A 115,343-nucleotide genomic window follows, 5' to 3' on the forward strand; every position below is an offset into this window, starting at 1 on the left:
TCGAAATGGCAACCTTCTTCGTCACCGGAGCGATTGAGCGGCGCCAGCACGTTCTCACAGAATTTGGCGCCCTCCTCGAGGATCGCGCTGACCATGTCCGGGCTGGCATCGCTGGCTCCCAACTCGGCATAGCGGCCATGGAAATCGAAGACGTGATCGATCAGAAAGCGCATGTCGCGCAGCGGGGCTTTGTACTCGGGCATGGTGGTTTTCTCCGGTAGCAGATCGTTCCCAACCTACTGCCGGCCACCGAGGCTCACAATCACAGTCCAGACGCTGAATGCGCCGTCATCACTCAACCTGCGGCGGCTTCCATGCGCACGGCGCCGCGCCGGTTCTGCCCATGGGCAATCACACAGTTGCGCCCCGCCCCCTTGGCGTTATAGAGCGCCTGGTCGGCGGACTTGAGCACTTCTTCAGGCGTGCGTTGTTCAAGGCGCTCGGCCACTCCGATGCTGACGGTCACCGATACGCTGGATGCAGCAGACCCGGAGCGACGCTGGCGGCCTTGTTGATCGTCCTGGGGACGACTGTCGGGATTACGCAGCTGAATGCTGTACGTCTCGATGGACTGGCGGATGACTTCCAGATGGGGCATGCACTCATCGATGGTCTTGCCTGCGAACACCAGGGCAAATTCCTCACCGCCGTAGCGATACGCCCTACCGCCACCACCGATCTTCGACAGCTTGCTGGCCACCAGGCGCAACACTTGGTCGCCCACATCGTGGCCGTGGGTGTCGTTGAATTTCTTGAAGTGGTCCACGTCGCTCATCGCCAATACATAATTGCGCCCCAGGCGCTGCATGCGTTCATTCAGCGCCCGACGTCCCGGCAGGCCGGTGAGTTCGTCACGGAAGGCCATTTGATAGGCTTCATGGGCAACGGCCGCGGCGATCATCAGCATCACCTGGCTGCACATGATGTTCAGGGTGAACGGCAGGATGAAGGTTTTTGGCAACATCCAGAATACCCCCAGCAACCCCACCAATTGCGCCGCGTGCAATGGCCGGGGGTGACGCCAGTATTGCCAGGCCAGCAGCAGAAATGCGGCGGCGAACATCGGGTAAGACAACTGGATCAGGCTCATCCAGGCGCCGTGCAGCGCGGGCCAGCGGATTTCCGAAAGCCACAACAGCAACGCCTGAGGAAAACTTTGCTCCAGGGCCAGCGCCACGCTGCCAAAGACCAGCAACACCGCGAACCGCGCCACCATGTCCTGGAACAGATGAGTGCGCTCCTGCCACGCCGCAAACAACCCGAACAACAGCGGCAGCAACAGGCAGACGAGGTGAAACACCACCGCCGCATCCTCGCGCACCTTGCCATTATCTCGGTAGAAGTCGGTCTGGGTGTCCAGCAGGAAGTAGGCGATGTACACCGTGACCATCAGAAACAGTTCACGTTGCCGCCGGTAAACGGCGCAATACGCGCCTCCCAGCAACAACACCAGCGTAGGAAGAACGTTGAATAGCGAGGTGAAAAAGACGTTGAGATCCTTGACGTAGGCAGCCGCAAGCCCCGCCAGCAACAGAAGCAGTGACGGTAGGAAATGGCTGAAACGTACAGCGGAAGAACGCAGCAAGAGTAAAGCTCCGACCGGGCCGAGCAAAGATGGCATTGTGCCTGTAACCAGAGCAGTAAGGCACGCAAGATGTGACAGATGTCACACTGCCATCGCTGTAACGGCAGAGGGAACGGTTTTCTTAGGGTTGGGTTGGATGAATATTGTTTCAGGATCACTGTTGATCCCCTGTGGGAGCGAGCAAGCTCGCTCCCACAGGGGATCTTCTAGCGGCATGAAAAAGCCGCTGCTCCCAAGGAAGCAGCGGCTTTTTTGAAGAACCGCGTAAGGCTTAGTAGCCCAGCGCGAAGTCCTCTTCTTTCATGTCCATAAGGTTGTTGGCGCCCGACAGCATGGTTGCCACGTGGGTACGAGTACGCGGCAGGATGCGCTGGAAGTAGAAGCGCGCGGTCTGCAGCTTGGCAGTGTAGAAGGCTTCTTCGGTGGTGCCAGCGGCGAGTTTTTCCGCCGCCAGGCGCGCCATGTCGGCCCAGAAGTAAGCCAGGCAGGCGTAACCGGAGTACATCAGGTAGTCCACCGACGCCGCGCCGACCTCTTCGCGATCCTTCATGGCCGCCATACCGACCTTCATGGTCAGCTCGCCCCATTCTTTGTTCAGCGCGGCCAGAGGTTCTACGAACTCTTTGATCGCTTCATTGCCTTCGTTGCCTTGGCAGAACTTGTGGACGATCTTGGTGAAGCCCTTGAGCGCTTCGCCCTGGGTCATCAGCACTTTGCGGCCCAGCAGGTCGAGGGCCTGGATGCCGGTGGTGCCTTCGTACAGCATCGAAATACGGCTGTCGCGAACGTTCTGCTCCATGCCCCACTCGGCGATGAAGCCGTGGCCGCCATAGATCTGTACGCCGTGGTTGGCCGACTCGAAGCCGACTTCGGTCATGAACGCCTTGGCGATCGGCGTCATGAACGCCAGCAGCGCGTCGGCTTTTTTCTTCTCTTCTTCGTCCACGCCGTACTTGACGATGTCGACTTGCTTGGCAGTGAAGTAAACCATCGCCCGGTTACCTTCAGCGAAGGCCTTCATGGTCAGCAACATACGACGCACGTCAGGGTGCACGATGATCGGGTCGGCGGCCTTGTCCGGCGCTTTCGGGCCGGTCAGGGAACGCATCTGCAGGCGGTCACGGGCGTATTTCAAGCCGCCCTGGAAGCCGATCTCGGCGTGGGCCAGGCCTTGCAGCGCGGTGCCCAGGCGTGCGGTGTTCATGAAGGTGAACATGCAGTTCAGGCCTTTGTTCGCCGGGCCGATCAGATAACCGGTGGCCGCGTCGAAGTTCATCACGCAAGTGGCGTTGCCGTGGATGCCCATCTTGTGTTCCAGGGAACCGCAGCTCACCGCGTTGCGCTGACCGACAGTGCCGTCGGCGTTAGGCAGGAACTTTGGAACGATGAACAGCGAAATGCCCTTGGTGCCGGCCGGTGCGTCCGGCAGGCGTGCCAGAACGATATGGACGATGTTGTCGGCCATGTCGTGCTCGCCGGCCGAAATGAAGATCTTGGTGCCGCTGACCTTGTAGGAACCGTCGGCCTGCGGCTCGGCCTTGGTGCGCAACATGCCCAGGTCGGTGCCGCAATGCGGTTCGGTCAGGCACATGGTGCCGGTCCATTCGCCGGAAACCAGCTTGGTCAGGTAAGCCTCTTGCTGCTCAGGCGTGCCGTGTTCGGAAATGGTGTTCATCGCACCATGGGACAGGCCCGGGTACATGCCCCACGACCAGTTGGCTTCGCCGACCATTTCGCTGACCGCCAGGCCCAGGGACTCCGGCAGGCCTTGACCGCCGTGCTCTACGTCATGGGCCAGGCTTGGCCAGCCGCCTTCGACGAATTGCTTGTAGGCTTCCTTGAAACCGGTCGGGGTTTTCACGCCGGACTCGCTCCAGGTGCAGCCTTCGAGGTCGCCCACGCGGTTCAGCGGAGCCAGCACCTGCTCACAAAACTTGGCGCCTTCTTCGAGAATGGCGTCAACCATATCCGGAGTGGCGTCCTGGCAAGCCGGAAGGCTCTGATAATGCGCCTCGTAACCGAGCAGTTCGTCACGAACGAAGCGAATATCACGCAAGGGGGCCTTGTAGTCAGGCATAGCGATAAACCTCTGCTGATGTAACCGGGGATGAGCGACCGCGTGGATTTGTTGTAGCGGTCAAACAGTTGTTTGAAACATACGTTTACGCCCAAATCTTGTCAAGCGCCGATCTTTTGCCATTCGTCATCAGCTTGAGAAAATGTCGGGCACGAGAAATCCACCGCAGCGAAGGATCCGCAACGCGCGTAGGAAAAGATTAGTTGAGTAAGAAGACGTTAGAGACAAAAACGCCGCGAATAATCGCGGCGTTTTCGCAAATCTGAAAGACAGGATCAGGCAAAGGTATCGATCAAGGTACCGAGCATTTCGTCGGATGCCTTGGCAACATTCACGCCCAGTTGCACCTGGAACTTGCCTTGGGCCATCTCGACCATGTTACTGGCCACGTCCGACTGCTGGCTGCGATCAACCGAGCGCAAACGATCTGCCTGCACTTCGGACGACTGGCTGGTAACCGAACGCTCAATCGTATTGTTGGCAATTTGGCCGGCTGCCTGATCGACACGGTTCTGCCCTGTCTGAATAGTGCTCAGACCGGCATAGAACGCGGTATTTCCTGAGATTTCCATGGCAGAGCTCGTCTTCTTGAAGGGTAGACAACGGTCATTGAAACAGAAGCCTTGGGAAAAGGCCCGACAAAAACACTAATGGCATAGTGCCTGGTCATAGTGAAAACCTTAGTAGTCCAGCAAGTCCAGGTGCAGATGCTCAGCCACGACTTCAGCCGTCACGCCTTTGATTTTCGGCACCCGTCCCAAGCATGGCGCCGGCAGGCGTTCGGCCAGGGTGGCGAGGTTTTCTTCCAGGCGTGACGTCTTGGGGTCGATGATATTCGCCACCCAACCGGCCAGTTGCAGGCCATCCCGGGCAATGGCCTCGGCGGTCAGCAGCGCGTGGCTGATGCAGCCCAAGCGTACGCCCACCACCAGGATCACTGGCAAGCCCAGCGCCTTGGCCAAGTCCGAGAGATTGTCCTGATCCGCCAACGGGACACGCCAGCCGCCCGCGCCTTCTATTAGCGTGAAATCGGCCTCCAGGGCCAGCACCTCACGCATCGGGCCCAACAACGACTGGACCGTCAGCGCCACACCGGCCTCCCGGGCGGCCAGGTGGGGCGCGATGGCCGGCTCGAACGCCAGCGGATTGACCTGTGCATACTCAAGCGGCACCGAGCATTCGGCCAGCAGCGCCAGGGCATCGGCATTGCGCAGCCCTTTAGGCGTTACCTCACACCCGGAGGCCACGGGCTTGCCCGCGGCGGTGCTCAGGCCAGCCTGTCGTGCGGCGTGCAACAGCCCCGCCGCGACGGTGGTCTTGCCCACGTCGGTGTCAGTGCCGGCAATGAAATAGGCCTGGCTCATAGCGGTTTCTCCAAAATGGCGTAGACCACCTGATAGGTCGCGGGCAGCCCCTGGGCCTGTCGAAACCGTTCGTAGGCTTCAACCAACGCCTGGATCCTCGCCCTGCCCGTCAACCCACCGGGCCGGCCTGGATTCAGATTGTGGGCGCCCAAGGCTTTCAGTTCGTGGGTCAGACTGCGCACATCAGGGTAATGCAACACATGGGGACGGTTTTCAAGCCTGACGACGTTCAGCCCGCTGGCCGCGCACAACTGTTGATACGTCTCGAATGCGCGGAAACGGTTGACGTGCACCAAGCCATCCACCTGACGCCAACTGTCGCGCAATTCGTACAAAGTGCCCACGCAAAGGCTGGTAAAGGCAAACACCCCACCCGGCTTCAATACACGCTGAGCCTCGTTTAACACCGCGGCAAAATCCCCACACCACTGCACCGCCAGGCTGGAGAACAGCAGGTTGCAGCTCGACGCCTGCAAAGGCAGTCGCTCCGCGTCACCGGCGACAAAATGCGCAGCGCCGCCCTGAGGACGCGCATGGTTGAGCATGCCCTCGGCTATATCCAGCGCCAGACCGTTCGCCTCGCCGAAGCGCGCGCCCAAGGCCCGAGTGAAGTAACCGGTGCCGCAGCCCAGGTCCATCCAGCGTTGCGGTGTGTTGGAAGCCGGCAACCGCTCAAGTAACTGCTGGCCCACGTCGCGCTGCAGCTCAGCGACGCTGTCATAACTGGTCGCCGCCCGGGAAAACGAGGCGGCTACCTGGCGCTTGTCGGGCAAGGCACCGGGCAATGGGGGAAGAGACAAATCAGTCATCACCGGACTCATGCAAAAAAACCTGGATCGCCCCCGCCACACCGTGGGGGTCTTCCAGAAGGAATCCGTGGCCGGCCTGTTCGATCAGACCGATTTCGACATCCGGCAGCAATACCAGCAACTCACCCGCCGCCTCAGCCGGCACCAAGGCATCGAGCCCGGCAAACAGGTGCAGTTGCGGGCCACGAAAACGCTGCAATGCCTGACGGGTGTCCAGTTGCGCCAGCAGTTCGAGCCCAGCCATCAAGACCTCGGGCGAAGTGCTCGGCGCACCGGCCAGCAGCAACCGCGACAACCCACGCGGATCACTGCAGCCCTGGGCGCACAGCAAACTGAAACGCTTGAGGGTTTGGCGTGGATCAGCCGCGCACCCGGCGAGAAAGCCATCGAAGGTTTCGCCAGCCATTGCGCTCGGCCATTGCTCATGGGCGACGAACGAAACATTGCTCGCCAGGGTCAGCAAGCCACAGCAGCGCTCGCCCCGACGCGCCGCCAACTCCGAAGCCAGCATGCCGCCCAGGGACCAGCCGCCCAACCAGGCGTCCTGGGGCACGCAGGCGTCCAGCTCTTCGAGCCATTCATCGGGGTCACTTGATGTCAGTGCCGGCAACGGCTCGATTTCCACTCGCAAATGCTCATCAAGGCCTTGCAGCGCCGCCGCCAGCGGTTCCAGCGGTGAAACGCCCAAGCCCCAACCGGGCAGCAGTATCAGTCGATCACGCATGGCTTGGCTCCGGTCCCAGTTGGGCAAAACACTCGGCCAGTGCATTCAGCAATAGTTGCACCTGGGCTTCGCTGTGGGCGGCGGTCAGGGTCACACGCAGACGAGCGCTGCCGGCCGGCACGGTGGGCGGGCGAATCGCGGTGACCATCAACCCTCGTTCACGCAGCATTTGCGACAAGCGCATCGCCCGTCCCGCATCGCCGATCAGGATCGGCTGGATCGGCGTAAAACTGTCCATCAGTTGCAGGCCAATCTGCTCGGCGCCGTGGCGGAACTGGCGGATCAGCACTTGCAAATGCTCGCGCCGCCAGTGCTCGCTGCGCAGCAACTCAAGACTCTTGAGGGTGGCGCAGGCCAGGGCTGGCGGTTGGCTAGTGGTGTAGATGTAGGGGCGAGCGAACTGGATCAGGCTCTCGATCAGTTCTTCACTGCCGGCCACAAAAGCCCCGGCGGTACCAAAGGCCTTGCCCAAAGTGCCCACCAGCACCGGCACGTCATCCAGGCTCAGGCCAAAATGCTCGACGATACCGCCGCCATTGGCACCCAACGGACCGAAGCCGTGGGCATCGTCGACCATCAACCAAGCCCCCTTGGCCTTGGCTTCACGGGCCAGGGCCGGCAGGTCAGCGATGTCGCCATCCATGCTGAAGACGCCATCGGTGACCACCAGGGTATTGCCCATGGCTTTTTCCAGGCGGTTGGCCAGGCTCTGGGCATCATTGTGCAGGTAACGGTTGAAACGCGCGCCAGACAGCAGCCCGGCATCGAGCAGCGAGGCATGATTGAGCCGGTCTTCCAGCACCGTATCGCCCTGCCCCACCAGCGCGGTGACGGCGCCAAGGTTGGCCATGTAGCCAGTGGTGAACAGCAGCGCCCGCGGGCGGCCGGTCAAGTCGGCCAAGGCTTCTTCCAGGGCGTGATGTGGACCGCTGTGGCCGATCACCAAATGGGAAGCACCGCCACCAACGCCCCATCGCGCCGCGCCAGCGCGCCAGGCTTCGATCACTTGCGGATGATTGGCCAGGCCCAGGTAATCGTTGTTGCAGAACGCCAGCAACGGCTGGCCGTCCACCACCACTTCCGGGCCCTGCGGGCTTTCGAGCAGCGGGCGCTGGCGATAGAGGTTTTCGGCACGACGGGCAGCCAGGCGTGCGGCGAGATCGAAGGGCATGCAGACCTCAGGGTGGACGCTATTTAAGGGGCTGAAGTAAATCCCCTGTGGGAGCGGGCTTGCTCGCGAAGACGGTGTGTCTGACAGCCTTACTTTGCCTGACACACTGCCTTCGCGAGCAAGCCCGCTCCCACATTTGGTTTCGGGTTAACTCAGAGGGCGGCGTTGTAGAACTGCTCGCTGCTCTTCTGCTCCACCAACGCCTGTTCAATCGCCGCCTGGTGCACTTCATCGGCATGCTCCTCACGGGCTTCGGGCTGGATGCCCAGGCGTGCAAACAGCTGCATATCCTTGTCGGCCTGCGGATTGGCGGTGGTCAGCAGTTTGTCACCGTAGAAAATCGAGTTCGCACCGGCGAAAAATGCCAGGGCCTGCATCTGCTCGTTCATCGCTTCACGGCCGGCGGACAGGCGCACGTGGGACTTGGGCATCAGGATCCGCGCCACAGCGAGCATGCGGATGAAATCGAACGGGTCGACGTCTTCGGCATTCTCCAGCGGCGTGCCAGCGACTTTCACCAGCATGTTGATCGGCACCGACTCCGGATGCTCCGGCAGGTTCGCCAGTTGGATCAGCAGATTGGCGCGGTCGTCCAGGGATTCGCCCATGCCCAGGATACCGCCGGAGCAGATTTTCATCCCCGAATCACGCACGTAGGCCAAGGTTTGCAAACGTTCGCTGTAGGTACGGGTGGTGATGATGCTGCCGTAGAACTCCGGCGAGGTGTCGAGGTTGTGGTTGTAGTAGTCCAGGCCAGCCTGGGCCAAGGCCGCAGTCTGTTCCTGGTCGAGGCGCCCCAGGGTCATGCAGGTTTCCAGGCCCATGGCCTTCACGCCCTTGACCATCTCCAGCACGTACGGCATGTCCTTGGCCGACGGGTGCTTCCACGCCGCGCCCATGCAGAAACGGGTTGAACCGATGGCCTTGGCACGTGCGGCCTCCTCGAGGACCTTCTGCACTTCCAGCAACTTTTCTTTTTCCAGCCCGGTGTTGTAGTGGCCGGACTGCGGACAATATTTGCAATCTTCCGGGCACGCGCCGGTCTTGATCGACAGCAGCGTGGAAACCTGGACGCGATTGGCGTCGAAGTGCGCGCGGTGCACGGTCTGCGCCTGGAACAACAGGTCATTGAATGGCTGAACGAAGAGTGCTTTGACTTCGGCCAAAGACCAGTCATGACGCAGGTTGGCAGTGGTGCTGGCGCTCATGGGCATTTCCTTGATTATGCTTGGCTGGCGCCCGGGACATGGAATACCCACAGGCGCGACACGGATGTTCGGCATATTTAAGGAAGAGCCATGCGCTGTCAACCACAATACGATGGACCGGTTTACATCTGGTTAAAAAACAAACAATTCTGTCTGCTGTGTGGCGAAACCACCGATACACAGCAGCCTATTTGTACACCGTGCGAAAGCGAACTGCCCTGGCTCGGCGATCAATGCAGCGTCTGCGCCCTGCCGCTGCCCATGGCCGGGCTGTGTTGTGGACAATGCGCCACGCGGCCGCCGGCCTTCGAACGGGTCCTGGCGCCTTGGGCCTACGACTTTCCGGTGGACACGCTGATCACCCGTTTCAAGCATCAGGCGAAATGGCCTCTTGGCCGGTTGATGGGTGAGCTGTTGGCGCAGTCGCTGCAACATCATTTCGATGAAGGACTGGAGCGACCCGATGCGCTGGTACCCGTGCCACTGGCGGCACGGCGCTTGCGCCAGCGCGGCTTCAATCAAGCGACGCTGCTCGCCCGCTGGCTCAGCAAACCGTTGGCGATCCCCTGCGAAGAAAACCTGCTGCGGCGCACACAGGACACTCCCGCCCAACAGGCACTCGATGCCAAGGCCCGGCGTCGGAACCTGCGCCAGGCCTTTGCCGTGACGCCCGAGGCTCTATTGCACAACCGTCACCTGGCACTGGTGGACGACGTGCTTACCACTGGCGCCACCGCCCAGGCGCTGGCCCGCCTGCTGCTCGATGCCGGCGCCGCACGTGTCGATGTGTATTGCCTGGCGCGCACGCCGAAACCCGCTGAGCTGGCTTGACGCGCGGCGCCCGAGGCGCCAACGTCCGTCCATCAACCTTTGCACGCAGTTTCCGTCATGTCATTGCCTACGCTTCTGACCCAACACATCGTTAGGCGCCCACAACGCATCGCGCTGCTGCAGCACATCGCCGAACAAGGCTCGATCACCCGTGCCGCCAAAAGCGCTGGCCTGAGCTACAAGGCGGCCTGGGATGCCATCGACGAGTTGAACAACCTCGCCGACCAGCCGTTGGTGGAACGCAGCGTCGGCGGCAAGGGCGGTGGCGGCGCCAAGCTGTCAGAGGAGGGGCAACGCGTGCTGCGTCTGTATCAGCGCTTGCAAGCGTTGCAGGCGCAGTTACTGGAAGCCAGCGAGGACGCCGGGGATCTGGGCCTGCTCAGTCGCCTGATGCTGCGCACCAGCGCCCGCAATCAACTGCATGGCAAAGTCCTGGGGATCGAGGCCCAGGGCCACAACGACCGGGTACGCCTGGAACTGGCCCGGGGTCTGGTCATCGAAGCGCAAATCACCCATGACAGCACGCTACGCCTGGAGCTGGCGATCGGCACCGAAGTGGTGGCCCTGATCAAGGCCGGCTGGTTGGAGTTGCACCCGGTCGATTCAGCGGAGCAATCGGGAATCAACACGTTGCGCGGCGTGATCGAGCAGGTTGCCGCCGCCGCAGACGGTCCCAGTGAAGTGCGTATCGGCCTGCCCAACGGCCAGACACTGTGCGCCCTGGCCGATCCGATCCAATTGCATGAGCGAAACCTGGCTGCCGGTTCTGCGGTGCACGTCGCGTTTTCACCGACAAATGTGCTGCTCGGCACACCGCTGTAGCCCACTGCAACAATAGTTTCATCGACCCGCTTTAAGGTGACTGCCAAAACCAGCAGGGAGCCTGATGATGAGCCTATTAGAAGAAAACCAATCCACCGACCTGGAAAAGATCGTCGGCCTGAGCCGTCGTGGCTTCATCAGTGCCGGCGCACTGTGCGGCGCAGCGATGTTTCTGGGCGGCAACCTGCTGAGCCGCAGCGTCCTGGCCGCCGCCGTAAGCGAAGGCAACAGCAGGCTGCTGGGCTTCAACAGCATCGCCGCCGCCACGACGGACACCATCACCTTGCCGCAGGGCTACAAATCCTCGGTACTGATCAGTTGGGGCCAGCCACTGCAGAAAAATGCACCGGCGTTCGACCCCAGTGGCAACGGCACCGCCCGTGCACAGGAAGTGCAGTTCGGCGACAACAACGACGGCATGAGCCTGTTCCCGTTCCCCGGCGACAACAACCGGGCGCTGATGGCGATCAACAACGAGTACACCAACTACCAATACCTGTTCCCTCACGGCGGCCAGCCACAGTCGGCCGAAGACGTGCGCAAGGCCCAGGCCAGCGAAGGCGTCTCGGTGATCGAAATCCAGCGTCGGCGCGGCCAATGGCAGTTCGTCCAGGAATCGCGCTACAACCGCAGGATCCACGGCAACACACCGATTCGCCTGCGTGGCCCAGCCGCCGGGCACGACCTGCTGAAAACCAGCGCCGACAAGAGCGGCAAGAAAGTGCTGGGTACCTTCCAGAACTGCGCCAACGGCATGACGCCTTGGGGCACTTACCTGACCTGTGAAGAGAACTTCACTGACTGCTTCGGCAGCAGCAAGTCGGACCTGCAGTTCGACGCGGCCCAGAAACGCTATGGCGCCACTGTCACCAGCAGTGAGATCAACTGGCACTTGCACGACCCGCGCTTTGACCTGGCGAAGAACCCCAACGAACTCAATCGCCACGGCTGGGTAGTGGAAATCGACCCGTTCGATCCGCAATCCACCCCGGTAAAACGCACCGCCCTGGGCCGCTTCAAACACGAAAACGCCGCCCTGGCGCAGACCAATGACGGTCGCGCCGTGGTGTACATGGGCGATGACGAGCGTGGCGAATTCATCTACAAGTTCGTCAGCCGCGAGCGCATCAATCACAAGAACGCCAAGGCCAATCGCAACCTGCTGGACCATGGCACCTTGTATGTCGCGCGCTTCGATGCCGGCGATGGCAACCCGGACCATCCCAAAGGCCAAGGCCAGTGGATCGAGCTGACCCATGGCAAGAACGGCCTCGACGCCAGCAGCGGTTTCGCCGACCAGGCCGAAGTACTCATCCATGCACGCCTGGCCGCCAGCGCCGTTGGTGCCACCCGCATGGACCGCCCTGAGTGGATCGTGGTCAGCCCGAAAGACGGCCAGGTCTATTGCACCCTGACCAACAACTCCAAGCGCGGCGATGCTGGCCTACCAGTGGACGGGCCGAACCCTCGGGCCAAGAACGTCTACGGGCAGATCCTGCGCTGGCGCACCGACCGCGACGATCACGCCGCCAAGACCTTCGCCTGGGACCTGTTCGTGGTCGCCGGCAACCCGACAGTCCATGCCGGCACGCCAAAGGGCGGTTCCTCCAACATCAATCCACAGAACATGTTCAACAGCCCCGATGGCCTGGGCTTCGACAAAGGCGGACGCCTGTGGATCCAGACCGATGGCGACTCGAGCAACGCCGGGGACTTCGCCGGCATGGGCAATAACCAGATGCTCTGCGCCGATCCCAACAGCGGTGAAATCCGCCGTTTCATGGTCGGGCCGGTGGGTTGCGAAGTGACCGGGATCAGCTTCTCGCCGGACTACAAGGCTATGTTCGTCGGGATCCAGCATCCCAGCGGCGGCTCAACCTTCCCCGAGCACTTGCCCAACGGTAAGCCGCGGTCGTCGGTGATGGTGATTACCCGCGAGGATGGCGGGGTCATCGGCGCCTGACACTTTGTGGCGAGGAGGCTTGCTCCCGCTGGGTTGCGCAACGACCCCATTTTTTGTGGGCGCTGCGCCCCCAAGCGGGAGCAAGCTCCCTCGCCACGAAGAGCAATTCAAGTCTCACCGATTAATCCCGACTGCTTTGCGCTACCATGCTGGGCCGGACGCGGCAGCCCTGCCGCTGCGCAGGAGTCAGCATGTCCCATCCGTTTGAAACCCTCACGCCCGACCTGGTGCTCGATGCCGTTGAAAGCATCGGCTTCCTCAGCGACGCCCGCGTGCTGGCTCTCAACAGCTACGAGAACCGCGTCTACCAAGTCGGTATCGAAGATGCCGAACCGCTGATCGCGAAGTTCTATCGCCCCCAGCGCTGGACCAACGAAGCGATTCTGGAAGAGCACAGCTTTACCTTCGAACTGGCCGAATACGAGGTGCCGGTGGTGGCGCCGCTGATCCACAACGGTGCCAGCCTGCACGAACACGCCGGGTTTCGTTTCACCCTGTTTCCCCGTCGCGGCGGCCGTGCACCGGAGCCGGGCAACCTCGATCAGCTCTATCGCCTGGGACAATTGCTCGGGCGCCTGCACGCGGTCGGCGCGACCCGCCCGTTCGAGCATCGTGAAGCCTTGGGCGTGAAGAACTTCGGCCACGACTCGCTGGTTACCGTACTGGAAAGCGGTTTCGTGCCCCGCAGCCTGCTGCCGGCCTACGAGTCGGTCGCCAGGGACCTGCTCAAACGCGTCGAAGAGGTCTACGCCGCCACGCCCCACAAGAACATCCGCATGCACGGCGATTGCCACCCCGGCAACATGATGTGCCGCGACGAGGTGTTCCACATCGTCGACCTGGACGACTGCCGCATGGGGCCGGCGGTGCAGGACCTGTGGATGATGCTCGCCGGCGATCGCCAGGAATGCCTGGGACAGTTATCGGAACTGATGGACGGCTACCGTGAGTTCCACGACTTCGACCCTCGGGAACTGGCGTTGATCGAACCGCTGCGAGCCCTGCGCCTGATGCACTACAGCGCCTGGCTGGCGCGACGCTGGGACGACCCGGCCTTCCCGCGCAGCTTCCCGTGGTTCGGCAGCGAACGTTATTGGGGCGACCAGGTATTGGCGCTGCGCGAGCAATTGGCGGCGCTCAATGAAGAGCCGTTGAAGTTGTTCTGATGTACCGCAGAATCATCCTGTGGGAGCGGGCTTGCTCACGAAAGCGCTGGGTCAGGCAAAATTGTGCTGTCAGACACGCCGCCTTCGCGGGCAAGCCCGCTCCCACGGGGATCTGCGGTGATTGTGCACAATGCTCACAGCACGACCTGACAAATTTCCTTACAATCACGCTTTTGTTAGCTGCCTAAGCAAGGATTCTGCATGCAAGCCGCCAACCCGCGTCGCGGGTATATCCTGGGCCTGAGTGCCTACATCATCTGGGGTCTGTTCCCGATCTATTTCAAAGCCATCGCTAGCGTGCCGTCCGTGGAAATCATCATCCACCGGGTGCTGTGGTCGGCGCTGTTCGGCGCGGCGTTGCTGATGGTCTGGAAACACCCAGGCTGGTGGCGTGAACTGCGGGATAATCCGCGTCGCCTGGCGATCCTGGCCCTGAGCGGCACGCTGATCGCGGCCAACTGGCTGACCTACGTGTGGGCGGTGAACAACGAGCGCATGCTCGAGGCGAGCCTGGGTTATTACATCAACCCGCTGGTGAACGTATTGCTGGGCATGTTGATCCTGGGTGAACGGCTGCGACGCATGCAGTGGCTGGCAGTGGGGCTGGCGGCGGTCGGCGTAGCGCAGCAGGTCTGGCAAGTGGGCAGCCTGCCGTGGGTGTCGCTGGTGCTGGCGCTGACCTTCGGTTTTTATGGGTTGATCCGCAAACAGGCGCCCGTCAAGGCCTTGCCGGGGCTGGTGGTGGAAACCTGGATGCTGGTACCGATTGCCATTGCCTGGTTGCTGTTCAACCCGACGGCCACCAGTGCCCAACCCGCGTTTTGGACCACCTCCGAAGCCTGGTGGCTGGTGGCGGCCGGCCCCGTGACGCTGGTTCCGCTGGTGTGTTTCAACGCCGCGGCGCGGCATTTACCCTACACCACGTTGGGATTTCTCCAGTACATCGCCCCGACGCTCGTGCTGTTGCTTGCGGTGACGCTGTTCGGTGAGCATCTGTCGTCCAGCACGCTGGTGGCGTTCCTGTTTATCTGGGCCGGGCTTGCGGTGTACAGCGTCGACGCCGTGATCAGCATGCGCCGCCGCGCCTGATCAAATATTGCACAACTCTCCACAGGCCACGCCTGACGTGGCCTGCACTGATCTTTCCCAAGGTTATCCACAGCGTGATCCCCGCCGTTTGTGCACAAGCCCTTGAAAACTGATGGTTTTTTGATCATTCCCCGCCGAAGCCCGGCGGGCTTGGGCTGGCGCCGGGTCTCTACAGGTTATCCACAGGCAGGCACAACTTTTCCTTGGATAACCCGCATCACGCTTCGTCGCTGAGTTTGAGCTCCACCATCAACTCATCGGCCAAGGTTTCCAGGTGCTTTTGCAACGTGTCCAGCGACAGCGTCAAAGGCACCCCGAGGATTGCTTCGGCGTGGAACAGCAACTCGCTGCTCATCGGCGCCGGCCGCACGTGGGTCACCAGGCGCTCGACGTTTACGCCCTGCTCACTCAGCAAACGGGTGATGTCACGCACGATGCCAGGGCGATCGTTGCCCACCAGTTCCATGGCGATGGGTTTCCAGTTGCAGGATTCTTCAAGGGCGCTTTCGGCGATCAACACGCGGATACCCTGGGTCGACAGCCCCTGCAAGGCTTCGATCAGTTCTCCCTGGGACTCGGCCGGGACGCTGAGGCGCAGGATCCCGGCAAACTGCCCGGCCAGGTGCGACATGCGGCTTTCCAGCCAGTTACCGCCGTGCGCGGCGATGCAGTCGGCAATGCGCTCGACCTGCCCGGGCTGGTCCGGGGCGAAAACAGTGATGACGAGGTGGTCCATGGCGCAGCCCTCTTGTTGTGGAAGAAACAGTATAGGCAGGTGATCGCGAGCAGACTGTGGGCCTGAGGATTTATACCTCACCCCTGTGGGAGCAAAGCTTGCTCGCGATACAGGCGCCTCGGTTCCAGTGGGATCGAGTGACTTTCATCGCGAGCAAGCTTTGCTCCCACAGGATGGCAACAGATACATCGTGTACAAACATCAAGATTTATCTGGAACAATCTGTTGGTTTTTTGAGAACATCCCATGCCTCGTCGTGACTGTACTGCTTTAGTCGGTCGCAGAACGACGCAATTAGTCTAATTTTCACAAGCGCAATTGATCATGTAGTATGCCGCAGCAAGCACTACATAACGTTGGACCGATGTCTGCTTAAGGCCAGTCGCATCCCTGAAAAGCCCCGTCAGCAAGGCTAAACACCCAGCCGCCAGCGATGGCATGTACTGGTTCCGGGGTTTGTGGTTTAAATGTCCCGAGGCTTCATTGTCAAAATCGAAGAGCTGAAAAGCGAAATAGCTGAGCAGAGTGAGGCAAGCAATGACTGAACACGTTCAAGTCGGTGGCCTGCAGGTCGCCAAAGTCCTGTTCGACTTCGTGAATAACGAAGCCATTCCCGGAACCGGTCTCACCGCCGACGCGTTCTGGGCCGGTGCCGACAAGGTCATCCACGACCTGGCCCCGAAGAACAAAGCCCTACTCGCCAAACGCGACGATTTCCAGGCGCGGATTGACGCCTGGCACCAGGCTCGTGCCGGCCAGGCCCACGACGCCGTGGCTTACAAAGCCTTCCTGCAAGACATTGGATACCTGCTGCCAGAAGCGGCGGATTTCCAGGCCACGACCCAAAACGTCGATGATGAAATCGCCCGCATGGCCGGCCCGCAACTGGTGGTGCCGGTGATGAACGCGCGTTTTGCCCTCAATGCGTCGAACGCCCGCTGGGGTTCGCTATACGATGCACTGTACGGCACCGACGCCATCAGCGAAGCCGATGGCGCGGAGAAAGGCAAAGGCTACAACAAGGTGCGCGGCGACAAGGTCATCGCCTTTGCCCGCGCCTTCCTCGACGAAGCGGCACCGCTGGCGGCCGGCTCCCATGTCGATGCCACCGGTTACAAGATCGTCGACGGCAAACTGGTGATTGCCCTCAAGGGCGGCAGCAACAGCGGCCTGCGTGACGATGCCCAACTGATCGGTTTCCAGGGCGACACCTCGGCACCGACCGCCGTGCTGTTGAAGCACAACGGCCTGCACTTCGAAATCCAGATCGACGCCAGCACCCCGGTCGGCCAGACCGACGCCGCCGGCGTCAAAGACATCCTGATGGAAGCCGCGCTGACCACCATCATGGACTGTGAAGACTCGGTCGCCGCCGTCGATGCCGATGACAAAGTGGTGATCTACCGCAATTGGCTCGGCCTGATGAAAGGCGACCTGGCTGAAGACGTCGCCAAGGGCGGCCAGACGTTTACCCGCACCATGAACGCCGACCGCGTCTACACCACCGTCGACGGTTCAAGCGTGACCCTGCACGGCCGTTCGCTTTTGTTCGTGCGTAACGTCGGCCACCTGATGACCATCGACGCGATCCTGGACCAGCATGGCAACGAAGTGCCGGAAGGCATCCTCGATGGCCTGATCACCAGCCTGGCGGCGATCCACAGCCTCAACGGCAACACGTCGCGGCGCAACAGCCGCACCGGTTCGGTGTACATCGTCAAGCCGAAGATGCACGGCCCGGAAGAAGCCGCGTTCACCAACGAGCTGTTCGGTCGCGTCGAAGACGTTCTGAACCTGCCGCGCAACACCCTCAAGGTCGGGATCATGGACGAGGAGCGCCGGACCACGGTCAACCTCAAGGCCTGCATCAAGGCCGCCAGCGAGCGCGTGGTGTTCATCAACACCGGTTTCCTGGACCGCACCGGCGACGAAATCCACACCTCCATGGAAGCCGGCCCGATGGTGCGCAAGGCTGACATGAAAGCCGAGAAGTGGATTGCCGCGTACGAAAACTGGAACGTCGACATCGGCCTGAGCACCGGCCTGCAAGGTCGCGCACAGATCGGCAAGGGCATGTGGGCCATGCCGGACCTGATGGCCGCAATGCTGGAACAGAAAATCGCTCATCCAATGGCCGGTGCCAACACCGCGTGGGTACCGTCGCCGACCGCCGCTGCCCTGCATGCGCTGCATTACCACAAGGTCGACGTGTTTGCTCGTCAGGCCGAACTGGCCAAGCGGGCGCGCGCCTCGGTGGACGACATCCTGACCATCCCGTTGGCCGTCAATCCGAACTGGACACCGGAGCAGATCAAGAACGAACTGGACAACAACGCCCAGGGCATCCTTGGCTACGTGGTGCGCTGGATCGACCAGGGCGTTGGCTGTTCCAAAGTGCCGGACATCAACGACATCGGCCTGATGGAGGACCGTGCGACGCTGCGTATCTCCAGCCAGCACATCGCCAACTGGCTGCGCCACGGCATCGTCACCCAAGACCAGGTGATGCAAAGCCTCAAGCGCATGGCGCCGGTGGTGGACCGCCAGAATGCCAGCGACCCGTTGTACCGTCCGCTGGCGCCGGACTTCGACAGCAACATCGCCTTCCAGGCGGCGGTCGAGTTGGTGGTCGAAGGCACCAAGCAGCCAAACGGCTACACCGAGCCGGTGCTGCACCGTCGTCGGCGCGAGTTCAAGGCAGCCAATGGGTTGTGATTGAGCAGTAAACGCAGCACAAGAAAAAGCCCTGATCGAAAGATCAGGGCTTTTTTCATTGCAAGGGAAGGTATTGCCAAGCACTGCTTTTGTGGCAAGGAGATTTAGAGATCCATCCCCAACTCATGCTTGACCAACCCCAGCAATTTTTCCGTATCGATCGGCTTGAGCAGGAAATCCACCACGCTCAGGTGCATGGCTTCGATGGCGTCCTTCACGTCGGCGTCGCCGGACACGATGATGATCGGCAGCGCCGCCCGCTCCGACTCGCGCACCAGGCGGATCAGTTCCAGGCCATCAACGTTGCCCATGCGCAGATCGGTAATCAACAGCCCGATCGACGGCTTGGATTCCAGCATCTTGAGTGCTGTTTCGCCACTGGCGGCGGTCATGCAGTGAATGCCGTCCAGCGCCAGAATCTCCGACAGCAGCTCGCGAGCGTCCTTGTCGTCATCGACGATCAAGACTCGCTGCGGCGGCAGGTCAGGCTCCAGCATGACGGCACTCAGCGCCTCGCGCTCGGCGTCACTCAAAATATCGTGGTCGGACATGGTGCTCTCTACGTTCTTTAAATCGATCCCCTGGCACAGTGGTCAGACATCGTTCTGCGGCGCTTCAATGTGCACTTCGTCGGATTTTTTTCCAAGAATATTTAATGAAGATTTTTCCCGCGCCAAACCCAGGATTTCTCGGCAGTCGCAACGACCTAGACTTACGTCCAATGGGCACCCCGCGCTCAGGGGCCGACCATGGGGAATAGTTCCGACCACAACAATTCGAAAAAGACTGCGTAATGGTTATGAAAAAAGCGGACGCTTTCATCCAGGCAGGGAAAACCGCGGTGTTGCAAAACATCCAGGGCACGTTGCAGTTTCTCCAGCGCTTCCCCCCGTTCAACCAAATGGAAAATGCCCACCTGGCCTATCTGGTGGAGCAATGCCTGCTGCGTTTTTACGCACCTGGCGAAAGCATCATCAAGCCGGCCGACGGCCCGGTGGAACACTTTTACATCGTCAAACAGGGCCGGGTGGTGGGCGAACGTCCGCATACGGCCAAAGGCGGCACCGAGACGACTTTTGAAATCACCACCGGTGAGTGTTTCCCCCTCGCTGCGTTGCTGGGCGAGCGCGCAACCCGCACCGAGCACCTGGCCGGCGAAGACACATTCTGTCTGCAATTGAACAAACAGGCCTTCATCAAGCTGTTCGCCCTGTCGAGTCCGTTCCGCGACTTCGCCTTGCGCGGGGTCAGCAGCCTGCTCGATCAAGTTAATCAGCAGGTCCAGCAAAAGTCCGCGCAAACCCTGGGCACGCAGTACTCCCTCAATACACGGCTGGGTGAACTGGCAATGCGTCATCCGGTGAGCTGCAGCCCCGACATGCCGCTGCGCGAAGCCGTGAAGCTGATGCACGAGCAACAGGTCGGCAGCATCGTGGTGGTGAATGAGCAGAAAGCGCCGGTGGGGATTTTTACCCTGCGCGACCTGCGACACGTAGTGGCCGACGGCTCCGGGGATTTTTCCCAGCCCATCGCGGCACACATGACCCAAACCCCCTTTTACCTGTCCCCGGACCACAGCGCCTTCGATGCGGCCATCGCCATGACCGAGCGCCACATCGCCCACGTCTGCCTGGTCAAGGATCATCGTTTGTGCGGCGTGGTGTCGGAACGCGATCTGTTTTCCCTGCAGCGCGTCGACCTGGTGCATCTGGCCCGGACCATTCGCAGCGCCCAGAAGGTGGAAAACCTGGTGGCCCTGCGCGGCGAGATCGGCCAACTGGTAGAACGCATGCTGGCCCACGGCGCATCCTCGACCCAGATCACCCACATCATCACCCTGCTCAACGACCACACGGTATGCCGGGTCATCGAGCTGACCCTGGCCGACAAGGGCGATCCGGGCGTGCCATTCAGCTGGTTGTGTTTCGGCAGTGAAGGCCGCCGTGAGCAGACCCTGCACACCGACCAGGACAACGGCATTTTGTTCGAAGCACGGGACGCCGCCCATGCGGCGCAGATCCGTGGCCTTCTGCTGCCCATCGCCCAGCAGATCAACCAGAGCCTGGCCCTGTGCGGCTTCACCTTGTGCAAGGGCAACATCATGGCCGGTAACCCCGAGCTGTGCCTGTCCCGCGCCGAATGGGCCCGACGCTTTGCCGCCTTCATCCGCGAAGCGACCCCGGAAAACCTGTTGGGCTCGAGCATCTATTTCGACCTGCGGGTGGTCTGGGGCGATGAGCAGGGCTGCGAACAACTGCGCCAGCAGGTGCTCGCACAAGTGGCCGATAACCGTTTGTTCCAGCGCATGCTGGCCGAGAACGCGCTGCGCCATCGCCCGCCGGTGGGACGTTTCAGGGACTTCGTACTGAGCCGCAAAAACGGCGAAAAGGCCACCCTGGACCTTAAAGTGCAGGGCCTGACGCCCTTTGTCGACGGCGCCCGTTTACTCGCGCTGGCCAATGGCATCGAAGCCATCAATACCTTGGAGCGCTTGCGGCAACTGGTCATCAAGCAAGTGATCGAACCGCTCGACGGCGCGGCCTATGAAGAGGCCTACCACTTCATCCAGCAGACCCGCATGCAACAACATCAACTGCAAACCCGCGAGAACCTGCCCTATTCCAACCGTGTCGACCCCGACAGCCTCAATCACTTGGACCGACGCATCCTGCGCGAGTCCCTGCGCCAGGCCCAACGCCTGCAAAGCAGCCTGACGGTGAGGTATCAGCTGTGAGCCTGTTTTCCTGGCTACGTCCGGCCCAGCCGATGTTGCCCGAGGAAGTGCAGCAGCGCGTGGAAAGCTTGCTGGCGCCTTCGGCGTTGGGTGAGTGCAGCCTGCGAGAGCAGCGCTGGGTGGTGCTGGACCTGGAGACCACCGGGCTGAATCTGAATAAGGACCAGGTGCTGTCCATCGGTGCGGTGGTCATCGAAGACGGCGCTATCGATTTCAGTCAGCAGTTCGAACGTACCCTGCAATGCGACAAGCAGAAGCTCGGACCGAGCGTATTGATCCATGGCCTGGCCCCAAGCGCGATTGCCGCCGGCAGCCATCCGGCCGAGGCGTTGCTGGCGTTCATGGAGTTCGTCGGCGACAGTCCGCTGCTGGCGTTCCATGCGCCGTTCGATTCCCACATGCTCGGGCGGGCACTGAAGGATTACCTGGGTTATCGCTTGCAGCATACGTTCCTGGACGTGGCCGACCTGGCCCCCATGCTTTGCCCCCAGGCGAATATGCGCAAGGCCGGCCTGGATGAATGGATCGACTGGTTCAAGCTGCAAGTCTTCGACCGCCACAACGCCAGCGCCGACGCCCTGGCCACGGCGGAACTGGCGTTGATCCTGTTCAGCCGCGCCCACCAGCAAGAGATCCAAAGCCCGCTTGACCTGCAACAGCGGTTGGGCCAGTGGAAACGGCGGCAGCAGGCGCCTTCGCTTTAGCCTGAGGCTTACGAACACACAGGCTTTTGTGGGAGCGGGTTTGCTCGCCAAAGCGGTGGGGCAGCTTGCATTAATGTTGAATGTACAGCCGTCTTCGCGAGCAAGCCCGCTCCCACATGAAAGCAGCATTCATTCCGGTACTACACCCCACTAACACCGCCCGACCAGCGCCAATTGCTTTCCCTCCCACGCCTCTGCCACAATCGCGAACAATTCTCGTTACTTAAAACGTCGGTGATGCCCCGTGTCGTCAGTCCCTAGCCCCCACAGTGATCTGGTTGGTGCGTTATACCGTGACCATCGCGGTTGGCTATTGGCCTGGTTGCGACGCAATGTGGCCTGTGCCCAGCGGGCCGAGGACTTGAGCCAGGACACCTTCGTGCGCCTGCTGGGCCGGGAAGAGCTCAAAGCGCCCCGCGAGCCCCGGGCATTCCTGGTGGCGATCGCCAAGGGGTTGTTGTTCGATTATTTCCGGCGGGCAGCCTTGGAGCAGGCTTACCTCACCGAACTGATGCTGATCCCCGAAGCCGAACAACCCTCGGTGGAAGAACAGCAGATCATCCTCGAAGACCTCAAGCATATCGATCGCCTGCTCGGCAAACTGTCGAGCAAGGCCCGCGCGGCCTTTCTGTATAACCGCCTCGACGGCCTCGGCCACGCCGAAATCGCCCAGCGCCTGGGGGTGTCGGTGCCACGGGTACGGCAGTATCTGGCCCAAGGCATTCGGCAGTGCTACATCGCACTTTATGGTGAGCCGACATGAGTCCGGCCCATGGCAAACCCGTCTCGGCCAGCGTGCTGGACGCAGCCATTGCCTGGCAGTTGTCGCTGGACTCAGGCAGCCCACAAGAGCACGAAGCATTCGCCCGCTGGCATGCCGCGGATGAAGAACACGCCCGCGCCTGGCGGCAGCTGGGCATGCTCGACCAGCGTTTCAGTGTTGCCAGTGGGCCGGCACGAGCCGCGTTGCTGCAATCGCGGGTGAGCATTCGACGCAGGGTACGCAAGGTCGGCAGCGGCCTGGCCAGCCTTGTCGCAGTCATCGGCCTGGCGCTGTTTGCCGGGGACCGCTACCTGCCGCTCAATTACTGGCTGGCCGACCAACGCACCGCCACTGGCGAGCAACGCACCCTGCGCCTGGCCGACGGCACGCTGATCAACCTCAACACCCACAGTGCCCTGGACGTGCGTTTCGATGACAAGCAGCGGCGCATCGTTCTGCAAGAAGGCGAGATCCTGGTGGAAACCGGCCACAACGACCCGCGCCCGTTTATCGTCGAAACCCGCGAAGGCAGCATGCGCGCCCTGGGCACCCGATTCCTGGTCAAGCGCGAGGACCAGGGCACGCGCCTGAGCGTGTTGAAATCCGCCGTGGCGGCGCATCCACAAGCAACGGACAGCGAACAGATTCTGCGTGAAGGCCAGCAGGTGCTGATGCGCCGCGACGGTCTCGAACCGACAGTGGCCCTGAACCCCGGCGCCGACGCCTGGACCCGCGGCATGCTGGTGGTAGACAACGCCCGCCTCGAAGATCTGGTCCATGAATTGGGACGCTATCGTCGTGGCTACTTGGGCGTAGAGCCACAAGTGGCTGACGTGCGCATCACTGGCAGCTTTCCGTTGCATGACACCGACCTGGCCCTGGCCGCGCTGCTGCCGACCTTGCCGGTGCAGGTCGAGTATCACACGCGGTGGTGGGTGGTGGTGGGCGCGCGGACCGAACCAAAACCCTGAGAGATCTGGGCCACCTTCGCGAGCAAGCCCGCTCCCACATGGGAATGCGAACGCCTGTGGGAGCGGGCTTGCTCGCGAAGAGGCCAGCAGCCTCAGCACTCTGCCAAAATCTGAATCTAAATTATTTTCATCCAGCCCTATCACTTTTCAATTTTCATCCGGCACTCAGGCAATTGAGAAATATTTCCATTCAGGAGCCGCCGTATGTCCCGCCCGCTAGACACCCTGTTGCGCCCCAGCCTGTTGGCCATCGCCATTGCCTTTGTCACCCCGTTGCTCAGCGGCCCACTGCTGGCTGCCGAACAGGCTTCCAACGTGCGCGCCTACAATCTGCCCGCCGCACCATTGGCCAGCACCCTGAACCAGATCGCCAGCCAGGCCGGCCTCGCCCTGAGCCTGAATCCGTCCCTGGCTTCGGGCAAAACCTCGGCACCGGTCCAGGGCCAGTTCGATGCCACGGGGGCATTGCGCGAGGCCCTGCGCGGCACCGGCCTGCAACTGGAACAGAGCAGCGCCGGCACCTACAGTCTGGTGGCCGTGCCTGAGGGCGCGATGGTCCTGCCGGAAACCAGCGTGATCGGCGCCGGTTTCAGCGAAACTGCGTGGGGCCCGACCGAAGGCTATGTCGCCACCCGCACCGCCGCCGGCACCAAGACGGATACGCCGATTGTCGAACTGCCGCGCTCGGTGTCCGTGGTGACACGCCAGCAGATGGAAGATCGCTCCGTGCTCAACCTCAATGACGCCCTGCGCTACACCGCTGGCGTGCAGAGCAGCGGCTATGGCTCGGACTCGCGCAACGATTGGCTGCTGGTGCGAGGCTTCATACCGACCCAGTTCCTCGACGGCCTGCCGCTGCCCAAAGGTAACTACATCACACCGAAAATCGAGCCCTGGAACCTTGAACGCATCGCCGTGCTGCGTGGCCCGGCCTCTTCGGTCTACGGCCAGACGCCCCCTGGCGGCATGCTCGACATGGTCAGCCGTCGCCCACAAGCCGAGAGCAGCCACGAAGTCGAACTGCAGGCCGGTAGCTACGAACACAAGCAGATCAACTTCGACAGCACTGGCAAGGTCGATGACGAAGGCCAGTTCCTTTATCGACTCAGCGGCACCGTGCGCGACAGCAATTCCCAGGTCGATCACATCCCGGACAAACGCTACAACCTCGCCCCGAGCCTGACCTGGAACATCAACGACGACACCCGCCTGACCTTCCTGTCCCAGTACACCCGCGATGACACCGGCATCACTGGACAATTCCTGCCGCTGCAAGGCACCAAGCTGTCCTCACCGGCGGGCAAGATTTCCCATCACAAGAACCTGGGCGACCCGGACTGGGAATTCTACGATCGCACCTATTACGCGCTGGGCTACGCGTTTGAACATCGTCTGAGCGACACCTGGCAGTTCCGTCAGAACCTGCGTTACACCAAGAGTGATCTGGAAACCCAAGGCATCTCCGCCGGTGGGCAATTCTGGCCGGCGGGTCCTGATGAAGCCGTGAGCGCCGATGGCACGGTCAAGCGCAGTGCCAGTGTCATTGACGAAGACATCAGTCAGTTCGCCGTGGACAACAACTTCCAGGCCGACTTCCAGACTGGCGCGTTGACTCACACCCTGCTGCTGGGCCTGGACCACCAGCGCTCCAACAGCAATTCGCACTGGGATTGGGGTTCGACTGGCGTACCGACCAGCAACATCCACAACCCGATCTACGGACAGGATTTCTCCAACGTCCAGTATTTCACCATGTACGACTACAACCAGAAGACCAACCAGACCGGCCTGTACGTTCAGGACCAGATCGCCCTGGACAACTGGCGCCTGACCCTCGGCGGTCGTGAAGACTGGATTCACACCGGCACCGTGTTCCACAACCAGAACGATGCGACCAACACCCAGCGCGACAAGAAATTCAGCGCTAACGCAGCGCTGAGCTATGTCTTCGATAACGGTGTGACGCCCTACATATCCTTCGCCCAGTCGTTCCAGGCAGCGGCGGGTTCAACCGTCAACAGCACCGAAGCCTTCAAACCCACTGAAGGCGAACAATACGAAGCCGGTATCAAGTATCAGCCGCCGGGCACCAAGACCCTGCTCACTGCGGCGGTGTTCGACCTGACCCAGAAAAACAACTCCGTCACCGAAAACAGCATCACCCGCCAGGTGGGCGAGGTACAGGTACGCGGCCTGGAGCTGGAAGCCTCGGGCGATGTGACCGACAACCTGAAGCTGATCGGTTCCTACACCTACAACGACAGCGAAATCACCAAAGGCACTGCGGCTGAAAAAGGCAAGCGCATGGCCCAGGTGCCACGTAACCAGGCCACCGCCTGGGCCGATTACACCTGGCACAACGGCCCGCTCGACGGCTTTGGTATCGCCGCCGGTGTGCGATATGTCGGCGACACCTACGGCAACACCACCAACACCGATTGGGGTCATGTCGGCTCCTACACCGTGTACGACGCATCGGCCCATTACGACCTGGGTCGCCTGAACAATTCGCTCAAAGGTGTTTCGGTGGCAGTGGATGCGAAGAACATTTTCAACAAGGATTACCTGTCCACTTGCGATGGCTTTTATTGCTACTACGGCGACCAACGCAACGTCGTCGCCAGTGTGAATTACAAGTGGTAGGCGGTTAGCGTGTGGGAGCAAGGCTTGCCCGCGATGGAGGCGACTCGGTTTCTAAAGGGCCGCGTCGCCTGTTTCGCGGGCAAGCCTTGTTCCCACGGATAAATCCCTCGCCACAGGTGCCCTTTTGCATTCGGATCAATCATGAAAAGCAAAACCATCCGCCGCTGGTCCTTTGTCCACACCTGGACCAGCCTGATCTGCACAGTGTTTCTGCTGATGCTGGCGATCACCGGGCTGCCGTTGATCTTCCATCATGAAATCGAACACCTGCTCGGCGATGCTCCCGAGTTTCGGCAAATGCCGACTGACACACCGCAGTTGGACCTGCAACAACTGGTGGAAAAAGCCAAGGCCCATCGCCCGGGTGAAGTGGTCCAGTATTTTGGCTGGGACGATGACGACCCCAACGGCATCATCACCATCATGGCGCCAACACCCGGCACCGAGCCCAATTCGTCCCACACTTTCATGCTCGATGCACGCACCGGCGAGGCCCTGGCAATGCCCTCGGCCAATGGCGGTTTCATGATGGTCATGCTGCGCCTGCACGTGGACATGTTCGCCGGGCTGCCGGGCAAGCTGCTGCTGGCGTTCATGGGATTGCTGTTCGTGATTGCCATCGTGTCCGGAGTGGTTTTGTACCTGCCGTTCATGCGGCGCTTGAAGTTCGCCACGGTGCGCCAGGACAAATCCACGCGCCTGCGCTGGCTCGACCTGCACAACCTGATCGGCGTGGTCACACTGGTCTGGGCGCTGACCGTCGGCGTTACCGGCGTCATCGCCGCGTGCGCCGACCTGATCATCGCCGCCTGGCGCAACGACAGCCTCAGCGCCATGGTCGAACCCTACCGCAACGCCCCGCCGCTGACGCAACTGGCACCGGCAACCCGCTTGCTGGACATCGCCAAAGAAGCAGCGCCGGGCATGGAACCGAGCTTCATCGCCTTCCCCGGCACCCTGTTTTCCAGCGAGCACCACTACGGCGTGTTCATGAAAGGCAGTACCCACCTGACCTCGCATTTGCTGACCCCGGTACTGATCGACGCCAGTACCCTCGACGTCACCGCCGTGGCCGGACGGCCGTGGTACATGGACGTCATGAGCCTGTCGCTGCCGCTGCATTTCGGCGACTACGGTGGCCGGCCAATGCAAATCTTCTGGGCGACGTTGGACGTGCTGACCATCATCGTCCTGGGTAGCGGCGTCTACCTGTGGGTGGTGCGGCGTAAAACAGCCAAGCATGCGGCAGTCGCCGCGCAGGTGGTCTCGTGAGGCCTCGACAGTCAAGTTTCTGGAAGGTGTTTGGCATCCCCCTGATGATTGGCGTGCTTAGCGCTGCGGGGCTGTTTTCGGCGTTGCTGGGCGATGGGGCGTGGGATGCCGTGAGCTGGGTGGGGTTGGGATTGCCGACGGTGCTGGGAACCTGGGGATTGATCAAGCGCGGATGACTTCAGCCCGCTCCCACACCGGAACTCGCCAGCCGCCTTGGAACTGTCTAGGCTAAGCCTCCGCCCGTTAAATCGAGGATCCCCGCATGTCAGCCCCCAGCATGACGCTGTTCCACAACCCCGCCTCACCCTTTGTTCGCAAGGTTCTGGTCTTGCTGCACGAAACCGGTCAGCAAGACCGCGTGGCGCTACAACTCAGCCAGCTCACGCCGGTCAAACCGGATCGGGCCCTGATCGATGAAAACCCCTTGAGCAAGATCCCGGCCCTGCGCCTGGCCAACGGCAGCGTGATCCATGACAGCCGCGTCATCCTCGATTACCTCGACCACCAGCACGTCGGCAACCCGCTGATCCCTCGGGATGGCGCGGCCCGCTGGCGGCGTCTGACCCTCGCCTCCCTGGCCGATGGGATCATGGATGCGGCCGTGATGATCCGTTACGAAACCGCCCTGCGCCCGGCGGAAAAACACTGGGACGAATGGCTTGATGCACAACGGGACAAGATTCGCCGGGCCCTGGCCATGCTCGAAGCCGAGGCGATTGCCGAACTGGCCTGTCATTTCGACGTGGCGTCCATCAGCGTGGCCTGCGCCTTGGGCTACCTGGACCTGCGCCATCCCGATCTGGAATGGCGCAAGGCCAATCCGCAACTGGCGGCATGGTTTGCCGAGGTCAGTTTGCGGCCTTCGATGGTTGAGACGGTGCCCAGGGTTTAGTGCTGCGTTAGCCTTACCGGCCTCATCGCGGGCAAGCCTTACTCCCACATGGGCTCCGCTCCACCTGTGGGAGCAAGGCTTGCCCGCGATGGCGGCGCACCGGATCCAAAGGAAACAACCCGGCAATCTGCATCACCAATACCTCTCGCACTCGCTGGTCCTCACGCAACCCCAACGACCGGCTCATTTCACCTCTCCCAGATCAAAGCTCATGGCCGCGGCCGACTTTGACCCAACGCCATACCAGTCCAATTTGCGGGTCAGCACCATGAACACGCCCAACAGGCTGAACAGCAACAGCGAACCCATCAACAGCGCGTAATCCTCAGCGCTCAGCAAGCCATAGAGCAAACCGTACAACCCCGCCAACCCCACCGAGAACCCCAGGCCGTGGCTCACGCTGCGCAGCACATGGCAGACATAAAAGCCGATCAGCAACACACAAGCACTCGCCGATACCAGGTACGCCGGGGCAAAGCCGATGTGCTCCGACAGTGACAACAGCAGCAGGTAGAAGAACGCCAGCGCCACGCCCACCAAGGCGTACTGGACCGGGTGCACCGCCAGGCTCTTGAGCACTTCGAAGAGGAAGAAACCGGCGAAGGTCAACGCGACGAACAACAGCGCATATTTGATCGCCCGATCGGTCTTGAGGTACTGGTCCACCGGGTCGATGAAACTCACGCCAAAGGCACGGCTGCGGAACGCTTCACAGCCATCGCTGGGCTCGCAGGCTTGCAGTGTTTCCAAGAGGTTGGTGGAGAAGAACGAGGTCTGCCAATCGGCGTTGAAACCCTGTTCATTGATCTCACGTTTGATCGGTAAATAGTTGCCGATGAAGCTGGGGTGCGGCCAGTCAGCCGACAGGTGCACCTTGGTGGATTTACCCACTGGCAGAATCTGGAACTCGCCAGTACCTTGCAGGCGCAGGTCGAAACCGAAGGTCAGCTCCGGGCCGCCCTGGGCGGTAATCATCGGCAACGGCACATGCACCCCCTGCCCCAGCCAACCGAGCCGCGAGCCCGGCAGGAAATCGACGGTCTGCTGGTTGAGCGTCAGGGTCAGCGCATTTTCGATGCCACGGATGTCGCTGATGCCCACGCTCAGGTACGGTTCGTCGAAGCGGTAATCGGCAAAGTCCTTGGCGGCGACACCGTAGCGCTCAGGCACCTTGAAGCGGCCATCGATCCGGTTGTCGGCATGGAACAACCGCGCTTCGTAGATCCCCCGGGCACGGGTTTCGGTACGGACCTGGCCGTCGAGCTCGAACTCTTCCGGCAAAAAATACAATTCGCCCGTTCGCTCGACGGTTTCCAGGAAACGCACGCCGGTCTTCTCATTGGTGTTCCAGACCCGCACGTTCTTGCGAAACGGCACCACAATCATCGGCCCGATGAGTTGCTGGCTATGGCTGGAACTGCGGGCGATGTCCTGCAACACACCGTCGCGCAGCTCCTGGCGCTCGTCGATGAGGCCATTGATCATCAACAGCGGGATCATCAGCAAAAGAATCAGTAGGGCAATCATGCCCAGTTTTATGGCGAGGCTGCGGTTCATGTGGGGCTCTCCCTGTTCGTATGGGGGAGAGTCTGGGGTGGCTGTGTGCTGGGCTTATGGAGAGATTATGGAGATTGTGTGGAGACTGGACGGCCCCCTTCGCGAGCAAGCCCGCTCCCACAAGGACTGCACTGAACCTGTGGGAGCGGGCTTGCTCGCGAAGGCCGCGCCTCGGTTTCAGGGCAACCGCAACACTACCTCAACACCACCCTCGACATTGCCAATACTGAATGCCCCTCCATGCAGCTGCACCACTTCTTCCACAAAGTTAAGCCCCAGGCCGGTGCTCTTGCGACCGCTGTCCGGGCGTGGCAGGGAGTAGAAGCGCTCGCTCAGGCGCGGTAGGGCATAGTCGGGAATCGCTTCGGCCTGATTGAACAGGCGGATCTCGACGCAACTTCCCATGCGCTCGGCGCTGATGCGCAGCAGTCCGTTGACGGGGGTGAAGTCCAGGGCATTTTCCAGCAGATTGCCCAAGGCCTGACGCAACAGAAACGCCTCGCCCGTCAGCATCAGGTCGGCGGCGATGTGCCGCTCGATCCGCAACTGCCGACTTTCAATCCAGCCACCGCGAGCTTCCAGCAGTTCTTCCATCAACGCCGCCAACGGCACCGCAATTTTTTCCTCCAGCCCCTGGCGCTGCTCGATCTGGGCCAGGTTGAGCAACCGTTCGATCAGTTGCTGCATGCGCACGCTTTCACTGTCGATATTGCTGACGAAGCGCTGGTGCTGGGCGGCGGGCATGTCACTTTGCAGCAGCTCGGCGGCGCCGCGAATCGCCGCCAGCGGGCTCTTGAGTTCGTGGGTCAACGTATGCACGTAGCGCTCAACGTAAGCCTTGCCTTCGAGCTGGGTACGCATGTGCTCCACCGCACCCGCCAGTTGCTCGAACTCGCCGCCGCGATAATGCGGCACCTCCACCCGACGGCCCTGGCTGACCGCCTGGGCGTAGCTCGTCAGGCGCCGCAATGCCGCGCTGAGCCACCACGACAGCAAGCCGCCCAGCAGCAAGCCCAAGGCGACCAACCCGGCGCCATACGCCAGCAGACGCCGCTCCGTGCGATCGATATAAGGCTGTAGCGAGCTGTTGGGCTTGGCCACGGTGACCACACCAATGATCCGGCCGTTGTCGCGAATCGGCGCGCCGACGTGCATCACCGACGACGCCGGGTCGTCGGCAACGCTGCGGGTCGAGCGAGCGCCGTAGTGGCCGCGCAGGGTCAGGTAGACGTCGTTCCAGCGCGAATAATCCTCGCCCACCGCCACGCCACTGGAGTCGAGCACCACGATGCCCTTGGCGTCCGTGACATAAATGCGGTGGCTGACCTGGTTCTTCGGCAACCCCCAGATCGTCGCCGCCGGCTGGCGCTCGCCGTAGGCCTTGAGCAACTGCGGCCAACGATTCTGGTTGAGGGTGCCGGCCTTGAAATCGTCCCGCAGGATCTCGGCCATCAGATTGGCCGTGTCCACCAGGGTTTCTTCGGTGGACTGGCGCACGCCGGGGCGGATCTCTTCCATCACCGTGTTGAGCACGAAATAGCCGGTCAAACCGATGAACAGCACATACACCAGGAAAATCCGGATCCCCAGCGACATCAGCTGTGCCCCGGGCTGTAGCTGTAGCCCAGGCCCCGATGCGTCTGGATCGGCTCGGCCTCGGCCCGGACCAGGCGCAACTTGGCGCGCACGCTCTTGATGTGACTGTCGATGCTGCGTTCGTAGCCGGCATCACTGGCCACGCCCAAGGCGTCGAGCAGTTGTTCGCGACTGAAGACCCGTTCGGGTTGCTCCAGCAGACAATTGAGCAAGCGGAATTCGTGGCGAGTGAGGTTCAGCGGTTTGCCGCGATAGTTGATCTGCACACGGTCGGCATCGACCTGAAACAACCCCATGCCCGGCTCCACTGCTGGACGCGGCGCCACGCGCTTGAGGATCGCCCGTACCCGGGCCGCCACCTCGCGAGGACTGAAGGGTTTGACCACGTAATCGTCGGCACCGATTTCCAGGCCCACGACCCGGTCGATCTCGCCATCCCGGGCTGTAAGAAAGATGACTGGAACGTCGCTGAAACGTCTGAGATTTTTACAAGTCTCGAAACCGCTGATATCCGGCAGACCCACATCGAGGATGATCAGGTCCGCCGGGGTGTTTTTCTGGTGTTCCAGGGCTGCAACACCGAGGTTCAGCCAAGTAGTGTCGAAGCCCTCGCCCTGCAGGGCAAACACCAGTGTATCGGCGATGGCTGCTTCGTCTTCGACAATCAGAATATGAGGCATGTCTTGCGAGCCCGACAGTAAAGTTGCCGGAACGGTGCCCCAAGCCTCGGGACACGTCAATCGGCAGTCGAGTTTGTGGCTGGTACGGTGTCGCACCTAACAGTTCTGATAGTAGGCAACTGCTGAAAAACGGCTGATGCTGAAGGCCGACTTTTTGAACTGCAGATGGAGCTTAGTCGATGGCACCCTCCCATCGCGAAACCGTACTGTGCCGCTACCGCTACGATCCGCTGGATCGCGTGGTCAGTCGTACCCTATCTGCTCAGGCCGGCATTCAGTGTTTTTATTGCAAAAGCCGATTGGCTACGGAGATACAGGGCGCAGTGCAACATAGCATTTTCCAGCACGACGATCAGTTGCTGGCGCAACTTGGACGCGAGGATGTCACGGTCGGTACTTCCCTGCTGGCGACCGACCAGCAGCGTTCGGTATTGAATGTGCTTGATGCAACCGGGTCCCATCCCCCCCTCGCCTATACACCCTACGGCCATCGCCCAGCGGAAAATGGTTTGCTCGGTTTGCTTGGGTTTAATGGTGAGCCGCCCGATCCGGTGACAGGGCATTATTTATTGGGTAACGGGTATAGGGCTTTCAATCCGGTGTTGATGCGATTTAACAGTCCGGACAGTTTGAGCCCGTTTGGGAAGGGGGGAGTGAATACGTATGGCTATGGTATAGGGGACCCTATTAATCGGAGCGATCCGACAGGGCACATTCCACCCTTTCATAAAATCGCCAAAAAACCGCCTACACTCGGGGCAACTACCTCAACACTTACCGGAGCGCGGGGTGGACGAGTCACCAAGCGTATTCCAAATCCAAAGCCAGCTATAACGGGAACCCATGTAGAAATACGAGCCCTAGTGGAAATCGCAGAAGCTAATGAGAAAAAATTAGGGCGGCACGATTTCTTTACCCCTAACAAACTTCCAACCGACGACCCAATACTACTTTGGAACCTATATCAGGCCCTTAAAACAGCACAAAATTTTCAGAAACATCCAAGCATATATAAAAAGTTAACTGGCCTACGACCTGACGGCACCAAAATACTTAGCACTCTACCTTTTGACACAAGGGTCAATTTTGCGGAAAGCTTAAGTCTCACAGCAAACGTCAGAATGGTAAACAATTTCCTTCGCGAGAACGGGTTACCTCAAACAGCAAAGTCAACTCACGGAAAGGGGGTCCTCAACGCAAAAAGAGCTCGCTTTAACTATATATACAACTCTATCGGACTCGACTTAACACGCAACCTTACCGAACTCGACTTAAGGCAAAAGATCAACTAACCTCGAGCGCATTAAAACATCACAAACTTATACACAACACTACAAAAACTCCACGTTGCCCAAGCTCCGGAAAAGCACCTATCTTTTCGGAGCCTTGATCGGCATTTCTAAACCAGGCCATCAGCAGTCCGGCTTATCTGCCGTAAACCGCCGCGCCGGGTTCACCGCCGCGCCGAACTCACGCAATGCCTTGGCACCAATCAACAACGGGTAATTGAAACTGCTGCGGTCGGTCAGGTTGACCTCGACCGTGCGCCTGACGTTACCCAGGCACAACTCCAGATCGACCACCGGACGCTTGGTGGGGGCGATTTTTTCGTCGTCGTCTTCATCTTCTTCGGAACGGGTCTTGATCTTGCTGATGCGCGCGATCTTGTGCTCGTAAACCTTGTTGCTCGCATCCTTGGTCGCCAGGCGGAACCGCACCCAGTCGTCACCGTCGCGGGTGAAGGTTTCGATGTCCTTGGCCGACAGCGACGCGGTCAGGGCGCCGGTGTCCATCTTGGCCTTGAGCACCTCGCCACCGATTTCCGGCAACGCGATGTATTCGTAGCGCCCGTACAGGGTCGGCTCGGCGGCCAGCACTGGAAGGGCCACCAGGGAAAGCAGGGCGAGAAAGGATTTCATGCAAGAGGGCTTCCTGTGTGGGTGGGATTTTAGACCGTGGCCGATGGATTCGTTCGGTTGATCGCGCACCTGTGGCCTGGGATTGCTCCCTGGCCACAAAAGCGGGTCCAGCCTACCCGAACCAACGTGAAACTTTCGTCCACGCGATTTGGCCTGCCGCCCGAAGCTGCTTATCATGGCCCGCCCATCTGTTTGCAAGAGTCATGTATGCGCCGCCTGCTCACCGGCTGTTTCGTCACCCTGCTGCTGTTACTCAACACCCTGGTGCTGTTCGGCCCGCTGATGGTGTTCGCGTTGCTCAAACTGGTCCTGCCCGGACGTTTTCGCGACTACGCCTCGTGGGCGGTGATGTGGATCGCCGAGACCTGGGCCGAGATCGACAAGCTGATCTTTGCCCTGTGCATCCCCACCCGCTGGGACATTCGCGGCGGCGGTAACTTGCGGCGCGACACCTCCTACCTGGTGATCAGCAATCACCAATCCTGGGTCGACATCCCCGCCCTCGTCCAGACCCTCAACCGGCGCACGCCATTCTTCAAGTTCTTCCTCAAGAAAGAACTGGTCTGGGTGCCCTTCCTGGGACTGGCCTGGTGGGCGCTGGACTATCCGTTCATGAAGCGCTACACCAAGGCCTTCCTGGCCAAGCATCCGGAACTGGCCGGCAAGGATCTGGAAATCACCCGGCAGGCCTGCGAGCTGTTCAAGCGCCAACCGGTCACCGTGGTGAACTACCTCGAAGGCACGCGCTTCACCGCCGCCAAAAGCCAACAGCAACAGTCACCCTTCACCCACCTGCTCAAGCCCAAGGCCGGCGGCGTGGCGTTCGTGCTGGCGGCGATGGGTGAACAACTGGACGCGGTACTGGACGTGACCGTGGTCTATCCGCAAGACCGTATTCCCGGGTTCTGGGACTTGATCAGCGGCGCGGTACCCCGGGTCATCATCGACATCCAGACCCGAGAACTGGACCCAGCGCTGTGGCAGGGCGATTACGAAAATGATCCGGTGTTTCGCCAGTTTGTACAGGATTGGGTCAATCAGCTGTGGACTGAGAAGGATCGGCGTATTGCGGCTTTGCGCAGCGAGCGTGGCTGATCAGATACCTGCGCCCCAAATACCCCCCAGGCTCTGCAGCAACGAACTGCCCACACCCTGCTGGCCTAGGTACTGGAGGATTACCGGGGCAAACTGCCCGATCATGCCGCTGTCCATGCCCAGCGCACTGAAGGCAGTAGTCAGGTCGTTGGTGTCCTTGACGTTCCCCAGCAATCCGTCGAGTAACGCGTTTTTATCCGATCCGCCACCGAGTAAACCGCCCAGGCCATTGAGCCCACCGATGGCGCTGTTGCCGGCGATCTGATCGAGGCCCGGCACACTTCTACTCAACTCGGAAAACTGCGGCTCGCTGAGCCGGTTCTTTGCCAGCCCCAGCATCGCACCGGCACCGCCGATGGCCTGTTCCGGCGTGATCTTGAGTTCCGATCCCAGGGTATTGAGCAACCCGGCGGCTTTCGGCGCGGCGGCCACGGCGCCCTCTGCCTGCTCGCCTTGATTACCTTGCATCGCCGATACCACATTGGCCGCATCACTGAGGCTGAACTGCGCGAAGGCCGGGCCGGCTGCCAGCGTCAGCAGGCAGGACAGTGCAAAACTGCGTGAAACCTTCATCCGAACACCCTCTTGAACCCTGAAAAAACCGCCCATGAGGGGCGGCGCAAAATCGAGCGTTGGACTGGGGTGGACGAGGATTGTTCCACCATGCGACTGACTTCTGAATCCGATCCGTTTTCACGAAACACTGGGGGTGTTATCGCCAAGTGCGATTAAATCAAGGTCAGTTGATTCCAAATCAACATAGACAACTGTCAGCACTGACAGTAGCCCTCCCCCAGACATAGCCGCAAACATGTCGCCGATAGAAAAAATCGGGGGATAGGCAAATGCGAAACCTAATGACTGGCGGCGGCGCCGGAATACTCCTGCTGATGATCGGCCATGTCCACGCCGGTGAAATAACCTGTCCGGCCGTGACACAAATTCATCACAACACCGAATCGGTGGAAGTTCAGGATCATCGCGAGTGGCAGAGCCAGAGCCTGGTAGAAGTGGTCGACCCAGCGCGGTGGCAATTCAACGGAGCCGAGTTCGCGGTCCATGAAGCTGACGGCGACGGCCAGGCGCCGACCAGGGCGACCATTACTTGCAAGTACGGTGAGCTGAATCTCACACTGGAATATCTCCAGGTCCAAGAAACGACATCATTGCCGTGGGCGGATAATCGTTGCGAAAGCCCGGACACCCATATGTGCAGACTCATCAATGCCGACTATTTCAGCTTGAGTTTCTGACCCTGAAAAACCATGGTTTACTCGCGCCAACGCGCCTCTGTTCAAAGGCCCCTGCCCTTGGCTGATCAGGTACCGTACAGTGCGGCTACTTCCAGCAGAGCTTGCCTATGAATGTAAAGATCGGCGGAGCGACCCTCGCGGTCATCCTGACGGGCATGCTCATTGCCCTGGGCGTCAACGAATGCCAGCGCGGCCCGCTGAACCCGGAGCTTGCCGATGGTATCAGCGAGGAGCAGAAGACTTGGCTGACCATCGAGCACCGCATCAAGCGCTCCGATCCGGCGCTGACCGAGGTGAGCCGCGAGCAGCAAGCGCTGACCGTGCTTTACCGTCCAGGCGCTTGTGCGGATGACTGCGAGCCCTGGGTTGCGCACATGCTGCGCGTTGTCGGCCACGGCCTGGCAGCGCTCAATGGCGCGCCAGGGGGCAAGCAATACACGCAAGTGACGGTCAAGGCGCGACTGCTGGCCGATGATGACGTGGAACTGGTCTACGACATGCCGGGCTTCGACGCGATCAAGACGCAGCAGTATGGCTACGTCACCTTTGCCAGCATGCCCCGCAACCTGAATTTCAGCGGCGACGCCTTGGCCCAAGCGCAAGACTATTGCCAAGGCCCTAGCGCCCAGGGTTTCTACCCTGAATTCTGCGAGCGGGTCAGGACCGCAACTGCCCATCAATAACCGTGGCGATGGAAGCGGTGTTCCGGCCTGAATACTCACGACCAAAAATCCCACAACCACTTGGGAAATCACCCGGCCGTGACATGACCGCCCCTGGCAGTCATCTGAATATCACCTGCGGTCAGTTATTCCCTCTCGATATTGCCTACTGTCAACTCTGACAGTAGGCAGCCGTTCATACCGGTTTTAAGCTCTAGCGATGACAACAAGGCCACGGCGACCCACGCGCTCAGTGTCTTTATTCATTCGGGCAGGCAGGACAATAAAAATGAACGGCCGAATCAAAGGAACTGTGAAATGGTTTAACGATGTAAAGGGCTACGGCTTCATTACCTGCGGCAAAGGAGGCGAGGAGTTGTTCGTTCATTACTCGGCGATATCCGGCGAAGGTTATAAAACGTTGAAAGAAAGGCAAACCGTCTCCTTTGAAATCGAAAAGGGCGACAAAGGCATGCAGGCCACGAGAGTGACGCCGGAATAAGGCTCCTTCCATTTAGAGAACCACTTGATGTCGGCAAACCGCAAAACACCGCTCTGCCGCTATCGTTACGACCCACTGGATCGCTTGGCCGATTGCACCCCATCGGCCCAGACCCGCACTCAGCGTTTCTACCTGAAAGAACGCCTGACCAGCGAAATCCAAGGCTCGGTACAGCGATTGGTTTTCCAGCAGGGCGATCAACTCCTGGCGCAACAACAGCGCCAGGATGACGTCGTCGAAACCACCTTGCTCGCCATCGACCTGCAACACTCGGTTCTGTACGCACTCGACGCCACACGGCCTCATCCCTTCGCTTACGCCCCCTACGGACACCGCTCCCCGGAAAACGGCTTGCTCAGCCTGCTCGGCTTCAACGGCGAACGACCGGACCCGGTGACGGGGCATTATTTGTTGGGCAATGGCTATCGGGCGTTCAATCCGGTGTTGATGCGGTTCAATAGTCCGGATTCGATGAGCCCCTTTGGGAAGGGTGGGTTGAATGCTTACGCGTATGGCCAAGGCGACCCTATTAATACGAGCGATCCAACTGGACATTTCAATTTTATTACCAGCCCGCTCAAAGGAGTCTTGAATCGGGCGAAGCTTAGGACACCTAAAGAAATTGTGTATGTTCACGGAGTCAAATTGCGTATATCGCCTGGACAGGAGCTTGAGACATTTATTAGAAATCCTACGACGCCATTTTCACCATTGAAACGACCTTTGAGTCCAGAGATTATCGATTCAGGCATTCCGCAGCTCGAGCTATCACTTATCAACGACAGCAATAACCTCATTAAACAAGAGCTACAAGCAGCTCACATAATTAAGTTAAGGCCAGTCTCTCACAATAAAATTCGTAAACTCTCTAACTTTCTGGAAAACATAAAGCTTAGCCGAACTGCCCATCGCGCAAATCTGGAATATTTTAAGCGAAGGACTCAGGAACTAACACCCTCGTCTGACGACCCACCGCCCAGTTATAAAAAGACGATATTCTGGAGTTCAGGACATACGCCGGGTGAAATTCTCAGGGGGTAAAGCCGCGACATCACTTCAGCCGAGGCTAATCAAAAAACGACGCACGAAAAGCGCCATCCTTGATGAAAATAAAAAGGGCGACATCACTGTCGCCCTTCTTCCGTCCTGCTTCCAACCTTACGCCGCACTGAACAACTTATGCGGGTCAATCACAAACTTCTTCGGCACGCCCGCATCGAACTCGCCATACCCTTTCGGCGCGTCATCCAGGCTGATCACCTGCACACCGACGATTTCGGCAATGTTGATGCGGTCCCACATGATCGCCTGCATCAGTTGGCGGTTGTACTTCATCACTGGGGTCTGGCCGGTGTGGAAGCTGTGGGATTTAGCCCAGCCCAGGCCGAAGCGGATGCTCAGGCTGCCCATTTTCGCGGCGGCATCAACGGCGCCCGGGTCTTCGGTGACGTAGAGGCCGGGGATGCCGATTTTGCCGGCGACGCGGACCACGCCCATCAACGAGTTGAGCACGGTGGCCGGGGCTTCGTGTTTGACGCCGTCGTGCCCGTGACCACGGGCTTCGAAGCCCACGCAGTCGACCGCGCAATCCACTTCCGGCTCACCCAGCAGCGCAGCGATTTGCTCGTGCAGCGGGGTGTCGGTGGACAGGTCGACGATTTCGAAGCCTTGAGCCTTGGCATGGGCCAGACGAATGGAGTTGACGTCACCGATGATCACCACCGCAGCGCCCAGCAGGCGTGCGGAAGCGGCAGCCGCCAGGCCCACCGGGCCAGCGCCGGCAATGTACACGGTGCTGCCAGGGCCAACGCCGGCGGTGACGGCGCCGTGGTAGCCGGTCGGCAGGATGTCGGACAGGCAGGTCAGGTCGCGGATTTTCTCCATCGCCTTGTCGCGGTCCGGCAGCTTCAGCAGGTTGAAGTCGGCGTACGGCACCAGCACGTATTCGGCCTGGCCGCCGGTCCAGTCGCCCATGTCCACGTAACCGTAGGCACCACCGGCACGGGCCGGGTTGACGGTCAGGCAGACACCAGTGTGTTGCTCTTTGCAGGAACGGCAGCGCCCGCAAGCGACGTTGAACGGCACCGACACCAGATCACCGATTTTCAGGTTCTCGACGTCGCTGCCCTTTTCGATCACTTCACCGGTGATTTCGTGACCCAGGACCAGACCGGTCTGGGCGGTGGTACGGCCACGCACCATGTGTTGGTCGGAGCCGCAGATGTTGGTGGAGACCACGCGCAGGATGACACCGTGCTCAATCTTCCTGCCGCGCGGGTCCTGCATTTTTGGATAGTCGATTTTCTGTACTTCGACCTTGCCGTTGCCGAGATACACGACACCACGATTGCCAGACATGCTTTCACCTCGCTGTTGTTTTTATGAAACTGCGTTGCCCAGGCAGGCAGCGCGTTGATTGCTCGGGTAGTGCTTGTGTCTTGTTTCTTTGTTGTCTGTAAGGGCCTCTTCGCGAGCAAGCCCGCTCCCACATGTTTTTTGGTGCAACTGAGATCTGTATACCGGCACAAATCCTGTGGGAGCGGGCTTGCTCGCGAATGGGCTGCGAAGCGGCCCCAAAATCTAAAGAACGACAGTGCGATTGGCGTTCAAGAACACTCGTCTTTCGATGTGATACCCCACGGCCCGGGCCAGGGTCAGCCCCTCGATGTCCCGGCCCTTGGCGATCAAATCCTCGGGATAGTGGCTGTGGTCCACCACTTCCACGCCCTGGGCGATGATCGGGCCTTCGTCCAGGTCGTTGTTGATGTAGTGCGCCGTGGCACCGACCAGTTTCACGCCTTTGTTGTAGGCCTGGTGATACGGCTTGGCGCCCTTGAAGCCCGGCAGCAGCGAGTGATGGATGTTGATCGCCTTGCCGTCGAGCTTGCGACACAGTTCCGGCGACAGCACTTGCATGTAGCGGGCGAGAATCACCAGCTCGGCGCCGGTGTCTTCGATCACCTGCCACACCTGCCGCTCCTGGGAGGGTTTGTCGTTCGGGTCCAGGGGGAAATGGTAGTAGGGAATCTGGTGCCAGTCGGCCAACGGCTTGAGGTCGGGGTGGTTGGAGACCACGGCCACCACGTCCATCGACAACTGGCCGATGCGTTGGCGGTAGAGCAAATCGTTCAGGCAGTGATCGGCCTTGGAGACCATGATCACCACTTTCGGCCGGTAGTTGGGCGGCGTCAGTTCGAAGACCATGCCGAAGGCTTGCGCGCGCTCGGCCAGGCCGCTGCGAAAGCTCTGCTCGTCAAAGCCATCGGGCTGGCGAAACTCCACCCGAATGAAGAAACGCGCCGAGAGCCGGTCGTCGAAGGAATGGTGCTCGGTGACGTAGCAGCCCTGCTCGAACAGAAAGCGGGTCACCGCGTCCACCGTGCCGAGCACGCTGGGGCAGTCGGCAGTCAAGATCCATGTGTCTGGGGCGCGGCTCATTGCGGTGACTCCTGTTCGTTATGGATAAACCCTGTGGCGAGAGGATTTATCTGTGGGAGCAAAGCTTGCTCGCGATAAAAACAACGCGGTCTATCTGGAACTCAAGCGCCTGCATCGCGAGCAAGCTTTGCTCCCACAGTTCACTTCCACAAGGACTGCGATAGTCAGGCCTGCACGCTCAAGCCATACTCAGCCGCCGCATCCTGCAACCACAGCCACCAGTAATCGGAGAAGCTGCGACGGATCACCAGTTCCCAGGTGTCTTCGCCGGTGTGGCGGATGACCAGTTGCGACTTGGCGAACACCGTACCCACGGCCTTGCCCACCGGGAAGTTGCTTGGGTGTACATCGTAGCTGGTGGATTTCATCAGCACGTCGCGCACGTTCGGGCCGGACAGTTCGAGGATCTGCTGGCCGCCGCTGACGTTGACGATCTGGATATGCAGGTCACCCAGCGCTTCGCGCAGTTTTTTCTCGGCGGCGAACTCTTCGCCACTCGGCACCACCAGCAGCCACTCGTCCGGGCCGAGCCATTGCAGGCTGGTTTCACCCTTGACGATGACGGCAAGAGCGCCTGGCAGTTCCAGGCCCAGGGCCTTGTGCACACCGGCGGCGAACGCCGGGTCGTGGCCATCGCCACGAATGGTCAGGTGACCCAGGAGTTTTTTCTCGCGCACGGTCACGCCGGCGTTCTTGCGGCCCTTGCCCACCAGGCTGGCGAGGTCGGCATGGTGCAGCGACGACTCGGCCTTGGCCCCGGTGGTTGGGCGTTGTTGGTACACGTTGACTGCGGTCATATGGAGCACCTGTCTTGAATTCTGTAGTTCCGGCATTTGTGGTGACTGTTCTGCCGCCTTCGCGAGCAAGCCCGCTCCCACATTGGATTGATGCCTGGCTCAAATTCCTTTGGCGACTTCGATCCTGTGGGAGCGGGCTTGCTCGCGAATCAGGCGACGCGGTGTAACTGCCCACCCACAGGACCAAAGTCCCTTTAGATATTCTGCCGATCCCCTTTCGGATCGAAGAACACCGAAGAAACAATCTCTGCCTCGATCACGCTGCCGTCGGCCAATGGCGCGAACACTCGTTCACCCAGGCGCTTGAGGCCGCCCTTGACCACGCCCATGGCAAACGAATAGCCGAGGGAGTTGTGCGCGTAACTGGAGGTCACGTGACCCACCATGGTCATCGGGATCGCCTGCTTGGTGTTGAACACCAGTTGCGCGCCTTCCGGCAGCCAGACATTCGGGTCGATCGGCTTGAGGCCCACCAGTTGCTTACGGTCCTCGCGCACACAGTCTTCGCGATTCATGCCACGCCAGCCGATCCACGAGAACGGTTTGGTCCGGCCAACGCACCAGCCCATGTTCAGGTCGTCCGGGGTCATCGAGCCGTCGGTGTCCTGGCCGACGATGATGAAGCCCTTCTCGGCCCGCAGTACGTGCATGGTTTCGGTGCCGTACGGGGTCAGGTTGTACTTCTTGCCGGCCTCGACGATCTGCTCGAGCACGCCCATGGCGTAGTCGGCCTGCACGTTGATTTCGTACGACAGCTCACCGGTGAACGAGATCCGGAACACCCGCGCCGGCACGCCGCCGACGGAGCCTTCTTTCCAGGTCATGAACGGGAAGCCGTCCTTGTCCAGGTCGATGTCAGTGACTTCGCTCAGCAGCTTGCGGCTGTTGGGGCCCGACAGGGTCATGGTCGCCCAGTGGTCGGTCACCGAAGTGAAGTACACCTTCAGGTCCGGCCATTCGGTCTGCTGGTAGATCTCCAGCCATTGCAGCACGCGTGCCGCACCGCCGGTGGTGGTGGTCATCAGGAAGTGGTTGTCCGCCAGACACGCGGTCACACCGTCGTCGAAGACCATGCCATCTTCTTTGCACATCAGGCCATAGCGGGCCTTGCCCACGTCAAGCTTGGTCCAGGCATTGGAGTAGATGCGGTTGAGGAACTCGCGGGCATCCGGGCCCTGGATGTCGATCTTGCCCAGGGTCGAGGCGTCCAGCAGGCCGACGCTGTCGCGCACGGCTTTGCATTCGCGCTTCACGGCGGCATGCAGGTCTTCGCCGTTCTTCGGGAAATACCATGGGCGTTTCCACTGGCCGACGTCTTCGAATTCAGCACCGTTCTTCACATGCCAGGCATGCAGCGCGGTGAAGCGCACCGGCTCGAAGATGTGCCCGCAGTGCCGGCCGGCTACCGCGCCGAAAGTCACTGGTGTGTAGTTGGGGCGGAACATGGTGGTGCCCATCTGCGGGATGCTCACGTTCAGCGAGCGGGCCGCGATGGCCAGGCCGTTGACGTTGCCCAGCTTGCCCTGGTCAGTACCGAAGCCCAGTGCGGTGTAGCGCTTGACGTGTTCCACCGACTCGAAACCTTCGCGGGTGGCGAGTTCGATGGCGGCGGCCGTGACGTCGTTCTGCAGGTCGACGAATTGCTTCGGCGCCCGTGCGGTGGCTTTTTCGTGGGGTACCTGGAACAGCGCCAGGGTTGGCTCTTCGTGACGGCTCAAGGCCTTGGGCAATACACCCTCGACTGCTTTGAAGCCGGCTTCGCTGGCCGCGCCCACGCCGCCTTCAAAACCGTCAGCCAGGGTATCGCCAAGGCTGTAGACGCCATTCACGCCGCCGACACACACACGCTTCTGCGGTGCTTCGCCCGGTACGAAACCGAGGATGTCTTCGCGCCAGATCGGCTTGCCACCCAGGTGCGAAGCCAGGTGAACCACTGGGCTGTAGCCACCGGAGCTGGCCACCAGGTCGCAGTCCAACCACTCGCCGGGGCTGGTGACTTTGTGGGCGCGGACGTCGATCGCGGCAACACGTGCAGCCGTGACGCGCTTGCTACCGCGGGCCTCGATCACGGCGCTGCCGGTGAGAATGCGGATGCCCTTGGCACGCGCCTCTTCCACCAGCGCACCACGTGGGTTGCTGCGGGCATCGGCGACGGCCACCACTTGCAGACCAGCGTCGAACCAGTCCAGGGCCACGCGATAGGCGTGGTCGTTGTTGGTGCTCAGCACCAGTTTCTTGCCCGGTGCCACGCCATAGCGGCGCACGTAGGTAGAGACCGCGCCGGCCAGCATGTTGCCCGGCACGTCGTTGTTGCCGTAGACCAGCGGGCGCTCGCAGGCACCGGTCGCCAGCACCACGCGCTTGGCGCGGACGCGGTTGATGCGCTGGCGGACCTGGCCAATCGGCGCACGGTCACCGAGGTGGTCGGTGAGGCGCTCGTGAATGGTCAGGAAGTTATGGTCGTGGTAGCCGTTGACCGTGGCGCGCGGCAGCAGCACCACGTCCGGCATCGACTTGAGTTCAGCGACAACAGCGGCGACCCATTCGGTCGCTGGCTTGCCGTCCAGGCTTTCGCGGGAATCGAGCAGGCTACCGCCGAACTCTTCCTGCTCGTCGGCCAGGATCACTCGCGCACCGCTGCGGGCCGCAGCCAATGCCGCAGCCAGGCCAGCAGGGCCGGCGCCGACAATCAGCACGTCGCAGTGACGGTTCATGTAGTCGTAGGTGTCCGGATCGTTCTCGGTCGGCGAGCGACCCAGGCCGGCAGCCTTGCGGATGTATTTCTCGTAAGTCATCCAGAACGATTGCGGGTACATGAAGGTTTTGTAGTAGAAACCCGGCGGCATCAGCTTGCCGCCAACCTTGCCGAGAATCCCCATCATGTCGTTGTTCACGTTCGGCCAGCCGTTAGTGCTGGTGGCGACCAAACCTTGGTACAGCGCCTGTTGCGTGGCGCGTACGTTAGGGATCTGCGTGGCTTCGGTGGCGCCAATCTGCAGCACCGCGTTCGGCTCTTCGGCACCGGCGGCGAAAATACCGCGCGGACGGGAATACTTGAAGCTGCGGCCAATGATGTCGACGCCGTTGGCCAGCAGTGCAGCGGCCAGGGAATCGCCTTCGAAGCCTTTGTAGACCTGGCCGTTGAAGGTGAAGCTCAACACTTTGTTGCGGTCGATCCGTCCGCCGTTGGACAGGCGATTGATCTGGCTCATACCTTCTCTCCCAGAGCCTGTGCGGCCGCTTTCGGACTGTCAGCCTTGTCGGTGAATTGCGGCTTTTGGCCGATCTTGTAGGTTTCCAGGATCTCGTAGGTCACGGTGTCGCGGGTCGCGTTGAAGTACTGGCGGCAACCGGCAGCGTGGATCCACAGCTCGTGGTGCAGGCCGCGAGGGTTATCGCGGAAGAACATGTAGTCACCCCACTGCTCGTCGGTGCAGGCATTCGGGTCCAGCGGACGCGGGATGTGCGCCTGGCCGGATGCATGGAATTCCTCTTCGGAGCGCAGTTCGCCGCAGTGAGGACAGAAGATGTGCAACATAGGGATTTCTCCTGTTAGTGGGCGACGGCAGCAGCGCCGTGTTCGTCGATCAGTGCACCGTTGTGGAAACGGTCGATGGAAAACGGCGCGGCCAGTGGGTGCATTTCACCCTTGGCCAGGCTTGCAGCGAATACGTTGCCCGAGCCCGGGGTGGCCTTGAAGCCGCCGGTGCCCCAACCGCAGTTGAAGAACATGTTCGGCACCGGGGTCTTGGAGATGATCGGGCAGGCGTCCGGCGTGGTGTCGACGATGCCGCCCCACTGGCGGTTCATGCGCACCCGCGAGAGTACCGGGAACATCTCGACGATGGCCTGGATGGTGTGTTCGATCACCGGGTACGAGCCGCGCTGGCCGTAGCCGTTGTAGCCGTCGATACCGGCACCGATCACCAGGTCGCCCTTGTCGGACTGGCTGATGTAGCCGTGCACGGCGTTGGACATGATCACGCTGTCGATAATTGGCTTGATCGGCTCCGACACCAGTGCTTGCAGCGGGTGGGATTCGATCGGCAGGCGGAAGCCCGCGAGCTTGGCCATGTGCCCGGAGTTACCGGCAGTCACCACGCCGACGCGCTTGGCGCCGATGAAGCCTTTGTTGGTTTCCACACCGATGCACACACCGTTTTCCTTGCGGAAACCGATCACTTCGGTCTGTTGGATCAGGTCCACGCCCAACGCGTCCGCCGCCCGGGCAAAGCCCCAGGCCACGGCATCGTGACGAGCCACGCCGCCGCGACGCTGGACAGTGGCGCCCATCACCGGGTAGCGGGTGTTTTTCGAGCAATCCAGGTACGGGATCTCGTCGGCCACTTGCTTGGCGGTGAGCAGTTCGCCGTCCACGCCGTTGAGGCGGTTGGCACTGACCCGGCGCTCGGAATCACGGATGTCCTGCAGGGTGTGGCACAGGTTGTAGACGCCACGCTGGGAGAACATCACGTTGTAGTTCAGGTCCTGGGACAGGCCTTCCCAGAGTTTCATCGCGTGCTCATACAGGTGGGCCGATTCGTCCCACAGGTAGTTGGAGCGCACGATGGTGGTGTTGCGCGCGGTGTTACCGCCGCCCAACCAGCCTTTCTCGACCACGGCGACATTGGTGATGCCGTGCTCTTTAGCCAAGTAGTAGGCGGTCGCCAGACCATGCCCGCCGCCGCCGACAATGACCACGTCGTAGACTTTTTTCGGGGTCGGCGTGCGCCACATCCGCTGCCAGTTTTCGTGATGGCTGAGAGAGTGTTTGAAGAGGCCGAAGCCCGAATAGCGTTGCATAGTCATTACTCCAAAACCGACTCAGCGATAAACCGGGAAGTCCGCGCACAGGGCCGCCACTTGCTGGGCGACATTGGCCTCGACATCGGCATCGCCGAGGTTGTCGAGGATGTCGCAGATCCAGCCGGCCAGCGTGACGCACTGGGTAACCTTGAAGCCGCGAGTGGTTACCGCCGGGGTGCCGATGCGCAGGCCCGAGGTCACGAACGGCGACTGCGGGTCGTTCGGCACGGCGTTCTTGTTGACGGTGATGTGGGCGCGGCCCAGGGCAGCATCGGCGTCCTTGCCGGTCAGGCCCTGACGGATCAGGCTGACCAGGAACAGGTGGTTATCGGTGCCGCCGGACACTACATCGTAGCCGCGCTTGATGAACACGCCAGCCATGGCCTGGGCGTTATCGATCACTTGCTGCTGATAAGCCTTGAAACCAGGCTCCGCCGCTTCCTTGAAGCACACCGCCTTGCCGGCGATCACATGCATCAGCGGACCGCCCTGGGCGCCAGGGAATACAGCGGCGTTGAGTTTTTTCTCGATCTCTTCGTTGGCCTTGGCCAGGATCAGGCCGCCACGTGGACCGCGCAGGGTCTTGTGGGTGGTGGTGGTGACCACGTCGGCGTACGGCAGTGGGTTCGGGTACAGACCGGCAGCGACCAGGCCAGCCACGTGGGCCATGTCGACGAACAGCAGCGCACCAACTTTGTCGGCGATCTGACGGAAGCGTGGGAAATCGAGGGTCTTGGAATAGGCAGAGAAGCCGGCCACGATCATTTTCGGCTTGTGCTCCACCGCCAGGCGCTCGACTTCGTCGTAGTCGATCAGGCCGGTGGTGGTGTCGATGCCGTATTGCACCGCGTTGTAGAGCTTGCCCGAGGACGACACCTTGGCGCCGTGGGTCAAGTGACCGCCGTGGGCCAGGCTCATGCCCAGGATGGTGTCGCCGGCCTGCAGCAAAGCCAGGTACACGGCGCTGTTGGCCGAAGACCCGGAGTGCGGCTGGACGTTGGCGTAATCGGCACCGAACAGTTGCTTGGCGCGTTCGATGGCCAGGGCCTCGACTTTGTCGACGTGCTCGCAGCCACCGTAGTAGCGCTTGCCTGGATAGCCTTCGGCGTACTTGTTGGTCAGGCCGCTGCCCTGGGCCTGCATCACGCGCTTGCTGGTGTAGTTCTCTGACGCGATCAGCTCGATGTGATCTTCCTGGCGTTGCTCTTCGGCGTTCATCGCCGCCAGCAGTGCATCGTCGTAACCCTGGATCTGGTCTTGCTTGCTGAACATCGCGTCTCTCCCAGCGGCGGCGGTGCGCCTTTCGTCTCGGTGAGGCACTGACCACCGTTCGGTCGTGCCCTTTGGATGCGATGGTATGGCTGGCGCAGGCAGGTCAAATGCCTATGGACGCCACGCAAAGGTGCGTTTACGACATGTGCTCAAAGAGTCGGGGAGCAAGGCCTGTGGGATAGCCCTGCGGGAGCAAAGCTTGCTCGCGATCCAGGCACCTCGGTTCATGGGAGAGCGCGTCGCCTTCATCGCGGGCAAGCCTTGCTCCCACAGGGCTATGCGGCGATTTGGCGAACCGCGAGCAAGATCAGAAAGTGCGCGGGATACAGCGCATACGCCCAACGCCGCATCGCAGGTGGATGAATGCGACCCGCCTGGCGCAAAAGCACCAGCCCAAGCCATGGCGCAAACAGACACGCCAGTAAGCCGCCGATCGCCACCGTATCCCCCAGCCACGCCGCGCCATACAGCACCCGCCATTGATTGGCCGCCAGGCACACCACCCCCGGTAACAATGCGAAATACCAGGGCCGGCGAAACACCAGCAGCATCGCCAACGGCAGCAGCACACCAAAGAAACCGAACATCAGCCGCGACGAAAACAGCGCCGCCAGCAGCAACGCCCCCACCGCCAGGCACCGCGCCTCCAATGTCGGCGTCTGCCAACTGCGCGCCACCAGCAACCCCAGGGCCAGGGTCGGCAACACATTCAAAGTGGCGGGCTCGGGGAAGAAGAATCGGTAGGGAATTTCGCTCACGGCGCTGAACAACAGCAACCAGCCCAAGTAACGCCACGAGCTCGCGCTGGCCCCGGTGCGCGCCAGGTTCGCCGCCATCGCCAGGCAGAACCAGGGGAACGCCAGGCGCCCCGGTACGTACAACCAGTCGACGGAGAAACCGACATATCGCAGATGATCGAGCACCATCGCCAGCAATGCCGACCATTTGAGCAAGTCCAAGGCCCCATCGCGCCGACTCATGTGTACAGCGACCTGATGACTTTATGATTTTCTGACAGAAACATCCGGTGTGTTCCCCCGCTAATCTTGGGTAAAGTGCGCACCAACATCGACCACGGCGATGCGCCCCCCAAGCGCGCCGAACCATGATCGACCACGGCGATGAGCACCCAAGCGCGCCGAACCATGATCGACCACGGCGCTGTGGACCCAAACACGCCGAAACCAGGGAACTCCCCATCCGGGAATTCCGCCAGGGATCTTTACCCAGGACTCTCTACCTCAGGAGCAAGGCCATGACCGACAAGAGTCAACAGTTTGCCAGCGACAACTATTCCGGCATTTGCCCCGAAGCCTGGGCGGCCATGGAAGAAGCCAACCAGGGCCACCAGCGCGCCTACGGCGATGATGAGTGGACCCACCGCGCGGCGGATGATTTCCGGGCCTTGTTCGAAACCGACTGCGAAGTGTTCTTTGCCTTCAACGGCACGGCGGCCAACTCCCTGGCGCTGTCCTCGCTGTGCCAGAGTTACCACAGCGTGATCTGTTCGGAAACCGCCCACGTCGAAACCGACGAATGCGGCGCGCCGGAGTTCTTCTCCAACGGCTCCAAGCTGCTGCTGGCACGCACTGAAAACGGCAAGCTGACCCCCGAGGCGATCCGCGAGATCGCCCTCAAGCGCCAAGACATCCATTACCCCAAGCCACGGGTCGTGACCCTGACCCAGGCGACGGAAGTCGGCAGTGTCTACACCCCGGATGAAATCCGCGCCATCAGCGTCACCTGCAAGGAACTGGGGCTGAACCTGCACATGGACGGCGCGCGGTTCTCCAACGCCTGCGCCTTCCTCGGCTGCTCACCGGCGGACCTGACCTGGAAGGTCGGTGTGGACGTGTTGTGCTTCGGCGGTACGAAAAACGGCATGGCGGTGGGTGAGGCGATCCTGTTCTTCAATCACGACCTGGCCGTGGACTTCGACTACCGCTGCAAGCAGGCCGGACAACTGGCGTCGAAAATGCGCTTCCTCTCCGCCCCCTGGGTCGGCCTGTTGCAAAACGACGCCTGGCTCAAGCACGCCCGCCACGCCAACCACTGTGCCCAATTGCTGACGCACCTGGTGAGCGACATTCCCGGCGTGGAGCTGATGTTCCCGGTCCAGGCCAACGGCGTGTTCCTGCAACTCTCGGAACCGGCCATCGCCGCCCTCACCGCGCGGGGCTGGCGTTTCTACACCTTCATCGGCAAGGGCGGCGCGCGGTTCATGTGTTCGTGGGATACGGAAGAGGCGCGGGTAAGGGAATTGGCGGCGGATATTCGGGAAGTGATGGCGGGCTAGGAGGACAGACTCAAAGCCTGTCCAGCCCATCTGTGGCGAGGGAGCTTGCTCCCTCGCCACAGGGGATGGCGCGAGACCGGAAGATCAAAACTCGATCCGCACATCCCCTTTCGGCACGCTGCAGCACGACAGGATGTAGCCCTCGGCCTCGTCGTCTTCGGTGATCCCGCCGTTGTGGTCCATCTCCACTTCCCCGCCCAGCTTCAACACCTTGCAGGTGCCGCAGATGCCCATGCCGCAAGCCTTGGGAATCATCATGCCGAGCTTGGCGGCGGCGGCGTGTACGGTTTCTCCCGGGCCCACGCGAATGCTTTTGCCAGAGGAGGTGAATTCCACCAGGTGCAGGTCCGCCGCATCGACCTCGGGGGCGTCGGCGGCCTGTTCGGCCTGCTCCACAGCGTCGGCCCGGGCTTCCGGCGGTGTGGCGCCGAAAGATTCCTCGTGATAGCGCTTCATGTCGAAGCCATTGGTTTCCAGCAGGCGCTTGACCGCGTTCATGTACGGCGTCGGGCCGCAGCAGAACACTTCGCGCTCCAGGAAGTCCGGCGCCATCAGTTCCAGCATCTTGTGGTTCAGGTAACCGCGATAACCGGCCCAAGGCTCGCCCAGGCCATGTTTTTCGCAGATCAGGTGCAGGCTGAAGTTGTCGATCCGCGACGCCATGTGCTCCAGCTCACGGTGGTAAATGATGTCCTTGGGCGAACGGGCGCTGTGGATAAATACCATGTCGACATTGGCGTTGGTGTCGTAGTACCAGCGCGCCATGGACATCACCGGCGTAATGCCGACGCCGCCGCTGAGGTAGAGCACCTTGGGGCTGGAGAAGTCGATGGCGTTGAACAACCCCACCGGCCCGTGCACCGCCAGCTCCTGGCCTTCGTGCAGGGTATCGTGCAGCCAATTGGAAACCTTGCCCCCCGGCACACGCTTGATAGTCACCGAGAAACTGTAGGGCACCGACGGCGAACTGGAGATCGTGTACGAGCGCATGACCGGCTGGCCTTCGATTTCCAGCTCCAGGGTGACAAACTGCCCCGGCTTGAAAAAGAACATGATCGGCTGGTCGGCCATGAAGCAGAAGGTGCGCACATCCCAGGTTTCCTGGATGACTTTGACGCAACGTACGATATGTCGGCCATTGGCCCAGGTCTGGGTGGTGACCGGGTTCAGGAAGTTATTGGACATGCTGATCTCCACGGCCGACTGTCGGCCTTCATGATGGCGATTGTGCGCAGGCGCCTGGGTGACCATTTACCTATCTGCGACATTCACATACTTATCGCGACCAGCCCCCAACTACCGGGGCTTGCGCGTCGGGAACAGATTGGGCCATGTCGCCCATGGATAAGGTTCGGCCCCTGCGCGGCCCCACACTCGCCTCAACAGATAAACAAAGTTTTCTGCCTTGCGTAGCACAACCGATTAGTCATTTTCACCGGCTCCGCTTAGAGGGCCACGAGGATAAAACGATGGACACCACTACCCTGAGCCTGGGCGATCCGCTGGAACCCGCACGCAAGGCCACCGCGCAGATGCTGCAGGAACGCGAGCGCACCTTTTCGCTGCCGCAGCCGTTCTACTCCGATGAGCGCCTGTTTGATATCGATATGCAGGAAATCTTCCAGAAAGAGTGGTTGATCGCCGGCATGACCTGCGAAATCCCGGCCAAGGGCAACTACCTGACCCTGCAAGTCGGCAAGAACCCGATCATCGTGATTCGCGGCGCCGACGGCGTGGTCCACGCGTTCCATAACGTCTGCCGTCACCGTGGCTCGCGGCTGTGCACCAGTGAAAAGGGCAAAGTCGCCAAGCTGGTCTGCCACTACCACCAGTGGACCTACGAGCTGGACGGTCGTCTGCTGTTCGCCGGCACCGAGATGGGCGCCGACTTCGACATGAAACAGTACGGCCTCAAGCCTGTGAACGTGAAGACCGCCGGTGGCTACATCTTCATCAGCCTGGCGGAAAACCCGCCGGCCATCGATGACTTCCTGTCGACCCTGGCCCATTACATGGAACCCTACGACATGGAAAACACCAAGGTGGCGGTGCAAACCACCTTGATGGAAAAGGCCAACTGGAAGCTGGTACTGGAAAACAACCGCGAGTGCTACCACTGCGGCGGTTCGCACCCGGAATTGCTCAAGACCCTGCTGGAATGGGACGACGTCACCGACCCGCGCGCCGACCAGGCGTTCAAGGACCATGTGGCCGCCTCCGCCGCCGCCTGGGAAGCCGAGAAGATCCCTTACGCCCACGCCAGTTTCGGCCTGCGTAACCGTATCGTGCGCATGCCGCTGCTCAAGGGCACCGTGTCGATGACCATGGACGGCAAGCAAGGCTGCGCCAAGCTGATGGGCCGCATCAAGAACCCGGACCTGGGCTCGATGCGCATCCTGCACCTGCCGCACTCGTGGAACCACTGCATGGGCGACCACATCATTGTGTTCACCGTGTGGCCGATCAGCGCCCAGGAAACCATGGTCACCACCAAGTGGCTGGTGCACAAGGACGCAGTCGAAGGGGTGGACTACGACGTCGAGCGCATGCGCCAGGTCTGGGACGCCACCAACGACCAGGACCGTCGCCTGGCCGAAGAAAACCAGCGCGGTATCAACTCCACCGCCTACCAGCCTGGCCCGTACTCCAAGACCTATGAGTTCGGCGTGGTGAACTTCGTCGACTGGTACAGCGAGCGCATGCTCAACAACCTGGGGGCGGAACCTGCGCCGTACCTCAAGGGCGTTCCAGTCCAGGGCTAAAATCAAAAGCTTCGCGAGCAAGCCCGCTCCCACAGTTGACCGCGTTTCTTCAGAAAGAATGCGGTCGAATGTGAGAGCGGGCTTGCTCGCGAAGACGGTCTCCCATTCACCCGATTACTGTGAAGACCACCGCACCGATCCATCCTCCCCATAAAACGTCTCGACAATCTCCTCCCCCTTCAGCTGCACCTTCACATACCCGTTCAACACCCGCTCCGGATACGCCTCGTCCCCCGCCAACTGGGTCTCCGACCATAACACCCGGGCATGCCCGTTCAGCTCACTGGTAGTGCCATAGGGAATCGCCCCATGTCCGGCGCAGCGCGCGTGCAATCCGCCTTGCGGCGCATAGCAGATGCCGTTGTGCAAATGCCCCCAATACCAGTAATCCGGCTCACGCCCCAGGGCGTCGCACACCGGTTGGTAAAGTGCGGTCTTGTTGTGCCCGGAAATGTCGAAGCCCTGGTGATGACTGAGCACCATCAGCTTCTTGCGCTTGGGCAGGGTTTTCATCCAGTCGATCTGTTGCGCGTTGAGGGTGCCGTCCATGTACAGATTCATGGCGTCCGAGGCATAGGCACTGTCCAGGCCGACCACCAGCCAGTCATCGTTGTACAAGGCAAAGTAACTGGTGCCTTGCTGCACCGGAAACCGCTTGGCCAATTCCTTGAAGTAGCCATGGGCGCCGCTGTACATCTCGTGGTTGGAGTTGAGGGTGAACGAGCCATGCTTGCCCTGGGGCCAGCCGACCATGTCGACGTCTTCCTGGGAATGGGTCCCGGCGTAATACACATCGCCCAGATGGATGGTGAAGTCGGCCTCGGCCAACTGCATCTGATTGGCCACCGCCACCGCCGGCGCGTGGCTATCGAAAGGCCCGGTACCCCAGTCGCCGGCGATGGCCAGCACCACGTCGTTGTCCATTTTCACCAGCGCCGGCTGGGTGGCGAACGGCGCGTGGTGACGCAGGTTCTCGATCCACTTGAGCAGCGCCTCGCTCCACAACAGGTCCAGCAGTTCCCATTTGCGGCAACCGAGCAAAGTACCGTCCTTGAGCACCCGGGTCGGCAGTTCGTCCTCGCTTTGCGGCAAGGGCGTGGCGTTGCCGATCTTCAGGATCGACAGGCCGTGGGCCAGTTCCCACGGCACGGTCGGTTCATCGTCCGGCAAATCGCCGTGATCGATGACGTGTCGCGCCTGGTCGTGGCCCCGCTGCAGCAGCTTGACGATGGCCTGGAATTCCTCGGGCTCCAAGTCGTTGACCAGTTTTTTCCAGGACATCTCCAGCCGCGTGACCAACCCGTGCAGGCGGACCTTGACCTTGTCGAACTCATGTTCCCAATGGTGCAGTAATGACATGTGAACGCTCCTTCGCAATGCCCTGGGCTACAGGGTTTTCATGAATTCGATCAGGGCCCGTTTGTCGACGTCCGACAGCTGGGTGCCATACAGGTGGCCGCCGTTGTGGTTGCCTTCCAGGCGGGTGTCGTATTTGAAATCCGCCGACGCCTTCATCTGCGCGCCGCTGGTGATGAAGCCCACCTTTTCCTGGTCGTAGATGTCGGAACCGGTGTAGAACACTTGCGGACGCAACTGCGGCGGTTGCAGCAGATCCCACAGGGTCGGCACTGAACCGTTGTGCAGGTACGGCGCACGCAGCCAGACGCCGTCGGTGGGCGTATTGCTGTAGCTCTGGGTCTTGCGGTAGGCGCCGAAGTCGAACGGCGGTTTCTTGAAGCCGTGGAACGCCGCCACCAGCCCGACGGTGAAAGAGTTCAGGCGATGGGGATCGGTGCCCAACTGGTCGATGTTGGTGGTGACCTGGCCGGTGTCGCTGCGGCCAAAGTCGTGGCAACCGGCACAGTTTTTATCCCAGATCGGTTTGCCCTGGGCGACTTTCGCCTGGTCCAGGGCGAACGGCCAGGCCGGCGCCTTGTGGCCCAGCAGCCAATTGGTCACGCGGTTGAAACTCGGCGGCAGCACCGATTGTGGCGTCGCGCCCACGGCCATGGCGGCTGCGTAATTGCGCTCGTGGATCTTGTTGTTATTGCCGTCCCAATGCAGATACATCGACTCACGAGGTTTCTGGTTCCAGACCTGCGGCAGATCCACGGTGCCGATGGTGGAGTCATCCGGGAAGCCGAAGACCACCATTTTGGTCGGGTTGAAGGTGTCGGTCCGCCCCGGGCCCTGGGCCGGGCGCAGTTTTTGCCAGGCGTAGGCCTGCTTCTGCTTGAGCAGGGCGCTCTTGGCCATCGGAATGATCAGGTAACGGTTGTAGAGCTTTTCGAAAAAGCCCAGTTGGAACTTGCTGTTGATCGCCGCCATCACCGCATCTGGAGTGAATTTCGGGTCGCTGGCGCAATCGTAGGCGAACCACTGGAAGGCTTGCAGCTGCAGGGTATTGGCCGGCGCGGTGGCGACCGGAATCGCTACGTCGCTGGCATTGGCCCGGTAGGAGCCGGTGTGGCACAGGGCGCAGTTGGGCTCCACGGTGGGGTAGCCGAGCTGCCGCTTGGCCATGCCAATGGGCAAGTCGTTGCCATTCTCATAGAGGAACCCGAACACTTCGTAGCCGCCTGGCTTGGGCAGTTTTTCCGGGCACATCTGCGGCAGCACGGCGAACAGGTAATAAGGAATCCGCGCCTCGATGCCCAGGCCGATGGCGGCGTACTTGTAATGGTCTTCGTCGGAGGCGAAGTCCGGTTGCGGCACCTCTCGGATCATCTGGTACCAGGTCTGGTAGCCGATGAAACCCAGCACCAGCAGCACCACCAGCGTGCCGACCTTGAAACTGTGGCTCTGCCAGCGCTGTGCCCAGCCGGCGCGCCACTCCCGCCAACCGGCGCAGAGCAAGGCCAGCGGACGATTGGCCACCGGGCAGCCCAGGTACAACAGCACACCCAGGATCAGGAACATGCTCAAGTCGCCCATCAACATCGGCACGAACAATTGGCCCTGATTGTTGGTGTTGATCAAGTAGATCCAGAACACCACCGCCACCAGCCGCGACAGCACGCACAGCCACGAATGCACCACGAAACGCGGCGCGTTGAAGCCCGAGGGCATGTAGAACAGGCTGATCCCCACCAGCAACATGCCAGTGTTTTCCAGCCACGGATCGGACAGCACGGGTGGCAGGCCGAGCATGGACGTCAGCAATGCCGGCGCGAACAGCGCCGGGATTGCGAAGAACATGTTCATGACAATCCCGATCCAGATGACGCGTTGGAACCAGCGGATGTAAGTATTCATGGGCATCCTTTTTCCTTATTCCTGACTCACGAGATATGGTGCTCTGGTGATTGCCATCGCGAGCAAGCTCGCTCCCACACTGGATGTGTGGCGTGCCAAATTCAGCGGCACATACCCCCCTGTGGGAGCGAGCTTGCTCGCGATGCAGTCGACTCGGTCTTGAGTCAACCGAGCGCCGTCTTCTCCAGGTGTTCAAGGATGAGCGGATACACATCCACCACCGCATCCTTGCCGAAGATGCAGTCGATGTGGCCGTAGCCCGCCACTTCGTGACGGCTGAACAGCTGCGGGCCGTGCATATCGCACAGTCGCTCGTAGGTCTTGAGGGTGCTTTGTGGCAGGTAGCACTGGTTGTCGGCGCCGCTGATGAAGCAGATCGGCAACTTCAACCGATCGAAATGCGGCATGTAGACGTCGTTGCCCTTGAAGTCCACCAGGTGCCCCTTGCGCACGATCAGCGCCAGGTGCTCGAAGGTGTGCATGTTCGACTCGCCGAACAACTCATGCAGGTTGTCGTGCAGGGTTTCGTTGAGGGTGTCGTGACGGTACAGCGAGGCATACATGAACGTGATGCGGTGGCAGACCGGGTTGGTGCAATAGCCCTGGGCCTCGATCCGGGCGTAACCATTGAGGGCCTTGTCGTAGAGTTTGTTGAACCAGTTTTCCTTGGTGTCGGCGTACGCCGTGAGGGATTTGATGCCGATGGCGTCGAGCATTCCCGGCAAGTGCAGGCCGGCTTTCAAACCGGTCGCCGTGGCGACCACCGTATCGGCGGCAATCTGCGAGCAGACCACCGAGCGCACCCCTTGCAACCCCGCCAGCATCGACATGAAGAAAGTCGTCGCGCCGTAGCAATGCACCACGCACTGCACGTCACGGGCCAGGGTCGCCTGCTGGATCTGCTCGATGGCTGCCTTGAAGTCGTACTGGGCCACTTGGTCGCCGTTCCATTCATGCTTGCTGGCCGGCAGCAGGATGCTCACCCGCAGGTCCAGCAGCCAGACGTCGTACTCGTGTTTGCACAGGTACTCCAGCAAGTTGGTCTGGATGGTGTCGGTGGAGAAAATATTCGAGCCCACGCCCAGGCCGTGAACCAGCATCACCGGGCCCTTGGTGCCTGCCTGGTAGCGGGTCAGGCGCAGCTCGACATTGTCTTCGGTCTGGAAGAAATGCACAGTCGGCGCCGGTGCATCCAGTGGCCGTTTCAAGCGGGGCGGCGCGTCCGGATTGAAGTACACGTCACCGGCGAACACCCCACCGTAACTCTCCCACAAGATCCCGGCGAAGAACTTGCCGAAGCGCGCCAGCGCCTCTACCCGCTCACGCTCGTTGCGTGCGTTGAGCACTTTCATGGTGGTCATCTGCTTGGCGAAGTCGGCCGGCAGAATGTGCATAACCCCCGAACCGATCACCGCGCCAGTCTTGTCCGGCCCGCGATACAGCGTGACATACAGCGTGCTGGTGTCGGGCCAGATGTTCAGTACGCCGTCGTCCTCGGGCACGGTCTTGAAGGCGCTGAAGTAGTAATCGCTGCCGTCTTCGGCGGTCAGCTTCATGTCGTAGTTCATGTGCCGCACACCGACCTGTTCCTGGTATTGCTCGAACAGATTGAACACGCCATTGCTGGCGACCAGCGGCTTGGGCGAAAGCAGTGGCGCATCCAGCGTGCCCACCAGGGTCGCGGCGTGTTCCGGCTCCTTGATCAGGCGATTGAGGTCGGCGGCGGTAATGGTCAGGGTGAACTCGATCGGCGAGTTGTCGGCCTTGCCGCGCTTGGCCGCCGCTTCATAGACCTTGAGGTCGGTGCCCTGTGGCTGGGTGAAGGCGGTGGAAAAGTAACCCTTCATGGTTTCGGTGAACTGCACGCCGAGCGTCGGCGCCGCCACCGGTTTGCGCGGGGCCGAGGGCAGCGTGTAGTCGATGATCCAGCCCCGATCCGCCGCCAGCAGGCCCATGTTGCGCTCGCTCACCGCTGAGATGGTCAGCAACGGGTTAACAGCCAGGGATGTCGGAATCACCGCACCGTCGGTCACGTACAGGCCGGGGTAAACGTCCGTGCCGCTGGCGCCACTGAACACCTGGCCCTTGTGGTTGACCACGCCTTGCGTCGCGTCTTCACCCATCACGCAACCGCCCAATGGATGGACCGAAACGATGCTGTGCTTGAGCAGCTTGGTCCAGATCGGGTTCTCGACCCAGATCCCGCCCAGCGCTTTGGTGCTCTGGTGCAGGCGTTCATTGCCGAGGGTGACGTTCTCCTGCTCGCCGACTCCGGGCCAGTCGATGCGCAACTGGTCCTTGTCGTCGAGCAGCATGCGCCCCTTGGCGTCGTCGTGGCTCATGATCAGGTAGGTCTGCATGTTATGCAGCGCGCCGTAATAAGGGCCGCGCAGGAAGCTCTCGGCCTCCCGGCCTTTGTATTTGAGGCTGGCCCCGAAACCGGTGTCGGTGGGCACGCCGATCATCCCGGCAAACGCCGCCATGCTCGGCACCATGGGCCGCCCGAGGGCGCCGGGGATCGAGCCTTCCTCGATGACCATGCGGCTGCGCCAGTCGCCCTCGGTGCGCATGTCGATGATCGACGTGATGCAGGGCCCCACAGGCTCCAGTTCCTTGGCCGAATGAGCGCCAAAGCCGATGCCGTTGATGACCTGGTCACAGTTGTGGCCGAAGCCGAGGATGTCGCCGTTGCCGCTCATGTGCTCGCCCAGTTGACTGGACATCGCCAGGCCTTTGTCCCGGGAGCGCAACATGATCTCGGTGGAGCCCAGCGTACCGGCGGACACCACCACGATGTCGGCCCGCACAAACAGGGTCGGCGCCGAGAACATTTCGCGGCCGCTGTCCAGGTATTGGAAATGCACGATCCAGCCATTGCCATCTCGCTCCAGATGCCGCACCTCGGCCTGGCAGAAAATTTCCGCGCCGTGGTTCCAGGCGTCCGGCAAGTAATTCATCAGCGTGGTGTTCTTGGCCTTGTTGTTACAGCCGGAGACACAGTCACCACAGCCATTGCACGGCAATTGCTCGACACCGACGTGGTTGAGGTTGTTGGGCAGCTTGTCGAAGGTCACGTTGATCGGCGGCTTGTAGAAATGCGCGCCTTGCTTGAGGTAGTCGGCGGACTTCTTGTTGGCGTCGAGCTTGGGCAGCTTCGGCGACGAATCCGGGTACGGGTTGGGCTTGAGCATCTCCCGGGCCCGCGCATAACCATCCTTGAGCAACGTGTCACGGTGATCACGCACCGCCTGCGGCCAGCGCGGGTCCTCGAACACGCCGGGCTCCGGTTCCAGCGAGACGTTGGCATTGATCAGCGAAGTGCCGCCCAGGCCGCAACCGACCACCACGTTCTGCTGGGCGTTGACGTGCAGGTCGAACAACCCGGTACGCGAACCGATGTGCCCCTCCGGGTCATGCACCTGCAATTGCTCGGTGGCCGCGAGCATGGTGTTGGGGTATTCACCGGGCTGGATCTCCCGGCCGCGCTCCAACAGACAGACCTTGCGCCCGGCCCGGGACAGGCGCGAAGCGGCAATGCCGCCGCCGTAGCCGGAACCGATGACGATAACGTCGTAATGTTCCTGGATATCGCTGATGGGGGTCGAGATCCGAGTCATGTTCAAGTCCTCTCAGGCAGATAGGGCAACTCTGCGGTTGCCTGCAAATCGACAGGCGCACGAACGCCTGGCCACTGTCCCGTATGGGTTCAAGCGGCAGTCAACGGTGTAACGGGGAAACGCGAGGGCTCAGTCAGGCGCTATAGACGCGCACGCTGATAGGTGGCGTGACGCCGAATGCGCCTGGGCAACGCAGTGGCAGGCGTCGGGACGCACATCACAAGGGAGATCGGGTACGAGCGAAGAGGCGGGCTATCCATCATGCGTTCTCCCTGAACCTGACATGGATAAAGTCGCGGTGTCCTTGTGCCATGAGTGAAGACAGGTGATCCCCCCCCGTCAAGGGAACACCTTAGAACTGTATGAAATTTGATCTATTACGTTTCAGACTATGACTGTCGGGGCCTGCAGCCTTTCGCAAACAAGTTATCCACACGACCACCCACAGTAAATGGGGACAAGTGCCTCGACCGTCGGATTTTTCTTTTGATAAAGCCAAGAAAAACCGTGACTTATGAACAATGACGGTTTTTACGGCGCACAGGTCAATTATTGATCAGATGCCTGAAAGGCTTGCCAGGCTTGGGGTGTGGAGGACAGCGAACACCTTATCCACAGAAGCGCCAACAGTGTTTGGGGGTAATTCTGATGGTTCTGTGGAAAACCGCTTTAACGGCTTATAAATCGGGGTTCCGCTGGGGTTTCTCGGGTAAAAACAAGGAATTGATCATTTAATGATCAATTCCTTGAAAGCCTCGCTCCGTATGGCTTGTAGAGGACAGCGAACATCTTATCCACAGAAGCGCCAACAGAGATTGGGGGCAAGTATGGGGCTGCGCCCAAGCTTATTCACAAATAAAACCCAGGAAAAACCGTGGGTTAGGCTGGTTGTTTTTTAAGCGCTGGCTTGGAGGGCCTGATCTGCGTGGGGTGTGGCGAGGGGCGAACAGGTTATCCACAGAGGCGCGCACAGGGATTGTGGGTAAACACCAATTCTACTGTGGGAGCGGGCTTGCTCGCGAAGGCGGTGTGTCAGTCGATGAAAATGTTGCCTGACACGCCGCTTTCGCGAGCAAGCCCGCTCCCACATGACGCTCAAGGCCGATGCATGAGATACGCCTGCCCCGTCACCCGAATCATCGGATGCGGGACAACCTGGCAGGTTTTGACGATGCCAAAGCCATGGCGCTCATAAAAGCGTCGGGCGCCGGTGTTCGCGGCATAGTCGATCAGGCTCAGGCCTTTGAGCGCCAGTTGATCGGCACGCTGTTGCGCCAGCTCGAGAAAGCGCACGCCGAGCCCCTTGTTACGCCAACCTTCATGCAGGGCCAAGCTCGATATATAGAGGGTATCGGGGACTTCCATGTCGGCGTAGGGCGCCAGGATCGGATCAGTGACGGGAGCCGCCTGCGGATCCTCACGCGTCACGTAGCTGTGCATCATGCCGATGACCTGTCCATTGGCTTGCGCGACAAGACAATTCTGGTAGGAAAAATCGACATTTTCTCGGGCATAACGAGCGGCTCCCACCTCCAGGAGGTCCTGCCCTGGCTCCGCCAATTGACTCCAGATGTAATCCGACGCGCCCTCTGAGGAAATCCGGAACAACCGGGCGATCTCCCGTGTATCCATGGGCAAGGCCGGACGAAATTCAACTTCCATTGATAGGGCTCCATTAGCTGTCAAACGGCTTTTTTACGCACAGGTTTGAGTCGCGACAACATACCTGGCCAGCGGTTTTATGGCTGGATGTTGCAGTAAGGTCAGGCTGGTCGTTTTTTGAGCGCAGGTTTGAAAGGCTTGATTGGCGTGCTGTGCGCATAGGGCCGAACAGGTTATCCACAGAGACGCGCACAGGGATTGTGGGTAAACACCCATCCTACTGTGGGAGCGAGCACGCTCGCCCCCACAGGGTTTGTGGTGAGCTTGGATTTAGCGAACCACCCCTTCCTCCACCAACAACTTGAGAATCGCCTCGGCGCCCGCCTCCGGGCTGACGCCCTTGAGCACTTGCCCGCCTCCGCCGCTGGCCTTGGCCGTGGCGGCTTTCATGCGGTCGGCGCCGCTCTTGGCCTTGATCACTTTCAAGCGCTTGGGCCGTGGTTTGGCCGGTTGCAGGGTCGCCACTGCCAGCAGGGTGTCGTCGATCACCTCGACTTCCTCCGCGTGTAGCACGCCGCGCCGCGCCGGGCCGTAGGCGCTTTGCCGAGGTTTGGGCGCGGCGTTATCCACAGTGGCCAGGAACGGTAAGCGCACTTTGAGACGGCGCCGTTGGCCGCGGGGCAAGGCTTGCAGCACCAAGGCCACGCCGTTGTCGATGGATTCGACCTGGGCCAGCCCTACCACCAGCGGCCAACCGAGGTTTTCCGCCAACAGGAACGGCAACATGCCCGAGCCTTCGCCGGTTTCCGCCTGGCTGCCGGTGAGCACCACTTGAGCGCCAGCGTCACGCAGGTAGTCGGTCAGGGCCGGCAGCGCGTCGGCGCCGATGGGGTTTTCCAGAACGTAGAGTTCGTCCAGGCCCATGCCCAGGTAAGCGCGCAGGGCCGGTTCGGCCACATCGCCGGCGTGCAGCACTTGCAGGTCGTTGCCGGCCAGTTGCAGGCCGAGCTCCACGGCCCGGGCGTCCTGCTCGGCACGCCGGGGCCGACCGGAGGTCGGGTGGGCGCCGATGGACACCAGGCTGATCACTTGAGTACTCATGGTTGAATCCTTAGCTTAAGCCGCATCACGCTTGGCTTCGTTGCGGTAAGCCTCTACCGCCGCGATCAAGGCCTGGAGAATCGCCGCGCTGTCGCCGATCACCGACAGGTCTGCCCGTTTGATCATGTCGCAACCCGGGTCGAGGTTGATCGCCACCACCTTGTCGCAGGCACCGATGCCTTGCAGGTGCTGGATCGCCCCGGAAATCCCCACCGCCACATAGACCCGCGCCGTGACCCAGGTACCGGACGCACCTACCTGACGGTCGCGGCCCATGAAGCCGTCGTCCACCGCCACCCGTGAAGCGCCTTCGGTGGCGCCCAGGGCCGCAGCGGTCTGGTGGAAAAGATCCCAGTCCTTGACCCCGTTGCCGCCGGAGAAAATGAATTCGGCTTCGGCCATCGGGATCGCCCCCGGGTCCACCGCCACCGCGCCCAGGTCTTCGATGCGCGACAAACTGCGCGCCACGCTTGTGGATAACTCCACCGGCAAGGCTTCATGGCGAGTTTCGCTAACCGGCTCGGCGCATTCGGCCGCTGCCAGGATCAAGCGCGCCAATGGCCGGGCCAGGTCTTGCAAGCCGGCACCGGCACGACCGATACACTCCTCGCCCTTGACCTGCCAGACCCGCGTGGCCGGACGTTCGCCCAGGGCCGCAGCCAGACGCCGGCCCAGTTCACCGCCACCGGTGCGGCTGTCGGGCAGCAGCCAATGGCGTGGATTGAATTGGTTATCCACAGCCCGCAGGCCCTGCACCCGTTGTTCCGGTGCATAACCACTGAACTCTTCGCCACCCAGCACCAGCAAGCGGTCAACGCCCGCCGTGGCGAAGGCATTTTCCTTGTGCTCGCCGAACACCACCGCCAACACCGCGCCATCGCTCCCGGCCAGTTGATGGGCCAGGCCCAGCAGATCGCGGTCGTGGCTGCTGAGGCGGCCACCGACCATGTCCGGCACCACACTGATGTAGAACGCCGGTTGTGGCACTTGATGCAGTGGCAGTTGCACCTCAGCGGCGGCGGTACGCTTGGTCGCGCCACCCTGCTGGGCACCGCTGCGGTCAATGCGTTTGATGCCGTTGGGGCCGATGAAACCCACGCCATGGACATTCTTGCGGATAACGCCGTTGGGCCCCATCCAGCTGTGCTGTACCGGTTGCATGGCCGCGTGCAGCGGGTGCAGGCGGTTGCGGGCGATCCACTCGGCGCGAGGGTCGCGGCGGATGATGTCGCTCATTAATGCACCTCCGCAGGTTCACGTTTGACCGGGGCCGCGGTTTTGCCCGGGGCCGCGTCTTCGAGCAGGGCGTCGGCCACCAACTCGGCGATGTCCTTGATCAACGGTCGCGGCTCGACCACACCTTCAAGCATCGCGGTGCATTGTGGACAACCCACGGCCACCAGCTCGGCGCCGGTTTCGCGGATGTCTTCCATGCGCATGTCGGGAATCCGCTGCTTGCCCGGGATGTCGGTGATCGGCGCACCGCCGCCACCGCCGCAGCAACGCGAGCGGAAACCGGAACGCTGCATTTCCTTGACCTCGATACCCAGCGCACGCAGCACTTGGCGTGGCGCCTCGTATTCGCCGTTGTAGCGGCCCAGGTAGCACGGGTCGTGATAGGTCACGCTGTCGCCCTTGTGCTGGCCGAGGCTGAGGGCACCAGCGTCGATGATCTCCGCCAGGTAGGTGCTGTGGTGCTGCACCAGGTAGTTGCCATCGAAAGCGCCGTATTCGTTTTTCAGCACGTGGAAGCTATGGGGGTCGCAGGTGACGATGCGATTGAAACTGTACTTGGCCAGGGTCTGGATGTTGCGTTTGGCCAACAGCTGGAAGGTCGCTTCATCGCCCAGGCGCCGGGCCACATCGCCGCTGTCGCGCTCTTCGAGGCCGAGCACGGCGAAGTCGACTTTTGCGGCTTTGAGCACTTTGACGAAGGCACGCAGGGTGCGTTGGTTGCGCATGTCGAAAGCACCGTCGCCAACCCAGAACAGCACGTCGGTAGACTTCTTCTCGCTGAGCAGATTGAGGTTCAGGTCCGCCGCCCAGTTCATCCGCCCACCCGGGGCGAAACCACCCGGGTTGTCGGTGGCGATGAGGTTTTCCAGGACCTCGGCGCCCTTGTTCGGCGTGGCGCCCTTTTCCAGGGTCAGGTGCCTGCGCATGTCGACGATGGCATCGACGTGCTCGATCATCATCGGGCATTCCTCCACGCAGGCCCGGCAGGTGGTGCACGACCATAGTGTCTCGGCGTCCACCAGGCCGTTGACGATCGGCTGATGGGGATTGCCAGCATGTTCGCCCACCGGTTTACCGGGGTACGGACTGCCGGCGAACTTCGCATCGGTGCCGCCGGCCAGGCCGACGACCATGTCCTGAATGAGTTTCTTCGGGTTCAGCGGCTGGCCGGCGGCAAAGGCCGGGCAAGCAGCTTCGCACTTGCCGCACTGCACGCAGGCGTCGAAGCCAAGCAGTTGGTTCCAGGTGAAGTCCTTGGGTTTCTCAACGCCCAGCGGCGCGGTGGGGTCGCTCAGGTCCAGCGGTTTGAGGCCGGTGGAGCGGCCACCGCCAAAACGCTCGGCACGGCGGTGCCAGGCCAGGTGCAGGGCACCGGCGAAGGCGTGCTTCATCGGCCCGCCCCAGGTCATGCCGAAGAACATCTCCGACACGCCCCAAAGCACGCCCAGGCCCAGCAATGCCACCAGTACCCAGCCACCGAAGTCCGCCGGCAAGATCCCCGCCACCGGCAAGGTCACCAGGAAGAAGCTGATGGAAAACGCGAACAGGCTTTTCGGCAGGCGCATCCACGGGCCTTTCGACAGCCGTGACGGTGGGTTGCGCCGGCGCAGGGCGACGAAAATCGCGCCGCTGAACATCAGCAGCGTGGCAAACAGCAAGGCATAGCCCAGGATGCGGTTCTGGAGGCCGAAGCCGTGCACCAGGATCGCCAATACCGCCGCCAGCACAAAGCCGCCCGCCGTGGCGACGTGGGTGTTGGCGATGTATTTGTCCCGCGCCACTACGTGGTGCAAGTCCACCATGTAGCGCTTGGGCATGGCGAAGAGACCGCCGATCAGGTCGACCTTGGACGGTCGGCCCCGGCGCCACATGTTCACCCGCCGCAAGGCGCCAAGGACCGCGAGGCCCAAAGCGGCGAACAGCAGGATGGGAAGAAGGGTGTTCAGCATGGTGAAGCTCCCAAAGACCTCAGGTCTTGCAGGCACAGAAACCTGGATGTCTTGCTCGATTCCTGTGGGAGCGGGCTTGCTCGCGAAGACGGACTGACATTCAACATCGATGTCGACTGATCCAGCGCTTTCGCGAGCAAGCCCGCTCCCACAGGGTTATCCACAAGCCGTTAGAAATCCTTGCACAGCCGCAAAGCGTCGTAGATGGCGGCGTGGGTATTACGCTGGGCCACACAGTCGCCAATGCGGAACAGCAGGTAGCCCTCGCCGCTCTGCTCCAGGCACGGTTGCGGCTTGATCGCGAACAGGGCTTCGACGTCGATCTGGCCCTTGTTGCGCGAACCTTCCTTGAGCGCGTAGTAGATCTCTTCGTCCGGACGCACGCCGTTTTCCACCACCACCTGGTCCACCACGCGCTCTTCCTTGGCACCGGTGTATTCGTTCTCCAGCACCGCCACCAGCTTGTCGCCTTCGCGGTAGACCTTCTCCAGCATCATGTCCCCGGTCATGATCACTTCCTTGGGGTACATGCTGCGGTAGTAAGTGGGGAACGAGGTCCCGCCAATCGCCACGCCCGGCTTGATGTCGTCGGTGACGATCTCGACCTGGCTGCCCTTGTCGGCGAGGAAGTCGGCCACCGACATGCCGGTGAATTCGCAAATGGTGTCGTAGACCAGCACGTTCTTGCCTGGCGCGACCTTGCCGTCGAGCACGTCCCAACTGCTGACCACCAGCCCCTCGGCGGCGCCCCAGTGCTCGTTCTGCTCCAGGTTTGGATGCCCACCGACGGCCAGCACCACCACGTCCGGACGCAGGTCCATGATGGTCGCCGCGTCAGCCGCCACGCCCAGGCGCAGGTCGACTTTCAACCGCGCCAGTTCCAGTTGGAACCAGCGGGTGATACCGGCGATCTGGTCCCGTTGCGGGGCTTTCGAGGCCGTAGTGATCTGCCCACCGATGAATTCTTTCTTCTCGAACAGGGTCACGTCGTGCCCGCGCTCGGCGGCTACCCGCGCCGCTTCCATCCCGGCCGGGCCGGCACCGACCACCACCACCTTGCGTTTCGGCCCGGTGGACTTCTCGATGATGTGCGGCACGCCCATGTATTCACGGGAGGTCGCGGCGTTCTGGATGCACAGCACGTCCAGACCCTGGTACTGACGGTCGATGCAGTAGTTGGCGCCGACACACTGTTTGATCTGGTCGATCTGGCCCATCTTGATCTTGGCGATCAGGTGCGGGTCGGCAATGTGCGCGCGAGTCATGCCGACCATGTCGACGTACCCGCCCTCCAGAATCCGCGTGGCCTGGTTCGGGTCCTTGATGTTCTGCGCGTGCAGCACCGGGACCTTGACCACTTCCTTGATACCGGCGGCCAGGTGCAGGAACGGCTCCGGTGGATAACTCATGTTCGGGATGACGTTGGCCAGGGTGTTGTGGGTGTCGCAACCCGAGCCCACCACGCCGATGAAGTCCAGCATGCCGGTGTCATCGTAATACTTGGCGATCTGCTTCATGTCCTCGTGGGACAAGCCGTCCGGGTGGAACTCGTCACCGCAGATGCGCATGCCCACGCAGAAGTCGTCACCGACCTCGGCGCGCACGGCCTTCAACACTTCCAGGCCGAACTTCATGCGGCCTTCGAAGGTGCCGCCCCATTCGTCGGTACGCTTGTTGACCCGCGGGCTCCAGAACTGGTCGATCATGTGCTGGTGCACGGCCGACAGCTCGACGCCGTCCAGGCCACCGGCCTTGGCGCGCTTGGCGGCGCTGGCGTAGTTGCCGATCACCCGCCAGATTTCTTCCGGCTCGATGGTCTTGCAAGTGGCGCGGTGCACCGGCTCACGCACGCCGGACGGCGACATCAGAGTCGGCCAGTTGAAGCCGTCCCAACGTGAGCGCCGGCCCATGTGGGTAATCTGGATCATGATCTTGGCGCCATGCTTGTGCATGGCGTCGGCCAGGTTCTGGAAGTGCGGGATGATGCGGTCGGTGGACAGGTTCACCGAACTCCACCATTCCTGCGGGCTGTCGATGGCAACCACGGACGAGCCACCACAGATCGCCAGGCCGATGCCGCCCTTGGCCTTCTCTTCGTAATACTTCACGTACCGATCGGTGGTCATGCCGCCGTCGGTGGCGTAAACCTCGGCGTGGGCGGTGCTGAGCACGCGGTTGCGGATGGTCAGTTTGCCGATCTGGATCGGCTGGAACATTGCTTCAAAAGCCATGGCGCGATCCTCGACTTACAACGGCTTGACGATGAACAGGCCGTCGTCGTGGCCTTCTTCGGAACCGCCGTAGACCTGCTCGGCCACGGTGCGGATCGAACTGCCGCGGGCGGCAAGGATCTGGTCCATGGCGCCGGCGAACCAGCCGGTGAACATGTAGTCGACCTTGCGTCCGACCTTGCCGTACACATAGACGAACGCCGAGTGTTCGAGCTTGACGCTGGCGGTGCCTTTGTCGAGGTCGATGTCCTGGATCTTGAACAGGCCCCAACCGCGCTGGGACAGGCGCTTCATGTAGTGCTCGAACACCGCGACACCTTCCAGACCGTGGCACTCGGCTTCTTTTTCACACCAGTGCCAGGCGGATTTGTAGCCGGCCTTGTAGAGAATCTCGGCGTAGGCCTCGGCGCCCAGCACTTCTTCGATGCCCATGTGGTTATTGACGAAAAAGTGACGCGGCACGTAGAGCATCGGCAAGGCGTCGGAGGTCCAGACACCGGTTTCGCTGTCGACTTCGATAGGCAGTTGCGGGGCGATTTTGGCCATGAAAACTTGACTCCGGAAATTCGTGGTGTGCCTGCGGCGCAGATGACCGCAGGTAAAGGATTCAGCGGTGCGGCGGCGTTATTCGCCCCAGACGTCTTTGAGGACGTTGACCCAGTTCTCGCCCATGATCTTGCGTACCACCCGCTCAGGATGGCCGCGCTTGAGCAGCGTCTCGGTGAGGTTCGGGAACTCGCCCACGGTGCGGATGCCCAGGGGGTTGATGATCTTGCCGAAGCTGGTCAGACGACGGGCGTAGCCCTTGTCGTGGGTCAGCATTTCGAAGAAGTCCTGGCCGTGGCCCTGGGTGAAGTCGGTGCCGATGCCGATGGCGTCCTCGCCCACGATGTTCATGGTGTATTCGATGGCTTCGGCGTAATCGTCGATGGTCGAATCGATGCCCTTGGCCAGGAACGGCGCGAACATGGTCACACCGACGAAACCGCCGTGGTCGGCGATGAACTTCAGTTCTTCATCGGATTTGTTGCGCGGGTGCTCTTTCAGGCCGGACGGCAGGCAGTGGGAATAGCACACCGGTTTCTTCGATTCGAGGATGACTTCTTCGGACGTCTTGGAACCGACGTGGGACAGGTCGCACATGATGCCGACCCGGTTCATCTCGGCGACGATTTCGCGACCGAAGCCCGACAGGCCGCCGTCACGCTCGTAGCAACCGGTGCCGACCAGGTTCTGGGTGTTGTAGCACATCTGCACCACACCCACGCCCAGCTGCTTGAAGATCTCGACGTAGCCGAGCTGGTCTTCGAAAGCGTGGGCGTTCTGGAAACCGAAGATGATGCCGGTCTTGCCCTGTTCCTTGGCACGACGGATGTCGGCGGTGGTTTTCACCGGGATCACCAGGTCGCTGTTCTCGCGGATCAGTTTCTGGCTGGCGACGATGTTGTTGATGGTGGCCTGGAAACCTTCCCACACCGACACGGTGCAGTTGGCTGCAGTCAGGCCGCCCTTGCGCATGTCTTCGAACAGGTCGCGGTTCCACTTGGCAATGATCAGCCCGTCGATAACGATGCTGTCGGCGTGCAATTGCGCTGGGCTCATCAGGCAGTCCCCTTTTGTCAGCGATTCATGCGCCGAATCGTGTGCCGGCGCTTTGGGGCCAGCATATGCCTGAGGGCCGTGGCGACCGGGTGCAAAAACGACAGGGGAATTGCCGAAAGCGTCAATCCGCGACAAAGGGCTATGGTCGACCCACCCTACCCGTCTGTTCTTTACCCCAGGCTTACGCCAGAATCCGCCGCATCACTGGCTTTCACTGGACTTGAGCGGCGACGCAATGAAATCAATCTTCCTGGCTTTGGCACTGATCAGCACCGTCGCACACGCGACCGAAGACACCGAACCAAACCCCTGCGACGCCGTGGAAAACGACGTCCAGACCCTGGCCTGCTCGGCCTACGGCAAAACCGCCGCCGAACAACTGCTCAATGAAAACCTGCAGAGCCTCTTCGAGCGCCTGCAAACCCGCTACGCCAGCGACAAGGCCCAACTCAGCGACATCACCAGCAAGATCAAGGCCGCCCAACAACTCTGGCAAAAACAGCGCGACGCCGACTGTGCCATCGCCGCCTTCCCGGCCAAACCCGGCAGCGAAGCCTACAAAATCGCCGAAAACGACTGCATGGCCCAGGTGAGCGACGATCGGTCGGAGTTTTTGGAGTCGATTGGGCAGGAGTGATGCGTCAGGAGCCGTTCCGCGCGGTAAGCTGCGTGCATCATCGGTAAAGGGACTCACATGAAAACCTGCGGCATCGAAATCAAAGGCAGCGAAGCGATCATCGCCGTGGCCTCACTGGATCAACAGACGCTGACCCATATCGTCCTCAACACCAAGAAAATCGCCCTGGACGACGATGACGAAGCCGCCAACGTCAAGGCCTTCGCCGCTCAGGTGCAGGCGTTCGTGGTGGATAACGGTATCGAACGCATCGCCATCAAGAAGCGCAGCAAGAAAGGTGAGTTCGCCGGAGGGCCGACGACGTTCAAGATCGAAGGAGTGTTCCAGTTGCTGGAAGGTTGCGAGGTGACACTACTGTCGCCGCAGACCATCAACGCGCAGAGCAAAAAGCATGACTTCGCCCCGCCGGCGACGCTGAACAAGTATCAGCATGAGGCTTATAAGGCAGCATGTTCGGCGCTGGTGAAGAAATAGACCTTTCCAACCGGACACAGTACCTGTGGCGAGGGAGCGCCCAGGCTCCTTAGCATCTTGGCCGACACCTCCAGCTTCGAATCGGTGAGTTTTATACTCAATTATGACGACAGGTATAATTTATAGGCGCGAGCATAATTGAGTATAAAACCCTGTCAAACCAGCTCCCGTCCATCCCCCTGCCGCCGCCGATCCTCCCGTGGGCAGCGCGCGAACCGTGCTCGATAGCTGCGAGTGAAGTACGACGGTGATTCAAAACCGCAGGCAATGCTCACCTCCAAAACGCTCATGTCGGTCTGGCGCAGCAATTGCCGGGCCTTTTCCAGGCGCAGGCGCAGGTAGAAATTGCTCGGAGTGTCGTTCAGGTGCAGGCGGAACAGGCGTTCGAGTTGACGGCGGGTCACGCCAATGGACTCGGCCAGTTCAAGGGTGCTCAAGGGCGGCTCGCTGTGGGTTTCCATCTCGCCGATGACGTGCACCAACTTCTTGTTGCGAATGCCGTAGCGGCTGGCGATTTCCATGCGCTGGTGGTCTTTGCGCGGACGGATGCGGCCGAGCACGAACTGCTCGCTGACCTGAATCGCCAATTCGGCACCGTGGGCCTGGCCGATCAGGTCGAGCATCAGGTCGATGGACGCGGTGCCACCGGCGCAGGTAATGCGTCGACGGTCGATTTCAAACAGCTCCTGGGTCACGCTCAGCTGTGGATAAGATTCCTTGAACGCCTCGATCGCTTCCCAGTGCAGGGTCACGCGGTGCCCTTCCAGCAGGCCCGCCTCGGCCAGGACCACACTGCCGGTGTCGATACCGCCCAGGGTCACACCTTCGTTGTCCAGCCGATGCAGCCAACGCTCCAGGGCCGGGGTGGCGAACTTCAGCGGTTCGAATCCCGCCACCACCCAGAGGGTCGCGCCCTTCTTCAGCGGTTCCAGCGCGGCATCGGCGTTGACCGACATGCCATTGCTCGCCAGCACCGCTCCGCCATCGGCACTCAACACATGCCAGCGATACAGCTCGCCGCGAAAACGATTGGCCACCCGCAACGGCTCGATGGCCGAAATGAAGCCGATGGCTGAAAAGCCCGGCATCAACAAGAAATAGAAATCCTGGGACATGGAGCGCACTCGGTTAGCGGGTAGCGTGCGGATCTTGATACGCCAGTTGCAAGGGCTGTTCAAGCGCTGGAGGCCTCTATTCGTGAAACAGGACACCAGGTCGCCGCAGTGCAAGAGCACGTCGCCGCTGTGCGTTTTGCCGAGCGTAGGGCTGCGTAACTTGGCATCACCGGCGCACAGACACCGGACCCCATAACAATAAGCTGCCGAGGAACCCGACATGAAACGACTGATCAGCTCCTGCGTCCTTGCTCTCAGCGGTACCGCTTTCCTGAATGGCGTCGCCATGGCGGCCGCGCCCGCCGCATGCCAGAACGTGCGCCTTGGCGTGGTCAACTGGACCGACGTCATCGCCACCAGCGCCCTGACCCAGGTGATGCTCGATGGCCTCGGCTACAAGACCAAGCAAACCAGCGCCTCCCAGCAAATCATCTTCGCCGGCATCCGCGACCAGCGCCTGGATCTGTTCCTGGGTTACTGGAACCCGCTGATGACCCAGACCATCACCCCGTTCGTCGAGGCCAAGCAGGTCAAGGTGCTGGAACAACCCAGCCTCAAGGACGCTCGCGCAACCCTGGCCGTGCCGACTTACCTGGCCGACAAAGGCCTGAAGACCTTCGCCGACATCGCCAAGTTCGAGAAGGAACTGGGCGGCAAGATCTACGGCATCGAACCGGGCTCCGGGGCCAATACCCAGATCAAGGCCATGATCGCCAAGAACCAGTTCGGCCTGGGCAAATTCCAGCTGGTGGAGTCCAGCGAGGCCGGCATGCTCGCCGCCGTGGACCGCGCCGTGCGGCGCAAGGAAGCCGTGGTGTTCTTTGGCTGGGCGCCGCACCCGATGAACGTCAACGTGCAAATGACCTACCTCACCGGCAGCGACGACGCCCTTGGCCCGAACGAAGGCATGGCCACCGTGTGGACCGTCACCGCGCCAGACTACGCCCAGCAATGCCCGAACGTGGGTCGCTTGCTGAGCAACCTGACGTTCAGCGCTGAAGATGAAAGCCGGATGATGCAGCCGCTGCTGGATCACAAGGACCCGCTCGAATCGGCCAAGCAATGGCTCAAGGATCACCCGCAAGACAAGCAGCGCTGGCTCGAAGGCGTGACCACCTTCGACGGCAAGCCCGCTGCCGACAACCTGAAACTGACCAGCAACTGAACAACCGTTATCCATCTGCGCAGCGCCAAACGGCTGCGCAGTGACTTACCACGCCTGAAGGAATCCGCACCATGAACCACGACGTCATCATCACCTGCGCACTCACCGGTGCTGGCGACACGACCGCCAAGAGCCCTCACGTACCGGTCACCCCGAAACAGATCGCCGCGGCCGCCGTTGAAGCCGCGAAGGCCGGGGCCACGGTGGTCCACTGCCACGTTCGCGACCCGCAGACCGGCAAGTTCAGCCGTGACGTGGCGCTGTACCGCGAAGTGATGGAGCGCATCCGTGAGGCGGACGTCGACATCATCGTCAACCTCACCGCCGGCATGGGCGGCGACCTGGAGATCGGTGGCGGCGAAAACCCGATGGAGTTCGGCCCCAACACCGACCTGGTGGGCCCGCTGACTCGCCTGGCTCACGTCGAGGAGCTGTTGCCGGAAATCTGCACCCTGGATTGCGGCACCCTGAACTTCGGCGACGGCGACACCATTTACGTCTCCACACCGGCGCAACTGCGGGCCGGTGCCAAGCGCATCACCGAATTGGGGGTCAAGGCCGAGCTGGAAATCTTCGACACCGGCCACCTGTGGTTCGCCAAACAACTGATCAAGGAAGGCCTGCTGGACAACCCGCTGTTCCAGCTCTGCCTGGGCATCCCGTGGGGCGCACCGGCCGACACCACCACCATGAAAGCCATGGTCGACAACCTGCCGGCGGACGCCGTGTGGGCCGGCTTCGGCATCGGCCGCATGCAAATGCCGATGGCGGCCCAGGCCGTGCTGTTGGGTGGCAACGTGCGGGTCGGACTGGAGGACAACCTGTGGCTGGACAAGGGCGTGCTCGCCACCAACGGCCAACTGGTGGAGCGCGCCGGCGAAATCCTCAGCCGCCTGGGGGCACGCGTGCTCACGCCAGCTGAGGGGCGCAAGAAGATGGGCCTGACCCAGCGCGGCTAAATCGACACCTCCTCCTTTTGGAAAAAGGCCTGTGGGAGTAAGGCTTGCCCGCGATGACGGTGTGTCAGTCGACATCAACGTTGAATGCAACGCCGCCATCGCGGGCAAGCCTTGCTCCCACAAGTGATCAGCGATCTCTTTTCAGGAAATCACCCATGAGTTTCATCACCGACATCAAAACCTTCGCCGCCCTGGGCAGCGGTGTGATCGGCAGCGGCTGGGTCAGCCGCGCCCTGGCCCATGGCCTGGACGTCGTCGCCTGGGACCCGGCACCGGGCGCCGAAGCGGCGCTGCGCAAACGCGTTGCCAACGCCTGGGGCGCACTGGAGAAACAGGGCCTGGCGCCCGGCGCCTCGCAGGATCGGCTGCGCTTTGTCGCGACCATCGAAGAATGCGTGCGCGACGCCGACTTCATCCAGGAAAGCGCCCCCGAGCGCCTGGAACTGAAACTTGAGCTGCACGCTCAGATCAGCGCCGCCGCCAAGCCGAACGCGCTGATCGGCTCCAGCACTTCGGGGCTGCTGCCAAGCGAATTCTACGAAGGCTCCACCCACCCGGAACGCTGCGTGGTCGGGCACCCGTTCAACCCGGTCTACCTGTTGCCACTGGTGGAAGTCGTGGGCGGTAAAAACACCGCGCCAGAAGCGGTGCAGGCGGCGATGAAAGTCTACGAATCCCTCGGCATGCGGCCACTGCATGTACGCAAGGAAGTACCCGGTTTCATCGCCGACCGCCTGCTTGAAGCGCTGTGGCGCGAAGCCCTGCACCTGGTCAACGATGGGGTGGCAACCACCGGGGAAATCGATGACGCCATCCGTTTTGGTGCCGGGTTGCGTTGGTCGTTCATGGGCACGTTCCTGACCTACACCCTGGCTGGCGGCGATGCCGGAATGCGCCACTTCATGGCCCAGTTCGGCCCGGCATTGCAGTTGCCGTGGACTTACCTGCCAGCACCGGAACTGACCGAGAAGCTGATCGACGATGTAGTGGAAGGGACCAGCGAGCAACTGGGCAGTCACAGCATTTCGGCGCTGGAGCGCTATCGTGATGATTGCCTGCTGGCAGTGCTGGAAGCGGTGAAAACCACCAAGGCCAAACACGGAATGTCTTTCACTGAATAACCCCCTGTGGGAGCGGGCTTGCTCGCGAAGAGGCCAGTACATCCGCTAAATATCCTGCGGTAGATACACCACCTTCGCGAGCAAGCCCGCTCTCACATGAACCCCAATCTTCTGCTGGATCGTCATCATGCCCACCCTCACCACCTACCAAACCCGCATCCTCCCGGAATGGGTCGACTACAACGGCCACCTGCGCGATGCCTTTTACCTGCTGATCTTCAGCTACGCCACCGACGCGCTGATGGACAGCCTCGGCATGGACAGCCAGAACCGCGAGGCCAGCGGCCACTCGCTGTTCACCCTTGAACTGCACCTCAATTACCTGCACGAAGTGAAGCTCGACGCCGAAGTTGAGGTGCGCACGCAGATCATCGGCCACGACAGCAAGCGGCTGCACCTCTACCACAGCCTGCACCTGGCCGGCGGCGACAAAGAACTGGCCGGCAATGAGCAAATGCTGCTGCATGTCGACCTGGCCGGCCCGCGCTCGGCGCCCTTCACGGAACCGACCCTGGACCGCCTCAAAGCCCTGCTCGACCAACAATCGGACCTGCCGCCCCCCGCGTACATCGGCCGAGTCATCGCACTGCCCCCCGCCCGATAGCTTCGAACAGGAGACCGCCATGAACACCGCCGCCGCTTTTGCCGATTTCCGTAGTTATCCCCTGGTCTGCGCGCTGAGCGCTGTAACGTCCCTGGGCGACCGACTGCAAGTGACCTGGGCCGATGGCCGGATCAGTCCCTTCCATCACCCGTGGCTGCGGGACAACTGCCCTTGTTCGCAATGCGTCTATACCGTCACCCGCGAACAAGTCCTCGAAATCATCGACGTACCTGAAGATCTGGCGCCTCGCGCAACCTACCTCGACGAAGAAGGCTGCCTGTGCGTGGACTGGCAGGACGGCCACAATAGTCGTTTCGACCCGGGCTGGTTGCGCGCCCACGCCTACGACGACCAGTCCCGGGCCGAACGCCTGGCGAACAAGCCCAAAAGCCGCCTATGGCGACACGATCTGCAATTGCCGGTGTTCGATTACCCGGCGCTGATGGACGATGCCAATGCGCTGCTGCAATGGTTGCTGGCGGTGCGCGACATCGGCCTGACCCAAGTGCGCGGCGTGCCCACTGAGCCCGGTTCGCTGAAACAGCTCGCCCAGCGCATTTCCTTCATCCGCGAGAGCAACTTCGGCGTGCTGTTCAACGTGCAATCCAAAGCCGATGCCGACAGCAACGCCTACACCGCTTTCAACTTGCCGTTGCACAGCGACCTGCCAACCCGGGAGCTGCAACCGGGGCTGCAGTTCTTGCATTGCCTGGTGAACGACGCCGACGGGGGCGAGAGCATTTTTGTCGACGGTTTCGCCATCGCCGAGGCGCTGCGCCAGGAAGATCCCGAGGCCTTTGCCGCGCTGTGTGAAATCCCGGTGGAGTTTCGCAACAAGGACCGCCACAGCGATTACCGCTGCCTGGCGCCGATCATCGCCGTGGATGCCCTGGGGCAGGTCGCGGAAATCCGCATGGCGAATTTCCTGCGTGGGCCGTTCGACACCTCGGTCGAGCAAATGCCCAGGCTTTACCGCGCCTACCGCCGTTTCATCGCCCTGACCCGCGAGCCGCAGTTTCGCCTGATGCAGCGGCTCGAGCCCGGTCAGCTCTGGTGCTTCGACAACCGCCGCACCCTCCACGCCCGCAACGCCTTCGACCCGGCCACCGGTGCCCGGCACTTCCAGGGGTGCTATGTGGATCGGGATGAGTTGTTGTCGCGAATTCTGGTGTTACAGCGTTAGACCGCGTCATTGCTCGCGATAGCGGTCTGTCCAACACCCCATCACCACCGGATTCACCCAGGCAAAAAAATCCCCGATCAAGCCGTGACTGGATCGGGGCAGGTGCGTTACTGGAGGAGCTGTCGCGCGAGGGTGACCAAACCATCGTGATTCAGCTTGGGGTCAGTGTGCCCAGTCCAGGCCGATGCAAGTTAGCCGAAAACGACGCGCTCATAGTCATTCATGACATTGCGACCATTTGCCCTTGCCGCCGCTTCGGGCGGCTACCAGAATCGAGGCACGACCCCAATCCCTGAACAAGGAAAAGCGTCATGATGCACGCCGATTTGATCGACCAGGAAGACCTGCTGGGCCAGCTCAAGGCCCTGGGGTTGCAGATACCCAGCGGCTCCACTGCCCAGCAGGCCTGCGAATGCGCCGTGCGGGGGCTGGACACGGTCCGCGCCAATGCACTGCGCAAATTGGTCAAGGACATGTACACCAGCAGTGCGACCATCCTGCCAGCCGTGCGCCAGGCGATTGATAAGCAATTGTTGCCTGCATTGGCGGAGTATCAGCAGACCCATAGCTGACCCTATGGCCAGGGAGCTTGCTCCCGCCCGGCTCTGTAGGCGCTGGCGAAGCCTGCGATCTTTTGATCTTTCACTTGAGATTCAAGTGTCTGGGGAAAGATCGCAGCCTCGTTGCACTCGACAGCTCCTACGCCACCCAGCAGGAGCAAGCGTCGGTCTTAGAGCCTCACACTGGCAAACGTCGACTCATTGCGCGCCTGGCTCAGCGCCGACAGCGGGCCGGACAGCGGCGACAGCACCAGCGCCTGTGGCAGCGGCATCATCGCCACCTGCTGCGTGGTGTTGGAGCCTACGCGTTCGTCGCGCGGTGGAATGCCGAAGTATTCGCGGTAGCACTTGGAGAAGTGCGGGGTGGAGACGAAGCCACACACCGAAGCCACCTCGATGATCGACATCGGCGTCTGCTTGAGCAGTTGCCGGGCACGAATCAGTCGCAGCTTGAGGTAATAACGCGACGGCGAGCAGTGCAGGTATTTCTGGAACAACCGCTCCAGCTGCCGGCGGGAGACGGCGACGTACACCGCCAGTTCGTCCAGGTCGATCGGCTCTTCGAGGTTGGCCTCCATCAGCGCGACGATTTCCTGCAACTTCGGCTGGTTGGTGCCGAGCATGTGCTTGAGCGGCACGCGCTGGTGATCCTGCTCGTTGCGGATGCGCTCATAGACAAACATTTCCGAGATCGCAGCCGACAGTTCGCGGCCGTGATCGCGGCTGATCAGGTGCAGCATCATGTCCAGCGGCGCGGTGCCACCGGAGCTGGTGAAGCGGTTGCGGTCGAGGGTGAACAAGCGGGTGCTCATCGACACCCGCGGGAAGGCTTCCTGCATCGCCGCCAGGCATTCCCAGTGCACGCTGCAATCAAACCCGTCCAGCAGGCCGGCGCACGCCAGGGCCCAGCTGCCGGTGCAGACCGCACCGAGGCGACGAGATTGACGGGCCTGGCCTTGCAGCCATGACACGTGTTCGCGGGTGACGGTGCGTTGGATGCCGATGCCGCCACAGACGATGACCGTGTCCAGTGCCGGCGCTTTGTGCATGGAAGCATCCGGGGTGATCTGCAAACCGTCACTGGCCCAGACCTGACCACCATCGACGGTGAGGGTGGTCCAGCGATACAGCTCGCGACCGGACAGCTGGTTGGCCATGCGCAGCGGTTCTACCGCGGACGCCAGGGAAATCAGCGTGAAATTGTCCAGCAGCAAAAAGCCGATGGATTGAGGCGCACGGTTCTGGGGTTGGGCCCCGGAGTTGGACGTCGTCATCGCGGTATCTCCTCACACAAAGCGGGTGATGGCCTCAGGCGGAGGCTCTTTTTATTGGTTATTGCCATCGTTCTCACGAGGGAGACGGGCTTTACAGCGATAGAGCAATTGCCATGCCTAAATTGAATGTGCGTTCAATAAATCCTGAAAACGACATCGCGGCCTGTCTATATAAGGCGCGCGGCGAGTACGGTTATAAGCGTCATCAATGGCGGCAGGCACCTGACACAGGCGGGCTGTGAGCAGTTCGGTAGCACTTGTGGTAACTGGGCTGCACCGCTTGCGCAACGGGTATCACTACAGGTGCGGATGACGGACGGTCGAGAGGCCTACAGCGGCGAACCCGACAACGGGCGTCTTATCTGTTTGCGACGCGCTAAAAGGTGGCGCGTTTGCGGATCGGTGTTCATTTAACGAGCGGTTTTCGATCCCTGCTACCGCTTGGCCACACCCTGTAGGAACTGCCGAAGGCTGCGATCTTTTGATCTTTCGCTTGCGACTCAATTGTCTGGGGCAAGATCGCAGCCTCGTTGCACTCGACAGCTCCTACGCAGCAGCTTCACCCCCCAGCGGGAGCAAGCTCCCTCGCCACGTGGGTTCCTTACAGCGCCCGGATCAGCATTCCACCGCACTGACCGCCAAGCCGCCCCGCGAAGTCTCTTTATATTTGTCATGCATGTCGGCACCGGTATCGCGCATGGTGCGAATCACCCGATCCAGGGAAATGAAATGCTGGCCGTCGCCGCGCAGGGCCATTTGCGCCGCGTTGATAGCTTTCACTGCGGCAATAGCGTTGCGCTCGATGCACGGCACCTGCACCAACCCACCCACCGGGTCGCAGGTCAGGCCCAGATTGTGTTCCAGGCCGATTTCCGCCGCGTTGCACAGTTGCTCAGGCGTGGCGCCGAGAATTTCCGCCAGGCCCGCCGCCGCCATGGCGCAGGCCGAGCCCACCTCGCCCTGGCAACCGACTTCGGCGCCGGAGATCGAGGCGTTCTTTTTACACAGGATCCCCACTGCCGCCGCCCCCAGGAAATAATCCACCACGTTGGCATCGGTGACCGCTTCGCTGAACTTCATGAAGTAGTGCAATACCGCCGGAATGATCCCCGCCGCACCATTGGTCGGCGCCGTGACCATGCGCCCGCCGGCAGCGTTTTCCTCATTGACCGCCAAGGCGAACAGGTTGACCCATTCCATGGCGCTCAATGTCGAGCCGATGACATTCGGCTTGTTCAGCTCTTGCAGACTACGATGCAGCTTGGCCGCACGCCGGCGCACATTCAAACCGCCAGGCAGGATGCCTTCGTGCTTGAGGCCCTGCTCGACGCAATCTTGCATGGCCCGCCAGAGCACCATCAGGCCACTGCGGATCTCTTCTTCCGAGCGCCACACCTTTTCGTTGGCCATCATCAATTCAGCCACCCGCAGGTTGTGGGTGCGACACAACTCGAGCAGTTCCTCGGCGCTGGAAAAATCGTAAGGCAGCTCGGTGCGGTCCAGATCCACCACACCGCTGGAGGCCTGGGCCTGATCGACGACAAAACCACCGCCGACCGAGTAGTAGGTGTCACGGTGCAACTCACCGTTTTCGCCCTCGGCCACCAGCGTCATCGCGTTGGGGTGGAACGGCAGGTTTTCGTCAATCAGGCGCATGTCCCGGGCCCATATGAAAGGCACCGGCAGGCGACCGTCCAGCTGCAGGGTCTGGGTTTCGCGCAACAGCGCGATGCGCGGGCCGATCTGCGACGGATCGATTGCGTCCGGCCACTCGCCCATCAACCCCATGATCACCGCGTTGTCGCTGCCGTGGCCAATACCGGTGGCCGACAACGAACCGAACAACTGCACCTCGACCCGGCGCACATCATGTAACTGGGCTTTGGCCCGCAGCGCGTCAACAAACAACGCCGCCGCACGCATGGGCCCAACAGTGTGGGAGCTGGACGGGCCGATACCGATTTTGAACAGGTCGAATACGCTGATTGCCATTGCCGAAAATCTCCAGAACGAGCACATCCGGGCGCAGGAGCGCCCGGTGACGGAGCTGCTACGCTCAACGCCGGGATGGCCGCATCATCGGGCTTTTGCCTGGGAGGTCGACGTCTGACACCGACGCAATTATGCCCAGCAACGCCGCCCGGCTTTTACCCAGGTTTTACGCCGTTTTTTTGCAGATCAGAGGGCTGCCGAGGGCGGAAAAAATCTATAAACGACGTCACCGACACTGGATGCGACCCTCCCTGTACTGGATACGACTCACCCTGTAGGCGTCAGATTTGCACTGGTACATGATCGGTTACGGCTCGTTTGCAAGGCCGCGTGTCAGAGAGTGCCCACGCGCCACCAACCGCAACATCCAATTAAGCGCGGTTGTCCTGACCGGACACTGCCGATAAAACACCAGGAGTCCACCCATGAAAGGTTCCACGTCGTTGTTGTTGGCCGCCATGCTGAGTCTTCCGATGCTGGCCAACGCTGCAGAACCCGAACAGTGCAGCACCGTTAACTTCTCTGATGTCGGCTGGACCGACATCACCGTCACCACCGCCACCACCAGCGTGGTACTCGATGCCCTTGGCTACAAGACCAAGACCACCATGATCTCTGTGCCGGTGACCTATAAGTCCCTGGCCGACGGCAAGAACATGGACGTGTTCCTCGGCAACTGGATGCCGACCATGGAAAACGACATCAAGGCCTATCGCGAGGCCGGCACCGTGGAAACCGTGCGCACCAACCTCAAGGGCGCCAAGTACACCCTCGCGGTGCCCCAGGCTCTGTACGACAAGGGTCTGCATGACTTTGCCGACATCCCCAAATTCAAGAAAGAACTGGACGGCAAGATCTACGGGATCGAGCCGGGCAACGACGGCAACCGCCTGATCCAGAGCATGATCGAAAAGAACGCCTTCGGCCTGAAGGACGCCGGCTTCAAAGTCGTCGAGTCGAGTGAAGCGGGCATGCTCTCGCAGGTCGATCGCGCAGCGAAGCGCGGTACCGACGTGGTGTTCCTTGGCTGGGCGCCACACCCGATGAATACCCGTTTCAAGATCCAGTACCTGACCGGCGGCGACGACTTCTTCGGCCCGGATTTTGGCGCCGCCACCGTGGCGACCAATACCCGCAAGGGCTACAGCCAGGAATGCAGCAACGTGGGTCAATTGTTGAAAAACCTTGAGTTCACTGTCGACATGGAAAGCACGCTGATGGGCAACGTGCTCGACGACAAGATGAAGCCTGAGGCTGCCGCCAAGGCCTGGCTGAAGAAGAACCCACAGGTGCTCGATACCTGGCTCGCTGGCGTGACCACCATTGACGGTAAACCAGGCCTGGAAGCCGTGAAAGCCAAACTTGCGCAGTAACTGCTTATGTTATGCCGGGCGGGTTCGCTCGCCCGGGCTGTTTATTCCCTTGCATGCGGACGTTCACTACCATGCTCATTGATCAGAAAATACCTTTAGGCCAGTACATCGCCGGCTTCGTCGAATGGTTGACGCAACATGGCGCCAACACTTTCGACGCAATCGCGCTGTTCCTGGAAACGATGATCCACGGCGTGACGTTTGCGCTGACCTGGTTCAACCCGTTGGCCTTGATCGGCCTCATCGCCTTGCTGGCTCACTTCATCCAGCGCAAATGGGGCCTGACCGTATTTGTCATCGCGTCCTTTCTGCTGATCCTGAACCTGGGTTACTGGCAGGAGACCATGGAAACCCTCGCCCAAGTGCTGTTCGCGACCCTGGTTTGCGTACTGATCGGCGTGCCGCTGGGCATTGTTGCCGCGCACAAGCCGATGTTCTACACAGTGATGCGTCCGGTGCTCGATCTGATGCAGACCGTACCGACCTTCGTATACCTCATTCCTACCCTGACCCTTTTCGGTCTGGGTGTGGTCCCAGGCTTGATCTCCACAGTGGTGTTCGCGATTGCCGCGCCCATCCGCCTGACCTACCTGGGCATCCGCGACGTTCCAGACGAACTGATGGACGCCGGTAAAGCCTTCGGCTGCTCCCGTCGCCAGCTCCTGTCACGCATTGAACTGCCCCACGCGATGCCCAGCATCGCGGCCGGTATCACCCAGTGCATCATGCTGTCGTTGTCGATGGTGGTGATCGCCGCACTGGTGGGTGCCGATGGCCTGGGCAAACCCGTGGTCAACGCACTGAACACCGCCGATATCGCCTTGGGCTTCGAAGCTGGCCTGGCAATCGTACTGCTGGCGATCATGCTCGACCGAATCTGCAAACAACCCGACGCTAAAGTAGGGGGTGACGCATGAGCATAATCCGCTTCGAAGAAGTCGACGTGATCTTCTCCAGGGATCCACGCGAGGCCCTCAAACTGCTTGACCAAGGCATGACCCGCAACGAAATCCTGAAGAAAACCGGGCAAATCGTCGGCGTGGAAAAAGCCAGCCTGGACATCGAGAAAGGCGAAATCTGCGTGTTGATGGGCCTGTCCGGCTCCGGCAAATCCAGCCTGCTGCGCTGCATCAACGGCTTGAACACCGTGAGTCGCGGCAAGTTGTTCGTCGAGCATGAAGGCCGGCAGATCGACATTGCCTCCTGCACCCCCGCTGAATTGAAGATGATGCGCACCAAGCGCATCGCCATGGTGTTCCAGAAATTCGCCCTGATGCCTTGGCTGACGGTGCGCGAGAACATCAGTTTCGGCCTGGAAATGCAGGGTCGGCCCGAAAAGGAACGCCGCAAGCTGGTGGACGAGAAGCTTGAGCTGGTGGGCCTGACCCAATGGCGCAACAAGAAGCCGGATGAGCTCTCTGGCGGCATGCAGCAACGGGTCGGCCTGGCCCGCGCCCTGGCGATGGACGCTGACATTCTGCTGATGGACGAACCCTTCTCGGCCCTCGACCCGCTGATCCGCCAAGGCCTGCAGGACGAACTGCTGGAGCTGCAACGCAAGCTGAGCAAGACCATCGTGTTCGTCAGCCACGACCTCGACGAAGCCCTGAAACTGGGCAGCCGTATCGCGATCATGAAGGACGGCCGGATCATCCAGTACAGCAAGCCGGAACAGATCGTATTGAACCCGGCGGACGACTATGTGCGTACATTTGTCGCCCACACCAACCCGCTCAACGTTCTTTGCGGCCGCAGCCTGATGCGCACCCTGGACAACTGCAAGCGTATTAACGGTTCGGTATGCCTGGACCCGGGCGGCGATTCCTGGCTCGACCTGGCCGAAGGCAACACCATCAAGGGCGCCCGGCAGAACGGCGCGGCGCTGGACCTGCAAAACTGGGCACCGGGCCAAGCCGTCGAAGATCTGGGTCGCCGTCCGACCCTGGTGGACTCCAACATCGGCATGCGCGACGCCTTGCAGATCCGCTACCAGACCGGCAACAAACTGGTGCTTCACGATAACCAGAAAGTCGTCGGGATCCTGGGCGACAGCGAGCTGTACCACGCACTGCTAGGCAAGAACCTGGGCTGAGCCAAGGCCAACAAAAACGCCGCGAGATGATCGCGGCGTTTTTGTTTGGGTGGTGCTAACGGCTAACAACTCTGGGGCTGCTTCGCAGCCCAACGGGGATAAATCCCCTCGCACAACAGTATTCCAGCTATCAAGCGCATTAAGCCTACATGCCAACCGACGAGTGTTATAAAGACATCCCTAAAAGTCCTCGCCCCGGCAAACAGCGACGACTTGTCATAGAACTTATTTTTTGTTGATTGAACGTTCAATCAAAACAAAATAGACTGGCTTTCATTCCGGCAAACGACACTCGTGCGCCGGATGGCCTAAGGAGATGTGCTAGATGCCCAAGGTCGGTATGCAACCCATCCGCCGCCAGCAATTGATCGAAGCCACGTTACAAGCGGTCGATCAGGTCGGCATGGGGGACGCCAGCATTGCGCTGATCGCCCGTTTGGCCGGTGTCTCCAACGGCATCATCAGTCACTACTTTCAGGACAAGAATGGCCTGATCGCGGCCACGGCCCAGTACCTGATGACTGTCCTGAGCGAGAACGTCACCGCGCGCCGCCAAGCGCTGGAGGACCCGAGCCCACGGGCTCACTTGAAGGTAATCATCGAAGGCAACTTCGACGCCAGCCAGGTCAATGGCCCGGCAATGAAAACCTGGCTGGCCTTCTGGGCCACCAGCATGCACCACCCGTCATTGCACAGGTTGCAGCGGATAAACGATCACCGCCTGTATTCCAACCTGTGTTGCCAGTTCCGCCGCGTATTGTCCCTCGATGAGGCACGCAGCGCGGCACGGGGCCTGGCCGCTCTGATTGACGGCTTGTGGCTGCGCGGGGCGCTGTCGGGAGACGCGTTCGATACCGCCCAGGCACATCGGATCGCTTACGAATACATGGATTTCCAACTGGCCAAATCAGGGGTGCCAGAGCACACAGAACCGCTCGATTCCTGAACCGCCGCCGAACTGCGTAGTCAGCTATAGACGACACGCCCGGTGGCCAGCCAACCACTCATGCACTTGCGAGGACTTTATGGCCCGTTTCGAACTGCAAAAACTCTACATCGATGGCGCGTACAGCGATGCCAGCGGCGATGCCACTTTCGAAGCCATCAACCCTGCCAACGGTGAAGTTCTTGCCCAGGTGCAGCGCGCAACGTTCGAGGACGTCGAGCGCGCCGTGGTCAGCGCCGAAAAGGGCCAGAAAGTCTGGGCCGCCATGACCGCCATGCAGCGTTCGCGCATCCTGCGCCGCGCCGTGGACATCCTGCGCGAGCGCAACGATGAGCTGGCCGCCCTGGAAACCCTCGACACTGGCAAAGCCTATTCCGAAACCCGCTACGTCGACATCGTCACCGGCGCCGACGTGCTGGAATACTATGCCGGCCTGGTGCCCGCCATCGAAGGCGAGCAGGTGCCGCTGCGCACCACTTCGTTCGTCTACACCCGTCGCGAGCCGCTGGGTGTGGTGGCCGGTATCGGCGCATGGAACTACCCGATCCAGATCGCCCTGTGGAAATCCGCACCCGCCCTGGCGGCCGGTAACGCGATGATCTTCAAACCGAGCGAAGTCACCTCGCTGACCACCCTGAAACTGGCCGAGATCTACACCGAAGCCGGCGTTCCAGCGGGCGTATTCAACGTATTGACTGGCAGCGGCCGTGAAGTCGGCACTTGGCTGACCGAGCACCCGCGCATCGAGAAAATCTCCTTCACCGGTGGCACCGACACCGGCAAGAAAGTCATGGCCAGCGCCTCGAGCTCTTCGCTCAAGGACGTGACCATGGAACTGGGCGGCAAGTCGCCGCTGATCATCTTCGACGACGCCGACCTGGATCGCGCCGCCGACACCGCGATGATGGCCAACTTCTACAGCTCCGGCCAGGTCTGCACCAACGGCACCCGCGTGTTCGTGCCGAGCCACCTCAAGGCAGCGTTCGAAGCCAAGATCGCCGAGCGCGTGGCACGCATCCGCATCGGCAATCCCGAGGACGAAAACACCAACTTCGGCCCGCTGGTGAGCTTCGCCCACATGGAAAGCGTGCTGGGCTACATCGAGAAAGGTAAGGCCGAGGGTGCACGCTTGCTGTGCGGCGGCACTCGCCTGACCGACGGCGAACTGGCCAAGGGCGCATTCGTCGCGCCGACCGTGTTCACTGACTGCACCGACGAAATGACCATCGTGCGTGAAGAAATCTTCGGCCCGGTGATGAGCATCCTCACCTATGAAACCGAAGAAGAAGTGATCCGCCGCGCCAACGACACCGACTTCGGCCTGGCCGCCGGCGTCGTCACCCGCGACCTCAACCGCGCCCACCGCGTGATCCACCAGCTCGAGGCCGGCATCTGCTGGATCAATGCCTGGGGTGAATCCGCCGCTGAAATGCCAGTCGGCGGCTACAAGCAATCGGGCGTAGGCCGTGAGAACGGGATCAGTTCGCTGAACAACTTCACACGCATCAAATCGGTACAGGTCGAACTGGGCGATTACGCGTCGGTGTTCTGATTCGCCGCAGAACCTGAGGCTGGGGCCGTTGTGGCGAGGGAGCTTGCTCCCTCGCCACAGAGGATATGGCATTCGGCAACCGCGACCTGAACCCAATTCAAAAAGAGGGTGCATTTCATGTCCCAAGAATTCGATTACATCATCATCGGTGCCGGTTCGGCCGGTAACACCCTGGCCACTCGCCTGACCGAAGATGAAGGCGTCACCGTCCTGTTGCTCGAAGCCGGCGGTCCGGACTATCGCCTGGACTTCCGCACACAAATGCCCGCCGCCCTGGCGTTCCCGCTGCAGGGCCGGCGCTACAACTGGGCCTACGAGACCGACCCGGAGCCGCACATGAACGGCCGTCGCATGGAGTGCGGTCGCGGCAAGGGCCTGGGCGGCTCTTCGCTGATCAACGGCATGTGCTACATCCGCGGCAACGCCCTGGACTATGACAACTGGGCCAAGCTACCGGGACTGGAAGACTGGACCTACCTGGACTGCCTGCCGTACTTCCGCAAAGCCGAAACCCGCGACATCGGCCCGAACGACTACCACGGCGGTGATGGCCCGGTCAGCGTGACCACACCCAAGGCTGGCAACAACCCGCTGTTCCACGCCATGGTCGAAGCCGGCGTGCAGGCCGGTTACCCACGTACCGAAGACCTCAACGGCTATCAGCAGGAAGGTTTCGGGCCGATGGACCGCACCGTGACGCCGAACGGTCGTCGCGCCAGCACCGCGCGCGGTTACCTGGACGTCGCCAAGAAGCGCTCCACGCTGACCATCGTCACCCACGCACTGACCGACAAGATCATCTTCGAAGGCAAACGGGCAGTGGGCGTGCGTTACCTGGTGGGCGCCGCCGAAGAGCGCGTCGAGGCCCGGGCGCGCAAGGAAGTGCTGCTGTGCTCTGGCGCCATCGCCTCGCCGCAAATCCTGCAACGTTCCGGCGTCGGTCCGGCCAAACTGCTGGAAAGCCTCGACATCCCAGTGGTCCATGATCTGCCGGGCGTGGGTGAAAACCTGCAGGATCACTTGGAGCTGTACCTGCAATACGCCTGCACCCAACCGGTTTCGCTGTACCCCTCGCTGCTCTGGTACAACCAGCCGGCCATCGGCGCCGAGTGGCTGTTCAACGGCACTGGCATCGGCGCCAGCAACCAATTCGAGGCCGGCGGTTTCATCCGCACCCGTCCGGATTTCGATTGGCCGAACATCCAGTACCACTTCCTGCCGGTGGCGATTAACTACAACGGCAGCAATGGGGTGAAGGAACACGGTTTCCAGGCGCACATGGGTTCCATGCGCTCGCCGAGCCGTGGCCGGATCCAGGCCAAGTCCAAGGACCCGCGCCAGTACCCGAGCATCCTGTTCAACTACATGGCCACCGAGCAGGACTGGCAGGAATTTCGCGATGGCATCCGCCTGACCCGCGAAATCATGCAACAGCCGGCGCTCGATCCGTTCCGTGGTCGTGAGATCAGCCCAGGCATCGACGTGCAGACGGACGAGCAACTGGACCAGTTCATTCGCGAACACGCCGAAACCGCTTTCCACCCGTCCTGCTCGTGCAAGATGGGCAGCGACGACATGGCAGTGGTAGACGGCGAAGGCCGCGTGCATGGCATGCAAGGCCTGCGGGTGGTCGATGCCTCGATCATGCCGATCATCACCACCGGCAACCTGAACGCACCAACGATCATGATCGCCGAGAAAATCGCTGACAAAATCCGCGGCCGCCAACCACTGCCGCGCAGCACCGCGCCGTACTACGTCGCCGGTGACGCGCCGGTGCGTGGTAAGCCGATGCGTGAAGTGGGGCCTACGGCCCAGTAAGCTTTCGCGAACAAGCTCGCTCCCACATTGGATCTGCGGCAGACACAGATTTTGTGCCTGACAGCCGTCAACTGTGGGGGCGGGCTTGCTCGCGATGATGTCCGACCTGACACCCAAATTCCCATCTGCCTTGATCCCTCCCCCGCCCAGGCCTAATCTAGGGCCGCCGCTTCAGTGCGCCGCACCTCGCTGCACCGCCACTCCAGACAAGGAGGTTCCATGTTCGACTTCCACCCCCAGCTCAAGCAGCGTTTTGCTGCCTTGCGCACGGGCGCTGAATTTTTTTCCCTGCGTTATGTGCGCGAGTCTGGCCAGCATTTGTCGGTACGCAAGAATGTCGCCGAACCGCCCAGCCTGGCCCGTGATGAAGGCGCAATGCTCACCGCGCGGGTCAACGGTGTCGAGGCGTATGCCTCCACCAACGACCTGTCCCAGGCCGGCCTGCAGGCAGCGCTGGAGCGGGCCGAGCGACAAGCCCGCCAGCTCAAGCCCCATGCCCTGCTCGACCTGCGCGAGCAAGCGGTGTCCAGTGACCGCGCCGATTACTTCTCGCCCCATTTCGACCAGGCCTTCCCTGCCCTGAGCGATTGCTACCAACTACTCGGCGACGAGTCGGCCGCGGTGCCTCAGGACGAGCGCCTGGTGAACTGGCAAGTCAGCATCGGCCTGACCCAGGTCGAGCAGATCTACCTCAACAGCGCCGGCGCCGAACTGCGCCAGGCCCAGCGTTTTATCTACCCGGCCCTGGAGGTCACCGCCTTCGACGGTCAGGACAGCCAGACCCGCACCTTGGGCCGTGAAAACTTCGGCCAGCAAGGTGGCTTCGATGTCATCAGTCGCTCTGGCCTGATTGGCGCGGGGCCGAGAATCGCCGACCAGGCCCTGCAACTGCTGATGGCACTCAATACCCCGCAAGGCCCGCGGGATCTGCTGCTGATGCCCGACCAGATGATGCTGCAGATCCACGAGTCCATCGGCCATCCGCTGGAGCTGGACCGCATCCTGGGAGACGAGCGCAATTACGCCGGCACCAGCTTCGTCAAGGCCGCCGACTTCGGACACCTGCAATACGGCTCCAGCCTGTTGAACGTGACCTTCGACCCAGACATTCCCGAAGAGCTGGCGAGCTACAGCCACGACGACGACGGTACTGCCGCGAGCAAACAGTTCCTGATTCGTGAAGGCCTGTTGCTGCGGCCACTGGGCGGTGCGCTGTCGCAATTTCGCGCAGGCCTTGCCGGTGTCGCCAACAGCCGTGCCTGCGGCTGGAATCGCCCGCCCATCGACCGCATGGCGAACCTGAACATCGAGCCCGGCGACCAGCCCCTGGAACAACTGATCCAAGGCATCGAGCACGGTGTGCTGATGCGCACCAACCGCTCCTGGTCCATCGACGATGCCCGCAACAAATTCCAGTTCGGCTGCGAGTGGGGCCAGTTGATCGAGAACGGCGAACTCAAGGGCGTGGTGAAAAACCCCAACTACCGGGGCATTTCCGCGCAGTTCTGGAAGAGCCTGCGCGCCGTGGGCGATGCCAGTACCTTCCAGGTCCTGGGCACGCCGAACTGCGGCAAGGGCGAGCCAAACCAGGTCATCCGTGTCGGCCATGCGTCGCCGGCCTGCGTGTTCAGCAACGTTGATGTATTTGGGGGAGATGCCTGATGAGCACCGTCAATAATCAGGCCGGAGCGTTCAAGGCGTTGGTCGACTGGCTGGGCGCTGCCCTGCACGAGCCGGAACAGTTCACCCTCAGCTACGCAGCCGAGTCCTCTGCTTTCGTGCGTTTCAACCACGGCAAAGTCCGCCAGGCCGGGCAGGTGCAACAGGCCAATGTCAGTTTCAAGCTGATTGATGACGGTCGCCACGCCGACTTGCAGATCACCTTGTCCGGCGAGGCCGAGACGGATTTGCAACGCCTGGCCGAGGGCCTGCAACAGTTGCGCGAAACCTTGCCGCTACTGCCCCGCGATCCGTACCTGCTGCTCAACCACAACCGCTGGCAGAGCAACAACGTGCAAGACCACCCACTGCCGGAAACCGAGCAAGCCGTAGCCGAAATCACCCGCGCCTCCGAAGGCCTGGACCTGGTCGGTTTCTACGCCGCCGGGCCTATCAGCCGTGGTTTCGCCAGTTCTTCAGGGGCGTTCGGCTGGCACCAAGCCAACAGCTTCAACTTCGATTTCAGCCTGTTCCATGAAAACGGCCAGGCGGTGAAAGCCAGTTACGCCGGGCATGAGTGGAGCAGCGAAGGGTTTGCCCGGCGCTTCGAGCAGGCCCGCGAGCAACTGGCGTTCCTCGGTCGGCCGCTGCGCACGCTACCGCCCGGCGAATACCGCGCCTACCTGGCACCGGCGGCCCTGGAAGAGATCATGGGCATGCTCAGCTGGGGCGGGTTCTCGGCCCGGGCAATTGCCAGCAAGCAGAGTCCACTGCAGAAGTTCTACGCCAACGAAGCCAACTTCAGCCCCAACGTGTGGCTGAGCGAGCAAGTCAGTGGCTCCTTGAGCCCGGCGTTTTCCGACGAAGGTTATCCGCGCGATGACCTGGCGCTGATCGCCAAGGGCACGGCGAATGCGCGGCTGGTCAACTCCCGCAGCGCCGCCGAGTACGGCCTCACCGCCAACGGCGCCAGCAGCTACGAATACCCCACGGCGCTGGTCATGAACGAAGGCCAGCTGGAGCAAAAAAATATCCTCGAACAGCTCGGCACCGGGTTGTACATCAGCAACCTCTGGTACCTGAATTACTCGGACCAACCGGCCGCGCGCCTGACCGGCATGACCCGCTTCGCCACGTTCTGGGTCGAGAACGGCCAGATCGTGGCGCCGGTCAGCACCATGCGTTTCGACGACAGCGTCTACAGCCTGCTCGGCTCACAACTCGAAGGCCTGACCCGGGAGCGCGAACTGCTGCTCTCGGCCAGCACCTACAGCCAGCGGGCGACGGCCTCGATGCTGTTGCCGGGGGCGCTGGTCAAGCGGTTGACCTTGACCCTGTAAAAAGCATCGCGGGCAAGCCTTGCTCCCACAGGATGATCATCGCTCCTTGTGGGAGCATGGCTTGCCCGCGATGCAGCCACCACGGACACCCTGACTCGAACAAGAGGTCCCATGCCCAACCGTGCACCGCTCGACGCCGTCACCGCCCGCTGGCTCCCGTGGGTCGTGGCGATTGCCTTCTTCATGCAGTCCCTGGACGGGACCATCCTCAACACCGCCCTGCCTGCCATGGCCAGCGACCTGGCGGAAAACCCGTTGCGCATGCAAGGCGTAATCATCGCCTACATGCTCACCGTGGCGCTGCTGATCCCGGCCTCGGGCTGGATCGCCGACCGCTTCGGCACCAAGAAGATTTTCTTCGGCGCAATCCTGCTGTTCAGCTTCGGCTCGCTGCTGTGTGCCTTGTCCCACTCGCTGGGCATGCTGATCGGTGCGCGGGTGATCCAGGGCCTGGGCGGCGCGCTGATGATCCCGGTCGGCAGGCTGGTGGTACTGCGGGCCTACCCGCGTTCGGAGCTGGTGCGGATCATGGGTTTCATCACCATTCCCGGCCTGCTCGGCCCGCTGATCGGCCCGACCATGGGCGGCTGGATGGTGGAGTACCTGACCTGGCACTGGATCTTCCTGATCAACCTGCCGGTGGGCGTGATTGGCTGTTATGCGGTATGGAAGTTCATCCCCGACCTGCGCGGCAGCGAGCGCACCCGGTTCGATGGCCTGGGCTTTTTGCTGTTCGGCGCGGCGATGGTGCTGATCACCATTGCCATGGAAGGCCTGGGGGAACTGCACCTGCCGCACTTGCGGGTGATGTTGCTGCTGTTTGGCGGCATGGCCTGCCTGGCGGCTTATTGGCTGCGGGCCGGGCATGTCGAGAACCCGCTGTTCGCACCATCGCTGTTCAAGACCCGGACCTTCGCCGTGGGCATCCTCGGTAACCTGTTCGCCCGCCTGGGCAGCGGCGCCCTACCATTCCTGGTGCCGTTGCTGCTGCAAGTGGCCCTGGGCTATTCGCCGTCCCAGGCCGGCATGAGCATGCTGCCCCTGGCGGCGGCGGCCATGGTTGCCAAGTCCGTGGCCCGGCCATTGATCGAGCGCTTCGGCTACCGCACCGTGTTGACCGGCAACACCCTGGCCCTGGGCCTGATGCTGGCGAGCATGGGCCTGGTCAGCGAGCAAACGCCATATTGGTTGCTGCTGGCACAACTGGCCGTGTTGGGGGCGATCAACTCGCTGCAATTCACCGCGATGAACACCGTGACCCTGATCGACCTGGACGACGCCAGCGCCAGCAGCGGCAACAGCCTGCTGTCGGTGGTCGCGCAACTGTCCCTGAGCCTCGGCGTGGCCTGCGCCGGCGCCCTGCTCGGCGGCTTCACGGCCCAGGTTGGCAACGATGGGGTCGAGACGGTGCTGGGGGCGTTCCAGTTGACGTTCGTCACGGTGGGGGTCATGGCGATGCTGGCGGCGACGATTTTTTCGCAGTTGTCGAAACAGGATGGGCGGCGGGTCAAGCGGCCGGATGAGCATATCGAGCACTAAGCGGCTTCGTGGCTTGGCGCTTTTTGTGGGAGCAAGGCTTGCCCGCGATACAGGCAACTCGGTTTCCTGAAATATCGCGCCACCTTCGTCGCGAGCAAGCTTTGCTCCCACAGTTCCAGAGCCCCCACAGTTTCTGGATCTGCCATCCCTCAAGACAAGCGTTGCCCTCACAGCTCGTCCAGAACTTTCGAAGAAAGTGGCACGAGGCTGCTACACTGCGCGACATTTTGTTTTGCAGGCCAGTCCCGTGACCACCATTGCCACCGCTTTTAATACTTTGCCGCTGTCCGCCGCCATGCTGGCTAACCTCGAATCACTCGGTTATGCCCAGATGACGCCGATCCAGGCGCAGAGCTTGCCGGTGATCCTCAAGGGCATGGACCTGATCGCCCAGGCCAAGACCGGCAGCGGCAAGACCGCGGCTTTCGGCATCGGCCTGCTGAACCCGATCAACCCGCGCTTCTTCGGCTGCCAGGCGCTGGTGATGTGCCCGACCCGCGAGTTGGCCGACCAGGTTGCCAAGGAAATCCGTCGCCTGGCCCGCGCCGAAGACAACATCAAGGTCCTGACCCTGTGCGGCGGCGTGTCCTTCGGCCCACAGATCGCCTCCCTTGAGCACGGCGCCCACATCATCGTCGGCACCCCAGGGCGCATCCAGCAGCACCTGCGCAAAGGCTCGCTGGTGCTCGATGGCCTCAACACGCTGATCCTCGACGAAGCCGACCGCATGCTCGACATGGGCTTCTACGACGCGATCGAAGACATCATCCAGCAGACCCCAGAGCGCCGCCAGACACTGCTGTTCTCCGCCACCTACCCGGTCGGCATCAAGCAGCTGTCGTCCAAGTTCATGCGCAACCCGCAGCAAGTGAAGGCCGAGGCGTTTCACTCCGACGCGCAGATCGAGCAGCGTTTCTACGAAATCTCTCCCGAAGAGCGCATGGACGCGGTCGTGAAGGTGCTGGCGCATTTCCGCCCGGCCTCCTGCGTGGCGTTCTGCTTCACCAAGCAGCAGGTTCAGGAAACCGTCGATCACCTGACGTCCAAAGGCATCTCCGCCGTCGGCCTGCATGGCGACCTGGAACAGCGCGACCGTGACCAGGTGCTGGCGATGTTCGCCAACCGCAGCACCTCGGTGCTGGTGGCTACCGATGTGGCGGCACGCGGCCTGGACATCGATGCCCTGGACATGGTCATCAACGTCGAACTGGCCCGGGACTCGGAAATCCATATCCACCGCGTCGGCCGCACCGGCCGCGCCGGGGAAAAAGGCATCGCCATCAGCCTGGTGGCGCCGTCCGAAGCCCACCGCGCCCAGGCCATCGAGCAACTGCAGAAGTCGCCGTTGAGCTGGGACCAACTGGACAACCTCAAATCCCAGGGTGGCGGCCCGCTGCTGCCGGCCATGAGCACCCTGTGCATCGGTGCCGGGCGCAAAGACAAAGTCCGCCCCGGCGACATCCTCGGCGCCCTGACCGGCGACGCCGGCATTCCCGGTGCCCAGGTCGGCAAGATCGCGATTTTCGACTTCCAGGCCTACGTGGCCGTGGAGCGCGGCATCGCCAAACAGGCCCTGCAACGCCTGAACGATGGCAAGATCAAGGGCCGGTCATTGCGGGTGCGGATCCTGTAACCGATCTTCCATCCAACGAAGATCCCCTTGTGGGAGCGGGCTTGCTCGCGAAGGCGGTGTATCAGTCGATTCAATGTTGACTGTCACACCGCCTTCGCGAGCAAGCCCGCTCCCACAGTGGTTTTCGGTGAAATTAGAATTTGTGAGAGGACACCGTTTTGCGCTCTACCGAAGTCGTGATCATTGGCGCTGGCGCCGCAGGGTTAATGTGCGCACTGACCGCTGCCGCGCGCGGACGGCAGGTGATGCTGCTGGACCACGCCAACAAGGCCGGCAAGAAAATCCTCATGTCGGGCGGTGGACGCTGCAATTTCACCAACATGTACACCGAGCCGGGCAATTTTCTCTCGCAGAACCCGCACTTCTGCAAATCGGCCCTGGCGCGCTATACCCAGTGGGATTTCATCGCCCTGGTGGCCAAGCACGGCGTGCCCTATCACGAGAAGAAGCTGGGACAGTTGTTCTGCGATAACAAGTCCAGCGACATCCTCGCCCTGCTGCTGGAGGAGTGCGACCAGGCTGGCGTCAAGCTGCACCTGGACACCTCGATCGAGCAGATCGAAAAAACCGCAGGCGGCTACCTGCTGCAAACCACCCTCGGGGCCATCAATTGCCAATCCCTGGTGATCGCGACTGGCGGCCTGTCGATCCCGACCCTGGGCGCTACCGGTTTCGGCTATCAGGTGGCGAAACAGTTTGGTCATGAGCTGCTACCAACCCGCGCCGGTCTGGTGCCGTTCACCATCACCGATCAGCTCAAGACGCTGTGCACCGAACTCTCGGGCACGTCGGTCGATTGCCTGGTGAGCTGCAACGAGCAGAGCTTTCGCGAGAACATCCTGTTCACCCACCGCGGTCTGAGCGGCCCGGCGATCTTGCAGATTTCGTCGTTCTGGGAACCGGGGGACACGGTGCAGATCAACCTGCTGCCGGACCACGACGTGCCGCAATGGCTGCAACAGCAACAGGCCGAACGCCCCAACAGCGAGCTGAAAACCCTGCTGGGCGAGCTGTTTACCAAGAAAATGGCCAACCTGCTGGCGGACACCTGGTTCGTCTCCAAACCCATGAAGCAATACACCCACGCGGAGCTGGCGGACATTGCCGAGAAACTGGCGAGCTGGAACGTCGTCCCGGCAGGCACCGAAGGCTATCGCACCGCCGAAGTCACCCTGGGTGGCGTCGACACCCGGGAAGTCTCGTCCAAGACCATGGAATCGCTGAAAAGCCCGGGCCTGTATTTCGTTGGCGAAGTGCTGGACGTCACCGGGCACCTGGGCGGGTTCAACTTCCAGTGGGCCTGGGCGTCGGGTTATGCGGCGGCGCAGTACGTCTGACCTGACACACATCAACGGTGGGAGCGGGCTTGCTCGCTCCCACAGTCGGTTGGTGGTGTATGCCGGAACACTTTTTGCTGCCAGATGTGATCGCCCCCATTGCGTCGGCGTCATTACTGCCTCAATTTAGCGTCATTGCCCGTCAGGCCCGTGCACTTCATGTCATCGACTTCGTTTAGCCAGTCTCTGCGTCGCCTTTGGGCGTTGGATAAGTTCAGTTATAGCGTGCGGGTGTTCATCGCCCTGACCGGCAGCATGGGGGTGTGCTGGTATCTTGATGAGATGGTGCTGCTGATCCCGCTGTTCCTGGGCATCATCGCCAGCGCCCTGGCCGAGACCGATGACACTTGGCAGGGCCGCCTCAACGCGCTGGCCGTGACCCTGGTGTGCTTCACCGTCGCGGCGCTGTCGGTTGAGTTGCTGTTCCCGTATCCCATCCTGTTCATCATCGCCCTGGCCCTGGCGAGCTTCGGCCTGACCATGCTCGGAGCCCTGGGTGAGCGCTATGGCGCGATTGCCTCGGCCACCTTGATTCTGTCGGTCTATACCATGATCGGCGTGGACCAGCGCGGTGGCGCGGTCACCGATTTCTGGCACGAACCCCTGCTGCTGGTGGCTGGCGCTGCGTGGTACGGCTTGCTCTCAGTGCTGTGGCAAGCGCTGTTTTCCAACCAACCGGTGCAGCAAAGCCTGGCGCGGCTGTTTCGCGAGCTGGGCCGTTACCTGAAACTCAAATCGTCGCTTCTGGAGCCGATTCGTCAACTGGACGTCGAAGCCCGACGCCTGGAACTGGCCCAACAGAACGGCCGAGTGGTCGCGGCGCTGAACGCAGCGAAGGAGATCATCCTGCACCGCGTGGGCAATGGCCGGCCAGGCTCCAAAGTCAGCCGTTACCTGAAGCTGTATTTCCTCGCCCAAGACATCCATGAGCGCGCCAGTTCCTCCCATTACCCCTACAACGCACTGGCCGAGGCCTTCTTCCACAGCGACGTGATGTTCCGCTGCCAGCGCCTGCTGCGCCAGCAGGGCAAGGCCTGCCAGGCGCTGGCCGAATCGATCCAACTGCGCCAGCCGTTCGTCTACGACGCCAGCTTCGCCGAGGCCCTCAACGACCTGCATGCCTCCCTCGAACACCTGCGCATCCAGAGCAATCCGGCCTGGCGCGGCTTGTTGCGATCGTTACGCGCCCTTTCGGCCAACCTTGCCACCATGGATCGCCTGCTCAGCGACGCGAGCAACCCCGATGCCCTGGCCGACGCCACCGACAGCAGCTTGCTGGACCGCTCGCCGCGCAACCTCAAGGACGTCTGGCTACGCTTGCGCACGCAGCTCACGCCAACCTCGCTGCTGTTCCGTCATGCCCTGCGCCTGCCCTTGGCGCTGAGCGTGGGCTACGCCATGGTGCATCTGATCCACCCATCCCAGGGTTATTGGATCATCCTCACCACGCTGTTCGTCTGCCAACCCAACTACGGCGCCACCCGGCGCAAGCTCGGCCAGCGAATCATCGGCACCGCCATTGGCCTGACCGTGGCCTGGGCACTGTTCGATCTGTTTCCCAACCCGCTGGTGCAATCGAGCTTCGCCATTGCCGCCGGGGTGGTGTTCTTTACCAACCGCACGACCCGCTACACCCTGGCAACTGCGGGGATCACCATCATGGTGCTGTTCTGCTTCAACCAGGTGGGCGACGGCTACGGGCTACTGCTGCCGCGACTGTTCGATACCTTGCTGGGCAGCCTGATTGCCGGGCTTGCGGTATTCCTGTTCCTGCCCGACTGGCAAGGCCGACGACTGAACAAGGTGCTGGCCAACACGCTGACCTGCAACAGCATTTACCTGCGTCAGATCATGCAGCAGTACGCCGCCGGTAAAAGCGACGACCTGGCCTACCGCCTGGCCCGCCGCAATGCCCACAACGCCGACGCCGCGCTGTCCACCACGCTGGCCAACATGCTGATGGAGCCGGGGCATTTCCGTAAGGAAGCCGATGTGGGGTTCCGCTTCCTGGTGCTGTCCCACACGCTGCTCAGTTACCTGTCAGGCCTGGGCGCCCACCGCGGCACCGAACTGCCAGCGCAGGTGCGCGAGCACCTGATCGATGGCGCAGGGGCGAAACTGGCGACGAGCATCGACGAAATCGCCCAGGGCCTGGCGAGTAAAACGCCGATTGTGCTCCAAAGCGACGAGGAGGAAGCCCTGGCCAATGAGCTTGAGCAGATGCCCGATGAAATTGACGAAGGCCAGCGACTGGTGCAGACGCAACTGGGGTTGATCTGTCGGCAACTGGGGCCGTTGCGGACCTTGGCGGCGCATTTGATCAAGGACACCAGCGAGGCTTGAGACTGCAGTGAATGGGTCGACCCCTTCGCGAGCAAGCCCGCTCCCACAGGAGTACGCATTCCAAATGTGGGAGCGGGCTTGCTCGCGAAGAGGCCAGTCCAGACCACTCAACCTTCAAGCTCACATCCCGTGCTGCTTGAGCAACCGCGCATAACTGCCATCCGCCTTCATCGCCGCAATCTCCCGATCAAACCCCGCCACGATCTGCTCATGCTGCGGGTTCTTCAGGCTGACCAGGATGTGCAGGCTGTTTTCGCTCAACGGCTTGGGCAGGAACTCCACGGCATTGCGCACCTTGGCCGATTCGCGGGCCAGGTAATAACGGGCGACATATTCATCTTCCAGAGTCAGCTTCACGCGGTCGGCAGCCAGCATGCGCACGGCCATCGCGAAGTTATGCACAGGGACTTTCTGCATTTTCTGGTCTTCATCGAATGCCTTGGAGTAGGCATAACCGCGCACCACGGCGATGGGATAGGCATACAGCTGTGGCAGGTTGTCGAACTCAATCGGCGCATCCTTGCGCTTGAGGAAGCGCACGCGGTTGAGCAGATACTCGGCCGAGAACTGGCCCACATGGGTGCGTTCTTCGCTGTACCAGGCGTTGACCAGCACGTCATAACGCCCCTCTCCGATGCCCAGCATTGCCCGAGCCCAGGGCACCTGCTCGAAATCAGTGGCATAACCGGCCCGCGCCAGGGCCGTGCTGACGATATCGGTCGCCAGGCCGCCATTGACCAGCGTGGAGTCGGTAAAGGGCGGCCAGCCATCGGCGACCAAACGCAACTTCTGCGCATAAGCGTTGTGGCTCAGCAACAGCAACCCGACCAAAGCAAGAGCTCGATGCAATCGCGGCATGCCAAACATCCTTGACGGGTTCAAAGCCCGGTTTGTTTTTAGCCGAAACTCAAGGGATATCCTCAGACATCCGGTCCTAACATTAGCTCATTGAAACCGCTGCACGGCGCTGGATCGAAGATTACACAAAGAAGACAACGCTGCGGCAAAGGAATGATGGCATTTTGGTCTTTATCACAGATTTTTTTACTGGAGCGAGCAAGAGACTTCCGAAGACAGCGCGCTTAATATCGGCATCAGGTTCTCAAGGAAATTCAAAAAATGGACATCGATTGGGTCTGCAAACACCACAGTGACCTGAGCAAGGAACAGCTGTATGCCATCCTCAAATTGCGCGCCGAAGTGTTCGTCGTCGAGCAAAACTGTGCCTACCCGGACGTCGACGGCCTGGATCTGGAGGGCGACACCTGCCATTTGATGGCTTGGCAGGGCAATCACTTGGTGGCCTACCTACGTTTACTCGACCCGCATTCGCAAAACAGCGACGTGGTGATCGGGCGCGTGGTCATCGCACCGCAAGCCCGGGGCCAGGGCCTGGGTCATAAACTGATGGAACGAGCCCTCAAGCAGGCCGAGAAACGCTGGCCTGGTACGTCGATCTCATTGTCGGCACAGGCGCATTTGCAGGGGTATTACGGACGGTATGGGTTTGGCGTAGTGGGTGTGGAATATATGGAAGATGGGATTCCACATATAGGCATGCATCGGCCCTGAGGCCTTCTTCGCGAGCAAGCCCGCTCCCACAGTGGATCTTCAGTGAACACAAATTTTGTGTACGAAGACGATCAAATGTGGGAGCGGGCTTGCTCGCGAAGAGGCCACCCCAGACACAGCCAATGTTCAGGGATACTCAAGCACCGCCTTGATCCGCTGCAGATTCCCCTCGATCCACCCCCGATCAATCGCCCCCCAATCGCGAATCCGATAACACCCGGCATGATTGCGGGCGCCCTGCTCCTGCTCGAACTCACACACAATATCCAGGTCCGCCAGCGCCGCCACGGTATCCTGGGCGGTGCGCCGGGGCATACCGGTGACTTCGGTGAGCGCGGGGACATTGCTGGCCACGCCGCTGTCGATCAGGTAAGCCACATACAAACGACGATAGAAGCTGCTTTTGGTCTTGCTGACATCCATCCAGTCATTCCTTGTGTTGTTGCAGATCACGCCAGGTCAGGTACACCCGCAAGTCGAATTCCAACTGGTGATACCCCGGCAGCATGTGCTCGCAGAGTTGGTAGAACGCCTTGTTGTGGTCCGACTCTTTGAAGTGGGCCAACTCATGCACCACGATCATTTTCAAAAACTCGGGTGCCGCCTCCTTGAACAGCGAAGCGATGCGGATTTCCTTCTTGGCCTTGAGCTTGCCGCCCTGCACCCGTGAAACCGCAGTGTGCAGGCCAAGGGCGCGGTGGGTCAGGTCCAGGCGATTGTCGAACAGCACCTTATCGATGGCCGGCGCGTTACGCAGGTATTGTTGCTTGAGCTCCAGCGCATAACCGTACAGGGCTTTATCGCTCTGGACCGGATGCCGGTCGGGATAGCGCTGGTGCAGGTAATCGCCCAGTCGATCCTGGGCAATCATTTGCTGCACTTGTGCTTGCAGGGCGGCCGGGTAGGCCTGAAGGTATTTGAGCGCGGTCATCGGTGGCAACACAGTCACAAAAGGCCGCCAGTGTAGCGAATTCAGGCCTGCACCGCGCTCCAGTCAAATGGCACGGCAAAGGCATCGGTGTCTTCGGCCATCAACGGTCGCGCCACGAGGAACCCTTGCACGTAGCCACAGCCATGGGCCTTGAGCCAGTGATATTGCTCCGAGGTCTCGACCCCCTCGGCGATCACCCGCAAGCCCAATTGTGTACACAAATCGATCACCGAAGCAGCCAGTGCCGCATCTCGAGGCGAGTCCGGCAGACGGGCGATCAGGTGTCGGTCGAGCTTGAGAGTGTCGAGTTCAAGGTCGCGCAGATGCGCCAGCGAACACGGCCCCGAACCGAAGTCATCCAGCGCCACCCGCACCCCGAGGTGCCGCAGCAGCCGCAACTGCTTATGGGTTTCGTCGGGGTTGCGCATCAGCGCATCCTCGGTCACCTCCACCTCCAGTTGCCGGGGTTTCAAGGCATGGCGGTCCAGGACCTGACGCAATTCGGTCACCAGGTTAGGCATGCCGAACTGGGTACTGCTCAGGCTCACCCCCAACACCAGATCGTCAGCGAACTTGCGCTCCCAGACTTTGCGCTGGGCTGCGCTGCGATGATAGATCCAACTGCCCAACCGGCTGATCAACCGCGCCTCTTCCAGCAACGGCAGGAACAGCCCCGGCGGTACATCGCCGACGCTGGGGTGCTGCCAGCGCAACAACGCCTCGAAGCCACGGATCCGCCCATCTGCGATGGACACCTGGGGCTGATAGACCATATTGAAATCGCGGTTCTCGATGGCCGAGCGCACACTTTCCTCGAGCATCAGCCTTGAACGGGCTCGACCGTTCATTTCGTGATCGTAGAAACGGTATTGCTGGCGGCCGGCGCGTTTGGCTTCGTACATGGCGATGTCGGAAGCGCGCAGCAAACCGTCGAGATTGGACCCGCAATCCGGATACGTCGCGATGCCGATACTGGCCCCCAACGCCACATCCATGCCTTCGATCTGCTGACAGATCGAGACTCGCTCGATGAGCTTTTCCGCGATCTTCGCCGCGTGCTCCGGGAGTTCGAGGTCCAGCAGGGCCGTGAACTCGTCACCGCCGAGCCGTGCCAGGATGTCGAACGGACGCAGGCACGCCTTCAATTGCTCGGACACCCAGCGCAACACTCGGTCACCGGCGTCATGGCCCAGGGAATCATTGACCCGCTTGAAGCCGTCGAGATCCAGATACAGCAACACCCAGTTGCTTTCCAGCCGCTCGCTGCGCATCAGCAGGTTTTCCGCCGTCTGATAAAACCCCCTGCGGTTGAGCAAACCGGTCAGCGGGTCAGTGACAGCCTGGAACTCGAGTTGCTGGTGCAAGTGGCGAACCACCGACATGTCCTGAAGCGTCACCACCATCGCCTTCTGCTCCGAGGGCAGCGGCGCACAGGACAACGCCACCGACACCTGCTGGCCAGGCGCAGTGCGCAGGACGGCATCGTGCACGCGCCAGGTTTCACCACGGCAATAGGCGCGGTGGATATCGGAGTCGACCCATTCGGGGATATGGGGTTTCTGCAGGAAGTCCAGCAACGGCATGCCCTGCAACTGCTCGGCGGTGGCATTGAGCAGCCGACATGTAGACGGGTTGGCGAAGCGGATACAGCCGCTCTCATCCACCACAAGGATCCCTTCGGCGGCATTGTCCAGCACCGAGGCGTTGAACGCCCTGGCGGCCTCCAGATCCTGGCTCAGACGCTGCAAGGCCCGGCGATTGCGCTGGTGCTCCAGCAACGCCTGGACCTTGGGCTTGAGAATCTGCGGGTCGAACGGTTTGAACAGGTAATCCACGGCGCCACTGGCGTAGCCCTTGATCACCGCATCCTGGGATTGTTCGTTGGCGGTCAGGAAAATGATCGGCGTAAGCCGCGTGCGCTGGCTGCCGCGCATCAGCCGCGCCACTTCGAAACCGTCCATATCGGGCATCTGCACATCCAGCAGAACCAAGTCGATCTCGTGTTCGAGCAGCAGATTAAGAGCCTCGATACCCGAGGCCGCCGTTATGACCTTCCAATCCTGACGCTGCAACAACGCTCGCATGCTGAGCAGGTTTTCGGGGTAATCATCAACAATCAATAGGACAGAGCTGTCTTCGCCAAGTGCAGGTTGCGCGCATTCCATGCTGCTTCTCTTATCGGGCGCCACGTCCGCTTTACGTGGCAAAGCGGACAAATACTGTGATCTCACTCTAGACCGTGATTCCGGAAAGCAGTAGGTGTCATCGCGCCATCATCCAGACAAAGCCCGAAATAGCCGACTAACGGTCACCCTCCTCGGGCACAGAAACTGCAACGACACCGCTGACAGACAATTGACGTCAGTCATCCGCCGGGCGGTCATCAAAAAATCTCCATCCTGCGTGATTAATTCGCCCACAAGCGCGAGCTAGAGCCTCTCGCCGGGCGCTCAGCATTTTCACCCCCGTTACGTAGGATCCGACCATGATTGATCTCGCCACCTGGAACCTGAGCATCCCCGAAGGCAGCCCACCGACGACCATCCAAACCTCTCAACTGGTGGAAGGGTTCCAGGACCAGTACTTCCGCGCCGACTCCGGTACGGTGTTTTTCTGGGCACCGGTCACCGGCGCCACGACCGCCAATGCGATTTACCCGCGTAGTGAACTGCGGGAAACCTATAGCAACGGCACCCAGCGCAACTGGTTGTACTCAGCGGCTGATAACAAGCTGGCCGCCACGCTGACCGTCAACCAGGTCCCCAGCACCGGCAAACTCGTCATCGGACAGATCCACGCCAAAGACAGCACCAGCCCCATGGTGAAGCTGGAGTACCAGTACAAAACCTACAGCTCCACCGGCAACATCGTCGCCAAGGTCCGCATGCGCCCCGACGATGAATCGGGCCAGGTCATCACCATCGCCACGGGCATAAAACTCAATCAGTCCTTCTCTTACCTGATCCACCTCAGCCCCGCCGGCGTCCTGACCATCAATGGCGCGGGTTACCAGTGGAGCTCCCCCATCAGCTCGACCTGGAGCGACAAGCCGCTGTACTTCAAGGCGGGCGTGTACGTGCAGGACAACACCGGCTATCCCACCGAAGGCGGCACCGTGACGTTCAGCCTGCTGGATATCGATCACATCTAGACGCTTTGCGTGGCGCCATGGCAGCGACGCAATGCTGCCCGCCCAGGCGACCCTATCAATGCGAAATCGTTCAGGGCGAGTTCGAAACTACCGACTAACGGTTACCCACCCAGGCACAGATGCTGCAAATGGCATATTCGACGGACAATTGACGTCAATCATCCGCCGGACGGTCATCAAAAAATCTCCATCCTGCGTGATCAACACATCCCAAACGCTCGGAGTAGAGCCTCCCGCTTTGGAACTCAGCACTTTTACGCCCGTTACGCAGGATCCGACCATGATCGATCTCAACACCTGGAACTTGAGCATCCCCGAAGGCAGCCCCGCCATCACCATCGAAACGCCTCGGCTGGCCCAGGGGTTCAAGGATGAATATTTCCACTCCGACACCGGCACGCTGTTCTTTTGGGCGCCGGTGACCGGCACCAAGACCGCAAACGCGATTTATCCACGCAGCGAACTGCGGGAAACCTACAGTGACGGCACCTTGCGCAACTGGCTGTATCCGGCGGCGGACAACATCTTGCGTGCCGCCGTCACCGTCAATCAGGTGCCCAGCAGCGGCAAGATCGTCATCGGTCAGATTCATGCCAAGGACAGCACCAGCCCCATGGTGAAACTGGAGTACCAGTACAAAACCTATAGCTCCACCGGCAACATCGTCGCCAAGGTGCGCATGCGCCCCGACGACGAATCCGGCCAGGTCATCACCATCGCCACCGGCGTGAAGCTCGACCGCAGCTTTACCTACATGATCCACCTCAGCCCGAAGGGCGCATTGGGCATCAGCGCGGCGGGTTATAACTGGAGAACCACCATCGACCCATCCTGGAAGGTCAAACCGCTGTATTTCAAGGCGGGTGTGTACGTGCAGGACAACACCGGCTACACCACCGAAGGCGGAAAAGTGACGTTTAGCCTGCTGGAAATCAATCACAACATCTGATCGCTTTTCCTGGCGCCATGGCAGCACGGATGCTGCTTGCGGTGCGCCCCTCAACGCTTGGGCATTCGCCTCTCACGCTCAATCGAGCGCAGGCCATGCGCGCAGTGCCATATCGCCATCGTTCAAAAAACTTTCCTACTAGCCGACTAACGGTCGCCTGTCTCGGGCACCAAAGCGGCAAACGCAACTCTGACGGTCTGCTGACGCCAACCCTCCGCCGGATCTACGTGAAAAACGTTCGATCCCGTTTCCTCCTGGCGTCGGCGAAAGCGCGTCCTAGAGCCTTCGGCTGTGGCGTAAATCATTTCTTATGTACAGAAAGGATCCGAACATGGTCGATCTTGCAACCTGGAACTTGAGCATCCCCGAGGGCAGCCCGCCGAAAACCATTGAAACGCCTCGGCTGGTGGATGGGTTCAAGGATAAGTACTTCAACTCCGAAGGCAGCACGGTGTATTTCTGGTCACCGGTGACCGGCACCAAGACTGAAAACGCGGTCTATCCGCGCAGCGAATTACGAGAAGCCTATAAAGACGGCACTTTGCGCAACTGGCTGTACCCCGATGCCGACAATAAATTGAGCGCGACCCTGGTCGTCAACCAGGTGCCCAGCACCGGCAAGATCGTGATCGGTCAGATTCATGCCAAGGACAGCAGCAAACCCCTGGTGAAGCTGGAATACCAGTACAAGGACGACAGCAAGACCGGCAACATCGTCGCTAAAGTGCGCATGCGCCCCGATGACGACGAGGGTCGAGTCATCACAGTGGCCACTGGGGTGAAACTTGCCCAGTCCTTCAGTTACCGGCTCCACCTCGATCGTACCGGCGACCTGGGTATTACCGCGGCGGGTCGTAGCTGGTACACCACCATCAGCTCTACGTGGCGGGTCAAGCCGTTGTACTTCAAGGCTGGCGTGTACGTGCAAGACAACAGCGGCTATACCAGCGAAGGCGGGAAAGTGACGTTCAGCAAGTTGGATATTGATCACAACACTTAAAAAGTGCTTCCGAAAATCTCGTAGGAATTCACCCTTTGTGGCGAGGGGATTTATCCCCGCAGGGCTGCGCAGCAGCCCTCTCCTTTCGTCAGACCTACCGCATGCGCCGGTTTTTCGGTGGCTGCGCTCCAGAGCGGGGGCTAGCTCCCTGGCCACGAGGGCGCGGTGAGTTCTACAGGTCGATTTTGGCTTCGAAAATCTCCTCTATAGTTCGGTGGATCTGCTGGCTTTGGTCGGTGGGCAGGGGTTTCGCAGCCCCGGTGAGTTAGAATCACGACCGTCAAAAATCGGCGTAGGGATATCCTGCCTACGCTCGGCTTTTTATGGCGGCTGTGTGTGGGAGATCTTCGGGTCTGCCGGGTTTCTCTAACTCCTCGGTCTGCGAACCCGCACATGGCTGCCACCCAATTTGTTTCGCAGCAAACGGTGGCAAATACTTTTTCTTGAGTTAGAGGTTTGTCATGAAAGCCGAACAATTGCTCAGTCGCTTCACCCCTCTCACCCCGATCGCCACCACCCAACCTATTCTGTTCATCGACAGCACAGCCCCACTGACTGAGCTCCACGCCTGCGCCAGCGAACGCCTGCATGCCACCCTCGATTACCTGACGCTCATGGCCTGCGCCAGCCTGCGTGACTCGGCCGCCAGCGACTTCAACACCCTCACCAATGTCGCCCGGATCCTGGTCCAGGATGTCACCGATGTGTTTGGTGTCATTGAACAGCGCGGGCTTGAAGGGGAATAGAAATACCGTGTGTATATCCATTGCTGCGGTAACGGCTACTTAGGGTTCCGCCCTTACGGCGGGTCACTTTCGAAAAGCGCGAAAGTAACCAAAGCGCTCCTGCCCCACCACTCGGCACCTCGCCTAGGCTCGGTGTGCCCTCACTCCGGCATTGCTCCGTGGGCCCGCCGCGAAGGACCATCCATGGTCCAGCGCGGCTATCCCGGCATCCATGCCGGGATGCCCACTCCACAATGCCTGCGTTCGGCCATCGTGGTTAACGGGGCGCCAAAATCTACGTCCACCGCGAGGCGGCCTAGTAGCCGACCTGGCTCTCCTGGTCGTACACCCGTCAAATCTGTTTGAGCAGGACCTGTGGGAGCAAAGCTTGCTCGCGAGGCGGCCTGACAGCCGACCTGGTTCTTTCCGGAGGTATGCCAATCAGATTTTGTGGGAGCGAGCCTGCCCGCGAAGAGGCCGACACATCCAACATTTTCATCGACTGAACCAATGCCTTCGCGAGCAAGCCCGCTCCCACAGGAGAAACGCAGTCCCACCAAGAAACAGGTCGGCTATAAGGCCGCCTCGCGGTGGACGTAGATTTTGGCGCCCCGTTAACCACGCTGGCTGAACGCAGGTATTGGGCCGTGGGCATCCCGGCATGGATGCCGGGATAGCCGCGCTGGGCCATGGATGGCCCTTCGCGGCGGCCCACGGAGCAATGCCTTCGTTCAGGCATGCCGAGCCTAAGCGAGGCACCAAGTGGTGGGGCATAAAGCGTTTTGCTTACTTTTGCGCTTCTCAAAAGTGAGCCGCTGTAAGAGCGGAACCATAAGTAGCCGTTACCAAAGAAACGGATATACACACAAAACCCTGAAGCCCAAAAAATAAAAAACCCGCATCACTGCGGGTTCTTTAATAACGCGAAAGCTTAGTTAACCTTAGCGTTCAACTCACCTTTCAGATAACGCTGATACATCGCTTCCAACGAGATGGGCTTGATCTTGGAGGCGTTGCCGGCAGTACCGAACGCTTCGTAACGCGCGATGCACACGTCGCGCATGGCCGTCACGGTCGCGCCGAAGAACTTACGCGGATCAAACTCACTCGGATTGGTCGCCATCAAACGACGCATCGCACCAGTAGAAGCCAGGCGCAGGTCGGTGTCGATGTTGACCTTGCGCACGCCGTACTTGATGCCTTCGACGATTTCTTCAACCGGCACGCCGTAGGTTTCTTTGATGTCGCCGCCGTACTGGTTGATGATCGCCAACCACTCTTGCGGAACCGAGGAAGAACCGTGCATCACCAGGTGGGTGTTGGGGATGCGCTTGTGGATTTCCTTGATGCGGTCGATGGCCAGCACGTCGCCGGTAGGTGGCTTGGTGAATTTGTAGGCGCCGTGGCTGGTGCCGATGGCGATGGCCAGGGCGTCGACCTGGGTTTTCTTGACGAAGTCCGCGGCTTCTTCCGGGTCGGTCAGCATCTGGCTGTGATCCAGCACGCCTTCGGCGCCGATGCCGTCTTCTTCACCGGCCATGCCGGTTTCCAGCGAGCCCAGGCAACCCAGTTCGCCTTCCACCGACACGCCGCAGGCGTGGGCCATGGCGACGGTTTGCTGGGTGACGCGAACGTTGTATTCGTAGTCGGTCGGGGTCTTGCCGTCTTCGCCAAGGGAGCCGTCCATCATCACCGAGCTGAAGCCCAGTTGGATGGAGCGCTGGCAGACGTCAGGGCTGGTGCCGTGGTCCTGGTGCATGCACACCGGGATGTGCGGGAATTCTTCGATCGCCGCCAGGATCAGGTGACGCAGGAATGGCGCACCGGCATATTTACGGGCGCCGGCCGAAGCCTGGACGATCACCGGAGAGTCAGTCTTGTCAGCGGCTTCCATGATGGCGCGCATCTGCTCAAGGTTGTTGACGTTAAAGGCTGGAACGCCGTAGCCGAACTCGGCTGCGTGGTCCAGCATCTGACGCATGCTGATAAGTGCCATTAGTGTGTCTCTCCCGGTCGAGGGTCGTTAATCGTGCCAGCCTGCCGGAGCGGCGGCGGCTATTCAAGTCATTGCGGATCGGGGGTGGCCCCGGCCTGCGTGTTCGGTGTTGCAAAAATCTCATGTCTTGCACAGATCCCTGTGGGAGCGGGCTTGCTCGCGAATGCGGCTTAACATTCAACAGGGATGCAAGCTGACCCACTGCATTCGCGAGCAAGCCCGCTCCCACATCTGATCTATTTCCACATTAAATCTATGGTGTATCTGTTACTCGGCCTTGCAACCCCGGCCAATCAAGTCATTCGTGGCGACCCAATACACCAGGCCTTCCTCACCCTTGACGTGAAACGCCAGCATGTCATCGCTGTACAGCGAACCCGACGCGCCTGGTTCCTGCTTCAGGTGATAAACCTGCTCGGCACCGCCGAGGCGCACGTCGACTTCCTTGCGGGAATCGTCGGTATAACGCCAGAGCACCTTGGCCTGGCTGTCGCAGGTCCACGTTGTCCAGCCCTCTACTGAAGGCTCGGACGAACGAAACCGATCCAACTGCGCGCAACCGGCCAGCAACGCCAACGCCACAACGGCGATCAAGCCTTTCATCCGTGTTCCTCGACCGACAGCGCACGCCGCCAGCCATGAGTTAAGAGTCTGACCCGTCAAGGACAACCATGTTCCTTGGCCGGGGTTTGCGTCTCGTATTTATCCAGGCCATCCGGCCCCGAACGCTTGTTCAGCACCGGGTTGGTCTCGGCCTGCCAGTCGGCCTGGTAGCAGCCCTCTTCAGGCGCCGACGTCCCGGTTTCCGGGGCCGTGGCCTTCGGGCTGCTCGAACAGGCCACCAACAGCGTCGCCGTCAACAGCAACGTGAACGTCTTGACCATCAGAACACTCCTTTGCCTGATCAACGCAGCCTCAGGCCTTGGCCCGGCTTTCCAGGACTTCCACGGCCGGCAGCACTTTGCCTTCGACGAACTCGAGGAACGCGCCGCCACCGGTAGAAATGTAGGAGATCTGCTCGGCCACGCCATATTTATCGATGGCCGCCAGGGTGTCGCCGCCGCCCGCGATAGAGAACGCGCTGCTTTCGGCGATGGCATGGGCCAGTACTTTGGTGCCGTTGCCGAACTGGTCGAACTCGAACACACCAACCGGACCGTTCCACAGGATAGTCTGGGAAGATTTCAACAGTTCAGCGAAGTTGGCTGCAGTTTGCGGGCCAATGTCGAGGATCATGTCGTCTTCGGCCACGTCAGCGATCAGCTTGACGGTGGCGGTGGCGCTTTCAGCGAATTCCTTGGCAACCACCACGTCCACCGGCAACGGCACGCTGACCTTGGCGGCGATTTCACGGGCGGTGTCCAGCAGGTCCGGCTCGTAGAGGGATTTACCAACCGGGTGACCGGCCGCAGCGAGGAAGGTGTTGGCGATGCCGCCACCAACGATCAACTGGTTGCACACCTGACTCAGGCTGTTGAGCACGTCGAGCTTGGTGGAGACCTTGGAGCCGGCAACGATGGCGGCCATCGGCTGGGCCGGGGAGCCCAGGGCCTTGCCCAGCGCATCCAATTCAGCCGCCAGCAGCGGGCCGGCAGCGGCAACTTTGGCAAACTTCGCCACGCCGTGGGTCGAACCCTCGGCGCGGTGGGCGGTGCCGAACGCGTCCATCACGAACACGTCGCACAGGGCCGCGTACTGTTGGGCCAGTTCGTCGGCGTTCTTTTTCTCGCCCTTGTTGAAGCGCACGTTCTCGAACAGCACGACATCGCCAGCCTTCACGTCCACGCCGCCCAGGTAGTCGGCCACCAACGGCACTTCACGGCCCAGGGCCTTGCTCAGGTAGTCGGCGACAGGCTTGAGGCTGTTCTCGGCCGAGAACTCGCCTTCGGTCGGACGGCCCAGGTGCGAGCAGACCATCACGGCCGCGCCTTTTTCCAGGGCCAGCTTGATGGTCGGCAGCGAAGCCAGGATGCGCGCGTCGCTGGTGACAACACCGTCCTTGACGGGAACGTTGAGGTCTTCGCGGATCAGTACGCGCTTACCTTGCAGATCGAGGTCGGACATCTTCAACACGGTCATGGGTCGCAATTCCTGGATAACTGTTTAGAGAGCAGGTTTGTTAGAAGCAGCAAGCGAAGTCGCTGTTTGCAGATAATGTTCAGCAACGTCCAGCATTCGGTTGGCAAACCCCCATTCGTTGTCGAACCAGGCCAGGATGTTCACAAGCCGCGGCCCGGAAACCCGAGTCTGGCTGGCATCGACAATGGCCGAATGAGGGTCATGGTTAAAATCACAGCTGGCGTGAGGCAACTCGGTGTAGGCCAGCAGGCCTTTGAGCGGGCCGCTGGTGGCGGCTTCGCGCAGGATCCGGTTGATCTCGGTGGCGTCGGTATCGCTCACGGTCTGCATCGTAATGTCGAGGCAGGACACGTTGACCGTCGGCACCCGCACGGCTTTGGCCTGAATTCGCCCCGCAAGTTCCGGCAGCAGCCGTTCAATGCCACGCGCCAGACCAGTGGACACCGGAATCACCGACTGGAACGCCGAACGGGTGCGGCGCAAATCTTCATGGTGATAGGCATCGATCACCGGCTGATCATTCATCGCCGAGTGGATGGTGGTGATCGACACGTATTCCAGGCCAATGGCCTGGTCCAGCAGGCGCAACAGCGGCACGCCGCAATTGGTGGTGCAGGAGGCGTTGGACACCAGCAGCTCGGCGCCGGTCAGGCAATCCTGATTCACGCCATAAACGATGGTGGCGTCCACATCCGCTTCGCTGGCCATCGGCTGGGAGAACAGCACTCGTGGCGCACCAGCGGCGAGAAAACGCTGGCCGTCTTCGCGGGTGTGATAAGCACCAGAGCATTCGAGCACCAGATCGACGCCCAGGGACGCCCAATCGATGCCTTCGGGGGTGGCACTGCGCAGGACTTTCACGCAATCGCCATTAATATGCAGACAATCGCCCTCGACCCGCACTTCGCCGGGAAACCGGCCGTGGGTGGAGTCAAAGCGTGTCAGGTATTCGATGCTGGCCATGTCGGCCAGATCGTTGATCGCCACAATCTCGAACCCGGCCTTGGCCCCTCGCTCGAACAACGCACGCAAGACGCAACGACCAATCCGGCCGTAGCCGTTGAGTGCAACTTTGTAGGGACGCGGTTGGGGCATGGGGGTTCTCTGACCAGGGTGAATCCATGGAGTACAGCGCTGAATGTTCCGCAGTCATCGCGGGCAAGCCTTGCTCCCACAGGATGGCACTTTCCCAGTGGGAGCGTGCACATCCTGTGGGAGCAAGGCTTGCCCGCGATGGCGTCAGAACAGGCGATGCATTCCTGGACTTAGTCTTCCAGCAGCTCTTCAGCCTGACCCAGGATGTTTTCCAGGGTGAAGCCGAATTCCTCGAACAGCGCCGGCGCAGGCGCCGATTCGCCGTAAGTGGTCATGCCGATCACGCGGCCTTCCAGGCCCACGTACTTGTACCAGTAATCGGCATGAGCGGCCTCGATGGCGATCCGCGCGCTGACCTGCAGCGGCAATACCGCCTGCTTGTAGCCAGCGTCCTGGGCGTCGAACACGCTGGTGCACGGCATGGACACGACACGTACGTTGCGGCCCTGTTCGGTCAGTTTGTCGTAAGCCTGGACGGCCAGGCCGACTTCGGAACCGGTGGCGATCAGGATCAGTTCAGGCTCACCGATGCAGTCCTTGAGCACATAGCCACCACGGGTGATGTCGCCAATCTGGTCGGCATCGCGGTTCTGGTGCTGCAAGTTCTGACGGGAGAAGATCAGCGCCGATGGGCCATCTTTACGCTCGAGGGCGTATTTCCAGGCCACTGCCGATTCCACCGCATCGCATGGACGCCAGGTGTCCAGGTTCGGCGTGCAGCGCAGGCTTGCCAGCTGCTCGATCGGCTGGTGAGTCGGACCGTCTTCGCCCAGGCCGATGGAGTCGTGGGTGAACACATAGAGCACGCGTTTTTTCATCAGCGCCGACATGCGCACGGCGTTGCGGGCATATTCCATGAACATCAGGAAGGTCGCGCCGTAAGGCACCAGGCCGCCGTGCAGCGCCACGCCGTTCATGATCGCGCTCATGCCGAACTCGCGAACGCCGTAGTACATGTAGTTGCCGCTGGCATCTTCGGCGCTGACGCCTTTGCAGCCTTTCCACAGGGTCAGGTTGGAACCGGCCAGGTCGGCCGAACCGCCCAGCAATTCCGGCAGCAGCGGGCCAAAGGCGTTCAGGGTGTTCTGGCTGGCCTTGCGGCTGGCGATGGTTTCGCCCTTGGCCGCGACTTCAGCGATGTAGGCCGAGGCTTTTTCGGCGAAGTCGGCTGGCAGCTCGCCACTGAGGCGACGCACCAGTTCATTGGCCAACTCAGGGAATTCGGCGGAATAGGCGGCGAAACGCTGGTCCCATTCGGCTTCGAATGCACGGCCCTTTTCCTTGGCATCCCACTCGGCATAGATGTCGGCCGGGATTTCGAACGGGCCGTGGTTCCATTTCAACGCGGCGCGGGTCAGGGCGATTTCCTCGGCACCCAGTGGCGCGCCGTGGCAGTCTTCCTTGCCTTGCTTGTTCGGCGAGCCGAAACCGATGGTGGTCTTGCAGCAGATCAGGGTCGGCTGGGCGCTTTTGCGGGCCGTCTCGATGGCGGTCTTGATCTCTTCCGGATCGTGGCCGTCGACGTTGCGGATCACCAGCCAGTTGTAGGCTTCGAAGCGCTTGGGGGTGTCGTCGGTGAACCAGCCTTCGACTTCGCCATCGATGGAGATGCCGTTGTCGTCGTAGAAGGCAATCAGCTTGTCCAGGCCCAAGGTGCCGGCCAGGGAGGCGACTTCGTGGGAAATGCCTTCCATCATGCAGCCATCACCCAGGAACACGTAGGTGTGGTGATCGACAACGTTATGACCCGGGCGGTTGAACTGCGCGGCCAGGACTTTTTCTGCCAGGGCAAAACCCACGGCGTTGGCCAGGCCTTGGCCCAATGGACCGGTGGTGGTTTCCACGCCTGGGGTGTAACCGTATTCCGGGTGGCCCGGGGTGCGGCTGTGCAACTGGCGGAAGTTCTTCAGGTCATCGATCGACAGGTCGTAGCCGGTCAGGTGCAGCAGCGAATAGATCAACATCGAGCCGTGGCCGTTGGACAGCACGAAGCGGTCACGGTCGGCGAAGGCTGGGTTGCTCGGGCTGTGCTTGAGGTAATCGCGCCAAAGCACCTCGGCGATATCCGCCATACCCATAGGGGCACCGGGATGGCCGCTGTTGGCTTTCTGCACGGCATCCATGCTGAGGGCACGAATGGCATTGGCACGCTCACGACGGCTGGGCATCGCTGATCTCCTGCGGGAATTGAATCGAGAATGAATAAAACGAAACTGAAAAAAGGCGAGCATTTTCCCTCACCCACCCGCCTGGGGGCAATGACAGATAGTCATCCAAAGGCGTTTTTCCGGTGGATAAAGTCCCTTTCTTCAAGTGAAACCTTTCCGCTGATGGGTTGTAGAGTCGAGCACGCTCTGGGAAGTGCCATTTATCGAGCAATATCAAAACTTTTTGATATTGACCTTGCGATGATCCATACCCCTCTCTAGACTGCCGCCCTATGAACTTACGCGTGCCTTCCATTCGCCATGACGATTGCGATGAGCTGGCGGCCCTTTGCAAGGCCGGCGGCGATCCGTTGCGGCTCAATGTATTGCGCGCCCTGGCCAACGATTCGTTCGGCGTGCTGGAACTGGCGCAGATCTTCGGCATCGGCCAGTCCGGCATGAGCCACCACCTCAAGGTCCTGGCCCAGGCCGACCTGGTGGCGACCCGCCGCGAAGGCAACGCGATTTTCTACCGCCGCGCCCTGCCCCACACCGATCTTTTGGGTGGCAAGCTGCACGCCGCGTTGTTGGAGGAAGTGGACGAACTGAATCTGCCCACCGACGTGCAGGGACGCATCGCCCAGGTGCATGGGCAGCGGGCCGCCGCCAGCCAGGACTTTTTCGCACGGGTGGCCGAGAAGTTTCGTGCCCAGCAAGACCTGATCGCAGGATTGCCGCAATACCGTGAGAGCGTCGTGGCGCTGCTCGATAAATTGAGCTTCGAGCCCAGCGCCACCGCCATCGAAGTCGGCCCCGGCGACGGCGCGTTTTTACCGGAACTGGCGCGGCGCTTCAGCCAGGTGACGGCGCTGGACAACAGCCCGGCCATGCTCGAACTGGCGCGCCAGGTGTGCGAGCGCGAAACCTTGGCTAATGTCAGCCTGCAGCTGGCCGATGCCTTGGACGGTGTGAGCCTGCAGGCCGATTGCGTTGTATTGAACATGGTGCTTCACCACTTCGCCGCACCGGCCGACGCACTCCGGCACATGGCCGGCTTGCTGCAACCAGGCGGTAGCCTGTTGGTGACAGAGTTATGCAGCCACAACCAGAGTTGGGCCAGGGAGGCCTGCGGTGATCTCTGGTTGGGGTTTGAACAGGACGATTTGGCCCGTTGGGCCACCGCTGCGGGCCTCGTGCCCGGGGAAAGCCTCTATGTAGGCTTACGTAATGGTTTCCAGATCCAGGTCCGCCATTTTCAGCGACCGGCTGGCGACACTCACCATCGGTAACTTGTAGGAAAACATCGAGATGAGCGAATACTCCCTTTTCACCTCCGAGTCCGTGTCTGAAGGGCATCCGGACAAAATCGCCGACCAGATTTCTGATGCGGTGCTGGACGCCATCATTGCTGAAGACAAGTTCGCCCGCGTGGCGTGCGAGACTCTGGTGAAAACGGGCGTGGCGATCATCGCCGGCGAAGTCACCACCTCGGCCTGGGTCGACCTGGAACAG

At 61.1% G+C, this 115,343-nt stretch carries 98 protein-coding genes (2 of these 98 running past the window's edge); 50 read left to right on the forward strand and 48 right to left on the reverse strand.

The annotated features are described in order from the left end of the window. The 9 genes from EPZ47_RS27270 to bioB form a co-directional block, all read right to left on the reverse strand. Positions 1-203: the 5' end (the start) of an acyl-CoA dehydrogenase C-terminal domain-containing protein gene (locus EPZ47_RS27270; RefSeq protein ID WP_135847489.1), read on the reverse strand. Its footprint begins 1,594 nt before the window's first position; 203 of the gene's 1,797 nt are visible here — the first part of the coding sequence; it begins with the start codon at positions 201-203; its stop codon lies beyond the left edge, outside the window. Positions 204-295: 92 nt separating this feature from the next. Next, positions 296-1,585, reverse strand: a complete 1,290-nt coding sequence (locus EPZ47_RS27275) for a GGDEF domain-containing protein (protein WP_135847490.1) — start codon at positions 1,583-1,585, stop codon at positions 296-298. Positions 1,586-1,856: 271 nt separating this feature from the next. Beyond that, a complete protein-coding gene (locus EPZ47_RS27280; RefSeq protein ID WP_135847491.1) occupies positions 1,857-3,662 on the reverse strand; it encodes a phenylacyl-CoA dehydrogenase in 1,806 nt (601 codons plus the stop codon). Positions 3,663-3,937: 275 nt separating this feature from the next. Then, the gene (locus tag EPZ47_RS27285) at positions 3,938-4,234 is read right to left on the reverse strand and encodes a pyrroloquinoline quinone biosynthesis protein PqqE (protein ID WP_135847492.1); all 297 of its coding nucleotides are present in this window, start codon (positions 4,232-4,234) and stop codon (positions 3,938-3,940) included. A gap of 108 nt (positions 4,235-4,342) precedes the next feature. Beyond that, entirely contained in the window at positions 4,343-5,026 is a 684-nt protein-coding gene (bioD, locus tag EPZ47_RS27290; protein WP_135847493.1) for a dethiobiotin synthase, read from the reverse strand. Further along, positions 5,023-5,835: a malonyl-ACP O-methyltransferase BioC gene (bioC, locus tag EPZ47_RS27295; RefSeq protein ID WP_135847494.1), complete on the reverse strand. Its 813-nt coding sequence runs from the start codon at positions 5,833-5,835 to the stop codon at positions 5,023-5,025. The genes bioD and bioC overlap by 4 nt, the downstream gene beginning before the upstream one ends. Then, positions 5,828-6,559, reverse strand: a complete 732-nt coding sequence (locus tag EPZ47_RS27300; RefSeq protein ID WP_135847495.1) for an alpha/beta fold hydrolase — start codon at positions 6,557-6,559, stop codon at positions 5,828-5,830. The genes bioC and EPZ47_RS27300 overlap by 8 nt, the downstream gene beginning before the upstream one ends. Continuing rightward, positions 6,552-7,730: an 8-amino-7-oxononanoate synthase gene (gene bioF, locus EPZ47_RS27305; protein ID WP_135847496.1), complete on the reverse strand. Its 1,179-nt coding sequence runs from the start codon at positions 7,728-7,730 to the stop codon at positions 6,552-6,554. Before bioF ends, EPZ47_RS27300 begins: the two co-directional genes overlap by 8 nt. A 152-nt stretch (positions 7,731-7,882) precedes the next feature. After that, complete coding sequence (gene bioB, locus EPZ47_RS27310) at positions 7,883-8,938, reverse strand: biotin synthase BioB (RefSeq protein ID WP_135847497.1); 1,056 nt, start codon at positions 8,936-8,938, stop codon at positions 7,883-7,885. A gap of 90 nt (positions 8,939-9,028) precedes the next feature. Between bioB and EPZ47_RS27315 the strand changes: the two genes are divergently transcribed. From EPZ47_RS27315 to rarD, 5 genes are all read left to right on the forward strand, one after another. Beyond that, a complete protein-coding gene (locus EPZ47_RS27315) occupies positions 9,029-9,769 on the forward strand; it encodes a ComF family protein (protein WP_135847498.1) in 741 nt (246 codons plus the stop codon). Between the two features lie 57 nt (positions 9,770-9,826). Continuing rightward, positions 9,827-10,591, forward strand: a complete 765-nt coding sequence (locus EPZ47_RS27320; RefSeq protein ID WP_135847499.1) for a TOBE domain-containing protein — start codon at positions 9,827-9,829, stop codon at positions 10,589-10,591. A 67-nt stretch (positions 10,592-10,658) separates the two neighbouring features. Next, positions 10,659-12,554: a PhoX family protein gene (locus tag EPZ47_RS27325; protein WP_135847500.1), complete on the forward strand. Its 1,896-nt coding sequence runs from the start codon at positions 10,659-10,661 to the stop codon at positions 12,552-12,554. Between the two features lie 191 nt (positions 12,555-12,745). After that, complete coding sequence (locus tag EPZ47_RS27335) at positions 12,746-13,720, forward strand: serine/threonine protein kinase (protein ID WP_135847502.1); 975 nt, start codon at positions 12,746-12,748, stop codon at positions 13,718-13,720. Between the two features lie 201 nt (positions 13,721-13,921). Further along, a complete protein-coding gene (gene rarD / locus EPZ47_RS27340) occupies positions 13,922-14,809 on the forward strand; it encodes an EamA family transporter RarD (protein ID WP_135847503.1) in 888 nt (295 codons plus the stop codon). A gap of 217 nt (positions 14,810-15,026) precedes the next feature. Here rarD and EPZ47_RS27345 read toward each other — a convergent pair whose 3' ends face one another. After that, complete coding sequence (locus EPZ47_RS27345) at positions 15,027-15,545, reverse strand: glycine cleavage system transcriptional repressor (RefSeq protein WP_135847504.1); 519 nt, start codon at positions 15,543-15,545, stop codon at positions 15,027-15,029. A gap of 537 nt (positions 15,546-16,082) precedes the next feature. Here EPZ47_RS27345 and EPZ47_RS27355 point away from each other — a divergent pair. Continuing rightward, positions 16,083-18,260, forward strand: coding sequence for a malate synthase G (locus EPZ47_RS27355; RefSeq protein WP_135847506.1), 2,178 nt, complete (start codon positions 16,083-16,085; stop codon positions 18,258-18,260). 104 nt (positions 18,261-18,364) lie between these two features. Here the strand turns inward: EPZ47_RS27355 and EPZ47_RS27360 are convergent, their stop codons facing one another. Beyond that, positions 18,365-18,811 carry a response regulator gene (locus tag EPZ47_RS27360; protein ID WP_135847507.1) on the reverse strand — a complete coding sequence of 149 codons (447 nt, stop codon included), beginning with the start codon at positions 18,809-18,811 and terminating at the stop codon, positions 18,365-18,367. Positions 18,812-19,053: 242 nt separating this feature from the next. Here EPZ47_RS27360 and EPZ47_RS27365 point away from each other — a divergent pair, with 242 nt between their 5' ends. The 8 genes from EPZ47_RS27365 (at position 19,054) to EPZ47_RS27400 (ending at position 28,239) form a co-directional block, all read left to right on the forward strand. Continuing rightward, a complete protein-coding gene (locus tag EPZ47_RS27365; RefSeq protein ID WP_135847508.1) occupies positions 19,054-20,994 on the forward strand; it encodes a putative nucleotidyltransferase substrate binding domain-containing protein in 1,941 nt (646 codons plus the stop codon). Beyond that, complete coding sequence (locus EPZ47_RS27370; RefSeq protein WP_135847509.1) at positions 20,991-21,698, forward strand: 3'-5' exonuclease; 708 nt, start codon at positions 20,991-20,993, stop codon at positions 21,696-21,698. The genes EPZ47_RS27365 and EPZ47_RS27370 overlap by 4 nt, the downstream gene beginning before the upstream one ends. A gap of 244 nt (positions 21,699-21,942) precedes the next feature. Beyond that, a complete protein-coding gene (locus EPZ47_RS27375) occupies positions 21,943-22,461 on the forward strand; it encodes an RNA polymerase sigma factor (RefSeq protein WP_135847510.1) in 519 nt (172 codons plus the stop codon). Then, entirely contained in the window at positions 22,458-23,432 is a 975-nt protein-coding gene (locus EPZ47_RS27380; RefSeq protein ID WP_135847511.1) for a FecR family protein, read from the forward strand. The genes EPZ47_RS27375 and EPZ47_RS27380 overlap by 4 nt, the downstream gene beginning before the upstream one ends. Before the next feature lie 204 nt (positions 23,433-23,636). Further along, on the forward strand, positions 23,637-26,075 hold the full coding sequence (locus tag EPZ47_RS27385) for a TonB-dependent siderophore receptor (protein ID WP_135847512.1): 2,439 nt from the start codon (positions 23,637-23,639) through the stop codon (positions 26,073-26,075). Positions 26,076-26,216: 141 nt separating this feature from the next. Further along, on the forward strand, positions 26,217-27,347 hold the full coding sequence (locus EPZ47_RS27390; RefSeq protein WP_135847513.1) for a PepSY-associated TM helix domain-containing protein: 1,131 nt from the start codon (positions 26,217-26,219) through the stop codon (positions 27,345-27,347). Further along, a complete protein-coding gene (locus tag EPZ47_RS27395; protein ID WP_135847514.1) occupies positions 27,344-27,523 on the forward strand; it encodes a hypothetical protein in 180 nt (59 codons plus the stop codon). The genes EPZ47_RS27390 and EPZ47_RS27395 overlap by 4 nt, the downstream gene beginning before the upstream one ends. Positions 27,524-27,609: 86 nt before the next feature. Then, positions 27,610-28,239 (forward strand): glutathione S-transferase, encoded by a 630-nt coding sequence (locus EPZ47_RS27400; RefSeq protein ID WP_135847515.1) that lies wholly within the window; start codon positions 27,610-27,612, stop codon positions 28,237-28,239. Positions 28,240-28,422: 183 nt separating this feature from the next. Here EPZ47_RS27400 and creD read toward each other — a convergent pair whose 3' ends face one another. The 3 genes from creD to creB all read right to left on the reverse strand — a co-directional run bounded on the left by creD (position 28,423) and on the right by creB (position 32,072). After that, positions 28,423-29,796: a cell envelope integrity protein CreD gene (gene creD / locus EPZ47_RS27405; RefSeq protein ID WP_135847516.1), complete on the reverse strand. Its 1,374-nt coding sequence runs from the start codon at positions 29,794-29,796 to the stop codon at positions 28,423-28,425. A gap of 177 nt (positions 29,797-29,973) precedes the next feature. Next, positions 29,974-31,392, reverse strand: coding sequence for a two-component system sensor histidine kinase CreC (gene creC, locus EPZ47_RS27410; protein ID WP_135847517.1), 1,419 nt, complete (start codon positions 31,390-31,392; stop codon positions 29,974-29,976). Then, a complete protein-coding gene (gene creB, locus EPZ47_RS27415; protein ID WP_135847518.1) occupies positions 31,392-32,072 on the reverse strand; it encodes a two-component system response regulator CreB in 681 nt (226 codons plus the stop codon). Before creB ends, creC begins: the two co-directional genes overlap by 1 nt. A gap of 179 nt (positions 32,073-32,251) precedes the next feature. Here creB and EPZ47_RS30530 point away from each other — a divergent pair, with 179 nt between their 5' ends. Continuing rightward, positions 32,252-33,364, forward strand: coding sequence for an RHS repeat-associated core domain-containing protein (locus EPZ47_RS30530; RefSeq protein ID WP_238346684.1), 1,113 nt, complete (start codon positions 32,252-32,254; stop codon positions 33,362-33,364). A gap of 120 nt (positions 33,365-33,484) precedes the next feature. On the opposite strand, the gene rloA2 is transcribed toward EPZ47_RS30530, so the two are convergent. Continuing rightward, complete coding sequence (rloA2, locus tag EPZ47_RS27425) at positions 33,485-33,991, reverse strand: retropepsin-like aspartic peptidase RloA2 (RefSeq protein WP_135847519.1); 507 nt, start codon at positions 33,989-33,991, stop codon at positions 33,485-33,487. 207 nt (positions 33,992-34,198) lie between these two features. Between rloA2 and EPZ47_RS27430 the strand changes: the two genes are divergently transcribed. Next, a complete protein-coding gene (locus EPZ47_RS27430) occupies positions 34,199-35,086 on the forward strand; it encodes an acyltransferase (protein WP_135847520.1) in 888 nt (295 codons plus the stop codon). Here the strand turns inward: EPZ47_RS27430 and EPZ47_RS27435 are convergent, their stop codons facing one another. Next, complete coding sequence (locus tag EPZ47_RS27435; protein WP_135847521.1) at positions 35,087-35,659, reverse strand: DUF2780 domain-containing protein; 573 nt, start codon at positions 35,657-35,659, stop codon at positions 35,087-35,089. It abuts the gene before it with no gap. Positions 35,660-35,943: 284 nt separating this feature from the next. On the opposite strand from EPZ47_RS27435, the gene EPZ47_RS27440 reads away from it, so the two are divergent. From EPZ47_RS27440 to EPZ47_RS27455, 4 genes are all read left to right on the forward strand, one after another. Then, positions 35,944-36,339, forward strand: a complete 396-nt coding sequence (locus tag EPZ47_RS27440; RefSeq protein ID WP_238346686.1) for a DUF3757 domain-containing protein — start codon at positions 35,944-35,946, stop codon at positions 36,337-36,339. Between the two features lie 107 nt (positions 36,340-36,446). After that, positions 36,447-37,022: a hypothetical protein gene (locus tag EPZ47_RS27445; RefSeq protein WP_135847523.1), complete on the forward strand. Its 576-nt coding sequence runs from the start codon at positions 36,447-36,449 to the stop codon at positions 37,020-37,022. Between the two features lie 268 nt (positions 37,023-37,290). Next, positions 37,291-37,503 (forward strand): cold-shock protein, encoded by a 213-nt coding sequence (locus EPZ47_RS27450; protein WP_135847524.1) that lies wholly within the window; start codon positions 37,291-37,293, stop codon positions 37,501-37,503. 27 nt (positions 37,504-37,530) lie between these two features. Next, entirely contained in the window at positions 37,531-38,544 is a 1,014-nt protein-coding gene (locus EPZ47_RS27455) for an RHS repeat-associated core domain-containing protein (RefSeq protein WP_135847525.1), read from the forward strand. A gap of 117 nt (positions 38,545-38,661) precedes the next feature. Here EPZ47_RS27455 and fdhA read toward each other — a convergent pair whose 3' ends face one another. From fdhA to EPZ47_RS27500, 8 genes are all read right to left on the reverse strand, one after another. Then, positions 38,662-39,861, reverse strand: a complete 1,200-nt coding sequence (gene fdhA / locus EPZ47_RS27460) for a formaldehyde dehydrogenase, glutathione-independent (RefSeq protein ID WP_003177608.1) — start codon at positions 39,859-39,861, stop codon at positions 38,662-38,664. 222 nt (positions 39,862-40,083) lie between these two features. Then, positions 40,084-40,941, reverse strand: a complete 858-nt coding sequence (gene purU / locus EPZ47_RS27465; RefSeq protein ID WP_135847526.1) for a formyltetrahydrofolate deformylase — start codon at positions 40,939-40,941, stop codon at positions 40,084-40,086. A gap of 164 nt (positions 40,942-41,105) precedes the next feature. Next, a complete protein-coding gene (locus tag EPZ47_RS27470) occupies positions 41,106-41,738 on the reverse strand; it encodes a sarcosine oxidase subunit gamma (RefSeq protein WP_109755031.1) in 633 nt (210 codons plus the stop codon). 194 nt (positions 41,739-41,932) lie between these two features. Further along, positions 41,933-44,950, reverse strand: a complete 3,018-nt coding sequence (locus EPZ47_RS27475; protein WP_135847527.1) for a sarcosine oxidase subunit alpha — start codon at positions 44,948-44,950, stop codon at positions 41,933-41,935. Then, positions 44,947-45,276 (reverse strand): sarcosine oxidase subunit delta, encoded by a 330-nt coding sequence (locus tag EPZ47_RS27480; RefSeq protein WP_109755033.1) that lies wholly within the window; start codon positions 45,274-45,276, stop codon positions 44,947-44,949. Before EPZ47_RS27480 ends, EPZ47_RS27475 begins: the two co-directional genes overlap by 4 nt. Before the next feature lie 14 nt (positions 45,277-45,290). Beyond that, complete coding sequence (locus EPZ47_RS27485) at positions 45,291-46,541, reverse strand: sarcosine oxidase subunit beta (RefSeq protein ID WP_109755034.1); 1,251 nt, start codon at positions 46,539-46,541, stop codon at positions 45,291-45,293. A 21-nt stretch (positions 46,542-46,562) separates the two neighbouring features. Next, complete coding sequence (gene glyA / locus EPZ47_RS27490; protein WP_047228145.1) at positions 46,563-47,816, reverse strand: serine hydroxymethyltransferase; 1,254 nt, start codon at positions 47,814-47,816, stop codon at positions 46,563-46,565. Between the two features lie 275 nt (positions 47,817-48,091). Then, a complete protein-coding gene (locus tag EPZ47_RS27500; RefSeq protein WP_135847528.1) occupies positions 48,092-48,796 on the reverse strand; it encodes a TraX family protein in 705 nt (234 codons plus the stop codon). Positions 48,797-49,071: 275 nt separating this feature from the next. Between EPZ47_RS27500 and EPZ47_RS27505 the strand changes: the two genes are divergently transcribed. Beyond that, positions 49,072-50,112: a threonine aldolase family protein gene (locus EPZ47_RS27505; RefSeq protein WP_135847529.1), complete on the forward strand. Its 1,041-nt coding sequence runs from the start codon at positions 49,072-49,074 to the stop codon at positions 50,110-50,112. An 84-nt stretch (positions 50,113-50,196) separates the two neighbouring features. On the opposite strand, the gene gbcB is transcribed toward EPZ47_RS27505, so the two are convergent. Then, the gene (gene gbcB, locus EPZ47_RS27510) at positions 50,197-51,297 is read right to left on the reverse strand and encodes a glycine-betaine demethylase subunit GbcB (RefSeq protein ID WP_135847530.1); all 1,101 of its coding nucleotides are present in this window, start codon (positions 51,295-51,297) and stop codon (positions 50,197-50,199) included. A 284-nt stretch (positions 51,298-51,581) separates the two neighbouring features. On the opposite strand from gbcB, the gene gbcA reads away from it, so the two are divergent. Continuing rightward, the gene (gene gbcA / locus EPZ47_RS27520; RefSeq protein WP_135847531.1) at positions 51,582-52,874 is read left to right on the forward strand and encodes a glycine-betaine demethylase subunit GbcA; all 1,293 of its coding nucleotides are present in this window, start codon (positions 51,582-51,584) and stop codon (positions 52,872-52,874) included. A gap of 114 nt (positions 52,875-52,988) precedes the next feature. Here the strand turns inward: gbcA and EPZ47_RS27525 are convergent, their stop codons facing one another. From EPZ47_RS27525 to EPZ47_RS27570, 10 genes are all read right to left on the reverse strand, one after another. Continuing rightward, on the reverse strand, positions 52,989-54,233 hold the full coding sequence (locus EPZ47_RS27525; protein ID WP_135847532.1) for a metallophosphoesterase family protein: 1,245 nt from the start codon (positions 54,231-54,233) through the stop codon (positions 52,989-52,991). 27 nt (positions 54,234-54,260) lie between these two features. Continuing rightward, positions 54,261-56,129 carry a c-type cytochrome gene (locus EPZ47_RS27530; protein WP_135847533.1) on the reverse strand — a complete coding sequence of 623 codons (1,869 nt, stop codon included), beginning with the start codon at positions 56,127-56,129 and terminating at the stop codon, positions 54,261-54,263. Between the two features lie 164 nt (positions 56,130-56,293). Next, positions 56,294-59,746 carry a GMC oxidoreductase gene (locus tag EPZ47_RS27535; protein ID WP_135847534.1) on the reverse strand — a complete coding sequence of 1,151 codons (3,453 nt, stop codon included), beginning with the start codon at positions 59,744-59,746 and terminating at the stop codon, positions 56,294-56,296. Between the two features lie 1,095 nt (positions 59,747-60,841). Next, positions 60,842-61,408: a GNAT family N-acetyltransferase gene (locus tag EPZ47_RS27540; protein WP_135847535.1), complete on the reverse strand. Its 567-nt coding sequence runs from the start codon at positions 61,406-61,408 to the stop codon at positions 60,842-60,844. 270 nt (positions 61,409-61,678) lie between these two features. Further along, the gene (gene etfB, locus EPZ47_RS27545; RefSeq protein WP_135847536.1) at positions 61,679-62,449 is read right to left on the reverse strand and encodes an electron transfer flavoprotein subunit beta; all 771 of its coding nucleotides are present in this window, start codon (positions 62,447-62,449) and stop codon (positions 61,679-61,681) included. A gap of 15 nt (positions 62,450-62,464) precedes the next feature. Then, positions 62,465-63,685 (reverse strand): electron transfer flavoprotein subunit alpha, encoded by a 1,221-nt coding sequence (gene etfA / locus EPZ47_RS27550; RefSeq protein WP_135847537.1) that lies wholly within the window; start codon positions 63,683-63,685, stop codon positions 62,465-62,467. Beyond that, positions 63,685-65,634, reverse strand: a complete 1,950-nt coding sequence (gene dgcB, locus EPZ47_RS27555) for a dimethylglycine demethylation protein DgcB (protein ID WP_135847538.1) — start codon at positions 65,632-65,634, stop codon at positions 63,685-63,687. Before dgcB ends, etfA begins: the two co-directional genes overlap by 1 nt. A gap of 170 nt (positions 65,635-65,804) precedes the next feature. Beyond that, the gene (dgcA, locus tag EPZ47_RS27560) at positions 65,805-67,865 is read right to left on the reverse strand and encodes a dimethylglycine demethylation protein DgcA (protein WP_135847539.1); all 2,061 of its coding nucleotides are present in this window, start codon (positions 67,863-67,865) and stop codon (positions 65,805-65,807) included. 15 nt (positions 67,866-67,880) lie between these two features. Further along, positions 67,881-68,411: a DUF5943 domain-containing protein gene (locus EPZ47_RS27565; protein ID WP_053156148.1), complete on the reverse strand. Its 531-nt coding sequence runs from the start codon at positions 68,409-68,411 to the stop codon at positions 67,881-67,883. A gap of 78 nt (positions 68,412-68,489) precedes the next feature. Then, positions 68,490-69,467, reverse strand: a complete 978-nt coding sequence (locus EPZ47_RS27570) for a dipeptidase (RefSeq protein ID WP_135847540.1) — start codon at positions 69,465-69,467, stop codon at positions 68,490-68,492. Between the two features lie 235 nt (positions 69,468-69,702). On the opposite strand from EPZ47_RS27570, the gene EPZ47_RS27575 reads away from it, so the two are divergent. Further along, complete coding sequence (locus EPZ47_RS27575; RefSeq protein ID WP_135847541.1) at positions 69,703-70,104, forward strand: lysozyme inhibitor LprI family protein; 402 nt, start codon at positions 69,703-69,705, stop codon at positions 70,102-70,104. Between the two features lie 57 nt (positions 70,105-70,161). After that, on the forward strand, positions 70,162-70,578 hold the full coding sequence (locus tag EPZ47_RS27580; protein WP_135847542.1) for a DUF3010 family protein: 417 nt from the start codon (positions 70,162-70,164) through the stop codon (positions 70,576-70,578). Positions 70,579-70,733: 155 nt separating this feature from the next. On the opposite strand, the gene EPZ47_RS27585 is transcribed toward EPZ47_RS27580, so the two are convergent. Next, a complete protein-coding gene (locus EPZ47_RS27585) occupies positions 70,734-71,693 on the reverse strand; it encodes a GlxA family transcriptional regulator (protein ID WP_135847543.1) in 960 nt (319 codons plus the stop codon). Between the two features lie 220 nt (positions 71,694-71,913). Between EPZ47_RS27585 and EPZ47_RS27590 the strand changes: the two genes are divergently transcribed. The 6 genes from EPZ47_RS27590 (at position 71,914) to EPZ47_RS27620 (ending at position 77,297) form a co-directional block, all read left to right on the forward strand. Then, on the forward strand, positions 71,914-72,858 hold the full coding sequence (locus EPZ47_RS27590; protein ID WP_135847544.1) for a choline ABC transporter substrate-binding protein: 945 nt from the start codon (positions 71,914-71,916) through the stop codon (positions 72,856-72,858). A 71-nt stretch (positions 72,859-72,929) separates the two neighbouring features. Next, a complete protein-coding gene (gene cdhC / locus EPZ47_RS27595; protein WP_135847545.1) occupies positions 72,930-73,817 on the forward strand; it encodes a 3-dehydrocarnitine:acetyl-CoA trimethylamine transferase CdhC in 888 nt (295 codons plus the stop codon). A gap of 155 nt (positions 73,818-73,972) precedes the next feature. After that, positions 73,973-74,938 carry an L-carnitine dehydrogenase gene (locus EPZ47_RS27600; RefSeq protein WP_135847546.1) on the forward strand — a complete coding sequence of 322 codons (966 nt, stop codon included), beginning with the start codon at positions 73,973-73,975 and terminating at the stop codon, positions 74,936-74,938. Positions 74,939-75,065: 127 nt separating this feature from the next. Next, positions 75,066-75,542 carry a thioesterase family protein gene (locus EPZ47_RS27605; protein WP_135847547.1) on the forward strand — a complete coding sequence of 159 codons (477 nt, stop codon included), beginning with the start codon at positions 75,066-75,068 and terminating at the stop codon, positions 75,540-75,542. Between the two features lie 19 nt (positions 75,543-75,561). Next, positions 75,562-76,725 (forward strand): gamma-butyrobetaine dioxygenase, encoded by a 1,164-nt coding sequence (locus EPZ47_RS27610; protein WP_135847548.1) that lies wholly within the window; start codon positions 75,562-75,564, stop codon positions 76,723-76,725. Between the two features lie 311 nt (positions 76,726-77,036). Further along, entirely contained in the window at positions 77,037-77,297 is a 261-nt protein-coding gene (locus EPZ47_RS27620; RefSeq protein WP_135847549.1) for a hypothetical protein, read from the forward strand. 158 nt (positions 77,298-77,455) lie between these two features. Here the strand turns inward: EPZ47_RS27620 and gbdR are convergent, their stop codons facing one another. Both gbdR and EPZ47_RS27630 read right to left on the reverse strand, forming a co-directional pair. Next, positions 77,456-78,559, reverse strand: a complete 1,104-nt coding sequence (gbdR, locus tag EPZ47_RS27625) for a choline metabolism transcriptional regulator GbdR (protein WP_013694424.1) — start codon at positions 78,557-78,559, stop codon at positions 77,456-77,458. 615 nt (positions 78,560-79,174) lie between these two features. Further along, positions 79,175-80,551 carry an L-serine ammonia-lyase gene (locus tag EPZ47_RS27630; protein WP_135847550.1) on the reverse strand — a complete coding sequence of 459 codons (1,377 nt, stop codon included), beginning with the start codon at positions 80,549-80,551 and terminating at the stop codon, positions 79,175-79,177. A gap of 425 nt (positions 80,552-80,976) precedes the next feature. Here EPZ47_RS27630 and EPZ47_RS27635 point away from each other — a divergent pair, with 425 nt between their 5' ends. The 12 genes from EPZ47_RS27635 to yccS all read left to right on the forward strand — a co-directional run bounded on the left by EPZ47_RS27635 (position 80,977) and on the right by yccS (position 98,186). Continuing rightward, positions 80,977-81,924 (forward strand): choline ABC transporter substrate-binding protein, encoded by a 948-nt coding sequence (locus EPZ47_RS27635; RefSeq protein ID WP_135847551.1) that lies wholly within the window; start codon positions 80,977-80,979, stop codon positions 81,922-81,924. 71 nt (positions 81,925-81,995) lie between these two features. Next, positions 81,996-82,841 (forward strand): choline ABC transporter permease subunit, encoded by an 846-nt coding sequence (gene choW, locus EPZ47_RS27640; RefSeq protein WP_135847552.1) that lies wholly within the window; start codon positions 81,996-81,998, stop codon positions 82,839-82,841. Beyond that, entirely contained in the window at positions 82,838-84,016 is a 1,179-nt protein-coding gene (choV, locus tag EPZ47_RS27645; RefSeq protein ID WP_135847553.1) for a choline ABC transporter ATP-binding protein, read from the forward strand. The genes choW and choV overlap by 4 nt, the downstream gene beginning before the upstream one ends. A 325-nt stretch (positions 84,017-84,341) precedes the next feature. Beyond that, positions 84,342-84,962, forward strand: coding sequence for a transcriptional regulator BetI (betI, locus tag EPZ47_RS27650; RefSeq protein ID WP_135847554.1), 621 nt, complete (start codon positions 84,342-84,344; stop codon positions 84,960-84,962). Between the two features lie 79 nt (positions 84,963-85,041). Further along, positions 85,042-86,514, forward strand: a complete 1,473-nt coding sequence (betB, locus tag EPZ47_RS27655) for a betaine-aldehyde dehydrogenase (protein ID WP_135847555.1) — start codon at positions 85,042-85,044, stop codon at positions 86,512-86,514. A gap of 117 nt (positions 86,515-86,631) precedes the next feature. Beyond that, on the forward strand, positions 86,632-88,335 hold the full coding sequence (gene betA, locus EPZ47_RS27660) for a choline dehydrogenase (RefSeq protein WP_135847556.1): 1,704 nt from the start codon (positions 86,632-86,634) through the stop codon (positions 88,333-88,335). A gap of 219 nt (positions 88,336-88,554) precedes the next feature. After that, a complete protein-coding gene (locus EPZ47_RS27665) occupies positions 88,555-89,997 on the forward strand; it encodes a TldD/PmbA family protein (RefSeq protein WP_135847557.1) in 1,443 nt (480 codons plus the stop codon). Next, positions 89,997-91,334 (forward strand): TldD/PmbA family protein, encoded by a 1,338-nt coding sequence (locus EPZ47_RS27670; RefSeq protein WP_135847558.1) that lies wholly within the window; start codon positions 89,997-89,999, stop codon positions 91,332-91,334. The genes EPZ47_RS27665 and EPZ47_RS27670 overlap by 1 nt, the downstream gene beginning before the upstream one ends. Before the next feature lie 111 nt (positions 91,335-91,445). Further along, on the forward strand, positions 91,446-92,873 hold the full coding sequence (gene mdtD / locus EPZ47_RS27675) for a multidrug transporter subunit MdtD (protein ID WP_135847559.1): 1,428 nt from the start codon (positions 91,446-91,448) through the stop codon (positions 92,871-92,873). 295 nt (positions 92,874-93,168) lie between these two features. Next, positions 93,169-94,506, forward strand: a complete 1,338-nt coding sequence (gene dbpA / locus EPZ47_RS27680) for an ATP-dependent RNA helicase DbpA (protein ID WP_238340361.1) — start codon at positions 93,169-93,171, stop codon at positions 94,504-94,506. A 158-nt stretch (positions 94,507-94,664) separates the two neighbouring features. Continuing rightward, positions 94,665-95,843 (forward strand): BaiN/RdsA family NAD(P)/FAD-dependent oxidoreductase, encoded by a 1,179-nt coding sequence (locus EPZ47_RS27685; RefSeq protein ID WP_135847561.1) that lies wholly within the window; start codon positions 94,665-94,667, stop codon positions 95,841-95,843. A 159-nt stretch (positions 95,844-96,002) separates the two neighbouring features. Further along, positions 96,003-98,186 carry a YccS family putative transporter gene (gene yccS / locus EPZ47_RS27690; RefSeq protein WP_135847562.1) on the forward strand — a complete coding sequence of 728 codons (2,184 nt, stop codon included), beginning with the start codon at positions 96,003-96,005 and terminating at the stop codon, positions 98,184-98,186. 120 nt (positions 98,187-98,306) lie between these two features. On the opposite strand, the gene EPZ47_RS27695 is transcribed toward yccS, so the two are convergent. Beyond that, positions 98,307-99,044, reverse strand: coding sequence for a substrate-binding periplasmic protein (locus EPZ47_RS27695; RefSeq protein ID WP_135847563.1), 738 nt, complete (start codon positions 99,042-99,044; stop codon positions 98,307-98,309). 261 nt (positions 99,045-99,305) lie between these two features. On the opposite strand from EPZ47_RS27695, the gene EPZ47_RS27700 reads away from it, so the two are divergent. Next, a complete protein-coding gene (locus EPZ47_RS27700) occupies positions 99,306-99,758 on the forward strand; it encodes a GNAT family N-acetyltransferase (protein WP_135847564.1) in 453 nt (150 codons plus the stop codon). A gap of 126 nt (positions 99,759-99,884) precedes the next feature. Here the strand turns inward: EPZ47_RS27700 and EPZ47_RS27705 are convergent, their stop codons facing one another. The 3 genes from EPZ47_RS27705 to EPZ47_RS27715 are packed head-to-tail and all read right to left on the reverse strand — an operon-like array spanning position 99,885 to position 102,854. After that, a complete protein-coding gene (locus EPZ47_RS27705; RefSeq protein ID WP_135847565.1) occupies positions 99,885-100,181 on the reverse strand; it encodes a winged helix-turn-helix domain-containing protein in 297 nt (98 codons plus the stop codon). Between the two features lie 4 nt (positions 100,182-100,185). Beyond that, positions 100,186-100,689 carry a M48 metallopeptidase family protein gene (locus tag EPZ47_RS27710; protein WP_135848079.1) on the reverse strand — a complete coding sequence of 168 codons (504 nt, stop codon included), beginning with the start codon at positions 100,687-100,689 and terminating at the stop codon, positions 100,186-100,188. Between the two features lie 41 nt (positions 100,690-100,730). Beyond that, entirely contained in the window at positions 100,731-102,854 is a 2,124-nt protein-coding gene (locus EPZ47_RS27715) for a putative bifunctional diguanylate cyclase/phosphodiesterase (protein ID WP_135847566.1), read from the reverse strand. 320 nt (positions 102,855-103,174) lie between these two features. Here EPZ47_RS27715 and EPZ47_RS27720 point away from each other — a divergent pair, with 320 nt between their 5' ends. The 4 genes from EPZ47_RS27720 to EPZ47_RS27735 all read left to right on the forward strand — a co-directional run bounded on the left by EPZ47_RS27720 (position 103,175) and on the right by EPZ47_RS27735 (position 106,535). Continuing rightward, entirely contained in the window at positions 103,175-103,840 is a 666-nt protein-coding gene (locus EPZ47_RS27720) for a polysaccharide lyase family 7 protein (protein WP_135847567.1), read from the forward strand. A 280-nt stretch (positions 103,841-104,120) separates the two neighbouring features. Next, positions 104,121-104,789: a polysaccharide lyase family 7 protein gene (locus tag EPZ47_RS27725; RefSeq protein WP_135847568.1), complete on the forward strand. Its 669-nt coding sequence runs from the start codon at positions 104,121-104,123 to the stop codon at positions 104,787-104,789. A 331-nt stretch (positions 104,790-105,120) separates the two neighbouring features. Then, the gene (locus tag EPZ47_RS27730) at positions 105,121-105,789 is read left to right on the forward strand and encodes a polysaccharide lyase family 7 protein (protein WP_135847569.1); all 669 of its coding nucleotides are present in this window, start codon (positions 105,121-105,123) and stop codon (positions 105,787-105,789) included. Between the two features lie 461 nt (positions 105,790-106,250). Beyond that, positions 106,251-106,535 (forward strand): fructose-bisphosphate aldolase, encoded by a 285-nt coding sequence (locus EPZ47_RS27735; protein ID WP_135847570.1) that lies wholly within the window; start codon positions 106,251-106,253, stop codon positions 106,533-106,535. A 910-nt stretch (positions 106,536-107,445) separates the two neighbouring features. On the opposite strand, the gene fba is transcribed toward EPZ47_RS27735, so the two are convergent. From fba to tkt, 6 genes are all read right to left on the reverse strand, one after another. Further along, positions 107,446-108,510, reverse strand: coding sequence for a class II fructose-bisphosphate aldolase (gene fba / locus EPZ47_RS27745; RefSeq protein WP_003177554.1), 1,065 nt, complete (start codon positions 108,508-108,510; stop codon positions 107,446-107,448). Between the two features lie 267 nt (positions 108,511-108,777). Next, positions 108,778-109,113, reverse strand: a complete 336-nt coding sequence (locus EPZ47_RS27755; RefSeq protein ID WP_135847572.1) for an MliC family protein — start codon at positions 109,111-109,113, stop codon at positions 108,778-108,780. 56 nt (positions 109,114-109,169) lie between these two features. Further along, a complete protein-coding gene (locus tag EPZ47_RS27760) occupies positions 109,170-109,394 on the reverse strand; it encodes a hypothetical protein (RefSeq protein ID WP_135847573.1) in 225 nt (74 codons plus the stop codon). Between the two features lie 31 nt (positions 109,395-109,425). Continuing rightward, positions 109,426-110,589 carry a phosphoglycerate kinase gene (locus EPZ47_RS27765; protein WP_135847574.1) on the reverse strand — a complete coding sequence of 388 codons (1,164 nt, stop codon included), beginning with the start codon at positions 110,587-110,589 and terminating at the stop codon, positions 109,426-109,428. 24 nt (positions 110,590-110,613) lie between these two features. Then, positions 110,614-111,684, reverse strand: a complete 1,071-nt coding sequence (epd, locus tag EPZ47_RS27770) for an erythrose-4-phosphate dehydrogenase (RefSeq protein WP_135847575.1) — start codon at positions 111,682-111,684, stop codon at positions 110,614-110,616. A gap of 170 nt (positions 111,685-111,854) precedes the next feature. After that, on the reverse strand, positions 111,855-113,852 hold the full coding sequence (tkt, locus tag EPZ47_RS27775) for a transketolase (RefSeq protein WP_135847576.1): 1,998 nt from the start codon (positions 113,850-113,852) through the stop codon (positions 111,855-111,857). A gap of 30 nt (positions 113,853-113,882) precedes the next feature. Between tkt and EPZ47_RS27780 the strand changes: the two genes are divergently transcribed. The 3 genes in view from EPZ47_RS27780 to metK are tightly spaced (at most 19 nt apart) and all read left to right on the forward strand, a layout consistent with a single transcriptional unit that may run on beyond the window. Then, positions 113,883-114,113, forward strand: coding sequence for a hypothetical protein (locus tag EPZ47_RS27780; RefSeq protein ID WP_135847577.1), 231 nt, complete (start codon positions 113,883-113,885; stop codon positions 114,111-114,113). 11 nt (positions 114,114-114,124) lie between these two features. Then, the gene (locus tag EPZ47_RS27785; protein WP_135847578.1) at positions 114,125-115,120 is read left to right on the forward strand and encodes an ArsR/SmtB family transcription factor; all 996 of its coding nucleotides are present in this window, start codon (positions 114,125-114,127) and stop codon (positions 115,118-115,120) included. A gap of 19 nt (positions 115,121-115,139) precedes the next feature. Next, positions 115,140-115,343, forward strand: the 5' end (the start) of a protein-coding gene (metK, locus tag EPZ47_RS27790; RefSeq protein ID WP_135847579.1) for a methionine adenosyltransferase. 987 nt of this gene lie beyond the right edge of the window; 204 of the gene's 1,191 nt are visible here — the first part of the coding sequence; the start codon lies at positions 115,140-115,142; the stop codon falls past the right edge of the window.

It is taken from the genome of Pseudomonas viciae (genome assembly GCF_004786035.1).
Lineage (GTDB): Bacteria > Pseudomonadota > Gammaproteobacteria > Pseudomonadales > Pseudomonadaceae > Aquipseudomonas > Aquipseudomonas viciae.

What these genes read in the sequence shown, in the direction of transcription:
- EPZ47_RS27280 (WP_135847491.1), bottom strand. Translation starts at nt 3,662, where the DNA reads ATGCCTGACTACAAGGCCCCCTTGCGTGATATTCGCTTCGTTCGTGAC.
- EPZ47_RS27285 (WP_135847492.1), bottom strand. Translation starts at nt 4,234, where the DNA reads ATGGAAATCTCAGGAAATACCGCGTTCTATGCCGGTCTGAGCACTATT.
- bioD (WP_135847493.1), bottom strand. Translation starts at nt 5,026, where the DNA reads ATGAGCCAGGCCTATTTCATTGCCGGCACTGACACCGACGTGGGCAAG.
- bioC (WP_135847494.1), bottom strand. Translation starts at nt 5,835, where the DNA reads ATGACTGATTTGTCTCTTCCCCCATTGCCCGGTGCCTTGCCCGACAAG.
- EPZ47_RS27300 (WP_135847495.1), bottom strand. Translation starts at nt 6,559, where the DNA reads ATGCGTGATCGACTGATACTGCTGCCCGGTTGGGGCTTGGGCGTTTCA.
- bioF (WP_135847496.1), bottom strand. Translation starts at nt 7,730, where the DNA reads ATGCCCTTCGATCTCGCCGCACGCCTGGCTGCCCGTCGTGCCGAAAAC.
- bioB (WP_135847497.1), bottom strand. Translation starts at nt 8,938, where the DNA reads ATGAGCGCCAGCACCACTGCCAACCTGCGTCATGACTGGTCTTTGGCC.
- EPZ47_RS27315 (WP_135847498.1), top strand. Translation starts at nt 9,029, where the DNA reads ATGCGCTGTCAACCACAATACGATGGACCGGTTTACATCTGGTTAAAA.
- EPZ47_RS27320 (WP_135847499.1), top strand. Translation starts at nt 9,827, where the DNA reads ATGTCATTGCCTACGCTTCTGACCCAACACATCGTTAGGCGCCCACAA.
- EPZ47_RS27325 (WP_135847500.1), top strand. Translation starts at nt 10,659, where the DNA reads ATGAGCCTATTAGAAGAAAACCAATCCACCGACCTGGAAAAGATCGTC.
- EPZ47_RS27335 (WP_135847502.1), top strand. Translation starts at nt 12,746, where the DNA reads ATGTCCCATCCGTTTGAAACCCTCACGCCCGACCTGGTGCTCGATGCC.
- rarD (WP_135847503.1), top strand. Translation starts at nt 13,922, where the DNA reads ATGCAAGCCGCCAACCCGCGTCGCGGGTATATCCTGGGCCTGAGTGCC.
- EPZ47_RS27345 (WP_135847504.1), bottom strand. Translation starts at nt 15,545, where the DNA reads ATGGACCACCTCGTCATCACTGTTTTCGCCCCGGACCAGCCCGGGCAG.
- EPZ47_RS27355 (WP_135847506.1), top strand. Translation starts at nt 16,083, where the DNA reads ATGACTGAACACGTTCAAGTCGGTGGCCTGCAGGTCGCCAAAGTCCTG.
- EPZ47_RS27360 (WP_135847507.1), bottom strand. Translation starts at nt 18,811, where the DNA reads ATGTCCGACCACGATATTTTGAGTGACGCCGAGCGCGAGGCGCTGAGT.
- EPZ47_RS27365 (WP_135847508.1), top strand. Translation starts at nt 19,054, where the DNA reads ATGGTTATGAAAAAAGCGGACGCTTTCATCCAGGCAGGGAAAACCGCG.
- EPZ47_RS27380 (WP_135847511.1), top strand. Translation starts at nt 22,458, where the DNA reads ATGAGTCCGGCCCATGGCAAACCCGTCTCGGCCAGCGTGCTGGACGCA.
- EPZ47_RS27385 (WP_135847512.1), top strand. Translation starts at nt 23,637, where the DNA reads ATGTCCCGCCCGCTAGACACCCTGTTGCGCCCCAGCCTGTTGGCCATC.
- EPZ47_RS27390 (WP_135847513.1), top strand. Translation starts at nt 26,217, where the DNA reads ATGAAAAGCAAAACCATCCGCCGCTGGTCCTTTGTCCACACCTGGACC.
- EPZ47_RS27400 (WP_135847515.1), top strand. Translation starts at nt 27,610, where the DNA reads ATGTCAGCCCCCAGCATGACGCTGTTCCACAACCCCGCCTCACCCTTT.
- creD (WP_135847516.1), bottom strand. Translation starts at nt 29,796, where the DNA reads ATGAACCGCAGCCTCGCCATAAAACTGGGCATGATTGCCCTACTGATT.
- creC (WP_135847517.1), bottom strand. Translation starts at nt 31,392, where the DNA reads ATGTCGCTGGGGATCCGGATTTTCCTGGTGTATGTGCTGTTCATCGGT.
- creB (WP_135847518.1), bottom strand. Translation starts at nt 32,072, where the DNA reads ATGCCTCATATTCTGATTGTCGAAGACGAAGCAGCCATCGCCGATACA.
- EPZ47_RS30530 (WP_238346684.1), top strand. Translation starts at nt 32,252, where the DNA reads ATGGCACCCTCCCATCGCGAAACCGTACTGTGCCGCTACCGCTACGAT.
- rloA2 (WP_135847519.1), bottom strand. Translation starts at nt 33,991, where the DNA reads ATGAAATCCTTTCTCGCCCTGCTTTCCCTGGTGGCCCTTCCAGTGCTG.
- EPZ47_RS27430 (WP_135847520.1), top strand. Translation starts at nt 34,199, where the DNA reads ATGCGCCGCCTGCTCACCGGCTGTTTCGTCACCCTGCTGCTGTTACTC.
- EPZ47_RS27435 (WP_135847521.1), bottom strand. Translation starts at nt 35,659, where the DNA reads ATGAAGGTTTCACGCAGTTTTGCACTGTCCTGCCTGCTGACGCTGGCA.
- EPZ47_RS27440 (WP_238346686.1), top strand. Translation starts at nt 35,944, where the DNA reads ATGACTGGCGGCGGCGCCGGAATACTCCTGCTGATGATCGGCCATGTC.
- EPZ47_RS27445 (WP_135847523.1), top strand. Translation starts at nt 36,447, where the DNA reads ATGAATGTAAAGATCGGCGGAGCGACCCTCGCGGTCATCCTGACGGGC.
- EPZ47_RS27450 (WP_135847524.1), top strand. Translation starts at nt 37,291, where the DNA reads ATGAACGGCCGAATCAAAGGAACTGTGAAATGGTTTAACGATGTAAAG.
- EPZ47_RS27455 (WP_135847525.1), top strand. Translation starts at nt 37,531, where the DNA reads ATGTCGGCAAACCGCAAAACACCGCTCTGCCGCTATCGTTACGACCCA.
- fdhA (WP_003177608.1), bottom strand. Translation starts at nt 39,861, where the DNA reads ATGTCTGGCAATCGTGGTGTCGTGTATCTCGGCAACGGCAAGGTCGAA.
- purU (WP_135847526.1), bottom strand. Translation starts at nt 40,941, where the DNA reads ATGAGCCGCGCCCCAGACACATGGATCTTGACTGCCGACTGCCCCAGC.
- EPZ47_RS27470 (WP_109755031.1), bottom strand. Translation starts at nt 41,738, where the DNA reads ATGACCGCAGTCAACGTGTACCAACAACGCCCAACCACCGGGGCCAAG.
- EPZ47_RS27475 (WP_135847527.1), bottom strand. Translation starts at nt 44,950, where the DNA reads ATGAGCCAGATCAATCGCCTGTCCAACGGCGGACGGATCGACCGCAAC.
- EPZ47_RS27480 (WP_109755033.1), bottom strand. Translation starts at nt 45,276, where the DNA reads ATGTTGCACATCTTCTGTCCTCACTGCGGCGAACTGCGCTCCGAAGAG.
- EPZ47_RS27485 (WP_109755034.1), bottom strand. Translation starts at nt 46,541, where the DNA reads ATGCAACGCTATTCGGGCTTCGGCCTCTTCAAACACTCTCTCAGCCAT.
- glyA (WP_047228145.1), bottom strand. Translation starts at nt 47,816, where the DNA reads ATGTTCAGCAAGCAAGACCAGATCCAGGGTTACGACGATGCACTGCTG.
- EPZ47_RS27500 (WP_135847528.1), bottom strand. Translation starts at nt 48,796, where the DNA reads ATGAGTCGGCGCGATGGGGCCTTGGACTTGCTCAAATGGTCGGCATTG.
- EPZ47_RS27505 (WP_135847529.1), top strand. Translation starts at nt 49,072, where the DNA reads ATGACCGACAAGAGTCAACAGTTTGCCAGCGACAACTATTCCGGCATT.
- gbcB (WP_135847530.1), bottom strand. Translation starts at nt 51,297, where the DNA reads ATGTCCAATAACTTCCTGAACCCGGTCACCACCCAGACCTGGGCCAAT.
- gbcA (WP_135847531.1), top strand. Translation starts at nt 51,582, where the DNA reads ATGGACACCACTACCCTGAGCCTGGGCGATCCGCTGGAACCCGCACGC.
- EPZ47_RS27525 (WP_135847532.1), bottom strand. Translation starts at nt 54,233, where the DNA reads ATGTCATTACTGCACCATTGGGAACATGAGTTCGACAAGGTCAAGGTC.
- EPZ47_RS27530 (WP_135847533.1), bottom strand. Translation starts at nt 56,129, where the DNA reads ATGAATACTTACATCCGCTGGTTCCAACGCGTCATCTGGATCGGGATT.
- EPZ47_RS27535 (WP_135847534.1), bottom strand. Translation starts at nt 59,746, where the DNA reads ATGACTCGGATCTCGACCCCCATCAGCGATATCCAGGAACATTACGAC.
- EPZ47_RS27540 (WP_135847535.1), bottom strand. Translation starts at nt 61,408, where the DNA reads ATGGAAGTTGAATTTCGTCCGGCCTTGCCCATGGATACACGGGAGATC.
- etfB (WP_135847536.1), bottom strand. Translation starts at nt 62,449, where the DNA reads ATGAGTACTCAAGTGATCAGCCTGGTGTCCATCGGCGCCCACCCGACC.
- etfA (WP_135847537.1), bottom strand. Translation starts at nt 63,685, where the DNA reads ATGAGCGACATCATCCGCCGCGACCCTCGCGCCGAGTGGATCGCCCGC.
- dgcB (WP_135847538.1), bottom strand. Translation starts at nt 65,634, where the DNA reads ATGCTGAACACCCTTCTTCCCATCCTGCTGTTCGCCGCTTTGGGCCTC.
- dgcA (WP_135847539.1), bottom strand. Translation starts at nt 67,865, where the DNA reads ATGGCTTTTGAAGCAATGTTCCAGCCGATCCAGATCGGCAAACTGACC.
- EPZ47_RS27565 (WP_053156148.1), bottom strand. Translation starts at nt 68,411, where the DNA reads ATGGCCAAAATCGCCCCGCAACTGCCTATCGAAGTCGACAGCGAAACC.
- EPZ47_RS27570 (WP_135847540.1), bottom strand. Translation starts at nt 69,467, where the DNA reads ATGAGCCCAGCGCAATTGCACGCCGACAGCATCGTTATCGACGGGCTG.
- EPZ47_RS27575 (WP_135847541.1), top strand. Translation starts at nt 69,703, where the DNA reads ATGAAATCAATCTTCCTGGCTTTGGCACTGATCAGCACCGTCGCACAC.
- EPZ47_RS27580 (WP_135847542.1), top strand. Translation starts at nt 70,162, where the DNA reads ATGAAAACCTGCGGCATCGAAATCAAAGGCAGCGAAGCGATCATCGCC.
- EPZ47_RS27585 (WP_135847543.1), bottom strand. Translation starts at nt 71,693, where the DNA reads ATGTCCCAGGATTTCTATTTCTTGTTGATGCCGGGCTTTTCAGCCATC.
- EPZ47_RS27590 (WP_135847544.1), top strand. Translation starts at nt 71,914, where the DNA reads ATGAAACGACTGATCAGCTCCTGCGTCCTTGCTCTCAGCGGTACCGCT.
- cdhC (WP_135847545.1), top strand. Translation starts at nt 72,930, where the DNA reads ATGAACCACGACGTCATCATCACCTGCGCACTCACCGGTGCTGGCGAC.
- EPZ47_RS27600 (WP_135847546.1), top strand. Translation starts at nt 73,973, where the DNA reads ATGAGTTTCATCACCGACATCAAAACCTTCGCCGCCCTGGGCAGCGGT.
- EPZ47_RS27605 (WP_135847547.1), top strand. Translation starts at nt 75,066, where the DNA reads ATGCCCACCCTCACCACCTACCAAACCCGCATCCTCCCGGAATGGGTC.
- EPZ47_RS27610 (WP_135847548.1), top strand. Translation starts at nt 75,562, where the DNA reads ATGAACACCGCCGCCGCTTTTGCCGATTTCCGTAGTTATCCCCTGGTC.
- EPZ47_RS27620 (WP_135847549.1), top strand. Translation starts at nt 77,037, where the DNA reads ATGATGCACGCCGATTTGATCGACCAGGAAGACCTGCTGGGCCAGCTC.
- gbdR (WP_013694424.1), bottom strand. Translation starts at nt 78,559, where the DNA reads ATGACGACGTCCAACTCCGGGGCCCAACCCCAGAACCGTGCGCCTCAA.
- EPZ47_RS27630 (WP_135847550.1), bottom strand. Translation starts at nt 80,551, where the DNA reads ATGGCAATCAGCGTATTCGACCTGTTCAAAATCGGTATCGGCCCGTCC.
- EPZ47_RS27635 (WP_135847551.1), top strand. Translation starts at nt 80,977, where the DNA reads ATGAAAGGTTCCACGTCGTTGTTGTTGGCCGCCATGCTGAGTCTTCCG.
- choW (WP_135847552.1), top strand. Translation starts at nt 81,996, where the DNA reads ATGCTCATTGATCAGAAAATACCTTTAGGCCAGTACATCGCCGGCTTC.
- choV (WP_135847553.1), top strand. Translation starts at nt 82,838, where the DNA reads ATGAGCATAATCCGCTTCGAAGAAGTCGACGTGATCTTCTCCAGGGAT.
- betI (WP_135847554.1), top strand. Translation starts at nt 84,342, where the DNA reads ATGCCCAAGGTCGGTATGCAACCCATCCGCCGCCAGCAATTGATCGAA.
- betB (WP_135847555.1), top strand. Translation starts at nt 85,042, where the DNA reads ATGGCCCGTTTCGAACTGCAAAAACTCTACATCGATGGCGCGTACAGC.
- betA (WP_135847556.1), top strand. Translation starts at nt 86,632, where the DNA reads ATGTCCCAAGAATTCGATTACATCATCATCGGTGCCGGTTCGGCCGGT.
- EPZ47_RS27665 (WP_135847557.1), top strand. Translation starts at nt 88,555, where the DNA reads ATGTTCGACTTCCACCCCCAGCTCAAGCAGCGTTTTGCTGCCTTGCGC.
- EPZ47_RS27670 (WP_135847558.1), top strand. Translation starts at nt 89,997, where the DNA reads ATGAGCACCGTCAATAATCAGGCCGGAGCGTTCAAGGCGTTGGTCGAC.
- mdtD (WP_135847559.1), top strand. Translation starts at nt 91,446, where the DNA reads ATGCCCAACCGTGCACCGCTCGACGCCGTCACCGCCCGCTGGCTCCCG.
- dbpA (WP_238340361.1), top strand. Translation starts at nt 93,169, where the DNA reads ATGCTGGCTAACCTCGAATCACTCGGTTATGCCCAGATGACGCCGATC.
- yccS (WP_135847562.1), top strand. Translation starts at nt 96,003, where the DNA reads ATGTCATCGACTTCGTTTAGCCAGTCTCTGCGTCGCCTTTGGGCGTTG.
- EPZ47_RS27695 (WP_135847563.1), bottom strand. Translation starts at nt 99,044, where the DNA reads ATGCCGCGATTGCATCGAGCTCTTGCTTTGGTCGGGTTGCTGTTGCTG.
- EPZ47_RS27700 (WP_135847564.1), top strand. Translation starts at nt 99,306, where the DNA reads ATGGACATCGATTGGGTCTGCAAACACCACAGTGACCTGAGCAAGGAA.
- EPZ47_RS27705 (WP_135847565.1), bottom strand. Translation starts at nt 100,181, where the DNA reads ATGGATGTCAGCAAGACCAAAAGCAGCTTCTATCGTCGTTTGTATGTG.
- EPZ47_RS27710 (WP_135848079.1), bottom strand. Translation starts at nt 100,689, where the DNA reads ATGACCGCGCTCAAATACCTTCAGGCCTACCCGGCCGCCCTGCAAGCA.
- EPZ47_RS27715 (WP_135847566.1), bottom strand. Translation starts at nt 102,854, where the DNA reads ATGGAATGCGCGCAACCTGCACTTGGCGAAGACAGCTCTGTCCTATTG.
- EPZ47_RS27720 (WP_135847567.1), top strand. Translation starts at nt 103,175, where the DNA reads ATGATTGATCTCGCCACCTGGAACCTGAGCATCCCCGAAGGCAGCCCA.
- EPZ47_RS27725 (WP_135847568.1), top strand. Translation starts at nt 104,121, where the DNA reads ATGATCGATCTCAACACCTGGAACTTGAGCATCCCCGAAGGCAGCCCC.
- EPZ47_RS27730 (WP_135847569.1), top strand. Translation starts at nt 105,121, where the DNA reads ATGGTCGATCTTGCAACCTGGAACTTGAGCATCCCCGAGGGCAGCCCG.
- EPZ47_RS27735 (WP_135847570.1), top strand. Translation starts at nt 106,251, where the DNA reads ATGAAAGCCGAACAATTGCTCAGTCGCTTCACCCCTCTCACCCCGATC.
- fba (WP_003177554.1), bottom strand. Translation starts at nt 108,510, where the DNA reads ATGGCACTTATCAGCATGCGTCAGATGCTGGACCACGCAGCCGAGTTC.
- EPZ47_RS27755 (WP_135847572.1), bottom strand. Translation starts at nt 109,113, where the DNA reads ATGAAAGGCTTGATCGCCGTTGTGGCGTTGGCGTTGCTGGCCGGTTGC.
- EPZ47_RS27760 (WP_135847573.1), bottom strand. Translation starts at nt 109,394, where the DNA reads ATGGTCAAGACGTTCACGTTGCTGTTGACGGCGACGCTGTTGGTGGCC.
- EPZ47_RS27765 (WP_135847574.1), bottom strand. Translation starts at nt 110,589, where the DNA reads ATGACCGTGTTGAAGATGTCCGACCTCGATCTGCAAGGTAAGCGCGTA.
- epd (WP_135847575.1), bottom strand. Translation starts at nt 111,684, where the DNA reads ATGCCCCAACCGCGTCCCTACAAAGTTGCACTCAACGGCTACGGCCGG.
- tkt (WP_135847576.1), bottom strand. Translation starts at nt 113,852, where the DNA reads ATGCCCAGCCGTCGTGAGCGTGCCAATGCCATTCGTGCCCTCAGCATG.
- EPZ47_RS27780 (WP_135847577.1), top strand. Translation starts at nt 113,883, where the DNA reads ATGAATAAAACGAAACTGAAAAAAGGCGAGCATTTTCCCTCACCCACC.
- EPZ47_RS27785 (WP_135847578.1), top strand. Translation starts at nt 114,125, where the DNA reads ATGAACTTACGCGTGCCTTCCATTCGCCATGACGATTGCGATGAGCTG.